This window comes from Arthrobacter sp. NPDC093128, from assembly GCF_040683875.1.
Taxonomy (GTDB): domain Bacteria; phylum Actinomycetota; class Actinomycetes; order Actinomycetales; family Micrococcaceae; genus Arthrobacter.
Genome location: NZ_JBFBEY010000013.1, coordinates 1 through 112844 on the forward strand (window position 1 = coordinate 1; position 112844 = coordinate 112844).

Genomic DNA, 112844 nt, shown 5'->3' on the forward strand with positions numbered 1-112844 from the left:
CTGCTTATCGCCCGCGTTCAATCGCTGGTCCTCCTCTAGGTTGTCGGATCTGGACCTCAGCTCCCCGGACTCCCGCTCGCGGCACCAACGATTCATGGTGCCCTCGGTGATGCCAGCCGCCCTGATGAATGCAGCTTTAGAGCCCCACTCGAGGCATTTGTCGTACTCATCCAGAATCGCGTGCTTCTGGTCGGTAGTGAAGTGCTTCCGGTTCGAAACACGAACAGGCATAACGAAATCCATGACGGACCTTCCCCCGCTCTGAGCACCGGCCCCGGCAACAGGGAACCTGTCACACAACAGCCTGACACACAGGGCGTTCAGCCTTTTATGGGACTCCAGCTATCGACGATTACCGACCTCACGGTGCCAGTATCGTCCGTCCTCGCTTTCAGTGCGCAAAACGCTATCTGGCTGCGAAGGTGAAGGCACGATCGAAGTCGCCATCGAAACCGCCTGCTTCCGTCCAGACGAGGTCGAACTGTCCGTAGTCGGTCTCAACAACCAGGTCAAACAGCAGTTTCTCCACAGCATTAGGGTAGGACCAGTAAACGAAGCGGAATGCGCCCTACGAAGGACGTTACGCAACCTCACGTGCCTGGTCACCGTCGATACAGTCAGGGTCAGCCCTGTCGCACGGGAAACCCTGACCGGACGAAAACTGGCTCGGCAAAAACGACCGATATCGCCACTGACGATGGCGCGACTGATCGAGAGAAACCCAGGACTTTGGTCAGGGAAGCGGAGTATGGAGAAGCCACTTCAGGGCTTCATCGCGGGAGATAAAAAAGCGCGTTGGACACGGCAGGGCCTGCCGTCCCATGGTGAAGTTCGCAATAATCCGGTCGACCGGACTTGAGCCCAGCAAGGCAATTCGTGAAGCGGCGGAAGGGATCTCGAAAACGGACTTGGCCTGACGGGTCACGGCTTTTGTAGTCCCCATGTCGACCAACATCGGGTATTCGGAGCCGTCGGTAATTTCACGGAGCGTTGCCATAGCCGCGTGCACATCATCGCCTTCCAAGACGATCCCGGGCTTCCATGCAAGATGGATTATTCCGTCGGTACCGAGTTCGATTGTGCCCTTGCCGCCATTGACAGTGATTGGTTCCATTTTCTTCTCCCCCAGCATCTTCTTTCAGCCAAGCCTAAGGGCAGGCATGCATCAAACTCCGGCCGCCATGTAGGACGACTCTGAACGGAAAACCGGAGAGAGCAACCCGGAGACCCCTCAACGATCAAATAATATTGGGCGGGACGCACTCGATCAGGCGATCAAAAACGACCGTCTCTAACTTGCCCATGGCATGGCATCCGAAAAATGACTGTGAATCGCCACGGTATTTGGCACTGTTCTGTCTGCGGTAAATGGCGGGTTTTCGTTCGAGGAAGGTCAAGAAGAAGGCCGCCGTATGGGCTGATGAGGAAGTGATCGAACGGATAAGTGGGGGTGGTTCCACACGCCGACTACGTCGGGGGAGAGGGAGATGTCCTTTTCTGACTTCTTCTACAGGCCGCGCTCGTGCGAACCGCTGAACGCGAACAGAGGTTCAACCAGGGCAACGAGTTTCCTCCGGCTCCGGCTGGAAGCATCGGCGTCGGGCGGAAGGGATAGGCGCGTGAGCCAGGCAAAAATGAAAAATGTATCTATTGGCGCCATCGGATGCATCAGAACTATTGGCACCAATGGAACTAATAGATGTAAATTGGCGAAGCGCTACATTGAAGCTCAGATGGAGGGCGGCAGCGAGCTCTACCAACGCCTGCGGTCAAACCGCTACCGCATGGTGCTGATCGGGCGCAGGCTGTTTACAGTCGAATCGCCTCGACGCACGCTACTGTCCTTCTACTACGCGCACGTAAAGCCGTTTCCCCGTCACAGGGGAACGCAGACCGCTTCAATCCTTGGGGCCCCTGAGCTGCGGTTCCCGGCGACGACGTTCCTCTATTTCCGGCTCAACGAAGGCCGGACGGGCAGTTTCAAAAAGATACAGGTCATTCAGGAAAAGTGGCGCAGGGGATGGGCCACGGACATGGTTAACGCACTCCTTAAAGCTCATCCAGAGGCTACCTGGCAAAACGAAGTCCTGAACGGTAACAGCGGCCCTTTATTCGAGCGGCTCAGCAACGAGCACCCTGAACGGATCGCGCCAGTGAGTAAGGCCGCGGATGGCAGATACGCAGTTGGGTCCCGCCCCCGTCCATCTGAATGTCACCGCCCGCGTAATCTACCCCGCTGAGGGGTTGCCTCCGTTTAAGTAGTTCCTCGTCTTTCACAGCTAAAGACTAGTTCTCGAAAGACGGCTGTCTCAAAGCCGGCCCCTCGGCGGGCACAAGGATGCCAGATGTTGTGCGCCCTCGGCGACTAAGCACTGAATCCGCGATCCGCTGCGCGGCTTGGTCCGCCGTGATGTGCGTGGTGTCGATGACCTCGGCTTCATTGTGTAGCCAGGTATGGGCTGCTTCGGCGTACGGTTCCAGGTACGCGAAGCGGAACGTCGAAGGGCCTAGGTCCTTATCGTTCTGTATGCGGTCGCGGAGCGTGGCCTGGTCGGCGTGGAGAACAAAATGATGGATCGGTATGCCGTGAGCGGTCAGCCCATCGCTAATCTCCCGCCAGTAGTTCTCGACTAAGACCGTCATTGGCATCACGAGCGTGCCTCCGGTGTACTCGAGAACGCGCCGTGCGGTTTCGACAACGAGCGTCCGCCACGGTTCCCAGTGCTGGAAGTTGTCCGTCACGGGAAGTCCCGGTTTGATGTCCATCAGCACTTCACCGACTTTCTCAGCGTCGAAGACGCGCGCGTCGGGCAGCAATCGCTGCACGAGCGCGCTCGTTGTCGTTTTTCCCGCCCCGTGGGTCCCGTTGAGCCAAATAATCATGGACCGAAGCCTAGCGCCAAAGAAGTTTCCTTCACCGCCCGTCCGATAGCCGATCCGTAGTAGGCCGTCTTCTGGCAGGTTTGATGTTCGGCACCCAGAGCCGTTGTTTAGAGTGCAGGTCAAAACGGCGGATTCCGTGCGCGTCGCGCCGGCCGCCGCGACGCGCCCACTATGGGGCGCACGAAACCGTTGCGCGAAACCTCATTGCAGGTTTCTCGCGCCACAGCGTTGCTGTGCAGACCAGTGGGCGTTCTAGATCTCGGCCTCTCTAGCTGTATGCATTGTCCGGGCCGCTAGAGCGCGACGGCATGTGTCGGTACAACGTCGTGCGTTTCAGGCCGGTCTTGGCGGTTATCTCCCGATGGAGGAACCGTTGGCCCGGAGCAGGGCGCTGCGTGTTCGAGCTTGGCGGGATCGACCACGGACGGCCGGCCGGTGCGCCGGCCGTTGGCCGTGGGCACCGCCCGCGCATGTGAAGCGCGCTCGGCCGCGTAGGTGCGTTCCATCTGCCCGAACAAGGCCAGCATGACGAATGCCAGCTGGGCCATAGGCGAGTCAGGTTCGGCGGTGTCGATGGCGAGGGGATCAGCCAGGGTCCGGACACCCACACCGCGCTCTTTGAGGCCGTGGACCATATTCAGGGTGTCCCGGACTGTGAGGCCAAGCCGGTCCAGGGTGTGCACGATCAGGACGTCACCGTCCCGCGTGGGTCAGTGCTTCCTGGAGTCCGGGGCGGGCGGTGGTGGCTCCGGATTTCTTGTCCACGAAGATGTGTTCGTTCTTGATGCCGGCGGCCGCCAGGGCGTCCAGCTGCCGGGCCAGATCTTCTTTCGCCGTCGAACTCTCGCCGAGCCAATGTCCATGCCTGGAACCGTACCGAATGTTGTAGCTGTGACGGGTGATTGTGGCGGGAGTATTGGGATAACTTACGGGACAGTCAGGTTACGCGACATTCCGCGGAACCCGAGCAGTGGGGGGGGTGTGTCCCACCGAGGCTGCCCCACAACCAAGGAACTGGGACACCTAGTCTTAGCGGGCCGGTACACTTTTGGCGCCGGCTCAGACTAGTTTGGAGAAATGTCGCCATCCACTCCTCAAGAAGCCGGCACGGCGCCTTTCGTGCTGCTCGGCGCGGGTTTCTCTAAAGCTCCTTGCTGCCCCGCGCCCGCGGGTGCCTGAAGAGGTGGCCTATCCGACCGACGGCGACTGCTGGTCCGGGCTGAACTGACCCGGGCCAAGCGCGAGTGCTGTCTTGGCATGGGAAGAGCTGCCCATGGCCGCTGCCGTGATGATCCGGCACGATGGGTGCATGACTGACTTTGTCGGCGCCGACCCCGCGCAGCTCAGGGCGCTCTCCAAACAGATGGCCAGGAGCGCCGATCGAATCGGCGCCTCGCTCAGGACCCTGGGTTCTGTCCTTGAAGCACCCGGCCAGTGGCTGGGGCCGGACATGCAATCCTTCCGCCAATCCTGGCACGGGGAACTCATGCCCCAATCGAAGTCCGTGATCATGAGCCTGTTGGAGGCCTCCCGGGCGCTCCAAAGCAATGCCGACGAGCAGGAGAAGGCAAGCCAGGGCGGGACCGGTACACAAAGCACCGGAACTGAAGGCGGCGCGGACCGCCGCGACGAGGAACGCGGTTCTGGGGGTTCGCGCACCGGGCGCGGTGAACAGGGGACAGATCCCGGCGGTCACACCACCGGGAGCGAAGCCTTTCCCGGTGGCCTTGGCACTCCCGTCCCGGGTGACCACGTGCCGAAGCCAGAGGCTCCGCAGTGGTCCTCGGACAAGGATTCCCAAGTGCATGATTTGGCGGACCCCGGTTTCGGCGACCACGCCACAAAGCTTGAAGCCGAGGTGGCCGCAAACGCCGCCACGCCCCTTATCCCGCATGCTTCGCGGAACCTGCTGCATTTCCTGGGCAACTCCGGGGCGCCGCTTGACCAGGACGTTGACCAGATGCTGCGGGATTGCCCGGAGCTTTCGCAGCAGACCACCGCCGACGTCGGCAACCTTGCCCAGGCCGCAGTGGAAGACGCCAGGAACTCGGGCACCATGGAACCGGTCACATACCCCGTGAACACGGAGTGGAAGGGGTATTACATCGGCAAGGACGAAAGCGCCGACTGGTTCTATGCCAGCGGCGGAATCAGCTACAGCACCCAGGGCCAGGTGACGGTGTACCCGCCAAAAACGCCTGGCGGCGAGTGGAGCTACAGCACGGACACCACCGTCGGTTACCGCGACCGCTACAACTGGGATGGCACCAAGTCCACGGATATTGGGCCGGTAAACATCACCGACAAGCAGCTTGGACGCCTTAACGAAGTAGGGATCGCGCAGAATTACAACATGACAGGCGAGTCTTCAACTCACCACAGCTCCGGACGTGTCAAGTGATGGCGCGCAAAGAAATGGCGACGGCTGCCCTGGCCGTGACCGGCATCTTGCTGGCCGGATGCGCCACCCCCGGTGTCGCGCGGCCGGGAGGAACGACACCGGCAGACACCCGTTTGGAAGCCTCCGGCACTACGACGACAGGACCTGACATGACCATGGATTCCCCTGCCCCCGGCGACGCAAGCAGCCTGGCGGCTTCGCTTTTTGCACCGCTGGACCTAAGCCTTCCGGCGAGTGCCGACGGCATTGCGGTGGACCAGACTCCGCTTGAGCCTTTTGCCGGTGCTTCCCTGACGAGTTTCACGGCCGACACTGAGGAGATGAAGTCCATCTGTGTGTCGGCGGGTTCGATGGTGGCCCCCAATGCGGAGATCGTTGCCCAGGACGCGAAGGTGCTGCGCGGCGTCGGGATTGAGCCAGGTTCCACCCTGTGTTCCAAAGACACAGACTCCGGACGGGGACCGGCATTCCGGGTAGTCATCCCGCCGAAAGACTCGGGAAGGATCCACGTGGCGATCTACCAGCTCCCCGCTGGGCGCTGACGACCTCGCCGGCATGCCTTGAGTGCCCACCGCGGAGCCGTGGGGTCGCCGTAGTACTCGGGAAAAATCGGGCGGAAATCGCTGACCGTCGATGATCCGTTCGGCCAGCGGCACCGATCAGGTAGTTGCCTCGTGCGCGGCGAAGTGGGTGTGGGCCTGTTCGATGGCTTCGGGGTGCGCCTGCCGCTTGGCGTGTTCGGCCAGTGCGCGATAGATGCTGGCCGGGCCGGGGTTTTTCCCTTTGTGCTTGCTCTGCACAACTACGAGCGAGTGAACTTGATGGACTTCCCGGAATCTGTTCAGGGAAGGATCAGCCAATTGAAGCCAAGCTGGACTCGCAGACCTAGCCTTGCTCGGTCAAGATCGTCTTGCTGACCCAAGTCGTAAGTTCGTTGGTGAAGGTACCAGGCGAGGCATTCCACTCCTGGGTATGGTGGGCCTCAGGTAGCGGAACCAAGGTGACGGTGGCCGGATTCGCGCGTTGGAACGCGGCCGAGATCACCCAGGGAACCTCTTGATCTGCGCTGGAGTGCAGGACCAGGGTCGGGACTTCCACCCGGTTAGGTACATCAACCCAGTCAAGTGCATTGAAATCGATTGGTTCCTCCAGCCCGAGCATCTTCGCGAATGGGGGAGTCTGCAGCAGGCACATGACAAGGCCGGCACCAATCGCCGGGACGCCGGCCCGCGCCGCCCCTGCTGTGATGGTCTTACGCCAGCTCGTGACGGGCCCTACCAAGACCATCCCAACGATCCGTTCCCGGTGCGCGCTGCGCTCCGCTGTGAGCAGGGCAATGGTGCCACCCATCGACCAGCCGGAGAGGATGATGCGCTTGGCTCCATGAGCTACGGCGTAGGTCACAGCGCTTTCCACGTCACGCCATTCAGTTAGCCCAAGGTGACTCGATTCGGCCTGTGGGGGGCTGACCTCGGGGTCGCTGCGAAATGTGGGAACCAACGAGGTGAATCCCAATGAACTGAAAGCGTGGACATCTCGGAACATGATTGAGCGGTCCGTCCAGCTGCCATGGATGTGGATCACCCATACGTCCGTGTTTCCCTCGAACAGCCATGCAGGCGCCGCACCGTAGGCGGTGGGGATGTCCACCTCTTCGTAGCGTCCGCCGACAGCAGATGGCTCGAAGAACACATCCGGGGTCCAATCGACGATTGGCCCCAGACGTCCCGGCGCGGAGCCGGGCGGATCAATCCGCCGTTCTACGTACTTTTGATCCTCATTGATCAGAGTGACCTCGCCGACTCCTGTGTACTTCTCTGTCGCGGGGTCGAACACGCCGAAGTCGCCCGGGGCTTTGGTGTAGTCATCCAAATCGATGCGGATTCGTCGTCCGTCTTCTGTCACCTCGGCCCGGCGGTAGTCCTTAGGGCCCCGCTTGACGATCTTGCGGGCCATGATGACAGCGAACCCAGATAGCCCGGCGGCCGGCACAAGGAACGCCATGCAGGCCAGGATGCGCCGTGACGTCTGCATTAGGTCTTCATCCTCCATCGCCGATCAAGGCAGAACAACGGAACCCACACATCGTAACGTCCCTTCGGTGGGCACACCGCGCAGGGCTCGGTGGCCACCGTGACCCGGCGCAACACCAAGCTCTCCCGTGCACTGTCTCTCTCGTGCCAGTTCGCGTTCCACCGCATCTCCGACATTCCCGAAGACAGTCCGGCCATCGCCATGCTCAAGGAATGCGGAACCGTCCCGCTGTACAAACAGCAGAGGACCGCGGACGCCCTGGCCTGTGAGCGGATGTTCAACCTGCCGCCGGGATCCGCCGAAGTCATCTCCCGCTTGAAATTGAACTGACCGACACCGACAGTGCCATGAAATCCGCCGGCACCATCGCCTTTAACGAAGAACTGATCGATATGGAGGTACCGGCATGAGCAGCAAGACCTCAACAGATACCGTCATGAAAATCGGTTTGGCCGTGATTGTCGTGGTGCTGGCGGCCCTGGCCTGGGTTTCGGCGTTCTTTGGCGAGATGCTGACGCCCACGGGGATGCTGTGGACGGACTTCGCCGCTCTCTGGGCCAAGATCAAGGCCGGTGAGTTCCTCTGGCCGGGCGCGTCCACCTGGGTCCTGATCGTCCTGGCCGTGCTGGCCATTGTTGGTGCCGGGATTCTCAGCGCACTGTTCGGCTCCACGAAGACCCGCGAGGATGGGCTGCCACGCTACAAGGACCTGGAAATGCGGATGGGCAGAAAGCTGCCCTGGCTAAGCACACCACCGGCGAACTCGCAGAACTCATTTCAGTAGCCAGATCCACGGTGTACCGGGCAGTCCAACGCGCACGGCACAAGCCGAGCCTGCCCCGGTAAGGTGGCGCCTGCGCCGTGGCCAAAGCCAGCAGGCAACAACAACGGCCCCTCCAAACCGTTCGGTTCGGAGGGGCCGTAGTTGGTACAGGGTGGTCCGGCTAGGCGCCGGAGCCTTACCCTAAGCCTTTAGAGAGGGCGGATGTTCTCTGCCTGCGGGCCCTTGGGGCCCTGGGTCACATCGAATTCGACCTTCTGGTTCTCATCCAGTGAGCGGTATCCGCTGCTGGCGATTGCCGAATAGTGGGCGAAAACGTCAGCGGACCCGTCGTCGGGGGCAATGAAGCCAAAACCCTTTTCGGCGTTGAACCATTTAACTGTGCCTGTTGCCATGGCTGCATTCCTTCATGTGACTCTGATTCTCTCCGCAGGCACAGTGGCCCGCGGTGCGGAGAACGTCCCCCGCTGTCCCCAACGTACGGGGCGGCGGCGCTGCTTGCAAGGGTATAAGTCCTCTTACGGCACTATAAGTCTGGCTTTCAAGGCAATAATTGTCCCCCACGCACCGTAAACGAACGGGCAAAACCCTCACCAAGTGACGGTTCCGGCTGCCCCGTCCACCGTGACCGTCTGCCCGTCGCGCAGCCGCGCGGTGGCATCGGGAACGCCGACGACGGCGGGGATGCCGTATTCGCGTGCCACCACCGCACCGTGGGAGATGACTCCGCCCATCTCCATTACCAGGGCCCCGGCCGTCATAAAAAGCGGTGTCCAGCCGGGATCAGTCGACGGGGCCACAAGAATTTCCCCGGGCTCCAGGCGGGCACCCACCGGATCCATAACCACCCGGACTTTCCCGGTGGCCGTGCCGGCGGAGGCCGGCGTCCCCGCCAGCCGGTCCGCCGCGTCTGCCGGGGCCAGTGCGGCGGCCTTCGCCATTACGGCGGCCTCCACATCGGTGCCGTCCGAGAGCAGCAGGCGCGGAATCCGCCGTCGCCGGAGTTCGACGTCGTACAGCCGGCGGCGCGGGGCGACGATTCCCTTGAGCTTCGCACCACGAAGGCCCACCCTCAGCTCATCGAAGTCCAGGAAGAACACATCGCCGGCCGCGGTGATGGCGCCTGTCCTCGTCAGTTCCACTCCAACGGCTAGGAGCTGCCGGTGCATCTCCGCCAGCACCATCACGATGCAGAACTTGGGAAATTCCCGCAGGCCGGCCAGCTGCCGGGTCCGCCGCAGGCAGAGCGCCACCAGGCGCCCCCGCAGCCGGCTTTTGGCACCTGCACGCGCCGCCAGTTCGCTGATCCGGGCCTCCGCGTCGTCGGCGGCCTTGGCAAACTGGCGGTCCGGAGCCTGCTCGGGATCCTCCACCCGGAGATAGTTCGAGAGCATGCCAAGCAGGTGGTCCGGCTCCTCGGACCACCGTGGCATCCCCATGTCGATTTCCGCCACGGCCCGGTGGCCGTACTTGGACAGGAACTTCCGCAGCCCGGCCTGGGCAACGGCCGGCAAGCTTCCCGCGTCGTAGCGCGCAGCCAGTTCCTCTGGGCGCTCTTCCATCAACAGCGGGCGGGCCTCGGGATCCCGGCCCAGTGAAACGGCCAGCTGCCACAGTTCAAGGTCCATAATCGTGGTCACATTGTGGGGAAGCCCCCGCAGGACCGCCTCCAGTTCCCGCGGTTTGGCAATGCCGCGCAGCAGCCTGCGGGCGGCGGCCAACATCAGGTACCCGGCAGCCGGCCCCGGCAGCGTGGCCTGGATCAGCCCGCTGACGGTGGTTCCCAAGACATCCTCTGCGTGCCGGAGCCGTCGTGCCGGACTGGCCGGGAGCCGGAGTGCCAGCCGGGCTTCGAGGCGCCTTTGATAGTTCCGTGCCCTGCGCAGTTCCGCGTCCGGCCACAGCAGGGCACGCACCATCGCCGGGATGAACTGTGCAGCCAGGCCGAGGTTCTGGATGCCGTCCGTGCCAGGTCTTTCTGTCGCCGCGGAGCCCGCAGTGCCGTCCCGGCCCCGCTTCCGGCGCCGTCCCTTTCGGGAAGGACGGACAATGCTGAACCGCGGGTCTTCCAGCAGCGCCGGGAACACGGCCGCAGACCTTCCGTCCGCCAGCGGAAGCATCCGCAGCAGCATCCGGCGGCCGGATTTGCTGCGGACGAACGGCGTCAGGTCGACATACATCCGCAGCCCGGGGTTCACGTATTTCCACGGCCCGTTGTTTCCCCTCATGAGGCTCAGGACTGAGAGGCCCATCGGCGTGATGGGGCCGGTGAGCCCCTGGAGCAGCGTGCCGCACAGGTACACGCGCGGCTCCGTGCCGGCCGCCTGGTCCGTGCTGGCTTCGCCGCCGGATTCTTCCTCCTCCGGCAGCGGGTACAGCGTGGTGATGGGCCGCGACTGGGTCAGCCAGGCCCTGCCTCCGGCGTCGATCACCCACTCCACGTCCTGGGGTGCGCCAAACAGGCTCTGGGCGGAGTCGCCTAGTGATGCCAGTTCGCGAAGCTGGGCCAGGGCCAGGCTTTGCTTCCGGCCCTGCGGCGGCTGCAGGACCCTGCCCGTGGCCGTGTCCACCACAAAGTGGTCGGGATTCACCGCGCCGGAGACCACGGCCTGCCCGGGTCCCGGGCTGGCATCAATGACAGTCTCCGTGCGCGTCCCCGTCACCGGGTTGGCGGTGAATAGCACGCCGGACGTGCCGGCGTCGACCATCTGTTGAACGACGACGGCGAGCCCCACCTCGCGGTGGCTGATCCCGTTCGCCGTGCGGTAGGCCACTGCCCGGTCCGTCCAGAGGGACGCCCAGCAACGCCGCACGGCCTGGACGACGGCGTCGGCTCCGACGATATCCATGAACGAATCCTGCTGCCCCGCGAAGCTGGCGAAGGGCAGGTCCTCCGCGGTGGCCGAGGACCGTACCGCCACGGCCACGTCGTCGCCCATGGCCATGTACGCGCGGCGGACGGCAGCCTCGACATCGGGCGGCACCGGTGCCGTCGCCACCGCCTCTCGGGCATGCCGCGCCAGCTCGTCCCGGACGTCGGCCGCGCCGTCGTCAGAGTGCGAGGCCGGAGCGCCGTCCAGGCGGGAGGCCACGCCGTCGAGTGCCGCGGGGACGGCCATCCGGTAGGCAGCCGTGGTCAGGCAGAAGCCGGGCGGAACAGGGAAGCCCGCCGCGGTGAGTTTGCCAAGGTTCAGCGCCTTGCCTCCCACCAGCGCCAGCGACCCGGAGGCTAGCTCGCTGAGCCCCACAACGAGGCTGTCCCGGGCCCCGCCGCCCGCCTTCGGATCAGGGCTTACAGAACCCATGCCCCGCTCCTAGCCGTTGTCGGCGCCCTCGCCGGTGTCCTCCCACATGACATCCAGGTTGCGGAAGATCACGGGTCCGTCGCACAGCGCCGCCATCTTGGCCGCGAATTCCGACGTTTCCGGTCGGCCGGAATTCTCCATCGCAGAGTCAAAGGAATCGAAGTCGACGATAGTGAAATAGGTCCCCGGGTGGTCCCTGTCCGCCGTCGCGACAATGCGGCGGAACGATGGCGGAGTACTTCCCTCGGTCCTTGACGGACGGCCCAGCTCTTCAATCTCCTTGATGCGGGAGGTCTTGAATTCGATGATCTGCACAAACCCGGCCATGACGGCTCCTCGACGGCGGTGGATGCTGACGCGCTTCACGCTAGCCCCCGCCGCAGGGCGGCGCAAAGGGGAGAAATGCCCTACTTTGCCGGTGTCCTGGCGCTGCCCTGGTGGGAGCCCGGGCGACTAAGGGGTGTGGACTCCCCGGACGGTGCGGTTGCGGCCCAGCGACTTGGCTTGATACAGGGCGGTGTCCGCGGTCGCGATCAGCTCATCCAGGCCGGCCGTTCCATGGTCTATCGGGGCAATGCCGTAACTCGCCGTGGGCATGCGGAAACCGCCCGGTCCGCGGACTGACCTGAGCTGCCGGTTGATCCCCGCAGTGATGGCTTCGGCCCGGTCCGGGCTTACACCGGGCAGGAGGAAGATGAACTCCTCGCCGCCGTAACGTCCCACGAGGTCTGTTGAACGGACCGTGTCATTGCAGGCGGCGGCGAACGACTGCAGGGCCACATCACCCGCCGCGTGGCCGTAGGTGTCGTTGACTGCCTTGAAGTGGTCAATGTCGGCAAGGATCAGGCAGCCCAGTGCCTGCTTGCGCCGCAGCCGCTGCAGCTCATCGGAGGCCAGTTCCATGAAGGCGGAGCGGTTGAGCAGCCCGGTGAGGCCGTCCTGCGTGGCCACGGCGTGGAGGGCGCGTGTCTGCTGTTCGCTGCTGAGCGCCGCCATGCTGAAGGACACCACCACCAGCAGCACCATGGTGACCAGCGTGGTGACGGCGGAGCCGAAGTAGGCGACGAAAACGGGGCCGTCCGGGCCTTCGCCGATGTACACCACCAGCCGGCAGAAGTAGTAGGCGGAGAAGAACCCGGCCGCGATGGCCAGCGGAATCCGGACCCGGGAGTAGCCCGGCTCCAGCCGCCAGAGTTCGCGGGACGCCAGGCCCAGCATGAGGCTCATGAGCGCCAGGAACATGGCCCCTCCGGACCAGACGTTGACGGCAGGGTTTTCCAGGGCTGATGACACGGTCACAGCGGCGGGACCTGCCGCCAGCTGCCAGGAACGCGGCCGCGACGCGCGTAGCGACCGGGCGCCTGACCAGACACAGGTTGCTCCGGCGATCAGCAGGCAGTTTCCCAGCGGGTTGGCCCACACCTGATGCGCTGTCCCGTTGAACAGAAAGGAAGCGGACCCGGCGAGGAAGAGCGTCAGGGCGAGGCACCACCACGCACTGTAGGGGGACCGCGTGCTCCGGTAGGCCGCGAAGTAGAACAAGAGGGCAAGAATGAGCGCGACAACGGCAAAGGCAACCCTGAGGGTTGAGGTGTCGAGCTGCATTCAGTTCCCCCAGTTCGCCACCAAGCGAAGACCCGGACCGTACGCGCACCCAATTCGTACGCAGACTTAGTATCGCACCCGAAGGCGTTCGCAGGGGACTGCCGTTGCAGTCTGTTAAGCCCTGCCGTCAGCCGGCCGGGTCAGGGCGTGAGCAGCACCTTGATGGCACGCCGTTCGTCCATGGCTTTGTAGGCCTCGGCAGCTTCCTCCAGCGGCATCACGGAGTCAAACACCCGGCCCGGGTTGATGGTTCCGGCCAGCACGTCCGCCAGCAGTTCGGGGATGTAGGTCCGTGCGGGAGCCATGCCGCCGGCGATGGAGACGTTGGAGTCAAACAGGTAGCGCAGCGGAACCTCGGCCCCTCCGGTGGGGACGCCCACAAAGCCAAGCGCGCCGCCTGGGCGGACACAGTGCAGGGCCTGCTCCATGGATTCCTTCGTGCCCACACATTCCAGCACCGAATCGGCCAGCACGCCGTCCAGCAGCTCGCGGACCTTGGCCACGCCGTCGTCGCCCCGTTCCTCCACGATGTCCGTGGCGCCGAACTCGCGGGCCAGCACCTGCCGGTCGGTGTGGCGGGACATGGCGATGATCCGCTCTGCCCCGAGCCGCTTGGCCGCGAGGACACCGCAAAGCCCGACGGCGCCGTCGCCCACCACTACCACCGTCCGGCCGGGCGCCACTTTCGCGGACAGCGCCGCGTGGTGGCCGGTGGCCATGACATCGGAGAGCGTCAGCAGGTTGGCGGTGAGCCCAGCGTCCGGCTCGGTGACTCCCGGCACCTTGACCAGGGTGCTCTCGGCAAGAGGAACCCGGACGGCCTGGCCCTGGCCGCCGTCGATCCTGTGGCCGGAATCGTCCCGGCCGCCCCAGCCGGCCAGGTGGTCGCACGCAACGGTGACGCCGTTGCGGCACTGCGGGCATTCCCCGCAGCTGATGACGAACGGTGCAATGACGAAGTCGCCCGCCGCGAGCGCTGTCACGTCCGCGCCGACGCTCTCCACCACCCCGACGAATTCGTGGCCGATGGCGGTCGGCTTCTTCGTGGGCCTGACGCCCCGGTACGGCCACAGGTCCGAGCCGCAGACGCAGGATGCGGTCACTTTCACCACAACGTCCGTGGGCAGCTGGACGGTGGGGTAGTCGCGGTCTTCGACCCGGATGTCTCCGGGGCCGTGGATGATGGTGGCGCGCATGAGGGCTCCTCAAGTCCGGGGGCGGGGTTAGGGTCGAGTCTAGACCTGCGTTCCATGGGGATCCGCTAGCGCATCCCCTCGCGGCGGATGGCGGTGGCGATCGCGGCGGCCCTGGTTTCCACCCCGAGCTTGGCGTAAATGTGGGCCAGGTGCGTCTTCACCGTGGCCTCGGAGATGAACAGCCGCTGGCCGAGCTCCCGGTTGCTGAGCCCCTCGATCAGCAGGCTCAGCAGCTCCGCCTCGCGTGGAGTCAGGATCTCGTCCGGGTTCCGCAGCTGCTGGAAGAGCCGCGAAGCCACGGGGGCGCTCATCACGCTCTTGCCCTGGACGGCTCCCCGGATTGCCGCGAAGATCTCCTCCGGCGCGGCGTCCTTGAGCAGGTAGCCCATGGCGCCGGCGTCGACGGCCCGGACGATGTCCGCATCCGAATCGTAGGTGGTGAACACCAGCACGGCCTGCCTGCTGTCGCGGCGGCGCAGCTGCTTGATGGCCTCGATGCCGTCCATCCCGGCGCCCATGGCGAGGTCCATCACCACCACCGCGGGGCTGAGCTGCTCTGTTTGGACCAGTGCCTCTTCTCCGGAGGCGGCCTCGGCCACCACCTGAATGTCGGGCTGCGTTCCCAGCAGGGCCTTGAGCCCGCTGCGGACCACCAGATGGTCGTCCACCAGCAGCACGGTAATCGGGTTCACTGGTCCTCCCCGGCGGGCAGTTGCGCGGCCACGATCGTCCCTTCGCCGGGGGTGCTTTCCACCGAGAATACGCCGCCCAGCTGCTCCACCCGCTGCCGCATGGCGCGGAGTCCGTAGCCTCCGGCGTCCGACGGCGGTGCCAGCGACAGCGGGTCGAAGCCGCAGCCGTCATCGTACACATCCAGGGTGACGGCACCGGGCAGGAACCCCAGCGTCACCGTGGCGTTCGCCGCGCCGGCATGCAGCTTGGTGTTCGCGGCAACGCTCTGGACCACCCGGAGCAGCGTGTGCCGCACGTCGGCGGGGACAGGGCGCGGCTCGCCGGTGACCAGCAGGCGCACGCCCGGGACATACTGCGACGCCGCCTGCAGCAGGCCATCCGGCAGGGGAGCCGTATCCAGCCCGGGGGAGGCGAGCTCGTGGACCAGGCTGCGCGTGTCCGCGAGGTTCCGGCGCAGCATCCCGCTGGCGCTGAGGACATCCTCGCGCGCCGCCGGGCTGGGCCAGGACCTGTTCGCGGCTTCCAGGAGGAGGAGGCTGCTGGCCAGGCCCTGCGTCACGGTGTCGTGGATTTCCCGGGACACCCGTTCGCGCTCCTCGATGGTGCCCGCCCTGCGCTCGCTGGCCGCCAGCCGTCCCTGGGCCAGCGACACCTCCGCGTGCAGCCTGCGCTGCTCGGCGGCGTCCTGCTCGATGCGGTCGTAGATCAGCGTCAGCATAACGCCCACGGCCAGCGGCCCCAGGAGCATGGCAATATCGCTGCCGCCGCTGAGCCGGAACAGCCCGACGGCGGTGGCCGCCGCCGTCGCGCCGCCCGCCAAATACGCCACCCAGCCGCTGAAGGCCGTCCGGCACAGGAAGAAGAGCGCGAACGAGCACCATGCGAAGCTGGGCGCCGCGATCACCAGCACCGCCCAGAGCGCCACCAGGACGAACATCCACACCGCCCACGGCCGCCTGCGCTGCGAGAGCACGGCGATCACGGCGTAGAGCGAACACACTGCCGCGGCGAGGGCCAGCACCCACAGGTTGTCCGCGGGGCTGTGCCGCATGACGTAGCGGACCGCCGACGCCACCAGCAGCACGGCAAAACCAAGATGGACGACGGCGTCGATGCGGCCCAGCGGGCCTGTTCCGGGAGGGCCGTGGTGGGGGAGGGGCCCGGAGGCTGGCGAGGGGACCGGCGCCGCCGGGAAGGCTGGTGAGGAGGGCATGGGGGTCCGGTTCCGGTGGAGGAGTGCTATCCACAATGCTAGGGCCCGCGCCGTTGCTGGTCTCTCAGCCTTTTGGCTGATACGGCGAGCCTGATGGGGGAGTCCGGAGCAGACTAACGCCCGATGCCTTGCCGCGGCTGAGCGGAAAGGATGGATTCCAGGCCCGGGGCATGAACCCGGGCAAGTGCCAGAACCCCATTCCAAGGAGAACCCGTGAAGATGTCCAAGAAGATCGCCGCCGCTGCCGCCGGAGCACTGCTCCTGACCGGCGGGCTGACTGCCGCAGCCAACGCCGGGACCGCAGCGGCCGCCCCTGCACCGGCAGCGGCTCCCGCAGCCGTTCCGGCAGCCGACGTCCAGCCGGCCCCGGAAACCGTGGTGGCCCAGAACCGGATCAGCGTCGGTGCCTCCGCAGACGCGGTCAAGGCTGCCCTCGCCAAGTGCCAGGCGGACAAGCTGCCGTTCGTCACGGTTGCCCTGGTGGACAGGTTCGGAACCGTGCAGGCACTCCTCCGCGGCGACAACGCTGCCGAGCACACCATTGAAGCGGCGCAGCAGAAGGCCTACACGGCTGCCGCGTTCGGCACGCCCACCAGTGAGCTTGCCAAGCGCATCAACGGCAACGGGCCCAGCATCGCGGACCTCCCCGGCACGCTCTTCCTGGCCGGCGGGGTCCCGCTCAAGGTCAACGGGGTCTCCGTGGCGGGCATCGGCGTGGGCGGCGCCCCGGACGGTGCGCTGGATGAAGCGTGCGCAACCGCCGGTGCCGAGGCCATTGCCGCTGGCGCCGCGAAGTAGGCTCTGGGCTGATGCGGCAGTTCAGGACATGGCGGAGGACGCGGCAGGTATCGGAGCTCGACCAGCGGCTGATCCGGGCCGCGAAGGCCAACGATGCTGCGACAGTGGCGGAGTTGATCCGGGCACGCTAGCCCAACTGGGTAGCAGCAGATGTCGTTTTGAGGGTTCAAAACGACATCTGCTGCTACCTACTTGGGTGGGGCTAGACCGCTTCGAGCACGCTGACGTAGTTGGCGATGCCCACGCCGCCCATGTTCTGCACGGCAGCGCGGCGGGCCGTGGGCAGCTGCATGCCGCCGGCGGTTCCGGTGAGCTGCATCGCGGCGATGACGTGCTGCGAGACGCCGGTGGCGCCGACCGGGTGGCCCTTGGCCTTGAGCCCGCCCGAAACGTTGATGGGCAGCTTGCCGTTCTTGAACACCCAGCCTTCCTCGATAGCGCGGGCCCCCTGGCCCGGCTCGGTGAGCCCCATGGCCTCGTACATGAGCAGTTCGGCGATGGTGAAGCAGTCGTGCACTTCGGCGAAGTCGAGGTCCGCCAGTCCGACGCCGGCCATCCCCAGCGCCCGCTGCCAGGAAGCCCGCGTGGCCGCGAATTCGGTGGGGTCGCGCCGTTCGGCGGGGAAGAAGTCGTTCGCGTGGCCGAACCCCGCCAGGCGCACCGGCGGAGTGGCCCCGCCGGTCGGTGAGACGGACAGCACGACGGCGGCGGCGCCGTCGGACACGGGGGAGCAGTCGGTGCGGCGCAGCGGATCGGCCACCATCGGGTTCTTGTCCGAGACCGTGCGGCAGAACTCCTCGCCGAGATCCTTGCGGAGCTGCGCATAGGGGTTGTCCACGCCGTTGCGGTGGTTCTTCGCCGCGATGGTGCCCAGGATGTCGCTGACAGGGCCGTAGCGCTTCTCGTAGTGCTTGGCCACTTCGGCGAAGAGGCCAGTGAAGCCGGTGGTGGAGGCCTTGCCGGCCATGTCGTAATCCGCGCCCAGCAGGGCAGAGCCCACAACGTCGGCGCCGGCGTGGGTCATCTTCTCGGCGCCGATGACGAGCACGGTCTTGGCGGTGCCTGCCAGCAGCGACTTGGTGCCCTGCTGGAAGGCGGCCGAGCCGGACGCGCAGGCGTTTTCCACGCGAGTGGAGGGCACGTTGGCCAGCTGATCGGACACCTGCAGCGCGAGCGACGAGGGGAAGGCCAGCGGCATCATGCCGGAGTTGAACTGGCCGAGGTAGATCTCATCGATCTGGCCGGGCTCAATCCCGGCGTTGCCAATGGCCTCGCTGGCCACTTGGACGATCAGGGACTCGAGGGTCTCGTCAGTGAGTTTGCCGAAGCGGCTGTGGCCCCAGCCGGTGAGTAGGACATCTTTTCCGAACTGTTCGCGCAGGCTCATGCCGTGGCTCCTTCAAGGGTGGGGGTTGCGTTCAGGGACGGGGCGACGTCGAAGCGGGCTTCGGTTTTCCCGCGGAGTTCCTCCACGGTGACGCCCGGGGCGAGTCGGGTGAGCGTGAGTTGCCGGCCGCCGTCGGACTTGTCCAAATCAAAAACGGCGAGGTCGCTGATGATCCGGTCCACGCAGCTCAGGCCGGTGAGCGGAAGGGTGCACTCCCTGACGATCTTGGCCGTGCCGTCCTTGGCGTTGTGTTCGGTGAGGACCACAACGCGCGGGGTCCCGGCGACGAGGTCCATGGCGCCGCCCATGCCCTTGACCATCTTGCCGGGGATGGTCCAGTTGGCGAGGTCGCCGCTGCCCGAGACCTGCATGGCGCCCAGGATGGCGACCTTGACGTGGCCGCCGCGGATCATGCCGAAGGACGTGGCGGAGTCGAAGATGCTGCCGCCGGGAAGGACGGTGACGGTCTGCTTGCCGGCGTTGATGAGGTCTGCGTCTTCCTCACCCTCGTAGGGGAACGGGCCCATGCCGAGCAGGCCGTTCTCGCTCTGCAGGACCACGCGCACGCCCTCGGGCAGGTTATTGGCCACCAGCGTGGGGATGCCGATGCCGAGGTTGACGTAGTCGCCGTCGTTGAGTTCTTCGGCCGCGATGGCAGCCATTTCATCCCTGGTCCAGGCCATGGGGTTCTCCTTGGGTTCTTGAAGTCTTGGGGGCTTAAGTGTTCGTTCGCGCTTGGTGGAGCTAGGCCGGAACGGGGTCGGAGGCGCGGGCGCGGACCGTGCGCTGTTCGATGTCCTTGACCCGGCCGCTGGCCTGCACCAGGCGCTGGACGAAGACGCCGGGGGTCACGATGTGGTTGGGATCCAGCGCGCCCGGTTCCACGATGACTTCCGCTTCGGCGATGGTTACGGCGCCTGCCGTGGCCACCACTGGGTTGAAGTTCCGGGCGGTGAAGCGGTAGATCAGATTGCCGTCGATGTCCGCGGTGTGCGCGTGGACCAGTGCGACGTCGGCGCGGATGGCGCGCTCCTGGACGTACGTTTCGCCGTCGAACTCTGCCAGCGGTTTGCCTTCGGCCACCAGCGTTCCCACGCCGGTCTTGGTGTAGAAGGCGGGGATGCCGGCGCCGCCGGCGCGGAGGCGCTCGGCCAGGGTGCCCTGCGGGGTGAACTCCACCTCCAGCTTGCCGGCGAGGTACTGCTCGGCGAAGAGCTTGTTCTCGCCGACATAGGAGGCGATGACCTTGCGGACCTGGCCGGCTTCGATCAGCACACCGAGGCCCTTGCCGTCCACGCCCATGTTGTTGGAGACGACCGTGAGGTCCTTGACGCCGGAATCGCGGACGGCCTCGATCAGGTCCGCCGGGATGCCGCTGAGCCCGAAGCCTCCGACGGCCAGCGTCATGCCGTCCTGCAGCACGTCCTGCAGTGCGGCAGCCGCACCGGATTTCACCTTTGACATTGCATCTCCTCATTGAGCGGGCGGGTTCCGCAGTGCGGTTTCCCCGTGCAGACGGCAATCCACTTTGTGGACTGTTATTCTGGAACTGGAGCGTACGGGGCGGCTGGAGGCGCTGTCAAGGCGCGATTTCCCCGTAATTACGGGCATTTTTACAGTGTGGACGGTAGGCTAGAAAGTATCCATATTGTGGATAGTTCGAAGGGAGAATGATGAATTCAGTACCGGTCCAGGGCGCACAAGTCGTCAGCCGTGTCGCGTCCCTGCTGCGCATTGTCGGACGGAAACCGGAAGGTTCCCCGCTTGTGGAACTCGTCCGGGAATCGGGCCTCACGCGGCCCACGGTCCACCGGCTGCTTTCCTCCCTGGCCTCCGAGGGCCTGCTGGACCAGGAACCGCAGAGCGGCAACTGGGTGCTGGGCCCGGAAATCCTGCTGATGGGTTCCGTTGCCTCCGCCCGCTTTCCGCTGGAGGACATTGCCCGGCCCAGCCTGCGCCGGCTCGCCGAGGAGACCGGTGAAAGCGCCTTCTTCTCCATCCGCCGCGGAGCGGAAACAGTGTGCCTGCTCCGGGAGGAAGGCAGCTTCCCGGTGCGCTCCTTTGTGCTGCACGAGGGCGTCCGGTTTCCGTTGGGGGTGGCGTCCGCCGGAACTGCGATCATGGCGTTCCTGCCTGAAGCCGAACAGGAGGAACTGTTCGCCGGCTGGACCGCCCACGCCGGCACCTTCGCCGCGGCGCACACCGAGGCCCTTGTCCGGGAGAACCTGGCAAAGACCCGGCAGGCGGGCTACTCGGTCAATCCCGGCCTGGTCCTAGAGGGCAGTTGGGGCATGGGTGCAGCGGTTTTCGACCAGCGCGGACGGCCGGCCTGGGCGTTGTCGCTGACCGGGATCGAGCCTCGGTTCCGGGGCGAACGGCAGGAGACCCTGGGCCGTCTCCTGATGGAGGAAGCACACCGGATCTCCACGCTGCTCAATCGCCCGCCAGGGGCCTGAGCATCGCCTACCTCTGCCAAGTTGACCCATCTGCAGGCGCTTGCGCACACATCCGATGTGCAAGATGCTGGCAACATAGGCGGCAACGGCGTCGAGCCTAAGGAGCGCAGCCTCATGAAAAGCATCAAGATGTTGTTCGATCACTACGGCAGCCCGGACGTCGTCACCGCGGGCGAAGAAGAGCAGCCACTTCCGGGTCCCGGCGAGGTGCAGGTGGGCGTCCGCGCCGTCGCCGTCAACCCGATGGACTGGAAGCTCGTGGCGGGCTACCTGGAGCCCTACTTCCCGCTGCAGCTCCCGGCTGTTCCCGGCTGCGAAGCGGCCGGAACGGTGACCGCCGTCGGCCCCGGCGTGACCGGGTTCGAGATAGGCGATGAGGTCATCTGGAACGGCATGGCCGGTGGCTACCGCGCCGTCGCCAATCTTCCGGCCGCCCAGCTGACACCCAAGCCGGCCGGCATCGATTTTGAGCAGGCGGCCTGCATGGCGATAGCGGGCGGCGCAGCCTACTCGGCTCTGGTCCAGCTGGGCATCGGTGTGGGGGACACGGTCCTCATCCACGGCGCGGCGGGCGGTGTCGGCTCGGCCTGCGTCCAGATTGCGCGGGACCTCGGCGCCCGCGTCATTGGGACCGCCTCGGAGCAGAACCATGACTACCTGCGCGGGCTCGGAGCCGAACCCGTGGCCTACGGCGAAGGGCTCGTGGAGCGCGTCCGCTCCCTGGGCAGCATCACCGCCGTAGTGGACACTCTTGGCGGGGAGGAGACGACGGCGGCAACAGTCGAGCTGCTGGGCGGTCACGGCACCGCGGTAACCACCGTGTCCGGCAAGGAGTCCAATGCCGCCGGAATTGCACCGGTCCGGCTGCTGGACGGACGGGCGGCGGACGCGGCCCGGCTCGCTGCCGACGGGAAGCTCCGCTTCGACATCCAGGAGCGGATCCCCCTCACCGAAGCGGCCCGGGCGCTGGGCCTCAGCCGCGGGGGCCACGTCCGGGGCAAGCTCGTGCTGATCCCGTAATTGGAGGCGGGTTGATGCCCGGCCGTCGTGGGGCACTTTGACACGGACACGCCGGCGTTTGGGGCCGAATCGGTCCAGCCAGGGTCCAAAGTGCCCCGGTTCGGCCTGCAGGCCTACAGCCCGACCCGGGGCTCCTCCGGGCCCTGGCCCCTCCACCAGGTGTCGAAGATGGTGACCGGGACCGTGCGCTTGTGACGGGTGCGGAGGTATTTCTGCTCGATGGATTCGGCCACGGCGTCAGGGACTTCCCGGCCCTCGAGGTAGTCGTCGATCTGGTCGTAGCTGATGCCCAGCTCGTCTTCGTCCGTGCGGCCCGGCTTGCCGTCGAGGAGGTCGGCCGTGGGGACCTTCTCCCAGATCCGGGCCGGGGCGCCGAGCTCGGCGAGGAGTGCCCGGTTCTGGCGCTTGTTCAGCCCGAACAGCGGCAGGATGTCCGCGCCGCCGTCGCCGTATTTGGTGAAGAAGCCCGTGACTGACTCGGCGCCGTGGTCGGTTCCGATGACCAGGTAGTTGTGCTCGCCGGCGAGGGCGTACTGCGCGATCATGCGGGTGCGGGCCTTGGTGTTGCCCTTGTGGAAGTCGGAGATCCCGTTGCCCACGGTCTTCTCGAACTCTTCCTCGAAGCCGTCCACTGCGGCGGAGATGTTGAAGGTCCACTCCGTCTTGGCCTGGATGAAGTCGAGGGCGGCCTGGGCGTCGTCCTCGTCGTGCTGCACGCCGTAGGGCAGGCGGACGGCCACGAAGTTGGCTTCGACGCCGTCGGCCGCGAGTTCTTCGACGGCAAGCTGGGCCAGCCGGCCGGCGAGGGACGAATCAAGGCCTCCGGAGATGCCCAGGACGAAGCCCCTGGTGTGCGTTGCCTTGAGGTATTCCTTCAGGAACGTGACGCGTTTGCGCACCTCCCCGGCGGGATCGATCCGGGGCTGGACGCCCATTTCTTCAATGATGATGGCCTGGAGTTCGCGCATGTGATCCAGACTAGTCAGCAGTGTCAACCATGCTCAACTGTGTCCCACCGAGTCGGTCGCGGAGTCACCGAGTCGGCGCGGAGTTACCGAGTCGGGCGCGGACTCACTGCGCCGGGCGCGGAGTTACTCCGCTGTCGGACCAGGCACAGGACCGGGCGCAAGCGCAGGCCCGGTGGAGCCGCGGACGGTCAGATGCGTGGGCATCACGGACCGGCTGCGGGTGCCGCCGCCCGCCAGCGGGTTCAGCTGGGCCAGCAGCATGGAGACTGCCACGCGGCCGGCCTGTTCGATCGGGGAGGCCATGGTGGTCAGCGGCGGATTGCAGAAGTCGGCGCCGAAGATGTCGTCGCAGCCCACAATGCTCATGTCCTGCGGAACACGGATGCCGCGTTCGCGGAGGCGCTGGAGCATTCCGATGGCGATGAGGTCGTTGAACGCGATGCAGGCCGTCACCCCGCTGTGCACGGCGGCGTCCGCGGCTGCTGCGCCGGACTGGGTCTTGGGCGCGAACGGCCCCAGCCTGCGCACCTCGACGCCGCGTTCCTTGGCTGCCTCGGACAGGGCGGTCCAGCGCCGCGTGCTGGACTGGGACGTGGCCGGTCCGGCGATGTAGGCAATCCGGGTATGGCCCAGCGAGATGAGGTGGTCGAGGGCCTGGCTCGTGGCGGACGGCGTGTCAATGAGAACCGCAGGGATGCCGGGGACGTCGCGGTTCATGGTGACCATGGGCATTTTTGCCGCCGCGGCCAGGAGGGCTTCGTCGGTGAGCCGGGAGGCGGCCACCACTATTCCGTCCGCACTCTTGCGGAGCTGTTCCATGGTGCTGGCCTCCACCTCGTCCGATTCCTCCGTGTCCACCAGCAGCTGGGTGTAGCCGGCGGCCTTGAGCTGGAGCTGGGTGCCCCGGATGAGGTCGAAGTAGAAGGGGTTGGTGATGTCCGGGACCAGCACCCCCACTGCTCCTGTGCGGCCGGAACTCAGTGCCTTCGCCTGGCTGTTGGGGATGTAGTGCAGCTGGGCGGCGGCCGCTTCGATGCGCTGGCGCGTCCGGATGTTGACGCGGTCCGGCGAGGAGAGCGCCCGCGAAACGGTGGAGGCCGCCACACCGCAGAGCGCGGCGATGTCGTGGATGGTGGGCGGGCGGTCCATTGCTGCTGGTTGCGTCGTAGCCACGGCGCTCCTCTCTGAACGTGGTGGCCGGGCCGTGAGCCGGGTCGGATGGACGGGCCTGTGACTGCCGCCACAGATCCGGTCAGCAAAGAATGCCACAGATTGTCAGAGTTTGGCAATCGGTTGTCATTTGAAGCCAAGGCTAGCTAAACTGAGCTGGACACCGTTTGTGAACTGCGTCACCGCACTGGAGCCCGAAGCGGAGCTGCCAGCGCGGCGGCCGCGAAACCCAGGAGATCCGCGTGAGCAAAACAACAACCGCAGTCTGGCCCCTTTCAGGTTTCGGCGATGAGATAGACCCGGATCCCGCGGTGCAGGCTGCCGTATTGCTGGCACTGGGCGCGAGCCACATCGAGGTCCGCAGCGCCTGGGGCACCAATGTCTCCGAGCTGGAACCGGAGCAGGTTGCCCGGCTGAAGGAGATCCTCGACGAAAAAGGCCTCAAAGTCTCGGCAGTGGCCAGCCCCATCGGCAAGGTGGATGTGAGCCTGCCGGCGGAACACGAGCTGGAACGCCTCCGACAGATCATCTCCGTGGCCAAGGGCCTGGACACCAAGTACATCCGCGTCTTCTCGTTCTACCGGGCGGAAGACCGCAGCGCCGAAGATATCCGCGAGGACGTCCTGGCCCGCATGGGCGCGCTGGCAGCGCTCGCGGAAGAGTCCGACGTCGTGCTTCTGCATGAAAACGAAAAGGGCATCTACGGCGATACACCCCAGCGCGTGCTGGACATCATGGAGTCCGTGGGCTCCCCGGCGCTCCGCATCGCCTGGGACAACGCCAACTTCGTCCAGGTGGGTGTTAAGCCCTACACCGAGGGCTACGCCATGCTGCGCCCGTACCTTGAGTACTTCCAGGTCAAGGACGCGCTCTCCACCACGGGCGAAGTGGTGCCCTCCGGCGAGGGCGACGGCGAACTGGACGCCACCATCGCCGCCCTCAAGGCCGACGGCTTCACCGGTTTCGCGTCGCTGGAACCCCACCTGGCCAGCGCCCACGAGCTGGGCGGCTTCTCCGGTCCGGTGGCCTTCGGCATCGCGGCACGCGCCTTCGCTGCGCTCGCGGCGAAGAACGGGGTTGAACTCTCGTGAGCACGACGGCGGCGGTCATCGGCTGCGGCGATGTTTCGGCTGTGCACTTCGAAGCGGTTGCAAAGCTCGACGGCGCCACGCTGGTTGCGGTCTGCGATGCGGATCCGCAGCGGCTGGCCGCCGCTGTGGCCGCCTATGGCGTGCCCGGTTTCGCCGACCACCAGAGCCTTATCGAGGCGGTCCGGCCGGACGTGGTGCATATCTGCACCCCGCATGACCGGCATGCCTCGGTGGCCGCGGACTGCCTGGAGCGCGGCGTCAACGTCATCGTGGAGAAGCCACTGGCCCACACCCTGGCAGAAGGCCGGCGGCTGGTGGAAGCCGCGTCGGCGGGCGGGGCGAAAATCGCGGTGTGTTTCCAGAACCGTTACAACGCCACGGCGCAGGCGATGCACGCGCTGCTGTCGTCGGGCGAGCTGGGGGTTGTGGTGGGGGCCTCGGCAACAGTGATGTGGCAGCGCTCCGCCGACTACTACGAAAACCGGCCGTGGCGGGGGACCTGGGCCGGCGGCGGAGGCGGGCTGATGATGAATCAGGCCATCCACACCGTGGACCTGCTGCAGTGGCTGGTGGGCGACGTTGTCACGGTCACGGGAAATGCTTCCACTCGCTTCCTGGGCGGCACCATCGAGGTGGAGGACACTGCGGAATTCGTGGCGGAACATGCCAACGGTGCCCGAAGCGCGTTCTATGCCACCCTGGCCAATGCCTTCAATGCGCCGGTGACACTCGATGTGGTCACCGAGAAGGCGGTCCTGTGCCTGCGTGGCGACCTCACCGTCACCCATGATGACGGGCGCGTGGACGTCATTCCGGAGCGCAAGAGCGACTCCGGCGGCCGGTCCTACTGGGGTGTCTCGCACGAGCTGCTGATCAGCGACTTCTACAGCCGGCTGGACGAGGCGGAGCCGTTCTGGATCAGCCCTGCTGAGGCCGAAAAATCGCTGCGCATCATCAAGGATGTCTACCGGCAGAGCTACCCGGAGTCGGCCGAGCTGGTGTCCTGAGGCGTGGCCGTAATGGCGCCTGGGGCCTTTGCCGCAGCAACCGGTTGCTGCCCCTTATGTGCTCCGGCAGCTCTTCATTTCCGAACTCTCAAAGTTTTTCGGCAACTCTTTTGACAATCGGTTGCCAAAGCGGGCAACAGTGCGTACGCTGAATCCCACAAGGCCAGTGTGGCCCACGCCACACTGGCTGCATTTCGCAAGTCTCACGTTCCACGGACACTAGGAGCCAACAATGAAGTTAGGTCCCAAGGCGGCAGCTGCCGCCATCATCGTCAGCGCGGCGCTTGCGCTGACCGGTTGCGGCGGCGGCGCCGGAGCGGGCTCAAACGCCGCTGCTCCAACATCACTCACCTTGGGCACCCTCCGCGACATCACTTCCTGGGATCCTGCCCAGGCCCACGTCGGCCATGCCCTGCAGCCGTACCAGGCAGCGTATGACACCCTGATCCTGCGGGAGCCGGACGGCAAGCTCAGCCCCATGCTGGCCACGGCATGGAAGTACAACGACACCAACACCAAGCTCACCGTGGACCTCCGGACCGACGTCACGTTCAGTGACGGTGCCAAGTTTGACGCCACAGCAGCCAAGGCCAACCTGGACCACTTCAAGAAGGCGAACGGTCCCCAGATGGCCCAGCTGGGGTCTGTATCCGACATCGCCGTGGTGGACGCGGACACCATCGACATCAACCTCAGTGCAGCAGAGCCCGCCTTGGAATACTTCCTGAGCCAGGCAGCTGGCCTGATGGGAAGCCCCGCAGCACTGGGCACTGACGCCATCAAGACCGTACCGGTGGGCTCCGGCCCGTACGTGATGGACAAGGCAGCCTCAGTGAAGGACTCCCAGACGGTCTTCACAGCCCGCGACGGCTACTGGAACAAGGACCTGCAGAAGTACAAGAAGCTGACCCTAAAGATCCTTACCGATCCCACGGCACGTACCAATGCCCTCGTTTCCGGCCAGGTTGACGCCACCCTCCTGGACCCCAAAAGCGGTAAGCAGGCCGAGGGCGCCAAGATGAAGCTTGAAGCGAACCAGGTTGACTGGTCCGGCTTGCTCCTCCTGGACCGGGATGGCACCAAGAACCCGGCCCTGGCCAACGTCAAGGTCCGTCAGGCAATCAACCACGCATTCGACCGCAAGACCATCCTGGAACAGGTCATGCTCGGCCAGGGGACTCCCACCTCCCAGCCGTTTGGCAAGGACAGCGGTGCCTGGACTGAAGAGCTCGAAAACTATTACAGCTACGATCCCGCCAAGGCCAAGCAACTCCTGAAGGAATCCGGCTTCGAAGGCAACGTGACTATCGACGTCCCCACACTTCCGGGAGCTGAAACGCTCATCTCGGTTCTCCAGCAGCAGCTCGCCGACGTCGGAATTACCCTGAAGCCGGGCGCCGCGATCACCAACACCTTCACCGCGGACGTCGCAGCGCAGAAATACCACGCATTGTTCTACAACCTCTTCCAAGGTGAGCCCACGGTAGCGATCGACCAGATCGTCTCCACCAAGGCCCTCTACAACCCGTTCAAGAACACCACCCCGGAGCTTGAGGCCAAGATCCAGGCTGTACGCACAGGTGGCGAGGAAGCCGGCAAGCTGGCCCAGGACGTCAACAAGTACGTGGTGGAACAGGCGTGGTTCGCGCCGCTGTTTCGTGTGAACCAGATGTACTACCACAACGACAAAGTGAACGTCACCCCGCAGGCACAGCAGGCCGTTCCGTCCATCTACAACTACTCGCCCGCCAAGTAGGACTCCATGATCAAGTTCATTGCGAAAAGGCTGGGCAGCGGGTTGGTGGTGTTGTTCGTAGTCTCGGCACTCACCTTCACGTTGCTGTACACCTCCAGCGGCAGCATTGCCCGGAACATCCTCGGTGACCAGGCCACTCCGGAGCAGGTTGCCCTGAAGGAACAGGAGCTGGGACTCGACCAGCCCCTCGTGACCCGTTACTTCGCCTGGTTAGGCGACGCCCTCTCAGGAAACCTTGGAGCTTCGTGGTTCACCTCGGAACCGGTGTCCAGCTCCCTGGCTACGCGTATCCCGGTGACCATGACGATGGTTTTCACCGCAATGATCCTGATCGCCATCTGCGCAGCACTGATCGGTGTTGCCGCAGCCGTCAAGCGCGGCTGGGTGGACAGGGTGGTCCAGGTGGGCGCGATCGTTGGCGACTCCATCCCGGGGTACGTGATCGGCGTGTTGCTCGTGACCATCCTGGCCATCCAGCTGGGCTTCTTCCCGGCCACCAGCACCATCTCTCCTGAGGTGGGTCCGGAGGCCTGGGTCTATTCGATGACCCTTCCGGTCATTGCACTGCTCATCAACGGCGTGACTGGCGGAGCGCAGCAAATCCGCAGCGCCGTGATCAAGCAGCTCGAGCGCGACTACGTCAGGACACTCCGCAGCCGGGGCATCGGAGAGCGGGAAATCCTCTTCAAGCACGTGCTGCGCAGCGCGGCACCGGCAGGCCTGACCGTCTTGAGCCTTCAGCTGATCGGCATGCTGGGCGGCGTGGTGATCATCGAGCAGATCTTCGCCCTTCCAGGAATGGGACCGCTCGCGGTCACCGCCACCGGCCAGTCCGATCTTCCCGTGGTCATGGGAGTGGTCATGTACACCGTGGTGGTGGTCATCGTGGTGAACCTCCTGGTGGACATCCTCAATGGTTGGCTCAACCCGAAAGTGCGTGTGTCATGAGCGATTCCGTAGAAACAGCGGTGGTAGCCGCACCAGTGGCCACCGGCCAGAGCGGCACAGTAGTCCGTTCCACCGTGATGCGCCGCCTCATCAGGAACCCGATGGGCATCGCCTCGCTGGTGATCCTGGGATCCATCGCCTTGCTGGCCATCTTCGCCCCCGTCCTGGCCCCGTTCGAGGAGAACTTCGCGAACATCACCAAGACCCTGGCACCTGCAGACTCGGTGAACATCCTGGGCACGGACAGCGCCGGACGCGACACCTGGAGCCGCCTGCTCTTCGGTGCACAGCTCACGCTGTTGTCCGCACTCCTGTGCGCCGGTGTTGCCATCGCCATCGGCCTCCCGGCCGGCCTGATCGCCGGCTACTACGCCGGGAAGTTCGAGGCCGTCTCCAACTGGGTGGTCAGCATCCTCATGAGCCTGCCGGGCCTGATCGTGCTGCTCACCATCCGCGCCGCGTTCGGACCCTCGGTCTGGATTTCGATGATCGCCTTCGGCGTCCTCATCAGCCCGTCCTACTTCCGGCTGACCCGCACCGCGGTCCAGTCTGTACGCAATGAGCTCTACGTCGACGCCGCCAGGGTTTCCGGGCTCTCCGACTGGAGCATCATCGTCCGCCACATCTTCTCCGTGGTCCGCGCACCCATCATCATTCAGACCGCGGCCATTGCCGGCGTGGCCATTGCCATCCAGTCCGGACTCGAGTTCCTGGGACTCGGCGATCCCACCAAGGCAACCTGGGGCGTGATGCTCTCCGAAGGCTTCAAGAACGTCTACCTGACCCCGACGCTGCTCTTCTGGCCCGCCCTTGCCATGGCGCTCACTATCGGCGGCCTGGTGCTGCTCGGCAACGCCATCCGCGACGCGTTGGAAGACGGCGAAAAGATCAAGCACCGCAGGAAAAGGGCCGCGTCTTCGGCCACGGGAGCGAGCCCGACGGCGGGACCCGCCGCGGCGCGCCCGTCGCGTAAGTCCGTAGCCGCCGTCGATGCCGGAACCGAGCACCACCTCGTAAAGGTGACCAATCTCGGCGTCGGCTACCCGCAGGCCGACGGCTCCATCAAGAAGGTGGTGGACGATGTGTCCTTCCACGTGGACCGCGGTGAGATCCTGGGCATCGTGGGTGAATCCGGTTCGGGGAAGTCCCAGACGGCGTTCTCCATCCTCGGCCTGCTGCCGGACAATGCCCGCATTGTGGGCGGCGCCATCCAGTTCGATGGCAACTACACCGTGGCCCCGGGCGACGAACGCGTCAACCAGGCGCGGCTGTCCAAGCTGCGGGGCAAGCGGATCTCCTATATTCCGCAGGAGCCCATGAGCAACCTGGACCCCGCCTTCACCATCGGCTACCAGCTCGTCACGCCCATGGTGCGGGTCCTCGGGATCTCCAAGGAGGAGGCCCGCAGGCGTGCGCTGAAGCTGCTGACCGACGTCGGGATCGCCAGCCCGGAACGGACGTTCAGCGCGTACCCGCACGAAGTCTCCGGGGGCATGGCCCAGCGTGTGCTGATCGCCGGGGCCATCAGCTGTGAACCGGACCTGGTGATCGCCGACGAGCCCACCACCGCCTTGGACGTCACGGTGCAGGCCGACGTGCTGGACCTCCTGCGCGAGCTCCAGCAGCGCCTGAACATCGGCATCATCCTGGTGACGCACAATTTCGGTGTGGTGGCGGACCTCTGCGACCGCGTAGCCGTGATGCAGAACGGCCGGCTCGTGGAGGAAGGATCCGTCCGCGACATCCTCCGGAACCCGAAAGAGCAGTACACCCGGACTCTTCTGGCCTCGATGCTCGAAGGAAAAACCCCCATGTCCATGCTTGTATCCAGCCAGAAGGAGCCGGTCGCATGAGCACCACGCAGAACGCCCCGCTGCTGACAGTGGACAACCTCGTTGTGGAATACCCCAGCAAGAAGTTCCGGGCCAAGCCGTTCAGGGCCCTGACGGACATCAACATCTCCATCGGCCAGGGCGAGACCCTTGGCCTGGTGGGGGAGTCCGGCTCCGGCAAGACCACGCTGGGCCGCGCGGTCCTGGGCCTCGCCCCGGTCACGGCCGGCAAAATCACCTTCGAAGGCAAGGACATCAGCCACGCCACTCGCAGGCAGCGGCGAACCCTGAGCCGCGACCTCCAGGTGGTTTTCCAGGATCCGTACACCTCGCTCAACCCCGCCCTGGAGATCGGTGACATCCTCGCCGAACCCCTCGGCGTGCAGGGCATGTCCCCAGCCGAGGCGAAGAAGCGCGTCACGGAACTCCTGGACCAGGTGGGTCTGCCCGCGGACGCCATCCACCGCCTGCCTCGCGAGTTCAGCGGCGGCCAGCGCCAGCGGGTGGCCATCGCCCGTGCCCTGGCCCTCTCGCCCAAGCTGATCGTCTGCGACGAGCCCGTCAGCGCATTGGACCTCTCCACCCAGGCCCGGGTCCTTGACCTGTTCCTGCAGATCCAAAAGGACACGGGTGTTTCGTACCTGTTCGTCTCCCACGACCTTGACGTCGTGCGGCACATCAGCCACCGTGTGGCCGTGATGTACCACGGCGAAATCGTCGAACAGGGACCGGCCGAGATCGTTACCCGCGACCCCGAGCACCCTTACACGCAGCGCCTCCTGCTGGCGTCCCCGGTACCCGATCCGGACCGGCAGGAACAGCGCCGGGCGGATCGTCACCGACTGCTGGAAAGCCAGCGCCATCAGATTGAACAGGCCGGAGCCCTCGCCTGAGGGTAGGCGCAGGATTTAACACACACCAAGTACGACAACGGAGGAATAACGTGGCCAAAATAGGCGTGCAGGCGATGATGCTGAAGGACAGCTTCGCGGAGATCGGCGCGTTTGAAACGCTCCGCAAGGTAAGCGCGATCGGTTACAACGCCGTCGAAATTTCCCAGATCCCGATGACACCGGAGAACGTGGCCGAACTGGACCGCTCCCGTTCGGAGCTGGGCATGGACATCGCGGCGTTGTCCGTCGCGATGGAAACCCCCAAGGGCCGCCCCGGCGATTCGCTCCAGGACCACTTCGACAAGATCGTGGACGACGCGAAGCGCCTGAACTCAAAGCTCCTGCGGATTGGCATGCTGCCGTTCCCGGCAATGAAGTCGATCGGTGCAGTCGTTGACTTCGCGAAGCAGGCCAACGAATACGCCGAACGCCTGCAGGAACAGGGCCTCGGCCTGTACTACCACAACCACCACATCGAGTTCGCGAAGTTCGACGGCAAATACATGCTGGACATCATCGCCGAGAACTCCCCGGCCATGGGCATGGAAATCGACGTGCACTGGGTACAGCGCGGAGGCCTCGACCCCGTCCGGACCCTGGAAAAGTACGCCGGGCGCACCGCCATGGTGCACCTGAAGGACTACCGGATCGGCCAGATGCCGCAATCAGCTTTCGGACTGCTGGATTCAGGCGACGTCATGGGATTCATGGCGGAGTTCAAGAATGTGGTCCAGTTCGCCGAAGTGGGCGAAGGCAACCTGGACTTTCCCTCGATCATCCCTGCCGCGCAGGCAGCCGGAGCCGAATACATGCTGGTGGAACAGGATGAACTGTACGGCCGCACCGTCTGGGATGCGCTGCAGACCTCCCACGACAACCTGGTGGCCATGGGCCACGCCGACCTCTTCTAAGACTTCCCAGACTCAGCACCAACGAATACGGAGATTCAACAATGACCAAGAAAGTACGCCTCGGCATTATCGGCCTGGGCCAGCAGGGCGGAGCCTACGCCAGGTTCATCGCGGAGGGCATGGTTCCCAACATGGAGATCGGCGCCATCTGCGACGTCGATCCCGCGAAGAAGGAACTGGCCTCGGCCACATACCCGGAAGTTCCCTTCTACGACGACTACATCGCCATGCTGGAAAGCGGCGACGTGGACGCCGTCGTCACCTGTGTTCCGCACTTCCTGCACCCCGAGATGGGTATCGAGACCCTCAAACGCAACATCCACGCGCTCGTGGAGAAGCCGGCCGGCGTCTACACCAAGCAGGTCAAGGAGCTCAACGAGTTTGCCGCGGGCAAGCCCGAGCTGTCCTTCGCGATCATGTTCAACCAGCGCAACAACCCGCTGTACCGGAAACTCAAGGAAATCGTCGAGAACGGCGAGATCGGTGCCATCCGCCGCAGCAACTGGATCATCACCAACTGGTGGCGTCCGCAGGGCTACTACAACTCCAGCGAATGGCGCGCCACCTGGGGCGGCGAAGGCGGCGGCGTCCTGGTCAATCAGGCACCGCATCAGCTGGACCTGTGGCAGTGGATCTGCGGCGTTCCGAAGTCCGTCTACTCGAAGGTTGCGTACGGCTTCCGCCGCGACATCGCCGTGGAGGATGAAGTCACTGCTGTTGTGGACTACGGCAACGGCGCCACCGGTGTCTTTGTCACCGCCACCCACGACCTCGTGGGAACCGACCGCTTCGAGATCCTGGGCGACCAGGGGAAGATCGTCGTCGAAAACTCCAAGACTGCCACCGTCACCCGCCTGAAGAAGCCCGAGCGTGAACTGAGCGACGCCATGGATATGGACGATGTCCGCAAACTCTTTATGGGCGAGCTGAATCCGGAGCAGTACTACACCACCGAAGTCATCGAATTCGAGTCTGTCTGGGGCGGCCAGCACGCCGGCGTCCTGGAGAACTTCGCGGCCAACATCCTGGATGGCACCCCGCTGCTGGCCCCGGGATCGGACGGCATCAACGGGGTCCGCCTGGCCAACGCCATCCACCTCTCCAGCTGGACCGGCACGGAAGTCGGGTTGGACTTCGACGAGGATGTGTTCCTTGCCGAGCTGAACAAGCGCATCGCGGACGAAGGCAAGTTCCCCGAGCGCTCCTAGACCGCCCGCTAGCTCACCCGCGGCACCCCGCGCGGCAACCGCTGGCCATCCCAAGCCCAACTGGGTCGCAGTTAATGTCGTTTTGGGCCGCTCATAACGACATTAACTGCGACCCAGTTGGGTTGTTTCCTCGTAGGATGGGGCGGTGACTGAACCCAAGACGCCGGAAGTTGCCGCAACAACAGCGCCGGCCAAAAAGCACGCCCGGGACGGCAAGCCCAACGCCACCATTTACGACATTGCCAAGGTTGCCGGCGTCAACCCGTCCACGGTTTCCCGCGCGCTCAGCAAACCGGGCCGGGTCAGCGCCAAGACGCAGAAACTCATCGAGGATGCCGCCGCCGAACTGAACTACCAGGTCAACCCGTTCGCACGCGCCCTCCCCACCGGGCGCACCAACACGTTCGGGCTGATCGTCGCGGACATCACCAACCCCACGTTCTTCGACATCATCCGCGGAGCGGAAACCACCGCCACCCTGCGGGACTACACCCTGGTCCTGGCCGAATCCGCCGAGTCCGCCGTCACCGAACTGACCGCCGCCCGCCGGATGATGGCCACCGTGGACGGCCTGATCCTTGCCAGCCCGCGCATGGACGACGACGACATCCGCACCCTCGCCCGCGACAAGCCCGTGGTGGTCATCAACCGCGAGGTCGACGGCGTGCCGTGCGTGGTGCCCGACGTGAACAAGGGCATCAGCGAGGCTGTCCGCAGCCTGGCCGCCAACGGGCACCACAAGGTTGCCTTTGTTGCCGGGCCGGCGCAGTCCTGGATGTCCGCCCGACGCTGGGAAGGCGTGCAGGCCGCCTGCGAATGGTCCCGGATCGAGGCCGTGCGGCTGGAATCCACCAAGCCCACGGTCGACGGCGGCCGGCAGGTGGCGCGCGACGTCCGGGCCAGCGGGGCGACAGCGGTGCTGACCTACAACGACCTCCTGGCCATCGGCCTCATGCAGGAACTCCAGGCCGCGGGCATGGTGGTTCCGGACCAGATCAGCATTGTGGGCTTCGATGACATCTTCGGGGCGGATTTCACCACGCCGCCGCTCACCACCGTGCGGTCGCCGCTGGGCGAGTGCGGCTCGGGCGCTGCCGCACTGCTGCTTGACCTCCTGCACGGCACGGGGGAGCCAGCCGGAACGCTGCGCGTCGAAACGGAGCTGGTGCTGCGCGGCTCGAGCGGGCGGCTCCTGCCCACGGGCTAGCTTTTCGCGCCCGGGACACCGAATCGGTCCAGGGACACCCGAATTAGCGTGTCCCCAGGCCGAATCGGCGTCCTCAGCCCGGATCTGTGTCCGCACGCGCACCTCGCCACCCACAAACCTGCCGCAACCAAGATGGCAATTTATGGCAACCGGTTGACAAAAGGCGGCTGCAGACCCGACCATTGAGCTATGTCACAGTCGATTGCAGCCAACCCAGACCGGCTCCTGCCCGCGGATCCCGGAACGCGCAGCATTGCGCGCGACCTCCTGCAGCGCGTCCAGGACCTGCCCATCATTTCCCCGCACGGGCACGTTGACGCCGCAGTCATCGAGCACAACACCCCCTTCCCGGACCCGGCGGCGCTGCTGGTCAGCCCGGACCACTACGTCACCAGGCTGATCCACGCCAGCGGCGTCCCGCTGGACCGGCTGCGCGGCTCGAACACCTCGGAGCCGGACTCCCGCACCGTCTGGCGCGAGTTCTGCCAGGCCTGGCCGCTGTTCGAGGGCACCGCCTCCGGCTACTGGCTCCGCACCCAGTTCGACAGCGTCTTCGGCCTCCAGCAGGAGATCAGCGCCGAAACTGCCGATGCCAGCTACGATGCCATTTCCGCCAAGCTGCTGGAGCCCGGCTTCCGGCCCCGCCAGCTCTTCAAGGACTTCAACATCGAGGTGCTGGCCACCACGGACGACCCCCTGGACAGCCTCGCCAGCCACAAGGCGATCGCCGAGGACCCCACGTTCCACGGACGCGTCCTGCCCACCTTCCGCCCGGACGCCTACCTGAACATCGCCCACCCCGCCTGGTCCGCGAACGTTGACCGGCTCATCGCGGCAGCGGGCGACGGCGCCACCGGCTATGCCGGCTACATCGCCGCCCTGCAGAACCGGCGTCGTTATTTCGTGGACCACGGCGCCGTCTCCGCCGACCACGGTGTCCGTACCCCCGCAACGCTGAAGCTCGACGCCGGCGATGCGGCGAAGCTGTTCGACCGGGCCCGGTCGGGCCAGGCCACGGCCCGAGACCGCGAAGACTTCGAAGCCCACATGATGTACCAGATGGCGCGGATGTCCGTGGAGGACGGCCTGGTGATGACCATCCACCCGGGGTCGTACCGCAACCACCACGAACCCACCTTCAACGCCTACGGCGCCGATACGGGCCACGACATCCCGTTCGCCGTCAATTACACCGAGGCGATCCGTCCGCTGCTGCAGGACTTCGGCACCGCCAAGGACTTCCACCTGGTGCTCTTCACCCTGGACGAGACCGTGTTCTCCCGCGAACTCGCTCCGTTGGCAGGCTTCTACCCGTCCGTGTACCTCGGCGCCCCGTGGTGGTTCCTGGACGCGCCGGACGCCATGTTGCGCTTCCGTTCGGCCGTTACCGAGACTGCCGGCTTCTCCCGCTCGTCCGGCTTCATCGACGACACCCGCGCCTTCTGCTCCATCCCGGCACGGCACGATGCGTCCCGCCGGATCGAGGCCTCCTTCCTGGCCAGGCTCGTGGCCGAGCACCGCGTCAGCGAGGACCGCGCCCATGAACTGATCGTCGACCTCGTCGACGGCTCGCCCCGAAGGGTGTTCAAGCTGTGAGCCTCGAACTGCAGCCTGAGGCGCAATCCGCCGTCGACCATCCCCAACTCAACCGCCGCCTGCGCCCGTCCGCCAAGGCGCCGGTGCGGATCGTCCACCTGGGGCTGGGCGCCTTCCACCGCTCGCACCAGGCCTGGTTCACGCACCAGGCGTCCGACGCCGCGGACTGGGGCATCGCCGCCTTCACCGGCCGCCGCCCCGACGCCGCGCTGGCCCTGGCTGAACAGGACGGGCTGTTCACCGTGGTGGAACGCGCCGACGGCGGGGACTCGTTCACCGTGGTCAGCAGCATCGTGGAGGCCGTGGACGGTGCGGATGTGCAGCGGCTGGAGGGGCTGGTTGCCGCTCCCGCCACCGTCGTCGTCACGCTGACCATCACCGAAGCGGCGTACGGGCTCGGCGCCGACGGGCACCTCGACCGGACCGCGTCCGACGTCGTTGCCGACCTCGCGGTACTGGCATCCGGCAGCGGAAACCCGACGACGCCGCTGGGCCGGCTGGTGCTTGCCCTCGCCGCCCGCCGGGCTGCCGGGTCCGGGCCGCTCGCGGTCGTCTGCTGTGACAACCTCTCCAACAACGGCACCGTGGCGCACAACGCAGTGGCAGGCATGGCCGGGGCGTGGGACGCCGGCCTGGCCGAATGGATCGACGCCAACATCAGCTTCGTCAGCACCTCGGTGGACCGCATCACTCCGCGGACAACCGACGCGGACATTGCCGCCGTCCAGGCCGCGTGCGGCTACCGCGACAGTTCGCCCGTGGTGGCCGAGCCCTTTTCCAACTGGGTGCTCAGCGGGGACTTCCCGGCCGGGCGGCCGCGCTGGGAAGACGCCGGTGCCGTGTTCGTGGCAGACATCGAGCCGTACGAGAACCGCAAACTCTGGCTTCTGAACGGCGCGCACTCGCTGCTTGCCTACGCGGGCCAGCTTCGCGGCCACACCACCGTGGCCCAGGCCTTGGCGGACCCGCTGTGCCTCCAGGCCGTAGAAAGGTTCTGGGACGAGGCGGAAGCCAACCTTTCCGGGCCGGACGGAAATGCTGCGGACCTGCAGATCCCGGCCTACCGGGCCGCCCTGCTGGCACGCTTCAGCAACGCCCGGATTGCCCACCACCTCGCGCAGATCGCCATGGACGGCAGCACCAAGCTCCGGATGCGCGCCGTTCCGGTGCTGCAGGCCGAGCGCGCCGCGGGCAGGTCCGGTGCGGCCGCCGCGCTCATGCTTGCCGCCTGGATGGACTACAGCGCCGCCGCCGCCGCGTTCCAGGATCCCTTGGCTGACCAGGTGGCCACAGCAAACCGGCTCAGCGGTACGGAGCGGATCCGTGCCCTGCTTGGCCTGGTGGATCCGGCGCTGGCCGGGGACGCCGCCGTCGTGGAGCTGATTGAAGACCTGTGCGGAACGTTCGGGGAGCTGGCTGTCTCCCCGTAGCGTCCTCCGTACGTGCGCTGATGCCCGGCCCCCGGATTAAGGGGAGCCGGGAATTGGTGTTTAATGAACTTTCAACAAATTAATGGCAACCGCTTGCCAAATGATTGCCAAGTGATTAGGATTACAACAAGAGCCAAAACCGGCATCCCGGGAATCGCACCCGCCGGAGGCCCACGACTTTTCACAGCATCACCACCCCAAGCATTTTCACAATTTTTTCGCCGGCTCCACGGGGGCGGCACCGGGTAAAGGAGCCCAAATCATGAAAAAGCTGAGCAAGCTAAGCATCGTCGGCTACGGCGCCGGGGATGCAGCCAACAATCTCGCCTTCACCACCGCCACCATGTTCCTTCTCGTCTACTACACGGACGTTGCAGGAATCTCGGCCGCCGCTGCAGGTACCCTGCTGCTGGTCGTCAGGATCTTTGACGCGTTCGCCGATGTCTTTGCCGGCCGCATGGTGGACCGCACCTTCAGCAAGCGCTTCGGGAAGTTCCGTCCGTTCATCATGTTCGGCTCCATCCCGCTGCTGCTCCTGAGCGTTGCAACCTTCTCCATCCCGCAGCTGGGCGAGTCCGGAACCCTGCTCTACGCCTACGTCACCTACGCGGCCCTTGGCCTGGCCTACAGCCTGGTCAACATTCCGTACGGCTCCCTCGCCGGCGCCATGACCCAGGAGCCGGGGGAGCGCGCCAAGCTGGGATCGGCCCGCATGGTCGGAGGCCTGCTGGTGGGTTCGGCCCTCGGCATCTTCGTCGCCCCGCTCATTAAGCCCGGCGCCGACCTGCAGGCAACCTTCACCACCATCACGCTGGTATTCGTGGCGATCGGTGCAGCCCTCTACTTCTTCACCGTCATGACCGCCAAGGAACGCGTCCACCGCGCCGTCCCCAACGTCTCGGTCAAGCAGAGCATGAACACGCTCAAGGGCAACAAGCCCCTCCTGATGCTGTGCATCAGCTCCTTCTTCTTCCTTTCGGGCTACCTGGCGCTGACGTCGGTGCAGCTGTACTACCTGCGCGACGTCCTGGGGCGCCTTGACCTGTACCCGGTCCTGTCCATCATCCAGCTGGTGTTCACTTTCGTGCTGGCCGCGTTCATGCCCAGGCTGGTCCGCTCCATCGGCAAGAAGCGCGTCTACATCTACTCGTCGCTGCTCACCGTCATCGGCGGCGCCATCATCTTCTTCACTCCGGCCAGCCAGGTCTGGATGGGCTTCACCGGCCTGGTGATCAGCCTCCTCGGTGTCCTCGCCGTCAACATCGTGGTGTGGGCACTGGAAGCCGACACCGTGGAATACGGAGAATGGAAGACCGGCGTCCGCACCGAGGGCATCACCTACGCGCTGTTCTCCTTCACCCGCAAAACCGGCCAGGCCGTGGGCGGAGCGCTCGCCGCATACGCACTGGCATTGGGCGGCTACAAGTCCGGCGCCGTGCAGACCGCGGACGCAGTGTTCGGAATCCAGCTCGCCGCCGGCGCCATCCCGGCCGTGCTGACCATCCTGGCCGTGCTGGTCATGTCCAAGTACAAGCTGACGGACGCCATGCACGCCGAGATCCTGGCCGAGATCCGGTCCCGCCGCGTGGACGGAGGGACCAGTGTTCCCGGAAGCGGCCCTTCCGGCGCTGAACCGTCCGCCGGCGCCGAACCGTCCCGCGCAGCCGAGGCCACCGCGGCCGCCAAGCCGTTCGCCGCCACCTCCAACTAAGCCCCGACCCAGCCCCGCTCGAAAGGAATAGCTGTGAAAATCATTGCCGCGGAAGTCTTCGTGACAAGCCCGTCCCGTAACTTCGTGACCCTCCGGATCACCACGGAGGACGGCGTGACCGGCATCGGTGACGCCACCCTGAACGGCCGCGAGCTCGCCGTCGCCGCGTACCTCAAGGAACACGTCGCGCAGCTGCTGATCGGCAAGGACCCGCACCGGATCGAGGACACCTGGCAGTTCCTGTACCGCAGCTCATACTGGCGCCGCGGCCCGGTGACCATGGCAGCGATCGCCGCGGTGGACATGGCGCTCTGGGACATCAAGGGCAAGATCGCCGGGATGCCGGTCTACCAGCTCCTCGGCGGGGCATCCCGCAACGGCCTGCGCGCCTACGGCCACGCCTCCGGCGCGGACATCCCGTCCCTGTTCGACTCGGTCCGCGAGCACCTGGAACTCGGCTACAAGTCCGTCCGCATCCAGACCGCAGTCCCGGGCATCAAAGCCGTCTACGGCGTCGCCGCCCAGGCCCAGGCCTCGGGTGAACGCTACGACTACGAGCCCGCCGGGCGCGGCGCGTTCCCGGTGGAGGAGGACTGGGACACCCGGGCCTACCTGCGCCACCTGCCGTCCGTGTTCGAGGCCGTCCGGAACGAGTTCGGCCCGGAGCTGCCGCTGCTGCACGACGGCCACCACCGCATGACCCCGATCCAGGCCGCCAAGCTCGGCAAGGCCCTGGAACCCTATGACCTGTTCTGGCTCGAGGACTGCACCCCGGCCGAAAACCAGGAGGCCCTGCGCCTGGTCCGCCAGCACACCACCACCCCGCTGGCCATCGGCGAAATCTTCAACACCGTGTACGACTACCAGACCATCATCAAGGAACAGCTGATCGACTACGTCCGGGCAGCCTCCACGCACTTCGGCGGGATCTCCCCGCTGAAGAAGGTCATGGACTTCGCCGCGCAGTACCAGATCAAGTCCGGCTTCCACGGCCCCACCGACATCTCCCCGGTGGGCTTCGCCGCCCAGCTGCACGTGGGCCTGGCCATCCACAACTACGGCATCCAGGAATACATGCAGCACTCCGACGCCACCAACACGGTGTTCGAGCAGTCCATGACGTTCGTGGACGGCTACCTGCACCCGGGCGACAAGCCGGGCATCGGCGTCGAATTCAACGAAGAGGCCGCCGCAACGTACCCGTACCAGCAGGCCTACCTGCCGTACAACCGGCTGGTGGACGGCACCGTCCATGACTGGTGACAAGGAACCCCTGATGAGCAGCAAGCACCGCATCATCGTGATGGGCGTCTCCGGCTGCGGCAAGACCACCATCGGTGACCTGGTGGCCCGCGAACTCGGCGCACCGTTCCTCGACGGCGATTCCCTCCACCCCGTGGAGAACGTCGCCAAAATGGCGGCCGGAACGCCCCTGACCGACGAGGACCGCTGGCCCTGGCTGGCCACTGTGGGCAGGGAACTCGCCGACGCCAGCCAGGGCGGACTCGTGCTTGCCTGTTCCGCGTTGCGCCGCAGCTACCGGGACGCCATCCGGGAACAGGCGCCGGATACGGTGTTCCTGCACCTGCACGGCAGCAAAGAGGTTCTTAGGGTACGGACTGAAGGGCGGTCCGGGCACTTCATGCCGCCCGCGCTGCTGGAATCCCAGCTCGCAACCCTGGAAGCGCTCGAAGCCGACGAAGCCGGAATCGTGGTGGACATCGCCGCCCCGGTTGACCAGGTGGTGACCGAGGCGTTGGCCGGCATTGCCGCCGTCGCCGGAGCCGCCGTCGGAACTTCCGCTGTTGCGTACCAGGGTGCCCCGGGCACCCAACCGCGCCGGTTCGACGTCGACCTCCAGGCCGCGCCGTTCGATCTCGACGACGATGCCGTTGCGTGGGTGGAATCCACCATCGCCGGACTGAGCCTCGAGGAAAGAATCGGGCAGCTGTTCATCAACCACAACAACGACTACTCCCCGGAGTACCTGGACGGTGTCCTGGACACCTACCACGTGGGCGGCATGCGCTACCGGCCGGGACCCTCCGCAGCCGTGCAGGAACACATCCGCTACGCGCAGTCCAAGACCCGCATCCCGCTCCTGATGGCCTCCAACCCGGAAATGGGGGGAGCCGGAAGCTGCGACGACGGAACATTCGTGTCGACGCACCTGCAGGCCGGCTCGCACCCGGACAAGGCCATCGCCCGGAAGATGGGGCAGGTGGCCGGGGTGGAAACCGCGGCACTGGGCTGCAACTGGGCGTTCGCGCCGATCGTGGACATCCACTACAACTGGCGGAACACTGTGATCTCCACCCGGGCCTTCGGCAACACGCCGGAGATCGTGGTGGAGCGCGCCAAGGAGTACTTCGACGGCATCAGCGAATCCCCTACCGTCTGCGCCATGAAGCACTTCCCCGGCGACGGCATGGACGAACGCGACCAGCACGTGGTCACCTCCTACAACACCCTCGGCTACGAGGACTGGAACCGGACCTACGGGCATGTGTACCGCGAGATGATCGGGCACGGCATGCAGTCCATCATGATCGGGCACATCGGCGCGCCGGAGCTCACGCGGCATTTCCGCCCGGGAACGGCGGACAAGGACATCCTGCCCGCCACACTGTCCCCGGAACTGCTCCAGGACCTGCTCCGCGGCGAGCTGGGCTTCAACGGGCTGATCCTCACTGACGCCTCGCAGATGATCGGCCTCACCCAGGCCATGAAGCGCAAGGACCTGGTTCCGGCCACTATCGCTGCCGGCTGCGACATGTTCCTGTTCTTCCGCAACCCGGCCGAGGACTTCGGGTACATGATGGACGGCTACAAGTCCGGCGTCATCACCGAGCAGCGCCTGCACGATGCGCTGCGCCGGATCCTGGCCCTCAAGGCAAGCCTCGGGCTGCACCTCAAGCCGGCCGCGGAGCTTGTACCGCCGGTTGAGGCGCTGGCGAAGATCGGCAGCGATGCCCACCGGGCCGTCGCGGCAGAGATCGCGGACAAGACCGTCACGCTGATCAAGGACACGGCCAACAACCTGCCCATCACGCCGGAGACGCACAAACGGATCCGCCTGTACGGCATCTCCGGCGGCTCGGACTTCACCCGGGCTGATCCGCTGGCCTACCTGGACACCGTCAAGGCCGAGCTGGAGAGCGCCGGCTTTGAGGTGCACCTGTTCAAGACCGCGGACCAGCGGGAGGCGGCGGGGGAGACCGGCGTGAATTTCATGTCGATCATCTCCGAGGAAGCCACCGGGGACTACGCGGACAAGTACGATGCCGCCTTGGTGTTCGCCAATGTGAAGGGTTTCGCCCAGGAGGCAGCCATCCGGATCAAGTGGTCCTCACCGATGGCCGCGGAGATCCCGTGGTACGTCACCGAGGTCCCCACCGTGTTCGTCTCGCTCAATCAGCCCAACCACCTGATTGACGTGCCAATGGTGAAAACCGCCATCAACGCCCACGCCGGAACGCCCGAGGCCATTCGGGCGACCATCGAAAAGATCTTAGGCAAGTCGGAATTCCAGGGAACGTTCAACGACAACGTCTTCTGCGATTCCTTCGACACCCGGCTCTAGCCGGGCAACAGCGCGAACGGACAGTTGCGGCCCTGCAACCCGGGGCTTAAGTGTCCGTTCGCGCTCTGTGCTCCCGCATGCCCGGGGGCGTAGCGTGGGTGCATGGAGCGAACGGGGTGCGTTGTAGTGGGCGGGGGACCGGCGGGCATGATGCTGGGCCTGCTGCTGGCACGGGCCGGTGTGGAGGTCACGGTCCTCGAAAAGCATGGCGACTTCCTGCGGGACTTCCGCGGCGACACCGTGCATGCATCCACCATCAGGCTGATTGACGAGCTGGGACTGGGGGACGCCTTCAGGAAACTTCCGCAGAGCAGGTTGAACGCCGCGGCCATCCCGCTCCCGGGCGGCGGCATGCTGACGCTCGGCGATTTCGCCTCCTTGAAGCCGCCCTACAACTACATCGCCATGATGCCGCAGTGGGACTTCCTGAGCTTCCTGGCCGGCGAAGCAGCGCGTGAGCCCACCTTCACCCTCCTGATGGAGCATGAAGCCACATCGTTAATGTCCGACGGCGGCCGCGTCACCGGCGTCCGCTACCGGACGCGCCAGGGTTCCGAAGGCGCGCTCCTGGCGGACCTCGTGGTGGCCACGGACGGGCGCCACTCCGTGCTGCGCCGGGCAGCCGGATTGCAACCAAAGGAATTCCCCGTTCCGTTCGACACCTGGTGGTTCAAGCTCCCGCGGCACGCCTCGGAAAAGGGCGCCGTGGCAGGCATCGTTCCGTCATTCCGGGGAACCGAAGCCATGATCGCGCTGTTCCGTGATGACTACTACCAGATGGGCTACCTTGGTCCCAAGGGCACGGATTCGAGGATCAGGAACGAGGGCGTCGAGCGGTTCCGCCAGCGGGTGGCAGCCCTCCGTCCTGACCTGGCGGACCGGGTGGACTCGATCCGTTCGCTCGATGACCTCCACATGCTTGATGTCCGGCTGGACCGGTTGCGGCGCTGGTATGTGGATGGCCTGCTGTGCATCGGCGACGCCGCGCATGCGATGTCCCCGGCGGGCGGCGTAGGTATCAACCTGGCCATCCAGGATGCCGTGGCTGCGGCGGCCCGGCTCGCGCCGGCCCTCCTTCGGGGGCAGGTGACAATGCAGGACCTCGCTGCGGTGCAACGGCGACGGCGGATGCCCACCTTCGTGGTCCAGACCGTCCAGCGCATCATGCACCGGGCAGTGTTCGTTCCATTGTTCGCCGGACGGAGGTCCGGGGTTCCTTCAGTGGTGTTGTTCATGGCCAGGCACTTTCCGGCGGTCACGAGGCTCATGCCGCGCCTTATTGCCTTCGGGCCCCGGCCGGAGCACGCGCCGGGCTTCGCCCGCCGCGGTCAGCCGCGGGAGGCCAGATAGTCGATCAGGCTCTTTACCGTGGCCACCGCGGTGTAGTCGTGCTCGGGAATATCGACGCCGGTGGACTCGTCGATTGCCTCCACGAGCCGCAGGAAATCCAGCGAATCGAGTTCGAGGTCCTGCCGCAGCCGGGACTGTTCATCGAGGCCGGCAAGATCCACGTCCGGGGCAACCTGGCCGATGGCCGTGTGTACGGCAAGCCGGGCGTCCTGCTCGTTCATAGCTCCTCCGGTTTCTGCAGCACTTCGTCGATGCGGGCCAGGAAGCGTCCGCCCCGGAGCCCGTCGCTGACCCGGTGGTCGGCGGACAGCGTTGCGGCGACCGCAGGCCGCACACCCAGCAGGCCGTCATGCGCCCAGGGCTGCTCCATCATTCGGCCCAGGCCCACCATGGCCACCTGCGGCGGATAGATCACGCCGAATACGGTCTCCACGCCGAGGTCCCCGAGGTTCATCACCGTGAGCGTGGGATCGGCCATTTCGGCGCGCTGCAGGCGCCCGGCCCGCGCCCGGCTGACGAGATCCCGCAGCTTCTGCATGAGGACGTCCAGCGCCAGGGTGTCGGCGTTGTGGATGGCGGGCGCAACCAGGCCGCCGTGCCGCAGGGCCACGGCAACGCCGAGGTGCACGGAACTACTTGGCCGGAAGATCCCGTCAGTGAAAAAGCCGTTGACTTCCGGAACCTCCCGGGCTGCCAGGGCGGTTGCCTTCAACAGCAGGGCCGAGGGGACCAACCGGGAGGCCACCGGCCGCTGCTTGTTGACCAGTTGCATCCACTCGAGGGCGGCGCGCAGGTCCAGGGTGGTGCTGAGGTAATAGTGCGGAATGGACTTCTTGGACCGGGACATCAGCGACCCGACGGCCCGCCGGAGGCTCGACACCCGGTCCTGCGCCTCGGACTGCGGAACGGACGCTGCATCCGGCTGGACCGTTTCTTCCTCGGTTCCAAGGATCCGGACCATGGGGGTGCCTACCGGGACCGTCGCGCCGATATCCACCAGCAGTTCGGTGACCTGGCCCTCCTGCTGGGTCTCCACATCCAGGGTGGTCATGTCGGTTTCGACCACTGCCACCGAATCGCCCGGACTCACGTAGTCGCCCGGCTCAACGAGCCACTCCACAAGCTTGCCGTTCTTCAGGTCCGCGCCAAGGGAGGGCAACCGGAATTCACCCATATGCCGCTGCTGGGTAGGGCCGGACCGGGAGGCCGCGGCCGTCTTTGGAAGTTACGGGCCAGCGGGTGAGTGGCGCGGTTCCGGCCGTCATGAGTCCATCCGACTCCTCCCCGGGGAAGCTGCATAGAGTAGAAAGTCCCTTGGCCGCGCCGTCACAAATCCCGGACACACTAAACTGGACCCCATGACTGCCCCGCTTGATGCCTCTGCCGCCCGTGCCCGCCTGCTTGAACTCATCAAGGAACTCGCCGTGGTCCGCGGCAAGGTGATCCTGTCCAGCGGAGCCGAGGCCGACTACTACATCGACCTCCGCCGCATCACCCTGCACCACGAAGCGTCCAAGCTCGTTGGCCAGGTCATGCTCTCGCTGACCGATGACGCCGGGATCGACTTCGAGTGCGCCGGCGGCCTCACCATGGGCGCCGACCCGGTGGGCACCGCCGTGATGCACGCCGCAGTGGACGGGGGCCGCAACGTGGATGCCTTCGTTGTCCGGAAGGCCCAGAAGTCCTACGGCATGGGCCGCCAGGTGGAAGGCCCGTCGGTGGAAGGCCGCAAGGTCCTGGTACTTGAGGACACGTCCACCACGGGTGGCTCCGCTCTGACCGCCGTCGAGGGTGTCCGGAACGCCGGCGGCAACGTAGTCGCGGTCGCCGTCATCGTGGACCGCGACACCGGGGCCAAGGAAAAGATCGAAGCCGAGACCGGCGTGCCGTACCTGTTTGCGTTCGGCAGGGACGAGCTCGGCCTGAGCTAGGGGATTCCCGCCCGGAACTTCAAGGCCCTTCCCCGAACCAGACACCTCCGCCTAGCCGGCAGCTGCCGTTGAGGGCGTCTTCCGCGACTTGGGTCATCCCGGACGCGATCGCGTTGGTGCCTTGCGCGGCGGTGCCCTGGGGGAACGGCCGCGGCGGGTATGCCACTGCCAAGGCAAGCCGCCGGCTCCCGTCGGCACTGGCCATGGCGACGGTACCGTATCCCGGAACGTCGCCGACATAGCCGTAGTAGAAGCCGTTGGTGCACCTGTCGTTCCACTGGAATAGGCCGAGCCCGTACTCGGCATGGATTGGTCCCTGCATTTCCGCCACCCGATCACGCCCTACCAGCCGACCGTCCAACAGCGCGTCGAAGAACTTGTTTAAGTCCGCCGTCGTCGACACGAGGCCGGTGGCCCCGGAACCACTGTGAAGGGCGGCATAGGTGGTGTCCACGGGTTCACCGTCGATGAGCGTGTAACCGTGGACCATGCCCTCAGGTACCGGCCCGTCGTCTGTCAGCCGGGTACCGCCGAGGCCCAGGGGCTGCCCGACGTCGGTCCACAGCACGTCAGCGAGCGGCCGCCCCCGGAGGCGTTCGACGATCAGGCCCAGGGCGATGTAGTTGGAATCCGAGTAGCTGAAGCTTTGGGCGCGGCGCCGTTGCCAGGGAAGCGTTGCGGCCAACGCGAGTCTGTCTTCGGGGCTCAGCCGGGTGGCGAGGGCCTGCCGCGGAGGAACTGAATCCAGTAATGGACGGTGGTAATCAGGCATGCCGGAGGTGTGGCCGAGGAGCCGCCGCACGGTGTAGGGCTCGGGTTGGTGGAGCAGGCCTTGGAGCTCCGGCAGGTAAGTGCTGGCCGGTTCGTCAAGCGACAGCCTGCCTTCCTCCGCGAGTTTCAGGACCGAGACGGCCACCAGAGGCTGCGTGAGGTCGCCGACGTGGACGGGGTCGCTGGCCCGGGCAGCTTCGCCCGCGGAGTTCCGGACACCGGCGGCATGAGTCCAGACCTCCGCGCCGACCCGCAGTTCGAGGAGGACCGCGGGGGCGCCGGCGTCGATCAGACCTTGGCTGTACCGCTCAAGGTGTGATTTTAGGTCGCGGGCGGGTATCGACGGCAGTCGGGCTGCGGTCGTCGCCGGAGGCGCCGCAGTTCGGCTCGGCGGCTGAGGCGGGGGCGTCGACGTCGGCACTGCAGGTTCCGAGGGACCCGGCTCAGGACCGAAGGTGCAACCGCCCAGCACCATACCGGATGCAACCACGGCGGCCACGGCCGCAGCACGGAACGACGATCCACCTCCGCGAGCCACAACCATCGGACATCCTTCTGCCTGTCGGTACACAGCGCGCCCGGCAGCAGGGCTGTCCCGACATTTTTATGCTTCCATGCGCGCTGCGGGAGTCAATACTCGGCCCCAATGCCGCTCCGGTGTCCTCGAGGACCAGCCTCCGGTAGCTCAGCCTGCGTGGACGGTCCTCCGCCGGTGGCTTACCATTTGCCTTACGACCCCGTGCCCCTGTCCCTGGAGAAAACGCGCCATGCTCCCGTCCAACCCAAGCCCCACCACCGTTGACCAGATCCAGAACCTCATCCTGGAGAGCGCGGATTTCGAGGACTTCCTCAACGAACTGGCGCGCTTTTCCGCGCACCAGATGGCGGGCGACGGCGACGACGCGCTGTGCGGCATCACCTTGCTCCGGGACCGCAAGGCGGCCACCATCGGCTGGAGCAGCGATTCCGCGCGCGAGGTGGACGAGATCCAGTACTCGCTATCCCAGGGGCCCTGCCTGACGGCTGCGGAGGAGGAACGGGAAGTCCACGTTCCGGACCTCTTCGAGGAGGACCGCTGGGGCCCTGACTACGCAAATGCCGTCGCCTCGCACGGGCTTCGGTCCGTGCTGTCCCTCCCGTTCCACCTCCAGGGCGATGCCAAAGCCGCCCTGAACCTCTACTCGGACGTTCCGCGCAAATTCGATGAGAAGGCAGCGGCCCGCGCCAGGGGCTACACGCGCGAAATTTCGCAGGCGCTGCGGCTGGCCGTCAGGTTTTCGCTGCACACAGACAGCGCCACCAACCTCCGGGCCACGTTGGAGTCCCGGACCACCATCGATATCGCCGTGGGAATTGTCATGGCGCAGAACCGCTGCAGCCAGGAGGCGGCGGTCCAGATCCTGACGGATGCCTCCAGCAACAGCAACGTCAAGCTCCGGGACATCGCCAGGTCATTGGTGGATTCGGTGGGCGGCGCGGAAGCCCGCACCCACTTCGAGGAGCCGGGCAAGGGCCAGAACCGCGGACAGGGCAGAATCCAGGCAAGCTAGCCGGTGCGGGCCGGGGCCGGTCATCCCGTGCTGGCCCGCACCAAGCCTGCGCCCTGACCGCAGGCTTGTGCTGGCGGTGCGCGGAGGATACGCTGGCCAAGGTTGAGCCGTCGGCCATAGACACCCTTTTTTGGAGTACCTATGGACCGCAAACTTCACGCCCTCGTTAACCTCGACGTCACCACAGATGTTGTCCGGATTGATGTCCGGGGGAGCCTTAACCACGATTCCCGCCCCGCCCTTGTGCTGGTTATTCGCCGCATCCGCCGGATGGGCATCACCGCCCACATCCGCGTGGATCTCTCCCGGGCCGCCTTCGTTGAATCGGTCGCCTTGGTAGGGCTCCGCAATGACCTCAACGCGATCGACGGCGGCGCCAGCGACGGCGGCGTGTCCACCGGATCGGGGGTTTCGCTCGATTTCATGCCGAGGCGGGACGACCTTGCCGCGGACTCCGGGGCGGGGTCCAGGACCCTTGAAATCACCGGGGAATTCGCGGCGTCCATTGACCCGTCGGGCTGCGGTCCGCTGGCCCAGTTCTCCGACGACGAACTACTTGCGGCCAGCGACTCCGTGTTCGGAATGCTGGACGATCCCGCTGTGATCGCCAGGACAGAACTCCTGGCGCGCTACGATGCGATCGGCCTGGAGATTTCCCGGCGTGAGAGCGCCAAAGCCGGCCGGAAGGACGCCGCGGGCGGCGTTCCTGCCCGTCCGTCCAGGAATGCGAACTAGCACCATCCATCGCGTTTTATATCCGGCTTCCGCTGTGGCTACGGTAGAGGTGTGCCACGTGCCCAGGAGCCACACCCCGAGGGCGGCCCCGGATCAGCCGAGGGCCGCCTCCTCAAGCATGCCGCCGAACTCAAGAGATTTTCCCGGCGGAACTTCCTGGTCGGGGCGGGTGCGGCGTCCCTGCTGGCCACCGACATGTTCTTCACCCGGCATGTCCAGGCGGAGCGCCGGACCAACAGGATCCTGACGGTGGGCGACGATTTTGCGGAGAGCTACTACCCGCACTCCAGCTGGATCCTGTTTCCCGGCTACAAGACCAGCTGGGAGGAGGCGCAGTGGATCCTCAATTCCCTGCGCGGCACGCTGCGCCAGCGCGGCCAGCTTGCCGCCGTCGGGTATTCCAACGAGGGGCTGGACATTGACCAGATCGTGATTGAGGTGATCGAGTACGTTCGGGAAAAGCAGCTGACCAGCCTGTACTTCTACGGCCACAGCTTCGGCGGCATGGTGGCGACGCAGGTCGCTGCCCGGTTGCTCGAGCTGCACGGCGTGGAAGTGGAGTTCATCCTGCTCGACTCCAGCCCCTACAGCAAGTTCGATGTCCTCGACCAGAGCTGGTTCGAGGGTGTGGTTGTCCTCTACGAAGGCGGGTTCCGCGTTCCCACCGTCCTGCGCGGCGGGTATGAACTCGGCGAACGCATCGCGCACAAGGACGAACGGACCTGGCGCCAGGTGGTGGACCAGAGCCTGGAGCAGCTGTCACCGATCGCTCCGTCCAGTGTGCTGGTCCAGTCCGAATCGGCCTATATCTACCATTTCGACGCCACCCGGTTCGCCGGCAAGCTCGGTGCTACCCGGATGGCCTTTATCGGCAACCCCCGCGACGGTACGGTGAACTACCAGACGGCCCGCGAAGCGTGGGCCCAGACCTTTGCCGCGAACATGGTGTCCAACGACCTACGCACCGACGACGCCCTGCCGGCGCATGCCAGCCCGCAGTGGAACCCGTTCGTCTACCGGCCCATCATCGAAGAGCTGCAGGACGAAATCTTCCCGTTGCCTTCGGGCGGCGGCAAGATGACGGCGTTCTGAACCTGTGCCAGGCCGAACCTGTGCCAGGCCGCCGCAGTCCGAACCAGACTAGATCTGGCTCTTGAGGTCCGCCACCGAGTTGAGGATCTGGTTCGGCCGGAACGGATAGGCGGCGATGTCGTCCCGGTGCGTGATTCCGCTGAGGACCAGCACGGTGTGCAGCCCGGCCTCCATGCCCGCGATGATGTCGGTGTCCATCCGGTCGCCGATCATGGCGGTGGTCTCGGAGTGGGCGTCGATCTGGTTCATGGCCGAACGGAACATCATGGGGTTCGGCTTGCCCACTATGTAGGGCTCGCGGCCGGTGGCTTTGGTGATCAGGGCCGCGATGGCTCCGGTGGCGGGCATGGGGCCGTCCTTGGACGGGCCGGTGGCATCCGGGTTGGTGGCGATGAAGCGGGCCCCTGCCAGGATCAGCCGGATGGCCATGGTGATGGCTTCGAAGGAGTACGTGCGCGTTTCGCCAAGCACCACAAAGTCCGGGTTCTGGTCGGTGAGGATGAAGCCGGCCTCGTGCAGCGCCGTCGTGAGTCCCGCCTCGCCGATGGTGTAGGCACGGTTCCCGGATTCCGAGCCGCGCACCTGGTCCTTCAGGAACTGCGCGGTGGCCAGCGCCGAGGTCCAGATGTTCTCCTCCGGGATCTCCAGCCCGGAGGAACGCAGCCGCGCGGCCAGGTCCCGTGGCGTGAAGATGGAGTTGTTGGTGAGGACCAGGAAGCGCTTGGAGGTATCCACCCAGCGCTGGATCAGTTCAGCGGCACCGGGAATCGGCTGGTTTTCGTGGACCAGGACGCCGTCCATGTCCGTCAGCCAGCATTCGATTTCCTGGCCGCTGCGGTAAACCGATGCCGATGAACGTACTTCGTCTGATTTTGCCATGGTGATCCTCCAACGCTTATGGGCCGGTTCCGGGTCCCAGTCTGTCATTTTTCGGGCACCGGAACATCCGGCGTCCGAAGAATGACGGAACGCGCCCACGGCATCCCGGGGCTGTTCTTCCACTAGGCTCGTAGCTGGCACCAGTGTGCCAGCGGCCGCGGACCGGGGGATGTCAGCGGTGGTTTGTTGTGCCGGCCCGCGCCGGCAGGTCCCCGCCGCCGGACATCACCAGGCATCCCGGGAACCGCAGGATGCCAGCAAGCACCTGAAAGGGCCCGCACATGAGCAACAACTACGGCGCACCGCCGCCGCAGAGGGATTCATCCAGAGATACGCAGCCCGGAGATACGCAGGGCTACCCGCCGCCGCCCCAGCAGCCCTATGCGCCCCAGCCGCCCACGCAGCCGTACGCGACACAGCAGCCCTATCCGCAGCAGCCCTACCCGGCACAGAATTCCGTGCCCCAGCCGCCAGAGCAGCCACGCAACAACAAGAACCTGATCATTGTGCTGGGCGCCGTCGCCGCTGCCGTGATCATTGCGCTGGTCGCCGTGTTCGTTTGGGTCATTCCGGCGTTCAGCAAACCGCAGGCCGAGGACAATCCTGTGCCGGTGGCGCCGTCCTCTGAAGCCGCGGCCTCGGAGGCGGCGGAGGAGAGCGCCGCTCCGGAGGGATCCGCCGCGCCGTCGGAGGATGCCTCCTCGGACGACATGCCGGCCGGCGCCTTCCCCCTTCCCCAGGGGTGGGACGAACTTCAGGGCCCCGCCAACATTCCGGCCGCCGACGACCCGCTTTTCAAGCGCTTTGTCACCGGCGAATCCTCCTTCTCGTACCTGGCTGCGTGGAGCAGCGACGAAACCTTCGGGATCACCACGGACCCGGCCACCGGCGCCCCCATGCAGCAAGTCGCCAGGGGCACCGATGAGCGCGACGGTGACGGCATTTCCACGGCCTTCTCCTTCTTCGCTGAAGCGGAGGAGGGCAAGTACGGCAAGGAGCCGGCAAAGGTCCAGGCAGCCATCAAGGACATCGAGGCGAAGCTCAAGGCCATCCCCGCCGCTGAACTGCCGCAGCACCTCGTGGGCCACAAATGCGTCTCCAATTTTGAGTCGTCGGCGCCGGAAATCCGGGAGTTCCGCCGCGCAGAGGCCGTCGTGGTCGGGTTCACGTGCACCAATGCCGGCGGTGACGCCATCCGGGCCGTCAACCTGTTCAGCGTGACCCCGTGGGGCACACCGCAGATGATGGGCGTCAGCGGACACGAGAGCTACTGGAGCGCCAACCCGGAAGCGTTGGCGAAGATCGCCAACTCCTACCGGGCCAACCGCTGGAAGCTGGACGGCTAGTTCCGCCCGCGTCCGTCCCGGGACGGGCGCGGCTAGAGTTGAGGGGTGACTGACCACCCCCAGACCCCAGCCCTGCCCGTTCCCCCGCCCGAGGAGGAACCGGAGCCCAAGGCGGAGGTCGGCGTCGGGCCCTGGGAAGGTGAGTTTCCCCAGGGCGGGCACTGGGACCCTGACCTCCTGGCCGACGGGGACCGCCGCAATGTGGTGGACAAGTACCGCTACTGGAAGCACGAGGCCATCGTGTCGGACCTGGATTCGAAGCGCCACGAGTTCCACATTGCCATCGAGAACTGGCAGCACGACATGAACATCGGCACCGTGGTACGGACCGCCAACGCGTTCCTGGCCAAGGAAGTGCACATCATCGGACGGCGCCGCTGGAACCGCCGCGGCGCCATGGTCACCGACCGCTACCAGCACGTCCGCCACCACCCCACCGTGGAGGATTTCGTGGCGTGGGCGCAGGGGGAGGGACTGGCGATCATCGGCATCGACATCTTCCCCGACTCCGTGCCGCTGGAAACCTACGAGCTCCCGAAGAACTGCGTCCTTGTCTTCGGCCAGGAAGGTCCGGGCCTGACCCCGGAAGTCCATGAGGCGGCCCGGGACACCCTCTCGATCGAACAGTTCGGCTCCACCCGCTCCATCAACGCGGCGTCCGCGGCGGCCATCGCCATGCACGCCTGGATCCGCCGGCACGTCTTCAGCCAGCACGTCTAGTTCCGCACCGTCACCGCGGCCTGCCATCCGGGCAGGCGCAGCGCAAAGTATTACCCGGCCCAGTGACCCGAAACACGGCCCCCGCACAGAATTGGCTAGGATGGGGGCTAGCCGACGAGGTTCACTCCAGGGTCAGCACAACCCGTAGACGAAATTCACTTTAGGAGTCAGCATGCCCATTGCAACCCCAGAGATCTACTCCGAGATGATCGACCGCGCAAAGGCGGGCGGCTTCGCTTTTCCGGCCGTCAACGTCACGTCCTCGCAGACGCTGAACGCGGCCCTGCGAGGGTTTGCAGACGCAGAGTCCGACGGCATCATCCAGGTTTCCACCGGCGGCGCGGCCTACTGGTCCGGCGCCTCCACCAAGGACATGGTTGCCGGTTCCCTGGGCTTCGCCGCCTTCGCCCGCGAAGTGGCCAAGAACTACGGCGTCAACATTGCCCTGCACACCGACCACTGCCCCAAGGACAAGCTGGACGGCTTTGTCCTGCCGCTGCTGGCAGCCTCCGAAGCCGAGGTCAAGGCCGGACGCAACCCGCTCTTCAACTCGCACATGTGGGACGGCTCCGCCGAGACCCTGCAGGAAAACCTGCGCATCGCCCGGGAACTCCTGGAGCGCACCGCTGCTGCCAAGATGATCCTCGAGGTCGAGATCGGCACCGTCGGCGGCGAGGAAGACGGCGTCGAAAACGAGATCAACGAGAAGCTCTACACCACGGTGGAAGACGCCCTGGCAACCATTGAAGCCCTGGGTGCCGGCGAGAACGGCCGCTACATCACTGCCCTGACCTTCGGCAACGTGCACGGCGTGTACAAGCCGGGCGGCGTGAAGCTGCGCCCGGAGATCCTGAAGGACATCCAGGCCCAGGTCGGTGCCAAGATCGGCAAGGAAAACCCGTTCGACCTCGTGTTCCACGGCGGCTCCGGCTCCTCCGACCAGGAAATCGCCGACGCCGTTTCCTACGGCACCATCAAGATGAACATCGACACCGACACCCAGTACGCCTACACGCGTCCCGTGGCCGACCACATGTTCAGGAACTACGACGGCGTGCTGAAGGTTGACGGCGAGGTGGGCAACAAGAAGACCTACGATCCCCGCGTCTGGGGCGCCTCGGCCGAAGCCGGCCTGGCAGCCCGCGTTGTTGAAGCCACGAAGCAGCTCGGCTCGGCCGGAAAGACCTTCTAGATGTCCGACGAGTTCCGCAGGAACCTGATGGGTCCCGAGCCCACGCTCCTGCCTGCCGAGACTGAGGTCTATTCGCAGCTGGATGCCGGCCAGGAAGCCCTGGACCTGGTGGAGAAGCACCCCACTTCGTCACTGCTGTGGGCTGTACTCGCCGAGGAAGCCTGGGCTGAGGGCCGGACCATCGAGTCCTACGCCTACGCCCGCGTGGGCTACCACCGGGGACTCGATTCACTGCGGCGCAACGGCTGGCGCGGGGTGGGACCCATCCCGTGGGAGCACGAACCCAATCAGGGCTTCCTGCGTGCCCTGTATTCCCTGGGCCGCGCCTCCTCGGCCATCGGCGAGGCAGAGGAACCGGAACGCATTGAGAAGTTCCTCAATGACTCCGATCCCTCCGCCAAAGCGGCCATCGAAGGCAAGTAACTGAACATACGACGGCGGCCCCTCACCTGGAAAGGTGAGGGGCCGCCGTCGTATGAAGTTCAGTCTATTTAGTTCGCCTTGGTGAGGCCGGTGCGGGCCATCGCGTCCAGGTAGGCAACGTGCATCTCGTCGAGGTACTGCTGCTGGCGGGCTTCGGTTCCGGCGAAGGCGCGGCCGCTGAGCGAGCGGACCTTGTAGGTCTTGAGGCCGCGGCGCCACAGCAGCGGCACTTCGGTCTTCAGGAGCAGCTGGGCCAGGCGGTTGGCCTCGGTGCCGTGGGCCACGATCACGGACGCGCGGGGGACCAGTGCGAGGAACTTCAGGAGCGGCTTGAGGCCGGCGGAAATCTGGTCCGGGGTGAACTTGCCGTTCGGCTCGCCGGGGGTGTGCCACGGGTGGACGTTCCACGGCATAACGAATTCGGGGCGGAGGCCCAGCTTCCACTGCACGCCGAGCATGCGGGTGGCGGCTTCGTTGTCGCCGGCGGTGATGAAGCCGGATTCATCGGCGGTGCCGATGTTGGAGTACAGGCTGATGATGCGGCACTCGTCGACGTCGTGCATCGGGTCCACGTAGGGGACCACGGTGTCCGGCTTGACGCTCTGGAAGGTGTCGCACAGCTCATTGACAGCTGCGACGTTGGGTTCGTAACGGCGGCTCAGAAGCTGCTCGCGGAAAGATTCAGTAGCCAAGGCTGTCATGTATTGCTGTGTCTCCTGCGGGATCGGTGACGCTGCCACGCCTGACGCGGGCATGCCAAATACCGGCACGCCTAGGTACGGTGTGGTTGAAAATGTGGTGAGTGGACCGACTCCTGATCGATCCTTATCAGTCTATCAAGCCCTGCGAAATGTGGGACCCGGAACCGGTCCCGGGGGCTCCCGCAGCCCCCGGGACCTTGTTGCCGGTCAGCCGGTCACTGCCGGAGCGGTGTCTTTCGCCACGTTCCCGGATGCGGCTGCCGGGTAGATCGTCTCGGCCGGCGCACGGTTGGTGGCTTTGGCCCACGGGTAGTACACCGCCATGGTGACGAGGATGCCCACGATCCAGGAAATGTCCGCGCCTCCCAGCCACTTGGTGACCGGGCCTGTGTAGAGCGCCTGGGCGAGGAACGGCACCTGGACCAGGACACCAATCCCGTAGGAGGCCAGGGCCGGGACATTCCAGCGGCCGTAGCGGCCGTCCGGGTTGTACAGGGCCGGGATGTCCAGCCGGTCGCGGGAGATCTTGTAGTAGTCCACGAGATTGATGACGGACCACGGCGTGAACACCATCAGCAGCAGCAGGACGAAGTTCTTGAAGACGTTCAAAAAATCCTTGCTGGCGAAGAGCGCTATCAGCACGCTGGCCGTGATGACGGCGATGATGAAGACGATCCGGGCTGCCCGTGAGACCGAGTCCCGCCGGTTAATGGCCGTGCTGATGGTCACCGAGCACATGAAGGCACCGTAGGCGTTGAGGCAGTTGACGGTGAGTTTGCCCGTGACGATCATGAGGTAGATGAAGATCGCGATCAGCCCTCCACCGGCCAGGTCGCCCATATAGCCCACCTGGTTCTTGAGGAAATCGCCGCCCAGGCCTGCGGCGGAGAGCCCGCCCGCCAGGGCGCCCAGCGTCATCGCCCACTGGGCGCCGCCCACCGAGCCGGCGAACGTGTACCAGAAGGTCTTGCGCTCTGAGGTGGACTGGGGCAGGTACCGCGAATAGTCGGCGACGTAGGGGCCGAAGGTGAGTTGCCAGCCTGCGCCCAGGGCTATCGCGGTGAGGAAGGTGGGCCACTCGAAGCCCTTCAGGAACATGATCTGGCCAACGTCGAACCTGGTGAACACGGCAACCGTCAGGTACAGGAAGCCGGCCAGGCCCACCACTGTGGCGATGCGGCCAAGGGCGTGGATGTACTTGTACCCCAGGATTGCCAGGAACGCGGTGGCGGCGCCAAAGATCAGGATGCCCACTGCCGGGGCATCCACGCCCAGCATGAGGTTGATCGCCTGGCCGGACAGCACCGTGCCGGTGGACGCGAAGCCGATGTACATCAGGATCACCAGGATGAGCGGAATCACGGCACCGTAGACACCGAACTGGGCCCGGCTGGAGATCATCTGGGGAAGCCCCAGTTTCGGCCCCTGGGCGGAGTGCAGCGCCATGACTGCGCCGCCGACGACGTTGCCCAGCAGGAGGCCGATGATGGCCCAGAACGCGTCCGCGCCGAATACGACCGCGAGGGCGCCGTCGACGATTGCGGTGATCTGCGCGTTCGCCCCGAACCAGAGCGTGAACTGCCCCCTCGGGTGGCCGTGCCGCTCGCGGGGCGGGATCATTTCGATTGACCGGGCCTCGACGGTAGTGCTTCCTGCTGCCATGGTTACTCCTCGTGTTGGCTGTTATGTTCCATGTCACAGGGTCGCGGGCCGCATAACAACGGCGATGCGCAGGCCAATGTCGCAAATACCAGACAGTCCGGCGTGTCGTCTGGAATATGCCGGCACCGTGGTCCGGCCCCATATCGGCTAAACTTGGGTGGTAAGAGCCCCGGAACTCTTGCGCTGTGACTGTCGGCCTGCTGGCCGCGTGGGCACGGCAGTGGAATTCGGGGCATTCTCATGAACGGCGCTGTCCCTTGGCGGGTCACCTTGGTGAACCGGCTGCGGTCCGGCCCGAACGAATGGGGGAGGATCCCATGCCAGCAATCGTGATCGTCGGAGCCCAATGGGGCGACGAAGGCAAAGGTAAAGCCACTGACCTGCTTGGTGGCCGCGTTGACTACGTGGTGAAGCCGAACGGCGGCAACAACGCCGGGCACACCGTCGTCGTAGGCGGTGAGAAGTATGAGCTCAAGCTCCTTCCGGCCGGCATCCTGAGCCCCAACGCAGTTCCGATCATCGGCAACGGCTGTGTGGTGAACCTCGAGGCCCTGTTCCAGGAGATCGACGGCCTGGAAGCCCGCGGCGCGGACACCTCCAAACTGCGCGTCTCGGCCAACGCCCACTTGGTGGCGCCCTACCACCAGGTCCTGGACAAAGTCACTGAGCGGTTCCTGGGTAGCCGCGCCATCGGCACCACCGGCCGCGGCATCGGCCCTGCCTACATGGACAAGGTGGCCCGCCTCGGTATCCGCGTGCAGGACGTTTTTGACGCCTCCATCCTCCGCCAGAAGGTTGAGGGATCGCTCCGCCAGAAGAACGAGCTCCTGGTGAAGGTCTACAACCGCCGGGACATCGAGGTGGACGAGATCGTGGACTACTTCCTCTCCTTCGCCGAGCGGCTGCGCCCGCTGGTCATCGACAGCACGCTGGTGCTGAACAAGGCCCTGGACGAGGGCAAGGTTGTGCTGATGGAAGGCGGCCAGGCCACGTTCCTGGACGTGGACCACGGCACGTACCCGTTCGTCACGTCCTCCAACCCGACCGCCGGCGGCGCTTCGGTGGGATCAGGCATCGGTCCCACCCGGATCTCGCGTTCCATCGGCATTATCAAGGCGTACACCACCCGTGTTGGCGCCGGCCCGTTCCCCACGGAGCTGTTCGATGAGATGGGCATGTACCTGCAGAAGACCGGCGGCGAGTTCGGTGTCAACACCGGCCGTCCGCGCCGCTGCGGCTGGTATGACGCCGTCCTGGCCCGCCACGCCTCCCGCGTCAACGGCTTCACGGACTACTTCGTCACCAAGCTGGACGTGCTCACCGGCATCGAGCAGATCCCGGTCTGCGTGGCCTACGACGTCGACGGCGTCCGGCACGACGAAATGCCGATGACGCAGACCGAGTTCCACCACGCCAAGCCGATCTTCGAATACTTCGAAGGCTGGACCGAGGACATCACCGCGGCGCGGACCCTGGAGGACCTCCCGGAGAACGCCCGCAATTACGTGCTGGCACTCGAGAAGCTGTCCGGCACGCGCTTCTCGGCCATCGGCGTCGGCCCGGACCGCGACCAGACCATCGTGGTCAACGACCTGATTCTGGACTGAACCTGACAGCGTCAGACTGAAAGCAACTCACGTACGACGGCGGCGGGTCACCTGGAAAGGTGGGCCGCCGCCGTCGTCGTGTATGCCGGCTATTCGGCCTGTTTGTCGCGCAATTGGAGCAGATGCTGCTGCAGTTTCGCTTCGGCGTCCCGGCGTCGGCGGGCCTGCTCTCCCATGGCGCGGGTCGCTGCGGACCCGGTGCTGACCAGTCGTGTCACATGTTTCGGGGCCGCTGCCGCACCGGCGGCAGATACGGCCATCACTTCCTCGCTCATGCCCGTATCCTGACATCCGCCGCCCGGCCCACATAACCCCTCCCGGCGGAGCGTTACAGGATCGGAACCTCCCAAGGTGCCGGGCTCGGGGCGGTCAGCCCATGGCGGGGGCGGACGGTGCGTAGCGCAGCGCGTCAAGCAGGTGGCCGCAGCTGCGATGACGGGTACCGGTCACTCGTGACCTCGCCGGCCCCTCTTCCTATGTTGGACTCACCGGCGCTTCGCGGGGAACGGGAACCCTCGAAGGTAACTCACCGGACCGCCAAGGAAGAGGTGGACATCATGGGTCTCAGCTTGAAGTCAGACAAAGCGAAAACCGGGTCAGCGCCAGAGTCGCCGGACCGGCACGCGAGGCAGGAACACGGCCCGCGCCGTTACCGTGCCCGCATCAGCCGGGAACCGGTCCTTGACCGCTCGCGCGTGCAGGAGCTGGCCGGGGGAGTGCATTCCCAGAGCCGGCTTCTCGAATTCCTGGACCTTTTCCTGGTCCTGCTCCCGTCCAGGGTCAATAACGTCATCAGCGCCTTGGACGGCGGGGACCATGAGGCGGCCAGTGCCGCCGCCCAAAGCCTTGCGTCGTCGGCCGCGATGGCGGGGGCAGCCCGGCTCGAACTGGTTGCCTGGCTCGTGGATGCCGATCTGCGCGTCGGACGGATGGACCGGGCCCGCGAGACGGGCCGGCGCCTCGGGCCCGACGCTTCGGAGCTGGCTTCGGCACTGTCCCGCTTATTGACGGGCCCCTGACGCAGACGCCGGCCCACGCGGCACCACTCCGGACGGCCCCGCCGAAGGCGTGCGGCGGCTGCCGCTGGACGGGCAATAATGGGTTCATGCAGTCGGAGTGGAGTCCCCGCATCAGCTGGGCTGATTTGCCGGGCCACGTGCAGACAGGAATCGAGCAGATACTGGGATCGCCGGTTGCCCAGGCAACGGGCCAGCAGGGAGGATTTTCTCCGGGCACGGCCGACAGGGTCCTGACGGTTTCGGGCGGAAGGGCCTTCGTCAAGGCGGTGAGTCCACGGCTGAATGAGCACTCGCCTGCCATCCACCGAAAAGAAGCAGCGGTGACTGCCGCACTGCCCGCCGGCGTCCCCGCGCCGTCGCTGATCGGCACCTTCGACGACGGTGAGTGGGTCGCCCTCATCCTCAGCGATGTGGATGGCCGGCACCCGCACCTGCCCTGGCGTACAGCGGAACTGACAAGTGTGTTGGACGCACTGTTCGAACTCTCGCGCACACCCGTCCCTCCTGCCTTGGGCCACCTGCCGCCGCTGGAGCACGAACTGGCCGACGCGTTCGACGGCTGGAAGCGGATCGGCGCGGACCCGCCCGAAGGCTGCGACCCCTGGATCCTGACGAACCTCGAGGCTTTGGCACAGCTCGCCGAAGCCGGGCTCCAGGACCTCGCCGGGACCTCGATCGTGCACACGGACGTGCGGTCCGACAATATCCTCATGACGGCCTGCAGCCGGGCGGTGCTGGTGGACTGGCCGTGGGCGTGCATCGGCTCGCCCTGGATAGACGGCCTCACAGCCCTGATCAACGTGCGGGTCTACGATCCCGGGTTCGATGTGGAGTCCGTTCTGCGGTCCCACCAGGTATTTGCGCCGGCCACCGCAGCCGGCATTAATCGGGTGTTGTCGGGCCTGGGTGCGTACTTCACCGACGCCGGGAGGCAGCCTCCTCCGCCAGGGCTGCCTACCCTCCGGGCCTTTCAACGGACGCAGGGTGAGGCCGTTATCCTTTGGCTCCGGCAACGGATATCCGAGCTCTGACCCGGTCACGGAAACCTTGGATAAGAACTTTTTTGAAGTTTTTTGGATTTCGCGTAACCCGCGGCCATGCCGTGACGATTACCACTATGAAAGCGTCGGGTTCGAAGTTGTCCCCCATCAGGTTCGAAGCCGGCGCTTGACTGCAAAAAGAGAGCCGGGCCGGAACTGTCCCCCATCAGGTTTCCGGCCCGGCCCTTTTTTGTCCGAAGCCGGTTCAGCAGGAAGCCGGCCAAGGAGTGCGCGGTATCTGCCGGCCTTCCACCGTGGTTACCCGGGGTAAAGTTGTTAGGCGGGATACAACCCCCGCCGCCACTTGATGGCCATACAATGATGTAGCCATCTCCCTTGACCGAAAGCCACACGTCCGTGACAGACGCACTGACCGACGATTCATTGCATGCCCTCAAAGGCCGCGATGGCGAGTTGTTCAACCTGGTCTACCGGAGCTATGCGTCGCAGGTACTGGGATACCTGACCGCACGTGGTGTCGAGGACCCGGAGGCCACCATGCAGGATGTCTTCCTGGCGGTTCTGCCCCGCATCGATTCGATCAGCGGCGGTGCCAACGGACTTCGGACCTTCCTGTTTTCGGTGGCGCATGCACGGATGGTTGACGATCACCGTAGGCAAAGCCGGACCCCCGCGAAACAACCTTTCGAACCTGAACGTGACCGGCGGGAATCGTCATCGGCCGAAGCGGCGGCCATGCTGCGGGTAGCGCCCGGGGAAGTGCTGGCGCTGCTGGAGGTGCTGGGGGAGGACCAGAAGGAAGTGCTGACCCTGCGGATCATTGCGGATCTTACGGTGGAGCAAGTGGCCGAAATTATGGGGAAAAGCGCCGGAGCTGTAAAACAGCTTCAGCGACGTGCTTTGGACAGACTCCGTGAACATTCGGCCGTAAAGGACTACGTGGCGCCATGACAACCAGGGATGATTTTTCTGGGACCGTCGACCAGCTTCTGCTCGACGCAGGCCACACGGACGTACCCGACCTCAGGGCCGCCCTCCTGTCCATTGCCTCACTGGCCGAGATGCAGTCACCCGTTCCGGGGCCCGAGCTCGCGCTGATGCTGGCCGGCCCGCGGGATGAGCTGACCCGGCAGCGCTGGCTGCGCAAGCACCGTCCCGCTGTGGTGGGGCTCGCAGTGCTGGCCGGCATGGGCCTTGGCGTCAGCGGTGTTGCCGCCACGAGCGAGGTTTCCGGAGACGGCGCCGGGCCGTGGTCCGTCCAAGAGCTCACCACCCACTGGTCGCCCGGCTGGACGCTTCCCCTGGCGCCGCTGGCCGCCGACCGGGGCGGACGCATCACGTGGGTTTCTCCGCTCTTCCTGCAGACTGACCGGGCCCACCCTGCGGCCGTGCACGCAGCCTCTGAGCCGGCCGCGCAAGCCGCTGGGGCCGAGGCCGCGGCAGTCGGGCCCGCGGCACCGGCCGCATCCGACGGCGATAGGGGCCAGTCCCCGGTTGGCGAAGGCCAAGGTCCCGGCGCCAACGGAAAGCCCGGACAGGCCAACCAGGGTAAGGCCAACCAGGGTAAGGCCAACCCGGGCAAGGCCGCGTCCGGTGAAGCCATGACTGGCCGTGCCCCGGATCAGGCCCATGAGCAGGGCGCCGCAATCATGCCCGATGCAGTGCAGGCCGATGCAGCGGCAGCCAGCGCCGGAGCCTGGGAATTGGACGGGCTGGGCACCGCTAAACCCGGGGTGAAGATTGGTTCCACAGTGGAAGCCGCGGTCGATTCCACGGTGGATTCCGCCCTTGATTCGGTCAGCAGCTGGCTGGGGAAGTTCCGCCGGTAGCCCCTTAGGCCAGGACCTGCCGCTTTGAGGAAATAACCCCGGTGTCGAAGCCGGCAAGGTGCAGTCCGCCGTGGAACCTGGCGTGCTCGATCTTCACGCACCGGTCCATCACCACATTGAGCCCGGCCGTTTCAGCATCCGCGGCCACTTCCTCGTGCCAGGAACCCAGCTGCAGCCAAAGGGTCTTGGCACCGGCTGCGATGGCCTCGTCCAGGACGCCCGGGAGATCGTCGTGCTTGCGGAACACATCCACGATGTCCGGGCTTTCGGGAAGGTCGGCCAATGAGGCATAGGTCGGCTGGCCAAGGATCTCCTTCACAACGGGGTTCACGAAGTACACCTTGTACCTCGTGGAGGACTGCAGATAGGTGGCCACGAAGTAGCTGGCCCGCGAAGGCTTGTCCGAGGCGCCCACGATGGCAATGGACTTCGCCTGCCGGAGCAGGTTCAGGCGATCCGGCGCTGAGGGGCCTTCCCAGGTGCGGTCGTCCACGGTCATCAGTTCGCTCCAATCGTGCAGGTGTCGGCCGGTTCGTCGAGGAAGGCGTCGTCGGCCGTGGCCTTCTGCGCCGCGTCCAGGGCCTGGTCCAGGTCCCACAGGATGTCCTCGATGTCCTCGAGTCCGATCGAGATGCGGACCAGGTCCTCAGGGACGCCGGCGGATTCCAGCTGGGCCGGGCTCAGCTGCTGGTGGGTCGTGGAGCCGGGGTGGATCACCAGGGTGCGTGAGTCACCCACGTTGGCCAGGTGCGAGGCCAGCTGCAGCGACTCGATGAATTTCTGCCCGGCCGCGCGGCCGCCCTTGACGCCGAAGGAGAACACCGAACCCGGCCCCAGGGGCAGGTACTTCTTCGCCCGCTCAAAGTGCGGGTGGGAAGGCAGGCCGGAGAAGTTGACGTAGGCGACGCGTTCGTCTGCCTCGAGCCATTCCGCCACGGCCTGGGCATTCTTCAGGTGCTCGTCCAGGCGCTGCGGAAGGGTTTCGACGCCCTGCAGCAGCTGGAACGCGGACTGCGGTGACAGTGCGGGACCGATGTCGCGCAGCTGCTCGCAGCGCAGCTTGGTCAGGAATCCGTACTCGCCGAAGTTGCCCCACCACGAGACGTTGCCGTAGGAGGCCACGGGTTCGGTCATGGTGGGGAACTTGCCGTTGCCCCAGTTGAACCGGCCGCTCTCCACGATCACGCCGCCCAGCGTGGTGCCGTGTCCGCCGAGGAACTTGGTGGCGGAGTGGATTACGATGTCCGCGCCGTGCTCGATCGGCCGCACGAGGTACGGCGTGCTCAAGGTGGCGTCAACGACGAGGGGGATGCCGGCGTCGTTCGCTACCTTCGCCAGGCCCTCAAGGTCCTGGACCTCCGACGACGGGTTGGCCACCACCTCAACGAAGATCGCCTTGGTGTTCTCCCGGACGGCGGCCGCGTAGTCCGCGGGGTCGGTGCCGGGAACGAACGTGGTGTCCACGCCGAAACGGCGCAGCGTGACATCGAGCTGGGTGACCGTTCCGCCGTACAGCTGGGAGGCCGCCACGATGTGGTCGCCGGCCTGGGTGAGGGCGGCAAAAGTGATGAACTCCGCCGCCATGCCGGACGACGTCGCGACCGCACCGATGCCGCCCTCGAGGGACGCAATGCGCTCCTCAAACGCCGCCACGGTGGGGTTGCCGATGCGCGAGTAGATGTTGCCGTACTTCTGCAGCGCGAAGAGGTTGGCGGCGTCCTGGGTGTCCTTGAAGACGAAGGACGTGGTCTGGTAAATGGGCACGGCGCGGGCGCCGTGCTCGGCGTCGGGGGTGCCGCCCGCGTGCAGGGCGCGGGTGCGGAAACCGAACTTGCGGTCAGCCATTACGCGTTCACCAGCCCGGTGGTTGTGCTGACATTGGCCACCGGCGCCTGGGACAGGTCAAGTTCCGTGCCGTTTTTGCGGGCGAGGTCGGCTTCGAGTTCGCGGACGATCGGCAGGATGTCCTGGCCGAAGGCTGCCACTTCCTCCTGGAAGTGCAGGTAGCCGGTGAGGAACAGGTTCACGCCGATTTTCTTGTACTCCACGATCCGCTCGGCGATCTGCTCCGGGGTGCCGATCAGCTGGGTCTTGAAGCCGTCGTTGTACTGGACCAGGTCCTCGAAGCTCGAGTCGGCCCACATGCCCTTGCCGTCCTTGGTGGACGCGCCGGCTTCCTGGACGGCGTCGCGGAACCCCTGGACAGCGGGCTTGTGTGCCTTCTCCACGATCTCGCGGAGGGTGTCGCGGGCTTCCTTCTCGGAATCGCGGGCGATGACGAAGCCGTTGAGGCCAAACCGCGGAGAGGGCAAAGCGGCCGGCAGGGCGCCTTCCGTGCCGCGCTGCGTCTCTCCGGCGGCCGCCACGACGCCCGCAATGTTCTCCTTGAAGCCCTCCAGGTCCTTGCCGTTGGAGAAGTACCAGTCCGCCACGCGGCCGGCGGTTGCCTGGGCTGCGGTGGAGTTGCCGCCGAAGAAGATCTCCGGGTGTGCGCGGCCCGGAACATCCACCGGGGCCGGGTTCAGGGTGAAGTCGGTGATGTTGTAGTACTTGCCGGTCTGGCTGTATTCCTGCTCGGTCCAGAGTCCGCGGAGGACTTTGATGAATTCCTCGGTGCGGACGTAGCGTTCGTCATGCTCCAGCCATTCGAGGCCGAAGTTGGTGAACTCGTTCTTGAGCCAGCCGGAGACGATGTTCACGGCGGCGCGGCCGTTGGAGATGTGGTCCGCGGTGATGATGTATTTGGCCAGCACGCCGGGGTGCCACATGCCGGGGTGGACGGCCGAGATGACCTTGAGCCGCTCCGTGGCCGCCAGCAGCGCGAGGCTGAAGGACGTGGCCTCGTGCTGCTTGTCCGCACCGTAGGAGGCGGCGTACCGGGTCTGCGTCAGGGCGTATTCGAAGCCGGAGTTTTCGGCGATCCGGGCCAGCTTCTTGTTGTAGTCGAAGTCCCAGCCGGTGCGCTGTTCGATGGTGGAGACCACCAGGCCACCGGAAACGTTCGGCACCCAGTAGGCGAACTTGAGCGGCTCGGAAAGACGGGCAACGTTGCTGATGTCGTTCATGATTGTTCCTTTACTTCTGTCCGTAGAGGGGAGGCGCCGGGACGGCCGCGGCGTAGCCGTCCAGGGCTTCCTGGATTCCGGCGATCACCGGTTCGTTCTGGAGCGATGTTGTGTCGCCGAGGGTGGTTCCCTCGAAAAGCTGGGTGAGGAGCCGGCGCATGATCTTGCCGCTGCGCGTCTTGGGAACGTCGGGAACCACGACGACGTCGCGCGGCTTGGCGATCGGCCCGATCTCCTTCGCGACGTGGTTGCGGAGTTCGGCGGCCACTTCGCCGGAAACCCCGCCTTTCAGCACCACGAAGGCGACGATGGCGTGGCCGGTCTTGGGGTCCGCGACCGGACAGACGCCGGCCTCAACGACGCTCGGGTGGGAGACGAGGGCCGATTCGATTTCGATCGTGGAGAGCAGGTGGCCGGAGACGTTGAGGGTGTCATCCACCCGCCCCAGGATCCAGATGTCGCCGTCGTCGTCGTATTTGGCGCCGTCCCCGGCGAGGAACCAGCCCTGGGCGGCGTACTTGCGCCAGTAGGAATCGAAGTAGCGCTGCGGGTTGCCCCAGACGGTGCGGGCAATGGCCGGTCCCGGGGTGTCCACCACGATGAAGCCCTGGACGCCCGGCGGAACTGTATTTCCGGCGTCGTCCACGATCCGGGTGCTGACGCCGGGCAGCGGGCGGGCCGCGCAGCCGGGCTTGAACTCGGTGTCCGTCGGGGCGGGGGAGAGGATAGTGGCGCCGGTCTCGGACTGCCACCAGGTGTCCACCACGGGTGCGGTGCCGGCACCAACGTTCTGCCGCAGCCAGCGCCAGGCCTCCGGGTTTACCGCTTCGCCCACCGTGCCGAGCATCCGGATGGAGGAGAGATCGTAGGTGCCGGGAACGCCGTCGGGGAACCAGCCCATGAGCGAGCGGACCAGCGTGGGCGCCGTGTAGTACTGGGTGACGCCATAGCGTTCGATGATCTCGAAGTGCCGGCCCGGATGCGGGGTGTTGGGCGTGCCTTCGAAGATCACCTGCGTGGCGCCGTTGGACAACGGGCCGTAGATTTCGTAGGTGTGGGCGGTGACCCAGGCCAGATCGGCGGTGCACCAGTGCACGTCCCGGTCCCGGAGCTCGGGGTCGGGGTTGCTGAACAGGTGCTCGAAGCTCCAGGACGCCTGCGTGAGGTAGCCGCCGGAGGTGTGGACCAGGCCCTTGGGCTTGCCCGTGGTCCCGGAGGTGTACATGATGAACAGGGGAGTTTCGGCGTCGAACGCAACGGCTTCGTGGCAATCGGAGGCCTGCCCGACGGCGTCGTGCCACCACACGTCGCGGCCTTCCGTCATGGGGACGCCGGCCAGCCGGTCCGCGGGGGTGGTGCGGTTGACCACCAGGACGTGCTCGATCGCGTTGTCCCCGCCAACGGCGGCGTCGGCGTTGTCCTTGACCGGCACGGCCACACCGCGGCGGAACTGGCCGTCCGTGGTGACCAGGAGCTTGGCGCCGGTGTCCTCCACCCGGAACTTCAGCGCTTCGGCGGAGAAGCCGCCGAACACGAGGGAATGGATGGCGCCGATGCGCGCCACGGCAAGGGTGATGATGACGGTTTCGGGGATGACCGGAAGGTAGATGACCACGCGGTCGCCCTTGGTGATGCCCAGGTCCAGGAGGGCATTCGCGGCCTTGGACACTTCCCGCTGCAGCTCCGCGTACGTGACGGCACGGCGGTCGCCCGGCTCGCCCTCGAAATGGAGTGCCACCTTGTCACCGCGGCCGGCGGCAACATGGCGGTCCACGCAGTTGTAGGCAACATTGAGCTTGCCGCCCTCGAACCAGGTGATGTCCGGGCCGGTGCCGGCATCCAGGTCTGCCGGGACGCGCCGGTGGGCGGTGTGCCAGGGCTTGCCGCTGATGTGGCCGCTGGCCGGTCCTTCGGCGGGCGCCGCCCAGTCGAGGCGGAGGGCCTGTTCTTCCCAGAAGGCAACCGTGTCGGCCACGGCCGTTGCGGTGCCGGCTCGGGAGGTGCCGGGCCGGGGGGTGGTGCCGCGGTGACGCGCCGGCCCGTCTTTGGGGGCGCCGTGCGCAGCGCCGTCCGTGGGCTCGGTCAGGGACCATCCCGAAGAGCCGCGAGAGGAGCCGGGCGCGTCACGCAGCCCTGCTTCGTTCGCCGTCGCGTCCGAAGTGGTTTGTGGGGTTGCCTCGGACGGAATCCGGGCAAAGGTGGGCAGGGCAAAAGAATTCTCAGGGGTCATTACAGCACTCCATCGGTCCTGGCAGTAGCACCCGTAGTTCCTTCGGCAAGCAAGGAACAGTTACGTGGGAATGGTCGGCTCACGTCACCGGGGGTTGCTGCGGCTTCATCAATCCAGGTCTCTCGGCCGCTCGGGATGGTCACTCCCCACTAGAACCGAGATGCACGATTTCGCAAAATCCCCTCATTCCGCGCTGTAATATTCATTCATCCGCGAAGATTGCGACAGCGATTCATTCACTTATTCGACAATCGCCCGGAAACGCCGCAGGAGTAAGGTTGACATATGGCCCACGTTAACGATCCGGCAGTCATCGACCGCCTCATGCGAACCAAAGGCACCTGGGCGATCGTCGGCCTCACCACCAACGAATGGCGCTCGGCGTACGACGTTTCCCTGTACGTCCGGGACCGGATGGGCATGGAAATTATTCCGGTCAACCTCCCCGGTGATGACGTCCACGGGGAGAAGGGGTACCACTCCCTGGCGGACATCCCCGCCGACAAGCACCCGCTCGACGTCGTGGACTGCTTCGTGAACTCCCACAAGGTGGGGGCAGTCATAGACCAGGCCATCGCAGTGGGGGCCAAGGCGGTGTGGCTGCAGCTAGGCGTCTTCGACGACGCTGCGGTGGAGCGGGCCAGGGCCGCCGGACTGGAGGTGGTGGTCAATGCCTGTCCCGCCCGCGAGGGATGGCGCGTGGGCATCTGACGCCGGATAGGCTCGTGGCATGGATGTTGCCACCCTCCGCCAGGTCTGCCTGAGCTTCCCCGGTGCCTTTGAAGACTTTCCCTTCGGTCCCGAAACCTCCGTCTTCAAGGTGCGGGCCGCCGTGACCGGCGGGGCGCGGCAGGACGCCAAGATGTTCGCGTTGTCCGCCATGGATCCGGCGGACTGGTCCGTGAGCCTCAAATGCGAACCGGCCCTGGCCGAACAGCTGCGGGCCATCCATCCCGAAATCACCGGCGCCTGGCACATGAACAAAACGCACTGGAACGGCGTCCGGCTGGACGGAGCGTTGCCGGATGACATGATCCGGGACATGGTGGAGGACTCTTACGACCTGGTGGTGGCCTCGCTCAGCCGAAAGCAGCGCGAGCAGCTGGGCTGGGCAGGCCTCGCCCGGGGTGACGGCGCATGAGCAGTCCCGGCGCCGGACGCTTCGCCCGCGGCGGACTGAACTATCCGGGCATTGGCTCCACCGAGCACGGACAGCCCCCGGAGGGGTTCCCCTGCATGGTGACGCAGGCCTACCTCGGCGACGGCCTGGCACTGTACCGGAGGGTGGCCTACGGAATCCTGACCTGGCAGCTGCAGAAAAGGTCCGGGCTGCGGGTCCTCACCGACTCCGACGTCGTGGTGCCCGGCGCCCGCGTGGTGAGCGGATTCGGCGTCGGGCCCTTCCGGATCAACGCCCCCTGCGAGGTGGTATGGGTGCACCGGCCGGTGCCCGGCGATGGCCCGCAAAGCGCCGGTTTCGGGTACGGAAGCCTGCCCGGCCATCCCGTGCGGGGCGAGGAATCCTTCGAAGTGGAAGTGGACGGACAGGGGCGCGTGTTCCTCAAAATCACTGCCTTCAGCAGGCCGTCCAACTGGTTCTACGCTGCCGGCGGCGCCGTCGCGGGGCGCGCACAAAGACATGTCACTTCCCGATACATTGGGAGTGCGCACGAACTGGCCGCAGGTGAAAGCTGATCAGGAGCAGGTGGATGCTGGAACAGAAAACCCTTGACCAATTGTGGAACTTCGACGATCCCGCAGGATCGGAAGCCCGTTTCCGGGCGGCAGCTGAAGACCCAAACTACGACGCCGACGAACAGGCGGAGCTCGCCACCCAGCTGGGACGGGCCATCGGACTGCAGGGCCGCTACGAGGAAGCCGACGCCCTGCTGGATTCCGTCGACGCCGATGAGCCCACCGTGGGCGTCCGGGTACTGCTGGAACGCGGGCGCCTGCTGAACTCGAGCGGCCACGCCGCGATGGCCGTACCGCTCTTTGAACAGGCGGCAGAACTCGCGGACCACCTCAGCGAGGAATTCCTTGCTGTTGATGCGCTTCACATGCTGGCGATCGCGGACTCCGCACACGCCGAATCCTGGACCCGCAGCGCCCTCGAATACGCCTCCACAGTGCACGATCCGCGGACCAAGCGCTGGATGGTCTCGCTGCACAACAACCTCGGCTGGACGCTGCACGAAGCCGGGCGCTTCACCGAGGCCCTGGTCGAGTTCCAACTGGCCGAACAGTGGGCCGAACGCGTCGGCACACCCCAGCAGCAGGAATGGGCCCGGGAGGCAATCGACGAGTGCGAGCACTCCCTCGCCGCAGGGGTCTGAACCGCTCCTGCGCGGGCCGTTGCTGCTCCCCGGTGAAACAATAGGCTGACCCCCGCACACAACGAAAGGCATCAGCCCTGTGATCTTCATTGTCGTTAAGTTCAAGGTCAAGCCGGACTGGTCCGAAAAGTGGCTGGACCTGGTGGACGACTTCACCCAGGCAACGCGCCAGGAACCCGGCAACCTGTGGTTCGACTGGTCCCGCAGCGTCGAGGACCCCCACGAGTTCGTGCTGGTGGAGGCCTTCAAGGACGACGCCGCCGGTGACCATGTCAACAGCGCACACTTCCAGAAGGCCATGGCGGACATGCCGCAGGCCCTGGCTGAGACGCCGCGGATCATCAGCCGCCAGTTCGACGGCGACGGATGGGACCGCATGGGCGAACTCACCATCTGACCCCGTCCTGACCGCATCGATACGATTAATCCATGTGGATCGGATGGATTGAGTTCGACATTCTCCTGGGCGACGTTCACAGCCTCAAGGAGAAGCGTTCCGTGGTGCGGCCGCTGCTGGCGGAGCTGAATCGCCGGTTTGAAGTGTCCGTGGCCGAGGTTGGGGACCACGAGCAGTACCGGCGTACGCAACTGGGCGCCGGCCTGGTGGCAGCCGACCGGGCCCACCTCGTGGAGGTGCTCACCGCCGTCGAACGCTTCGTGGCCTTCCGCCCCGAACTTGAACTCCTGAGTGCCCGCCAACGGGAGCTCCGCAGCGACGACTGATCTCGATCGATTGCTCCGTAACTGCCCTTCTGAGCCCTCAAAACGGCAGTTACGGAGCAGTCGATGGGTTTTGTGGATAACTTCTGCAGCTCAGGCGGCATTCTGCTCTGATGAATCCATGAAGACCCCGCGCCTGCTGCCAGAGGAACTCCAGGGCCGTCCGTTCACAGTTGTCGACGCGGCGCGCGCCGGAGTGTCGCACAAGCGCCTGCGACACCGCAGCCTGCATCGCCTGGGCAAGGGGATCCGGTCGGCAAGCTCGACGGCGGACCTCCCCTTGAGCATCAGGGTGCGGCCTTTCATTGAGGTCAATGAGCGATGCGCCGCATCGCACCTCACCGCGGCGGAACTCCTGGTGCTGCCGCGACGTCAGCAGAAGGGATCGCCGGATATGTTTCATGTCATCAGGCCTGAGGGCGAGGCCCATCTCAATCGGCCGCATGTGATCGTGCACCGGATGAAGCTGTTCAGCGACGAGGTCACCACAGTCAACGGGATCCCGATGCCCACTGCGGAGCGGACCTGGCTGGACATGGCGGAAATGCTGTCACTCGACGAGCTTGTGGCCATGGGCGCCAGACATCACGAGCCGGACCTCTCCTACCGGAGGTACAAAGTCGGGATCGAGTACGAAGGCGAGCACCACGGGGATGAAGGCCAGGTTGTCCGGGACATCGCCCGTTCTGAGAGGTACGAAGCCCTGGGCTGGACCGAAGTCCGCATCTCCAAGCGGCACATGTTCAACGACGCAAAGCCTGCGGTCGCCAAGATCCGCACGGCGTTTGTCCAGGCGGGGTGGCGCAGGGGCCATTAAGCAACGATTGCTCCGTAACTGCCGTTCTGAGGGTTCAAAAGGGCGGTTACGGAGCAATCGATGGAGCTAGAGGTCCTAGCCGAAGTACTTCGGCAGGGTTGCCTCGTGGGCTTCGCGGAGGGCGTCGAGGGACAGGGTGTCCACACCGTTGATCTCCAGCTTGCCGCTGTCGGCATCCACCACGCCGATGCGGGTGTGGGCGAAGCCTCGGGCGGTGCACATGTCCGTGAAGCGGACCTCCTCGGAGCGGGGCACGCCAACAACTGCACGGCCCTGGGTCTCGGAGAACAGTGCCGTGAACAGATCCACGCCGTCGCGGTCCATGACGTCCTGCAGGGCGATCCGGGCACCCACGCCGTAGCGCAGCGACGACTCCACGAGGGCTGCCGCGAGGCCGCCTTCGGAGAGGTCGTGGGCCGAATCCACCATGCCGTCGCGGGACGCGTTGATCAGGATTTCGCCCAGTGCGCGTTCGGCGGCGAGGTCAACCTTGGGCGGCAAACCGCCGAGGTGTCCGCGCATGTTGGACCATTCCGAGCCGTCAAGTTCCGCTGCCGTGGTGCCCAGCAGGTAGATGGCCTGGCCGTCTTCACGCCAGCCCGACGGCGTGCGGCGGGCGACGTCGTCCAGCTTGCCGAGCACTGCCACCACGGGGGAGGGGTGGATGGGGGTGGTGCCGGTCTGGTTGTACAGCGAGACGTTGCCGCCGGTGACCGGGATGCCCAGTTCCATGCAGGCATCCGACAGGCCTCGGATGGCCTCGGCGAGCTGCCACATGACATCCGGGTCCTCGGGGGAACCGAAGTTCAGGCAGTCGCTGACGGCCATCGGCACGGCGCCGGACGTGGCGACGTTGCGGTACGCCTCGGCCAGTGCCAGCTGTGCGCCGTGGTACGGGTCGAGGTAGGTGTAGCGGCCGTTCGCGTCCGTGGCCAGGGCAACACCCAGCCCGGTTTCCTCGTCCACGCGAACCACGCCGGCGTCGTCGGGGAAGGCCAGTGCGGTGTTGCCGCCGACGTAGCGGTCGTACTGGTTGGTGATCCAGTCCTTGCTGCACATGTTCGGTGAGGCGATGAGCTCGGTCACGGCAGCTGCCAGCTCCGCGGGGGCGGAGGGACGGCCAGCGTCCTGGACTGATCCGGTGAAGGAATCGGCCTGGACGGCGTCCTGCCATTCGGGGCGGGCGTACGGACGGTCGTAGACCGGGCCGTCGTGGGCAACGGTGCGCGGGTCGACGTCGACGATGACTTCGCCTTCCCACGTGATGATCAGGCGGCCGGTGTCGGTCACCTCGCCCAGCCAGGAGTACTCCACGGCCCACTTGTCCATTACCGCTTCAAACGCGGCGATGTTCTCGGGGGTGACCACGGCCATCATGCGTTCCTGCGACTCGGACATCAGGATTTCGCCCGGGGTCAGGGTGGGGTCGCGGAGCAGGACGGAGGTCAGCTCGACCTCCATGCCGCCGTCGCCGTTCGAGGCGAGCTCCGACGTGGCGCAGGAGATGCCCGCGGCGCCCAGGTCCTGGATGCCTTCAACGAGTGAACCCTTGAACAGCTCCAGGCAGCACTCGATCAGTACCTTCTCGGCGAACGGGTCGCCCACCTGGACGGCGGGGCGCTTGGAGGGCTTGGTGTCGTCGAAGGACTCCGAGGCCAGCACCGAGGCGCCGCCGATGCCGTCGCCGCCGGTGCGGGCACCGAACAGCACCACCTTGTTGCCCTTGCCGGAGGCGTTGGCGAGGCGGATGTCCTCGTGGCGCATGACGCCGACAGCCAGCGCGTTGACCAGCGGGTTGCCCTGGTACACCGAATCGAAGACCATTTCGCCGCCGATGTTGGGCAGGCCCAGGGAGTTGCCGTAGCCGCCGATGCCGGCCACGGCACCGTGCATAACGCGGGCGGTGTCCGGGTGGTCGATGGCGCCGAAGCGCAGCGGATCCATCACGGCCACCGGGCGGGCGCCCATGGAGATGATGTCCCGGACAATGCCGCCGATGCCGGTTGCGGCACCCTGGTAGGGCTCCACGAACGACGGCGAGTTGTGCGACTCGATCTTGAACGTCACGGCCCAGCCGTCGCCCAGGTTGGTGACACCGGCGTTTTCGCCGATGCCCACCAGCATGTCCTTCTTCATCTCGTCGGTCACCTTTTCGCCGAACTGGCGCAGGTGGTTCTTCGAGGACTTGTAAGAGCAGTGCTCGCTCCACATCACGGAGTACATGGCGAGCTCGGCGCCGGTCGGGCGGCGGCCCAGGACCTTGACGACCTCATCGAACTCGTTCTGCTTCAGGCCTAGCTCGGCCCAGGGCAGTTCGGTGTCAGGAGTCTTGGCTGCGTTCTCGACCGTGTCGATGTTGAACTTCCTGCTGACGGTTTCAGCTGAGGTACTCACTTTGCGCCTCCCACAATCTTGTTCAGGACGGAGGTAAAGAAGCCGAGGCCATCGGTGTCCGAGCCGCCGATACCGGCGGAGCCGGACAAGCCCAATGCCGGGCCGAAGCCGGGCTCCACAGCGTGCTCGGGGTGCGGCATGAGGCCGACGACGTTGCCGGCGGCGTTGGAGATGCCGGCAATGTCGCGGCGGGAGCCGTTCGGGTTGAAGCCGACGTAGCGGAACACCACGCGGCCTTCGGCTTCGAGGGCGTCCAGGGTCTTCTCATCGGCGATGTACTGGCCGTCCTGGTTCTTCAGCGGCACGGTGATTTCCTGGCCGGCAGCGTAGTCGCCCGTCCAGGCCGTGCTGTTGTTTTCCACGCGCAGGACCTGGTCGCGGCACATGAACTTCAGGTGGTCGTTCTTGATCATCGAGCCGGGCAGCAGGTGCGACTCGGTGAGGATCTGGAAGCCGTTGCAGATGCCCAGGACGGGGAGCTTGGCGTCCGAGTTGGCCGCATCGATGATCTTGGACATCAGCGGAGCGAAGCGTGCGATGGCGCCGGCGCGGAGGTAGTCCCCGTAGGAGAAACCGCCCGGAATCACGACGGCGTCGACGTCGCTGAGGGTGGTGTCCGCGTGCCAGAGTGCCACGGGAGTGGCGCCGGCTAGGCGTACGGCGCGGGCGGCGTCGCGGTCATCAAGGGTTCCTGGGAAGGTGACGACGCCGATTCGCGCGCCAGCGAGTCTGCGAGCACCAGAAGCGTTGGTCGCGACCGCGACCGCCTCGCCAATCAAGGGAAGTTCAGTCATCTCAGGCCTCGACGACCTCGACGTTGACGACGTCTTCGATCACGGGGTTGGACAGCAGGGTTTCGGCTGCTTCACGGGCCTGGGCCAGGATTGCGTCGGTCACCTCGCCGTCAACGGTCAGTTCAAATCGCTTGCCCTGGCGGACAGCGCTGAAGCTGGTGAAGCCCAGTCGGGGAAGTGCACCCACGATGGCCTTCCCCTGCGGGTCCAGAATCTCGGGCTTGGGCATGACGTCGACAACGATCCGGGGCATCCGGTAACTCCTGTGCGTGAGCGTTGGGTAAGGGCGCAGCGGAGTGGTGCCGTCTCACGCTGGTCTGCTGCTGCATTTACAGCCCTGCGGACTCCAAACATAAGACAGCGGAAAGAGCGCTCCGCGAGCTTGCATGCCCATTCTACCGGCCGCAGTGCGTCAAGCCGCATTCGCCGGTTGACTGTGAATTGGGGCACTTGCCGCGGGGGTGGCGCCAGACGCCGGCTCTGGTGGCGCGCTGGTCCGCTGAGTAGGATTGCGGCATGGCTCAGAAACCGAAATCCGTGCTTCTACCGGTAATGGCCGCTGCAGTTTTTGCGGGCCTGGGCCGAATGGTGATCCAGAAAATCAAAGCCGACCGGGCGGCCCGGGCGACGAACGTTGCCGGGCCGATTGATGAGAAGACCCGGGCCTGGATCAGCGAGGTTGTCCGCACTCCGCGCCAGTAGTCGGCGCGCGGGCCGCCGTCGGTCCCGCCACACTAAACCAAACGGGCTGATTGAGGGCGGTTTCCTTTAGGGAAACCGCCCTCAATCGTGTCCGGCTGAAGCCTCGAAATGACAAAAGAAAAACGAAGTTTGTGTCCTATGTCATATTCGCCTATCACTCTGTACTGTTTGACTCGGCTGGTCTCGCCGGATGACAGGATCTGTTACTCCGGCTGCCATTTCCCAGCTGACCGAGACCGGCCGCACCGCCGGACCCGTACCTCATGAAAGGTTTCAGTCACTCGTGAAATCAAAAGGAATAAGCCTTGTCCGGGGCGGGGGACTCCGGAAGGCTGCAGCGCTGGCTGTAGGCCTCCCGCTGCTTCTCTCCTCCGTTGCAGTTGGTCCCGCTACCGCGGCGCCGGCTGGACCCAGCACGGCAGTGCAGGCCAAGAACGTCAACCCGTCGGACTACAAGGACGGCCGCTACATAGTGGTCCTGGCCGAGGAGGCAGCCGCCGTCTATGAGGGTGGAACGGGGGGATTCGCCGCCACCAAACCGCAACAGGGCCGAAAGCTTGACGCCGCTAGCCCGGAATTCAAAGCCTACGATGCCCACCTCCGCCAGTCGCAGAGCGACGTCGCGGCAAAGCACTCCGCAAAACCCGCGAAGCAGTACACCGCGGCGCTCAACGGCTTCCTGGCCCAACTCACCGCACGCCAGGCGGCCGAGCTGGCCAAGGACAGCAACGTTCTCCTGGTCGCACCCGACGTGGAAAACGCGCCGGACTACACCACCACCGACTTCTTGAAGCTCACGGGCCAGGACGGGACGTGGGCGAAGCAGTTCGGCGGCGAAGCCAATGCAGGCAAGGGTGTGGTGGTCGGGGTGATCGACTCGGGCTACGCCCCGGACAACCCGTTCCTCAAAGGCGAGGCAGTGGCTCCGCTCAGCGGCAACGGCAAGGGTAATGGCAAGGGCAAAGCGGAAATGGGCGTCCCGTACCGGACCAAAGACGGCACCATCGCCATGCTCAAGTCCGACGGCACCACCTTTGAAGGTGAGTGCCAGAAGGGCATCGAATCCGGCGCGGCCTTTGACGGCAGCGACTGCAACTCGAAGGTGATCAGCGCCCGGTACTTCGCCGATTCCTTCCTCCAGTACGTGGCGCCGGAGAACCGCGCTCCGGAGGAACTGATTTCACCGGTGGATGTGGGAAGCCACGGCACCCACACCGCCACCACGGCCGCCGGCAACGCCAACGTGGAACAGGTCATCGACGGCGCCAGCTTCGGAAAGAGCTCCGGCGTCGCTCCGGCCGCCAAGGTTGCGGTGTACAAAGTGTGCTGGGAGGACAACGATCCGAACACCGGCGGCTGCTACTCCTCAGCCTCAGTGGAAGCCATCGATGCCGCCATCAAAGACGGCGTGGACGTCCTGAACTACTCGATTTCCGGCAACACCAACAGCACCACTGACCCCGTCGCCCTGGCGTTCCTGAACGCCGCGGCTGCCGGCGTCTTTGTCTCGGCCTCGGCCGGTAACTCGGGGCCCACGGTGTCCACGGTGAACCACGCGTCGCCCTGGCTGACCACAGTGGCAGCCTCCACGTTCCCGAGCGATCTGCTGGGCACGGTGAAGGTTTCCGACGGCACCATGTTCCGTGGTGCGTCCATCATGAAGACTGAGGTCAAGGATGCTCCCGCCGTGATCGCAGCGGACGCCGCAGCGGCAGGCGCTCCCACGGCGCCGAACCTCTGCGGTCCGGGGACCCTGGATCCCGCCAAGGTCAGCGGCAAGGTCGTGGTGTGCGACCGCGGCGTTGTGGACCGCACGGCGAAGAGCCTTGAGGTCCAGTCCAAGGGCGGACTGGGCATGATCCTGGTCAACCTTTCCTCCAGTTCCGAAGACGCCGACAACCACGTGGTGCCCACCGTCCACGTCAACGCGCCCAAGAGCCTGGAGCTGAAGTCCAAGCTTGCCGCCAATCCGGCCCTCACGGTCAGCCTCGTCAAGGGCGACCTCACCGGTGAGCCCCTCGCACCGGCACCCCAGGTGGCGGGCTTCTCCTCCCGCGGCCCGAGCCTGGCCGCCGGCGGCGACCTCCTGAAGCCGGACATCTCCGCGCCCGGCGTCAACGTCCTTGCCGGCGTTTCCACCATCGGGAACAACGGTGCCCAGTTCGGCTTTATGTCCGGCACGTCCATGGCAGCACCGCACATCGCAGGATTCGGTGCACTGGTGCTCAGCAAGCAGCCCAAGTGGTCGCCCGCCATGGTCAAGTCCGCCATGATGACCACCGCCTACCCGCTGGTCAACGCCGACGGAACGCCCAACCTGAACCCGTTCGAAGGCGGCGCCGGCCACATTGACTCCACCCGCGTGCTGGATCCGGGCCTGGTCTACAACTCGGGCATCAAGCAATGGAATGCCTTCCTCAACGGGCAAGGCGTTGACACCGGTGCGCACAAGGCAGGAACCCTGGCCGCGCGCGACCTCAACGTACCCTCCATTGCGCTGGGCAGCCTCGTTGGCGAGATCAAGGTCAAGCGGACGCTGACGGCCCTGGTCCCCGGAACGTACAAGGCCGAGGTCAACCTGCCGGGCTTCGATGTTCGCATTGAACCTGCCGTCCTCAATTTCAAGGAAGCAGGCAAGAGCCTGGACGTCATCATCACGGTGAAGAGTGCAGGAGCCCCGACAGGCAAGTTCACCACCGGAAGCCTGACGTGGAAGGGACCCCGCACGGTCAGCTCTCCGATGGCTGTGCGCCCGGTGGATGCCCAGATTGCGCCGTCGTTCTCCTTCAGCTCCGCCAGCGGCACGGGCAGCGGGACCATGGACCTGGTGTCCGGTTCGGATTCGCCCATTGCCGTGGGAATTGAGGGGCTCGCGCCCCTGTCCGAGACGGCCGTCACCAAGACCCCCGGTGCCTTTGCGGCCAAGAATGACGATCACAACGCCGTGGTCCAGGTGGCGGTACCCGCCGGTGCCACGTTTGCCCGGCTCGGCATCCAGGCGGAGACAGAGGACGTCGACTGGGACATGGTGGTTTACGCGCCGGACGGGAGCGGGAAACTCGTGGCCACGCAGGTGGCGACGTCGTCGGCCAGCGAGTTCCTGGACCTGGAATCCCCACGGGCCGGAACGTATTACATCGTGGCCAACCTCTACTCCACTCCGGACAACGGAGCGTCCTCTGCCCGGATCCAGGCTGTCTCGTTCAGCGGGGACGCAGGGAACCTGACCGTCAACCCGAATCCGATCGTTGCCCCGAACGGAACGGCCACCACGGCAACAGCCAACTGGTCCGGCCTTGCCGAGGGCTCCTACCTCGGCCGGCTGAGCCTGGGCGGCAACGGCATCAGGACGTGGGTCAACGTCAAGGTGGGCACGGATGCGGCGCCGGCACCGGCCGGCGCCCCGGCAGTCGCGCCTGTTGACGCGGTTCCGGGAAGTTAGCCAGAACGCCCTCCGGCCGGAAACGCGCCATACATCCAACTGCATAAGGAACGCTTCAACAGGAACGTCCCGGTGGCCGCACGGCTCCCGGGACGTTCCTCTTGAAGGGCTGGTGTGTTTGCCCGGGTGCTCAGGTCTGGCCCGAGGATCCCGGCGTGCCGCCGAAAAGCGGTGCCATGGAACGCCAGCGGGCAATCTCGCAGCCGTCGGTGAGGCTGAAACGGCTGTGCACGGGACGGCCGTGGAACGTCCCTGTCACTACGGCCACCTGCGGGCCGCCGTATTGCTGGGTGCACATCATGTCCGCCGGCCGCGGCACGAAAAAGGCTTCCTCGCCGAAGCGTTCGACGGCGGCCAGGGCAGCGCCGGGGTCCGGCAGCGTTGAACCCTCCAGGGCGGCGGCCTGCGCCGCTGTTCCGGTGCGGAAAACCAGGCGGAACTCGTACTCCGGTGCCCCGGGTGCCTCCGTCAGCCGGACGGTCAAATCCACGTCTTCGGCCATCAGTCCTCCCTGATCCCCTCGAGCAGGGGTGCCAGTGCGTCGAGCAGCCGTGTCCGGAGCTCCTGCGCCTCGGCGGAGAAGGCGCGCTGATGCTCGACGTACTCCGCCTTGCCCGCAGCCGTTTCGATCGGGATGGGCGGGTAGCCCCATTCCTCAAGGTCGTACGGGGACGCCTGCATGTCCATGGCGCGGACCCGCCAGGACAGTTCGAAGCAATCCATGACCAGCTCACTGGGCAGGGCGGGCGACAGCTTGTAGGCCCACTTGTAGAGGTCCATGTTGGCGTGCAGGCAGCCCGGCTGTTCCATGGACCGCTGGTTGTCCCGGCTGGGTGAGAGCTCGTTGAGTGGTATGGCATCCGGTGTGTAGAAGCGGAATGCGTCAAAGTGCGAGCACCGGATCCTGTTGTCCTCGACGACCCGGTCGGTACCCGCTGCGCCGAGGCGCAGCTGCAGGTATTCGTGGCGCAGCTCAAATTTGTCCTGGCGGTACACCATCGCCCACTCGTGCAGCCCGAAGCAGCCAAACTGGGCAGGGCGCAACGCCGTGCCCCGCAGGATTATCCCGGCAAACTGCAGCGCCTCCCGCCGCTCGGCCAGGAAGGAGTCGCGGTCAAAGGTTGCGGCAGTGGTTCCTGCCGGCAGCCCGGCGGCGGCGAGCTCGTCGTCGTCGAGCATCCGGTAGTACTTCCAAGCAGAGCGGGCCGCTGCGTCCGGCCCGGTAAGGACGGCGCCGGCGCCGGGGTGCCAGCGCAGGAGCTGGCCCGGTTTCTGGGTGTAGTACGTGAAGAGGAAGTCCTCAACGGGGTGTTTTTTCCCGGCGGAGCGCCGGGAAAGGTAAGGGTCGGCGTAGCGCCTGACCCGGTCCTGGTGGGCCGCTTCGCGGTGCTTCCAGACGTCCGCTGGCAGCACGTGCTGCTGGCAGGGCTTCACAGTATGCATTCGGCTAGGAGGCTCCGCCTGCGGATCCCAGGACATCCTTGGCCGCATTCCAGAGGCCGATTTCGCAGCCGTCCCTTCGGGCGAATGAAGCATCCACCGGCGAATCATCAACGATTCCGGTGACAGTGGCCTCCTGCGGGCCGCCGTACTGCTGCGTGCAGGCCTGGTCCGTCTTGCGGGGTGCAGGGCTCAGTACGGCAGGGTTGTCCTTCAGCGCCGTGCAGGCGGCAGCGGCCGACGGATGGCTGCTTTCCGGAGCCGGGACGCCGTCCTTGCAGACCAGCGTGAAGTTTTGGGCGGGCTCCGATTCGGCAGGTTTGACCATGATCGCGAGTTCGGCATTCCCCTTGCCGGGGCCGGCCGTGGCGGGCACGGAGGATGGGGGAGGGGAAGGAGCAGGGACCGTGGTTTCGGTATCCGGCGACGGCGTGGCCGTGGACGGGCCGGCGCTCGTCGTCGTGGCGGAGGGCGAAGGGCTGGGACCGCCGCCGCCCGGCGAACAAGCGGAGAGGCCGACAACGGATACCAGAACGAGTGCGTGAATCCATGCCTTACGCATTACCGGTCCTCCTCATTTTGGTCCATTCTATCGCCGGTGCGCGGCGATGGACCCTGCCGTTGGACCTTGGCGCCGTTTGGATCCGGGGCGGACCCGGCCTTGCCGCGGGCTGGGCGCGGCGGCGGCATCAGGCCGCCAAGGGCCAGGCGATTAAATCTGTCCGGAACATCTCGATTCCGCAGCCGCACTCCGGTATGTTTCTCCCATCACTGGATGTATGGCCTCACGCCCACGTTGCGCCGACGTGGACGGATACTTCCAGTCCGTGGGACCGGCCACGCCAACGGTCCGACAACCTAGGAGGCAGTACGTCATGACTTACCCGCATGTGGGCCCCCGCACTCAAAGCAGAAATCCGGCCGCGCACCTCGCCGCCGTCGCTTTGGGAATCTCTCTCCTGACCGGCCAGGGCCTGGCGGCCCCGGCCTGGGCAGCCGCAGACCCCGCCGACCCGGCGGCCCCCGCGTCGCAGACGGATCCGCCTGGACTTGGGGACGGTTCGCCGGTTGACGATCAACCATCCCTGGACGGCGGCCGCTACATTGTGATGCTGAAGGACAAGCCCCTCGCTGCCTACACCGGGGGAGTCGACGGAATCCCGGGGACCGCCGTGTCCAACGGCAGGAAGCTCGACGCCGGCAGCGCTGAGTCCCAGCGCTACGCGGCACACCTTGAGTCACAGCAGGCAAGGCTGGCCGCGGAAGAAGGCGTGGCCATCGACGACAGTTACACCCTGGCGGTTAACGGCTTCAGTGCGGAGCTGTCCGCGGAACAGGCAAATGCGCTGGCCAAGGACGGAAACGTCCTTGCTGTCGTTAAGGACAGCCTCTACAAAATTGACTACTCCAGTACCGAATTCCTGGGTCTGCCCGGTCCCAAGGGCGTCTGGGCCGAACATTTCGGCGGCGATGCCAACGCCGGCAAGGGAACCGTGGTGGGTGTGCTTGATACGGGCTACACTCCGGTCAATCCCTACTTCGCCGGCGGACAGGTGAAGCCGCTCTCGGGAGGCCCGCAGGTTGGCGAACCGTATCTGTCGGCGACGAACCAGATCAGCATGCTGAAGGCGGACGGGAGCACATTCGCAGGGGTCTGCGAGGCAGGCGTTCAATTCGCCGGCACTGAGTGCAACAGCAAGGTCATCGGCGCCCGCTACTACGACGAAGCCTTCAAGGCAACCGTTCCCCCGGGCCTGCGCTCGCCGAAGGAATCGTACTCGCCGCTCGACATCAACAACCACGGCTCGCATACAGCCAGCACGGCGGCAGGTAACAGCGATGTCAGCCAGGCTGTTGGCGGCCGCGACTTCGGCAAGGGGTCGGGCGTGGCCCCGGCTGCAAAGCTCGCCATCTACAAAATCTGCTGGGAGGGCATCAGCCCGGCAACCACCGGCTGCTTCGGTTCCAGCAGCGTGGAGGCCATTGAGGACGCCATCAGGGACGGCGTCGACGTCCTGAGCTATTCCATCTCCGGCACCAACAACTCCACCGTTGACCCGGTATCCATCGCGTTCCTGAACGCCGCGGCCGCCGGGATATTCGTGGCCGCCTCGGCCGGAAACTCGGGACCCGTGGCCAGTACCGTGAACCATGCCGCTCCGTGGATGACCAGTGTGGCTGCATCGACCCACAGCAGCAGCCTCCGCGGCACGGTGGAGTTGTCCAGCGGAGACAAGTTCGCTGGCGCCAGCATCATGGCGACTGATGTCACGGACGCGCCCATTGCGCTCGCTGTCAGTGTGAAGCTGGCCGCTGCTCCCGACGCCAATGCGGCCCTATGCGCTCCGGGCACACTGGACCCGGCCAAGACCGCAGGCAAGATCGTGATCTGTGACCGCGGCGTGGTGGACCGGACGGCCAAGAGCCTGTCCGTGGCACAGGCAGGCGGCGTTGGAATGGTCTTGGTCAACCTGACGCCCAACTCGCTGGACGTGGACCTGCACAGTGTTCCGACGGTCCACCTTGAGGACCCCGCCATCAAAGACGTGGTTGCAGCTGACGCGGCGTTGACGGCGAGCCTGGTATCAACGGATACCAGCGGCCTGAACCCGCCGCCAGTGCCGCAAATCGCGGGCTTCTCATCCCGCGGACCTACGTTGGCAGCCAACAGCGACCTCCTGAAACCGGATATTGCGGCTCCCGGAGTGGGCGTCCTGGCTGCTGTCTCGCCTATCGGCTCCAACGGCCAGAACTTCGGCTTCCTGTCCGGAACATCCATGGCCGCGCCGCAGATCGCCGGGCTCGGTGCCTTGCTGCTGGGCAAGAACCCCCTGTGGTCCCCGGCTGCGGTGAAATCAGCGATGATGACCACGGCCTACGATCTGGTGGACGCTGAAGGAACACCCGTTCACGACGTCTTCGCGCAGGGCGCCGGGCAGGTCGATCCTGCCCGGATGGCATCACCCGGACTCGTGTACGACGCCGGCCCGAACGACTGGCTCGGATTCCTGCAGGGGCTTGGCTATCAGTTGGGTGTTGCGCCGGTGGCCACCAAGGACGTCAACCTGCCGTCCATTGCCATCGGCGGGCTCACCGGCACCCAAACGGTGACGCGGACGGTGACTGCATTGACCGCCGGAACCTACAGTGCCGACGTCGACGTTCCGGGAATAGCTGCCGAAGTGACGCCGGACGTGCTGACCCTTGGAGAAGGCGAGAGGGCCACCTTCACGGTGCAGTTCACCAACTCCGGTGCCACCCTGGACGCCTTCGTCGGCGGATCACTCACCTGGACTTCGGACGCGGCCACTGTCCGCTCGCCGGTGGCCATCCGGTCCGTGACCGCAGTGGCGCCGGCTGTCGTCAACGCCGCTTCCGCCGGCGGAAACGGCAGCGCCGTCATTCCGGTGACGTCCGGCAGTCCCGAACCGATCGAGTTGGCGGTGAGGGGGCTTGCCAAAGCAAACTCGACGGCGATCAGCCTGGTTCCCGGCCCGTACACCGGGGTCAAGGACGGTGCCAATGACGTTCAGGTCGTCAACATCCCGGCAGGTTCTTCCCTCGCCAGGTTCGCCGTCATCTCAGCCAACCCCGCGGCGGACTTCGACCTGTACGTGGTCTCGCCGGCCGGTGTGCTGTACGCGGGGGCCACACCTGCGGCCAACGAGGCCGTGTCCGTCTCGGACCCGGTGGCAGGCGACTGGAAGGTGACCACCAACCTCTTCGCCAGCCCCGGCAACGCGGCAACGGCAGCTTCCGTCGAAGCGATGGTCCTGGCCGGTGACGCCGGAAACCTGACGGTCAGTCCCAACCCGCTCACTCTTGAAAACGGCGCCACCGGCGAGCTCACGGCCAGCTGGGCCGGCCTTGAGGCAGGCAACTGGGTGGGAGTGATCCGCTTCGGCACGGGTCCCTCGACCCAGCTGAACGTCACCGTGACGGCACCCTAAGCGGCGGATGCGCGGGCTTCGAAGCTGACGCGGACTCCGGGCTAGGCGCCGGGGTGGGCGCCAGGCCGGGCGCCAGCAGCGCCTAGCCCGGCCACATCACGTTCGGCTGCGGTTTTGGTGGCTGCGATCAGATCCATCATTGCCTGGTGCAAATGGCCTACCTCGTCCCGGGTCAGGCCCAGCCGCTCCATCATGGTTCCGGGGACCGCCGTCGCCTGCTGCCGGAGGGCTGCGCCGCTCGGCGTGAGCCCGACGGCCAGTGCGCGTTCGTTGCCGGCGGCGCGGCCGCGCGTGATGTAGCCGGCCGTTTCAAGGCGGCGCAAGAGCGGCGAAATGGTGGCGGGCTCCTGGGCCAGGGCGTCGCTGATGTCGCGCACCGAGCGCGGGCTGGACTCCCACAGGCAGAGCATCACGAGGTACTGCGGGTGGGTCAGCCCCAGCCTGTCCAGCACCGGTTTGTAGGCGCCCACGACGCTCCGGGACGCTACCGTCAGGGCGAAGCAGAGCTGATGCTCCAGCAGGAGGTCTTCGTCAGACGCTTCGATGGCCGCGGTCAGGCGCTGGTTCATCGTGTTTCACCTCAATCGTTAGTGGCCTAATGATTAGCGTACACTGGATTGGACTCGACCGTTCTGAAAGGGATTCCGCCATGGCCAACAAGGAAAATGCAGCCCAAAGGTTCATGCGCGCCACAGGCAGGCTCCGGGCCATTTTCGGGCCCGCGAACCGCAGTGCGCTGGGCCACGAGATGACCGACGAGAACAAGGCCCTCCTTGCCCGCCGGGAAGCGGAGTCGCAGCAGTGGGAAACGATGCGCAGGCCGGACGGCAGCACGTATGTGGTGCCCCGGAACCCGGATGACAAGTCCCTTCGCTGAGCCTTTTCAGGGTCCCGCACACCCCGGGGCCTTTTTGCGTCCGCGGGCGTAAAATATGGGCACACGCACCAACCGGCCAACGCATCACTGCTTGACCCGAGCAAGGGAAAGGGGGTGGGGATCGTGGCAAAGGCGATTCAGCGGTTTATGAGCAAGACCGACAAGCTGCGGTTCTTCTTCGGACCAGCAACGCGGGGTGATACAGCGGCACCTGTTGTTCATAAGCACGACGACTTTGAGGCTGCTTCCGAAAAGGACCTGGCCCACTTCGAAGTAGAGACAGATTCCGAGGGCCACCACTACGCGGTCCGCAAGGAAGACATCACGTAGCCCGCGGATTGGACTACGCACAAAAGAGCTGCATAAAGAAGAACGGCACAGCGGTCCTGCCGCTGTGCCGTTCTTTTGCGATGGGAGCTAAGAGGCCCTAGCGGCCGGTGCCGCCGTAGACCGTTGCTTCGTCTTCGCTGTCCAGGCCGAATGCCTTGTGGATGGCCCGGACCGCGTCGTCGAGCAGGTCCGCGTGCGTCACCACAGAGATGCGGATTTCCGACGTCGAGATCATGTTGATGTTGATCCCGGAGTCAGACAGGGCCTTGAAGAACGTGGCCGAAACACCGGGGTGTGAACGCATGCCGGCGCCGATCAGGGAGAGCTTGCCGATCTGCTCGTTGTATTCGATGCTTTCGAAGCCGATTTCCGGCTGGGCGGCGCGGAGGGCAGTGAGCGCGTCGGCACCTTCCACGATGGGAAGCGTGAAGGAGATGTCCGTCCGGCCCGTGCCGTGCGTGGAGACGTTCTGGACGATCATGTCGATGTTGGAGTGTGCGTCGGCGATCACCTGGAAGATCGCGGCGGCCTTGCCCGGGATATCGGGGACTCCCACCACGGTGACTTTGGCTTCGGAACGGTCGTGTGCAACGCCGGAGATGATTGGCTGCTCCAAGGCAACTCCCTCTTGGGTCGTGATCTTGTCGTCGGCTCCGGGCATGACCCAGGTGCCTTCGTTCTGGCTGAATGAGGAACGCACGTGCAGCGGCACCCCGAAGCGCCGCGCATATTCCACGCAGCGCAGGTGCAGGATCTTGGCGCCGGAAGCGGCCAGCTCCAGCATTTCTTCGCTGGAGATACGGTCGATCTTCTGGGCGGAGGCAACCACCCGGGGATCCGCGGTGTAGATACCGTCCACGTCCGTGTAGATTTCGCAGACGTCGGCGTCCAGCGCTGCGGCCAGGGCCACTGCCGTAGTGTCGGAGCCGCCGCGCCCCAGCGTGGTGATCTCGTTGGTGGTGCGGCTCATCCCCTGGAAGCCGGCCACGATGGCGATATGCCCCTTGTCCAGGGCGGTGCGGATCCGGTGCGGGTCGACGTCGATGATGCGCGCCTTGCCGTGGATGCCGTCGGTGATCATGCCTGCCTGTGATCCGGTGAAGGACTGGGCCGAGGCGCCGAGCTTGTTGATGGCCATGGCCACAAGGGCCATCGAGATGCGCTCACCGGCGGAGAGGAGCATGTCCATTTCGCGTGCAGGGGCCGAATCGGTGACCTGCGCGGCAAGGTCCAGGAGTTCGTCGGTGGTGTCGCCCATGGCGGAGACCACCACAACTACTTCGTTGCCGGCCTTCTGCGCGTCAACTACACGCTTTGCCACCCGTTTGATGCCGTCCGCGTCAGAAACCGAGGAGCCGCCGAACTTCTGCACGATGAGCTGCTTGGTACGGCCAATGGCGATGGGCACCACATGCGGCTGATTCTCGGTCTTCACTTCGGTAGTGGGCATACTCATGCGCGCACCCTCACTGGATCAAATCGGGGTTCCGGGGCCAAGCAACCTAACGGCGCGACGGCGTACTGATGTGCCCAGTTTATCGCCGGGAGCCGCGCGGCGTTGAATTGTGACCGTATGGTGGCCCGGCGCCCCACCCCGCCCGGTCCAGGCGGTAGCGCCAGGAAGCCAGAGCCTTGCCGTGGGTGTCCTGGGCGGCGGTGAAGTAATGATCCTGGACGAAGCCGAGGCGTTCGAGGAGGCGCCGTGAGGCGGTGTTGGGCTCGTAGACGCCGGCGTAAATGGCGTCGGTGCCGCCTTCGGAGAAGAGCCAGCGGACCAGCGCCGCGGCGGCTTCGCTGCCGTAGCCTTTGCCGTGGTGGTCCGGGTGGAGGAGGTAGCCGAGGCTGGCATGGCGGGCGGGCAGGCTGCCCGGCAGCGGCGGTTCCGGTGTGTTCCAAGTGCGGCCGTCGCCGATCACCGCACCCGTTGACCGGAGCACCACGGCCCAGCCGATATGGAACCAATCGGCTGTGGAGCGTTCCGCCCGGGTCAGCAAATCGGCGAGGAGGAGATCGGTCTGCACGGCGCTCAGTGGCTGGTGCGACAAATAGCGGACTACATCGGGATGACCCCGGAGTCCGCGCAGGGCTACAGCGTCGGATTCCGTCAGGGGGCGCAGTTCCAGGCGTTCCGTGACGAGGGAGGGGAACGGTTGCATGGGCTGCCGTTGGTGGCCGGGTCAGCTCAGCGCGTTACGGCGGCCCTCGAACGCCCGCCCCAGGGTGACCTCGTCCGCGTATTCCAGGTCGCCGCCCACCGGCAGGCCGGAGGCAAGCCTGGTGACCGCGATGCCGATCGATTTCAGCATCCTGGCCAGGTAGGTGGCTGTGGCCTCACCCTCAAGATTGGGGTCGGTGGCGATGATGATCTCCTGGATGGCGCCGTCATTGAGCCGCGTTAGAAGCTCCCTGATCCGCAACTGTTCCGGCCCGACACCGGCGATGGGATTGATGGCGCCGCCGAGGACGTGGTAGCGGCCCCGGAAGGATCGGGTGCGCTCAACAGCCAGGACGTCCTTGGATTCCTCCACAACGCAGATGACAGACGGATCGCGGCGCGGGTCGCGGCAGATGTTGCACAGCTCCTGCTCCGTGACGTTGCCGCAAACGGTGCAGAATTTCACGCGTTCCTTGACGGTGGTGATGGCGTCGACAAGCCGCTTCATATCCTGCGGGTCCGCTTCGAGGATGTGGAATGCCAGCCGTTGGGCGGACTTGGGCCCCACGCCGGGAAGGCGGCCAAGTTCGTCGATCAGCTCTTGAACTGCACCTTCGTACACAATGTCCTCGTTCGTTAACTCGTTTGTTTGAATCGCAGGTTGGCGGGCGTTGGCCCTTCGGCGTCCGTTCGCTGCGGGCGGCCGATGTCAGGCCGCCCGGTCGGTGCCGTCCAAAAGACGCACCCGACCGGCGGCGGGCTAGAAACGGGGCGGCAGCGGGCTTCCGTCCAGCGACCGTTCCTCCACCAGTTTTCCGCCCAGAATACGCTCGACGGCGGCGCGTCCAAAGACGCCCGATTCCTCGATCGTTTCGTCATCCGCACTGGGGATGTCCTGGACGTAGGTCTTGGTGGCCTCCGCCTGGCGCGCAGGGGCTTTGGCCCGGCCCGCTTCGGCCTCAGGGCTGTTGGAGAGCCGCTGGTACAGGCTCTGCTTCACCGTAGCGCCGGGGGTGGCTGCCGGGGCGGGAGCGGCCTGCGCAGGGGATGCGTACGCCGCCGGTGCAGGTGCAGCTGCGACGCTGCGGACATCGGGGCCCGGCATCGTAGCTGACGGGTCGGCCGCCGCTGCGGGACCATACTGCGCGGACGGTGCCCAGCCCGCAGAGGAACTGCCCGCACCGGAGAGTGCCCCTACCGGCTGCCGGATCTCAGCCGGGCGCGGGGCTTCGGCCGACTGGAGCGGCGGGGTGTCCTGCGGAGTCTCAGCGGCCCGGGGGAGCTGGGCTGCGGCAGGCTCGTAGTGGGGCGCCGGGGGTTCCGGCTCAGCTGGTTGCCCGGCCATGTCCGGGTTTTCCACCGACTTGCCCACGTTCGACTCAGCACCCACGGTCCAGACGCCGGGTGCCTCTTCCATGGCGCGGGCCCACGGATCGTCGGTGGTCGCATTGCTTGTCCCGCCCGCTGAGCCGCCCACGGATGACTTCTTGGCCGGTAGCTGGCTTGAGTGCTGGCCGTCCGGGGCCGGACGTGCAGGTGTGCCCGCCGACGCAGGGGCGGGCTGGACCGGACGTGACTGCGCCGGAGCGGACGGCGCCCAGTCCATGGGCGGTTCTTCCTCCATCGGAGGGGCATCTTCGTCCAGGGGCGGACCCCAGTCGTCGTCGGGGTAACTGTAGGAACCGGAAACGTCGTCTTGCGGCGACGTCGCGGCCGGGGCAGGCCGCACATCCGGGTTCGCGGCGCCGGAAGCCACGGCGGTGCCAGCATCGACGGCCGATCCTGCGCCGGCAGCGGTGGGGCGGACAGGTGCTGGGCCCGCGCCCGGTTGAGGGGCAGGGGCAGGGGCGTCGGCGGAAGGCACGGGTGCAGGCGTCCGGCCGGGAGCAGCGTCCGCTCCCGTAGCCGCAGGGGCAAGCCCCCAGGCAACGTCAGCCGACGTCGCCTGGGTTTCCCGGCCGACGGGTGCTTTTGGGGTCGCCGAAGTTTCCCGGCTACCTGGTGCTTTTGGGTTTGGCTCAGAGCTCGCTGAGCTGCTGGCGCCGCCGGACACCGCGTTGATCTGGCAGTCGATGCCCACGGTTTTGTGGATTGCCTGGCGGAGATTTGCCGAGTGGTCTGCACGTCCGAAGGCACCGGCGAGTCCGGAGGTGGTAAAGGCCAGAGTCAGCACGTTGCCGTCGAACTGGCCCACCTGGGCATTCGGTTCCACGAGGGCCCAGGTGCTGCGTTTGATCTTGCTCAGGGTCTGCAGGACGTCAGGCCAGGCGCGGCGAAGGACCTCAACGTCGCCGCCGGGACCGGCAGCCTGAACCGGGCTTTCCGCCGTCGGCTGCCTTGGTTCGGCCCTCACCGGGTCCGGCTGGGCCGCCGGCGGCTGCGCCGACCGCTCGGATGGCGCCGGTGCAGGCTCCACGGGGGCCGGCTGGGCCGCCGCCGGCTGCTGAGCCGCCGGACGGGAGGCGGCCTGGCCGGACATGCCAAGATTTGCTGCTGCCGGCTCGTCAACGGGCCAGTCGGCCGTGGAGACGCGCGGCGGGGTGAGGGATTCCCGGGCAGGCGCCTCGCTGCGGGCTCCCGCGGGCTGGGCATCTGCCACGGGAGCAGGTGCCGGCGCTGCGGCAGGCGGGGCAGTCACCGGTGCAGAAGGGGGTGCCGCAGAAGCGGGCGCGGGAACCGCTGACGGCTGGGCCATTGGCGGCTCAGCTACCGGCGGGGCGGCAGGTGCGGGTGCTGCGGCAGGCGGGGCAGCCACAGGTGCAGAAGGGGGTGCCGGGGAAGCCGCAGGAGCAGCAGCCGGCGCCCCGACGTCGTTGCCGCCGTAGTTCAGGCGGCGCTCAACACGGTCGATCCGGGCGGCGATACCGCGTTCAGTCTGCTCGGAGCTGGGGAGGAGGATGCGGGCGCACAGCAGCTCAAGGTGAAGCCGCGGCGACGTTGCTCCCGTCATCTCCGTGAGGGCGGTGTTGGTGACGTCTGCAGCGCGGGAGAGCTCGGCTGCGCCAAGGTTGTGCGCCTGGTTCTGCAGTCGCGCTATCTGGTCGGCGGGCATGCCACGCAGGATCGACTGGGCGCTTTCAGGCATGGCCTGGACGATGATGAGGTCGCGGAAGCGTTCCAGGAGATCCTCGACGAAGCGGCGGGGATCGTGGCCGGTCTGGATGACGCGGTCCACTGCGCGGAAGACGGTAGCGGCGTCCGAGGCCGCCACGGCTTCCACGACGTCATCCAGCAGGGACGCGTGGGTGTAGCCAAGGAGTGCCACGGCAAGTTCGTAGTCCAGCCCGTTGGGGCCGGCACCGGCCATCAGCTGGTCCAGGACGGAGAGCGAGTCACGGACCGAACCGCCACCGGCCCGGATGACCAGGGACAGCACTCCGGGGGCCACGGGAACGTTTTCCTGGTTGCAGAGCAGCTCAAGGTACGCCATGAGGGGCTCGGGCGGAACCAAACGGAACGGATAGTGGTGGGTCCGCGAACGGATGGTGCCGATCACCTTGTCCGGCTCCGTGGTGGCGAAGATGAACTTGATGTGTTCCGGCGGCTCTTCCACGATCTTGAGCAGTGCGTTGAAGCCGGCGGATGTGACCATGTGGGCTTCGTCGATGATGAAGATCTTGTAGCGGTCCCGGACGGGGGCGTACGTGGCGCGTTCGCGCAGGTCGCGGGCGTCGTCGACGCCACCGTGGCTCGCGGCGTCGATCTCGATCACGTCAAGGGAACCCGAGCCGCCGCGCGCCAGCTCAATGCAGCTGGGGCACTTGCCGCAGGGAGTATCCGTGGGGCCCTCGGCACAGTTCAGACAGCGGGCCAGGATGCGGGCCGAGGTGGTCTTTCCGCAGCCGCGCGGACCGGAAAACAGGTAGGCGTGGTTGACGCGGTTCTTTCGCAGCGCCGTCATCAGCGGCTCCGTGACATGTTCCTGCCCGATAACGTCCGCAAACGAGTCTGGACGGTATCTGCGATAAAGGGCGGTTGTAACACTCACAGAGAAAACCCTACCAATCCGGGCTGACAGTTTGCCGCCCTGTGGGGGAATAGTAAAGACCCCCCATGCACCCGCCAGAGCCCATTTACCCTTGCTACCTTCCGGTCCTGGGGGAGTTCAACAGGATGACGCCACATGAGGGGCCGTCAATGAGTTTACCCGATGATTTCGTGTGCCCCGAACCGGCTGCGGAGGGCCTGTGTTCCGTCAGGAACGGTGCCCGTTCACTTCCCAGCTCATCAGCGCCGGTGCCTCATAGGGGTGGGCGGAACGCAGGGCAAGGACCACTGCGTCGAGCACTTCTTCCTCCACGACGCATTCGATCCTTACTTCCGGCACCTGTTCGCCTTGGCCCACTGCCCCGATAAAAGGAAGGGACCCGGTGAGGGGTGTGAACCGGCCGGTGCCCGGTGCGGTGAATGCGCAGTGCGAATAGTTGCCGATCCGTCCCGCGCCGGCATCGCCCAGCGCAGTAAGAACCGCCTCCGCATGATCGGCGGGAACGTAGGTCACCAGGGCGTGGAGCTGCGTCATACGCCCATCCTCCCAGTAACTGAAGGAATGGATAGCAGCACAACTAGGTAACGGTCCGCCGATATTCAATTAGCAACCCTTGTTTATCATCGGCACAAGGCGGACCATGGATATGTACACCGATTGGGGCAATCTCAACTTGAGCTCAAGGTTGTGAGCTGCAGGGCCTGGCGCGATGGCCGGACCCGGCAGCTCAACGGTGTTCCGGCGGAGTGGGCGCATTGGGGGCGTCCATTTTGACGTTAAGGGCACTTTTCGTGGGCACTTTCCTGGCGTGGCTCACGGGCGCGCCGGCCCGCGGAACCCGTGCCCGCGGGCGGCCGCTGAATGCGTTGACGTAACGCGCAATTCGGCCCAATTGGGTGATGCCGAAAAGTTCAGGTATTCTAGTATCTGCTTTTGATTCAGAAGCTACTGGAGAATTCGCCTAGCGGCCTATGGCGCACGCCTGGAACGCGTGTTGGGTTAACGCCCTCGGGGGTTCAAATCCCCCATTCTCCGCGGTTGGCCCCGGTCCTCGGACCGGGGCCTTTTTGCGTTCCGGCTCCGCCTAGGCTTCAAAGCCCAAGCGGCGAAGGCGCCGCCTCGCGGCCTGTTCACTTTGCCCAACCCTGCCCAGGGCCACATGGACGACGGCGAGAACCACTTTGGTGCCAAGCCGCACCGGAATCGGAAACGGGCCCAGCCGCGGCGCCCGGAGTCCCAGCATGTCCCGGTATTTCGGTTCGAGGCTGGAAACAGCGGCGGCAAACAGCATCCTGTAGCCGCGGCGCAGCGAAGGCTCAAGCGGCGGGTTGCGGATGAACGCCACCATCTCGGCCACCCTCTCATCGGAGCGGAGCTCGCCGTCGTCGTACCAGCTGTCCAGCTGCTGCCGCATCTCCGTTTCGCTGAGCGGGGGCGAATCCACTCCCATCAGCCGGCCGGCCTGTGCCCACTCGCGGACGTAGGCATCCGGTCCGCCGGGGATGGACCGGCCCCAGATTTTGTGGGCGGAGAGGAATGCGTCCGTAAACGCGATGTGCACCCACCGGAGCAGTTCGGGGTCGTTGGCTGAGTAGCTCCGGGCGACGCCATGGCCGTCCACATACTCGCCGCGCACCGACTCGTGGAGCCGCAGCACCCAGTCGGACGCCTCACGCGCCGCGGCCGTGGAGCCATAGGAGACCGTGAAGATCCACCGGATGGTTCCGGCAAGCCGTCCCAAGGGATCTTCGCGGAACCGCGAGTGATCATAGACGCCGGCGAGGGCGCCCGGGTGCAGGGCCTGCATCAGGAGCGCGCGGATGCCAGCCACGATGGTTGTCATCGACCCATGGACAGCCCAGACGGCGGACCCCGGAAGGTGATATCCGGCGTCGTCGCCCTCTTCCAGCCGGGGCACCCAGCCAGGCACTGCGTCCCTGGACCCGGTAAGAGTTTGCTTGAGTTCGGCCTGCCAATCCCTGAGGACATTGCGCATGCTTTATTCTCGCGCACGCGGCCGGGAACGGAACTGCGGGCTGGTCCGCAACGCCCGGGAGCTGTGAGCAGGCTGGGAATTCTGGCCCGCAACGCCGGAATTCCGCGGGAGCGACCGAACGGGATCAGCGTTAGGGGTTCCCAGAGATAACGGGGCTGTGGTCCCATAGGAAACGTAAGTCCGTCGAGATTGGGGTCTGGCGGGCCTATCGCAGGAGTCAGCACGTGGGAAATCACTGGGGATATGGACACGAGGAACATCCCGCCAGGCCTTGCCTAGCCGCTGCGCGGCTACTCGGCGTCTGCGCGGTCTCGACGCTTGGCGTGATCGCTTTTGGCCTCCAGGGACCTGCTTCTGCGCCGCCGGCTGTGGTCGCTTCAGCCTCTGAACAGGCCGCAATGGGCGGTCCGGCAATGGCACCCTCCTGGCCAAGCGCTTTCATGAAACCGCTGGGTATTGCCCCCGAAAGCATCTCTGCGAATGCCAATGCCCTGCTCTCGTTCAGCCGCAGTGACATCCGGACCACATCCAGGAGCGGCAAGCACGAACTGAACGTTGCCTCCGACGAACTGAGGCGCCCCCCGGCCGGCTCGCTCATGGCGCCGCTCGAAGTGCTGAATGAAACCTCGGGCTTCGGCCTCCGGGTCAGCCCGTTGACCGGCACCGCGGGGGAGTTCCACTGGGGCCAGGACTTCGCGGCCGCGTGCGGCACAAGGGTCTACGCGGCCGACGCCGGTGTAGTTAGGGCAGTCGGCTGGCACCCCTGGGGTGGCGGCAACCGCGTGGAAATCGACCACGGCAACGGGCTGATCACTACGTACAACCACCTGGAAGGCATCGCCGTCAAGAAGGGGGACTCCGTCCAGGTGGGCGAAGTCATCGCGAAAGTTGGCACCACCGGTTCGTCCACGGGGTGCCATCTGCATTTCGAAACCATCCGCAACGGAGTCCATGCCAACCCGCTCGAGTGGAAGCTCCTGCCCATCAAACAGCTGGACCAGCTCGGGAACATCGACATGATCAGCTACGCGCCCGGTACGAATGCCCCCGCAGGAGACCCGACGTGGGCCATCCCCGTGTCTGCAGACAACTCGCATACGGTGACGGGCGGGGAAACAGAGGCGCCGGTCCCGGGAACGCCGTCCGAGACGGCGACAGGGGCGCCGTCGGCAACGGCGACGCAGACGCCGAGCGCTTCCGCTTCCCCGACAACACCGGGGAGCCCGACGGCAACGGCGACGCAGACGCCGAGCGCTTCCGCTTCCCCGACAACACCGGGGAGCCCGACGGCAACCGCCACGCAGACGCCGACCGCAACGCCGACGCCGACCGCCACGCCGTCGGCGACAACCACACCTGCGCCGCCGCAGACAGGATCTGCCGTGTCGGCCACGCCCACCGCCACGCCGACCCCCACTCCCACGTTCGCACCGACGTTTACCTCCACGGCGGAGCCAACCGCCGAGCCATCACAGGAGCCAACACAGGAGCCGACCGGGGCCCCCGTACCGGAACCCACTGCCACGATGACCACCGAACCCGGCACCGCTCCTGAGCCCACTGACAGCCAGCCAGCACCGACTCCGACGGGCACGGCCACCCCCACGCCGTGACGTAAAGTCCGGAACAAACTTTCGCGAGGGCACGAACCCGTACGCTTGGCCGTTGTCCATAAATGACAGCCAAGACCCATTTCTAAGGAAGCCCTCCGTGAATTCCCTTTACGCCACTCCGCTGACACTCAACGACGGAACGGAGACCGATTTTGGCCGTTTCAAGGGGAACGTGGTGATGGTGGTCAATGTGGCCTCCCAATGCGGCTTTACGCCCCAGTACGCCGGCCTCGAACTGCTCTACGGGAAGTTCCGGGACCAGGGTTTTGAGGTCCTGGGTGTGCCCTGCAACCAGTTCGCCGGGCAAGAACCGGGAAATGACGCCGAAATCGCCGAATTCTGCCAACGCAATTTCGGCGTGACCTTCCCGCTGACCGCCAAGGCGAACGTCCGCGGCAAGGACCAGCACCCGCTCTATGCCGAGCTCACCCAGTTCAAGAACGGCCCGCTGCCGGGCCTGGTCAAGTGGAACTTCGAGAAGTTCCTGGTAAACCGCGACGGCGCGGTAGTGGCGCGCTTCGCCCCCACGGTGGAGCCCGACTCGCCAGAGGTCCTTGCAGCCATTGAGGACGCCCTCGCCTGAGGGACGGCCAACGATCCATCCAACGGAAGAGCCCCGGCACATTGTGCCGGGGTTTTTTGCTCCCGCGTCACGACCGAGAATACATGTTTTGTTTATTAAAGCACTACAACCGTTGACTAGTGAGCAACTTCACAGTTAGAGTTGCGGCACCCCAACGGCCGCTTGACGGCTGACTTTGAGATCCATCCGGCCAGTTCGGTGATGGACGGCGCTGCGCGAACCGCCGCCGTCGGTCCCCGCAACGCTGATGAGGGATCAGGACCCCGCACCACGCCAGCCAATCCGGCGGCACGCCTTCCTTTGGCGTGCCGGGGTGGCTGGCGCCAATGAGAGGCAGTTCCGCCATGAAAGATTTCCGTTCCCCTGTTCTTGACCGCAGGCAAATCCTCAAGGCAGCGGCCATGGCGCCGTTTGCAGGCTTGGCATTGTCCGGCTGCGGGTCCAAGCCCGCCGACAGCGCCGCGGCCAACAAGACCGTGACCGTCACTTCCTATGGCGGTTCGTACAATGAGCAGCTGACCCAGACCATCCTTGACCCGTTCGCCAAGCAGACCGGCATCCAGCCCACGCTGTTGGCCAACACCAGCCTGGCCGCGCTCAAGGCGCAGGTTCAATCCGGCGATGTGCAGTGGGACCTGGTGGAAGTCACCGCTCCCGAGTACGAAACGGCCGTGGCCGAAGGCCTGCTGGAAAAGTTTGACTACGACATCATCAGCGACAAGGGGCTGCCCGGGTACGCAAAGGCCGAATACGGCATCAAGTACCTGAGCTTCCTGTTCGTCATGGCCTGGGACCAGAACGTCATCCCTGATGCCAAGGCGCCAAAAGACTGGGCCCAGTTCTTCGATCAGGACATGTACAACACCAAGCGCTCGGTCTATAACCAACTTTCCGATAGCTCCGTCCTCGAAGCGGCGCTGTTGGCGGATGGAGTCCCGTTCGACAAGATCTACCCGCTGGACGTGGACCGTGCCCTGCGGGTTCTGGGCCACCACCCGGGCAAGGACCGCCTGCTGTACCACGCTGCAAACCAGGAGCCCATCCAGCAGCTCACCTCCGGAGAGGTTTCGCTCTCCACCAGCTTCAACAACCGGATCAATGCCGCCCGCACTGACGGCGCCAAACTGAACTTCTCGGCCGAGAATGCAGTGCTGGCCGGAGATTACTTTGTGGTGCCGAAGGGGGCAAAGAACAAGGAAGCGGCGTTCAAGCTGATGAACTTCATGTCCAACGATGCCGAGGCGGGAGCGGCCTTCGACAAGGTCACCAACCTGACGCTGGCCAACACGCCCGCCCTCTCCAAGTTGCCCAAGGAAATTGCCGACACGCTGCCCACCAGCCCGCGCCTCGCGGACAAGATCCTTGTCCGGGACGACAAGTGGTGGTCGCAGAACCTGAAGAAGACCGAGCAGCAGTTCAAGCTGTGGCAGGCCAGCTGACATGACCACCGCTACTCTGCCAAGGACCCGGCCCAAAGGCCGGGATAACCCGTCGTCCGCGGGAGCGGCGCCGAAGCGCCGCAGAACCGGATGGTGGCTGCTGCTGGCACCGATCCTCGTTTTCGACGTCGTCCTGTTCCTGACGCCGCTTGGAAAGCTTGTGGCGTCCAGCTTCGCTGACAACGCCTACCAGCGGGTGCTGGAAGATCCGCTGGTGGTCCGCTCACTGGTGAACACGCTGACCATCAGCCTCGCATCCACCCTGGTCACCGTGGCCCTGGGCTACGTCATTGCGGTGGTGCTCTGCAACGCCGGCAACGTCATGCGCGTTGTCCTCTTCGCCGTCGTACTGCTGCCCTTCTGGACCGGCATCCTGGTGAAGAACTTCGCCTGGGCCGTGCTGCTGCAGGACAACGGCATCATCAATGCCTTCCTTCAGGGCATAGGCCTGACCGACGCGCCGGTGGAACTCCTCCACAACCGGTTCGCCGTCATCGTCGGAATGGTCCACTGCCTCCTCCCGTATGCGGTGTTCCCGATCTTCTCGTCACTGACATCAATCGACGACAGGCTTGGCCTGGCGGCGCGCTCCCTCGGGGCCACCGAAGCCTCCGTGTTCCGCCGGATCACGTTGCCGCTCAGCGCCCCTGGCGTCTCGGCCGCGGGCCTGCTGGTCTTCATCATCAGCACCGGTTTCTTCATTACGCCCGTGGTCATGGGCGGACCCGGCGACATGATGATCGCGAACCAGATCGACTACTACGCACGCCAACTGACGGACTTCTCCGGAGCCGCGGCCCTGGCTGTGGTCCTGACGGTCATGGTCAGCATCCTGGTGGCGGTTTACCAGCGCGTACTCAAAGCCGGAGGCCAACATGAAGACAACTAGCCCGCAGCACCGCCTGGTGGCGCTTCTTTCGCTGCCGATCTTCCTGTTTCTGGTGATCCCGACGGCGATCGTGGTGCCTGTGGCGCTCAACGACAGCCGGTACATCACCTTTCCGCCCGAAGGGCTGTCCTTCGCTGCGGTAGCGGGATTCTTTGCCGACAAGGCTTGGACTTCCGCCTTGACTGCCAGCCTCCAATCGGCCGGTATCGCCGTCGTCATCGGAGTCCTGCTTGGCGCCGCCGCGGCCATCGGCATGCACGGCCGTAAATTTGCGGGCCAGCCCGCCGTGGTGGGGCTGATCCTGGCACCGATGATCGTGCCCACAGTGGTGCTGGCACTCGCGTTCTACCAGTTCTTCATAGCCATCGGGATGGTGGGCAGCATCCTGCCGATCGGCCTGGCCCACGCCGTGATTGCCACGCCATACGTGTACCTGACCACCCGGGCGAGCCTCGCCGGGCTGAACCCGGCCCTGGTGCGGTCAGCGCAGAGCCTCGGCGCCGGACCGCTGTCCGTGCTTCGTCACGTGTATTTGCCGATCATCCTGCCAGGACTGATTTCCGGGGCACTGTTCGCGTTCTCGGTGTCGATTGACGAAACCGTGATGTCCCTGTTCATGCAGTCGCCGGCCGCCACTACCCTCCCCGTGAAGATGTTCACGGACATCCAGTTCAACCTGACCCCCAAGATCGCGGTCTCATCCGCCCTCCTGGTCAGCGTGGCCACCTTCGGGCTCCTCCTCCAGGTCATGTTTGTACTGAGGCGCCGCTCTACCGCCCGGATGCTGCCGCTGGCCGCACCCGCCCAAACCTAAAGGAAAAATCGATGAGCACATCAGTGATTTCCGCGCACCAGAAACCCCAGGCCAAGCCGGCCGCCCAAGGCGCCATTGAACTCCGCCAGGTCCGCAAGAGCTACGGGGACGTCGTTGCCGTGGACCAGTTGGACCTGACCGTCCAGCCCGGGGAGTTCGTTACGCTGCTGGGTCCGAGCGGGTCCGGCAAAACCACCACCATGATGATGGTGGCGGGCTTCGAGGACCACACCTCCGGTTCCGTCCTCATCGACGGCAAGCCGGTGGACACCCTGCCTCCAAGGGACCGGAACCTTGGCGTTGTTTTCCAGAACTATGCGCTGTTCCCGCACATGAGTGCCCTGGAAAACGTGGAATTTGCCCTCCGGATGCGCAAAGTGCCCCGCACGGAACGGCGCCAGCGCGCCATGGATGCCCTGGACAGGGTGGGCCTGGGCAAAATGGGAGACCGTAAGCCCCGCCAGCTTTCCGGCGGGCAACAGCAACGGGTGGCGCTGGCCCGGGCGCTGGTATTCAACCCCGCCGCCCTGCTGTTGGATGAGCCCATGGCCGCCTTGGACAAGCGGCTCCGGGAGCAGATGCAGGAGGAAATCAAGACACTGCAGAAGAGCCTGGGCATCTCCGTCCTGTTCGTGACACATGACCAGGACGAAGCGATGGCTATGTCCGACCGGATCGTGGTGATGAGGGACGGGAAGATTGTCCAGTCCGGGGCGCCGGAGGATGTCTACAACCACCCGCTCACGGACTGGGTGGCCAGCTTCCTCGGAGACACCAACCTGATTCCCTGCACCGTCGTAGAGCGCAACGGCGATGAAGCGGTGGTGGACCTTGGCGGACTGGGCCCCGCCCGTGTACGCGACCGCGGGGCAAAGGGCGAGAATTACGCCGTCTCCATTCGTCCCGAGCACCTCAAATTCAGTTCCGCGGCCGTGGCAGGCAACGGCTGCGCGGCAAAGCTGGTGACGTCCACGAACCTTGGCGCCACGGTGCGTCACCGGCTAACTGCCGGCGGCCATGACCTTCAGCTGCGTGAGCTGAGCTCCGACTCCGCCGCCCGTTTCGCGCCGGAGGACGAAGTATGGGTCTGCTGGGACGCGGACAAAGCCCAGCTGCTGGTCCTGGAGTCCTAGGCCGGACCGTCTGGAAGCACGGCTTGGAAGCACGGCGGCGGAGCGGCCTGTCCGGGTCATCCGCCGCCGTGGTCCCGTCCGCCAACTGCATGGGCGGGACCTTGGTCCCTGTTGCGCACCATCCCCCCGGCCTAGACTGGCCGGACCCTCCGGCTTCCCGCAACCCTGCTGCGTGGCTTTGACGGCGCAGCACTGCAGGATGGTACGGCCGGCTCATGCCAGCCAGGGGAGGGCGCATCGGTACTTCGTGAATCAGCAGGGCACCCGTTTGGGTGCCCGTGAAGCCAGGAGGAAAGAGATGACAGGGAACAAAGCCGTTGCCTACAAGGGACCGGGCAAAGTCGAACTGATCGACATTGACTATCCCAGCTTCGAACTCAAGGACGGCCCGGGCGTCAACCCCGCCAACGTCGGCCGTTCTGTGCGCCATGGCGTTATCCTCAAGACGGTCGCCACCAACATCTGCGGCTCCGACCAGCACATGGTGCGGGGACGCACCACGGCGCCTCCGGACCTCGTGCTCGGCCACGAAATCACCGGTGAGGTGGTGGAAGTGGGCCCCGACGTCGAATTCATCAAAGTGGGAGACATCTGTTCCGTCCCCTTCAACATCGCCTGCGGCCGCTGCCGGAACTGCAAGGAACGCAAGACCGGAATCTGCCTCAACGTCAATCCGGACCGGCCGGGAAGCGCCTACGGCTACGTCGACATGGGCGGCTGGGTGGGCGGCCAGGCCAACTACGTCCTGGTGCCCTATGCCGACTGGAACCTGCTCAAGTTCCCGGACAAGGACCAGGCCCTCGAGAAGATCCTGGACCTGGCCATGCTTTCCGACATCTTCCCCACTGGCTTCCACGGCGCCGTCACAGCCGGTGTCGGGGTGGGGTCCACCGTCTACATTGCGGGCGCGGGCCCCGTCGGCCTCGCTGCTGCAACGAGTGCCCACCTGCTGGGTGCCGCGGCAGTGATCGTTGGCGACCTGAACGAGCAGCGGCTCGCACAGGCACGCAGCTTCGGCTGCGAGACCGTTGACCTGACCAAGGGCGGACCGGCTGAGCAGATCGAGCAGATCCTGGGCGTTCCGGAAGTCGACTGCGGCGTTGACGCGGTGGGCTTCGAGGCACGCGGCCACGGTGCCGGAGCGCAGGAGGCCCCGGCCACGGTGCTCAACTCGCTGATGGAAATCACGGCTGCCGGCGGCGCGCTGGGCATTCCGGGCCTGTATGTCACGGGAGACCCGGGCGGCGTGGACGAGGCGGCCAAGAAGGGTGCGCTCTCGATCAGCCTGGGAACGGGCTGGGCCAAGTCGCTGGGCTTCACCACCGGCCAGTGTCCGGTCATGAAGTACAACCGCCAGCTGATGATGGCCATCCTGCACGACAAGGTGCACATCGCCAAGAACGTCAATGCCAGGGCGATCAGCCTGGAGGACGCGCCCAAGGGCTACGCCGAATTCGACGCCGGTGCCGCCACGAAATATGTGCTGAATCCGAACGGCTACCTGAGCTAGCCGCCAAGTACCTGAGTAACCACGCGCCGGCGGACACATACTGAGGCGGGTAGGTGTCCGCCGGACTACTCGTTATTACCGAATTTTCCAACATGCGTACTGGAGTTTGCACATTGTTGGCCGAATGTCTGATTGGATAGACATTACTGAGAGGGACACTGGAGGCGCCGCTTCCAACCAACCACGAAGGCAGTAATGGAGCTCATCGAGGCCGAACACCCCCGGCCACGTCATTTTCTACTCCACCTGAGCGACCCCCACCTGTTGGGAGGTCCGGATCATCTTTATGGCGCAGTGGACAGCGAAGCCCGCCTGAAACAACTGTTTGAGGAAGTCAGAGCCTCAGGGGCGCGCCCGGAAGCCGTGATTTTCACCGGCGACCTGGCGGACCAGGGCGAACCCGAGGCATACGCAAAGCTGCGGGCAATCGTGGAGCCCGCCTGCAAGGCGATGAACGCCCAGGTCATCTGGGCCATGGGAAACCACGACGACCGTGAGAACTTCCGCACCGGGCTCCTCGACCAGACCGGAAACGATTCGCCGGTGGACCACAGCTACTTCATCAACGGGCTGCGGGTGATCACGCTGGACACCTCGGTACCGGGATTTCACCACGGTGAGCTCAGCGAGGCGCAGTTGGCATGGCTGGCCGCGGAGCTGGAGACACCCGCACCGGACGGCACCATCCTGGCGCTGCACCATCCTCCGGTGCCCTCCGTGCTGGACCTCGCTGTCCTCGTGGAGCTACGCGGCCAGGCGGCCCTGGCTGCGGTCCTGCGTAACTCGGATGTCCGCACCATCCTGGCCGGACACCTGCATTACTCCACCACAGCCAGCTTCGCCGGCATCCCGGTATCGGTGGCCTCCGCCACCTGTTACACCCAGGACCTGAACGTACCTGTGGGCGGCACCCGGCCCCGCGACGGAGGCCAGGCCTTCAACCTCGTGCACGTTTACGAGCACACGATCGTACATTCCGTTGTGCCCGTCGGCAGCGCGGCAGCCGTGGGCGAGGTCGTCACCGCGGCCGAAACCCAGCGGCGGCTGGCGGCGGCCGGCGTCCGGATTCCGCGGAAGGCCAAAACGCAGGGCCACCCGCCGACACAGAACATCCCCATGATCCGAGTGGGCGGCTGAGCAGCCCTACTTTTCCCAGGGCGCCTTGATGGGGTAGTACTTCTCCAGGAATTCCGTGACCAGTCCGGCGCGTTCCTCCGCCTCCACTTCCGGGAAGCTGCCGTCGTTGAGGCAGAAGAAGTCCATGTTGCGCTTGGACAGGAGCTTCGGCAGGTAATTGAGCCCGGCGCGGGCGGTGGTGTCCACGTACCTCACCTTTGCGGCCGTCTGGGTCACTGCCCGCCCGGTCAGCAGGGCGTAGTAGTGGTAGAAAGAATTCGTCACGGAGATGTTGTCCGCCGCACGGAACCGGCTCGCCGCGGTCTTGGCGAATTCCTGCGGGAATTCCTGTTCCATGGTGGCCGCAATGCTGCGCCGCAAGGGGGCGGCGGTGTGCTCCAGGTGGCGGGTGGTGATCCGGCCGAACCGGTCCCACAGCAGCTTCCGGTTCACCCTGGCTGCATTCTCGAACCCGCTGCGTTCGGCATCGTTGTCACCCAGGCCGATGCGGGTTTCCGCCTCTATGAACTTGGTGACGCCGCCCGGGGTGAAGAACATGTCCGGTCCGACCGCGCGGCCGAAGAACATATCGTCGTTCGAGTACAGGAAGTGCTCCGAGAGTCCCTCGATGTGGTGCAACTGGCATTCCACGGCCTGCGAATTGTGCGTGGGCAGCACCGACGGGTCCGCGAAGAACTCCTCACTGCGCACAATGGTCACGGTGGGGTGGTCGGCCAGCCAGGCGGGCGCCGGGGAGTCCGTGGCGATGAAGATACGCCGCACCCACGGAGCGAACATGTACACCGAGCGCAGGGCGTACTTCAGTTCGTCGATCTGGCGGAATCGGGCCTCATGGTCATCGCCCTCACCCACCACAACGCCGGCCATCCGGGCACGCCGCGCCGCGATGTATTCCGGGGAGCTGCCGTCAACCCACGAAAACACCATGTCAATGTCGAAGCTGATGTCGCTGGCGTGGTCCGCGAACATGTTCTCGATGGTGGGCCAGGTGTGGCCGTAGCGTTCAACGGTGCCGCGCACGGCGTCGGTGGAGAGCATGGTCCGGCGGGTAAGGGAGTTTTCGATCGGCAGGATCAGCTGGTTGCCTTCGAAGCTCCACAGCTCGATCTGCACGCCGGCGGACGAACCAAACTCGAAACCGCCGTCGGGTTCCACCCGCGGGCGGTACAGCCGGAAGATCCGGGATTGGCGGTTGATGGAGAGCTCGCCGTCGGCAACCAGCACGGAGGACTTCTTCTTGGCGTCCACGGTCATGGAGTACACGGGTTCGTTGCGGCACGCCTCCACCAGCGCGGCCCGGAGCTTCTTCCGGTCCTTCCAGTCCAATGCAATGACGGGCCGGTGGTTGTTGCCGCGGACCAGGAGATAGTCCAGGCCCGCATTGGCGAGGACATTGCGGATGAACAGCAGGTCCTCCACCATGGCCTGGTACGGCGTACGGGTGGAATTGATCAGCGCATAACGCCCCCGGTGGCGGACCACGTCGGGGCGGTTCTTCAGCCGAGCAACAGCGGCCGGCGACGTTACCTCGGGGTGGCTCCCGCCGTCGTCGGAAGGCTGACCTCCGTAGTAAATCTCATCCTGAACCAGTGCGTCTGTAATGGTGTTTCTCCGAGCTGTTGTCTATAGGGGTCCTATTTGCATGATAACCCGCGTAAAAAAACTGGACTAATCCCGGAGGCCGGCTTCCGTTCCGGGCGCGAGACCGACGGGGACTCCCGGCTAGCCGGCCAGGGCGTCCCGCCAGCTGCGCAGGAACGCGCCGCCGGCGTCGTCGTGAATCACGTCTTCGGCGAGCCCCAGGTCGGCTGCCGTCAGCACCGCATACGGCTTGACGGGCACTCCGTCGGCGGGCCGGACGTCCACGTGCTTCACCTCGTGATCGTTGTGGTGCAGCCAGTCAGCCATGGCGTAGTCCGTGCGTGAATCGCCCACCGTCCGCCAGGCAAGCGGCCGGATGCCCTGCGCCGCGAGCAGCTCCACGGCACGGCTGGCACCCAGGTCCTTGCCGAGGCGCACGGACTCGATGTCCGTGGAAATGATGGTCGGATCCACCCGGTAATCGATCTGGTCGTCGGAATCGGGAGCATGGTGGTCCAGCCGGACCACACCCAGCCCGTGGCGGGCCATCAGCTCCATGGCGTCGGTGTCGAACAGTTTCTGTTCGTCGAGGTAGTCCTGGCTCGGTACGTCAATGTGCTGTTCCACCGACACCATGGCCCGCTTGGTTTCGTCGTAGAACATGTGTTTTGCGTAGTCCTCCGAGACCAGCCGGCGGACGTCGTCGCCGTAGGAGCGGGGGACGGCCAGCTCGTGGTCCACGTGCACGGGTCCGGGCCCGGCAGCCGTGTAGCTGAACCAGACGGCGCCTTTTTCGCAGATGGCGTGGATGACTGTTCCGGCGGGCATGCCGGCCGCGATCATGGGCTCCATCACCTGTTCCCGGATGAACGCGTCCGAACGGCCGGTGTTGAAGATAACGGGAATCCCGGCCGTGGCCAGGGCCACCATGTCCGCAATGATCTCCGGCTTAACATCGCGGGTGACGGGGCTGGCCACCGGGCCGTCGACGTCGAGCAGGAGGGCAAGGGGAGGAGCCGACGGCGATGCGGCGGCTGGGTTCTCGGGTGCAGTCATAGCTCTATTCTGGCAGTCCGGGGCGGCACGGCGCTCAATGTTGCCTTGCTGCGTCGCCGGCAGCCAATGGTCACCGTTTGGCTACAACCTTGGCGCGGCGCTGGCTCATTCGTTCCCTTGGACGGGCAAGTTCCATAGGCTTGCAGGGTGATATTCAAAGCTGTGGGCGAGGGACGCCCTTACCCCGACCATGGTTACAACACCCCCAAGGAGTGGGCCGCGCTTCCGCCGCGACCTGTCCGGCTCGATGAGCTGGTGACCACCAAACGTACCCTCGACCTTGAGGCTCTCCTCGCTGAGGACTCCACGTTCTTCGGCGATCTCTTTCCCCACGTTGTGCAATACCGGGGAACCCTGTACCTCGAGGACGGGCTGCACCGTGCTGTCCGGACCGCACTGCACCAGCGCACCGCCATCCACGCCCGTGTGCTGGTGATAGATGGCTAAGAAACCCAAGGACGTCACCGTCCTCCACGGGCACCGTGTGGTTTCCGGAAGGGAACTCAGGGCCACATTCGTTGAGCCGGACGACACCGCGGACAATCCCGTCCGGCTGCGCCGCCAGATCCTGCACGGCGTGGTGCTGGTGCTGCTGGTAGGGCTGATCATCGCCGCCATCATCGTTGCGTTGGCTATCATGAACGGGCAGATCAAGATCCCGACGGCGGAGAGCAGCCGATCGTCGGTTTCGGCGTGCCCCACAGCGACTTTTGACTACACGCCGAACGACAAAGTCAGCCTGAATGTCTACAACGCCACCAACCGGCCGGGCCTGGCCCGTTCCGTGGCCGATGAGTTCCTGGCCAGGAAATTCGCGGTGGCCGACGTGGGCAACACCCAGTCCGGGTACCGGGGCGTGGCGGCGGTGGTTTCCGGGGCTGCCGGCCAGTCGGCCGCCTTCAGTGTCCAGCGCAACCTGCCGGAATCGGATTACTTCCAGGACGGCCGTTCCGACGGCAGCGTGGACGTGATCCTGACCGGTGATTTCAAGGAGCTGATAGGACCCGAGCTGGTGGACCAGACTCCCGGCAAGCTTGGCTGCCCGCGCGAGAGCCGCCGGATCGTGGACAGCGCCAAGTGGCCGGTGATCCCCAAAGCCGGGTGAGGAACTATGGCTGGCTGAACCGCACGGGAAGGCCGCCGTCGTCGAACCGCGCCCCCGCGCCCAGCTGGATGAACCGAACAGTGCGGAGCACCGCTTCCGGGCTGCCGTCCCCGCGCGCCGCGCTGGAGGACAGGGTGCCGTGGATGAGCTGCGCCAGCTGCACGATGTCCGCCGCCGGGAGATAGCCCTGCGCCATCGCGTCGCGCAGGATGTCCTGGAGAAGCAGGCTCAGCTCGCCCACATGGTCGGCCAGCTTCGAGAAGGACGCCGGCGAGAGCACAGCGGCCATCGCCGGGCCCGGCGGAAGGTGGCGGCGGCTCAGGTCCTCCACCTGGGCGCGGACATACAGGGCCAGGCGCTCTACCGGGTTCTCCAGGGACTGCAGGGATTCCCGGAGGCCGTCGAGGAAGCGTTCGGTTTCGTCCAGGGCGTACGCGATGAGCAGCTCTTCGATGTCCGCGTAGTAGTTGTACACAGCGGTGCGTCCGATGCCTGCATGGCGGGCAACATCGGTCATGGTGAGCCCGGGAAGGCCGTGGGTGAAGAGGAGCTCGCCGAAGCCGGTCAGGATGCGGCGTTGGGTCTCGGCTCGTTGGGCAGCGTTCGTGGCGGCCGAAATCCTAGGCATACAGACACTTTACAGTGATCTGTCAGCAAACCACGGCCGCCGGGCCGGTGTCAGATGGCGCAGCCGTCGGGGCCGCACGCTTCGGCGCCGCCGTCGCTGCCGGCCATCACGAGGGGCTGCTTCTCCTGCCACGCCTGGTTGAGTGCCTGGCTGAACATCGCCGACGGCTGGGCGCCGGAGAGTCCAAACTTCCGGTCGATCACGAAGAACGGCACGCCGCTGATCCCCAGGGCGCGGCCCTCCTCGAAATCGAACCGGACGTCGTCGGCGTACTTGTCCGTGGTGAACAGTTCATCCAGCTCCGCGGCGTCGATCCCCAGGTCCAGGCCCAGGGATGTGAGGTACTCCCGGTTGCCGATGTCCCTGCCGTGCTCAAAGTGGTCGCTGAGCAGGCGTTCCTTGGCGGCGTCCTGCTTGCCGTGGGCGGCGGCCAGGTGGATCAGCCGGTGGGCGGTGAAGCTGTTGGCAACCACGACGGCGTCGAACCGGTAGTTGAGCCCCTCACCCTTGGCTTGTTCAGCCACATGGTCGAACATCTGCGAGACCTGCGCCGGCGCCATGCCCTTCCGGGTGCTGAGGTACTCCAGTTCGGTGCCGTCGTAGTGCTCGGGCAGGGTCGGGTCCAGCTGGTAGCTGCGCCACTGCACCTCCACTGAATCGCGGTGCGGGAATTCGGCCAGGGCTGCTTCGAAACGGCGCTTGCCGATGTAGCACCAGGGGCACGCGACATCGGACCAGATCTCAATCTTCATGCTGCCAACAACCGGGTTCCCGCCGTATCCATTCCCCGGCGGCATGTCGCTTTGGTCACTGTTCGCGCTACGGGTGGGGGGCATAGGTGTCCGTTCGCGCTTCGGGGTGGGGGAGTGCCTGCTCCATCACGAAGTCGTGCTCCACCGTGGTTCCCAGGGTGAACGACTTGGTGCCGATCTTCCGGAAGCCTGATTTCTCATAGAAGCGGATGGCCTTGGCGTTCTGGCTGTTGACTCCCAGCCACATTCCGCGGGCACCGGCGGCGGCCGCCTCGCCGAGGCTGGCGTGCATCAGCTCAGCCGCGGCACCCAGCCCGTGGTGGTCGGGGTGGACATAGCATTTGCTGAGCTCGGTGGCCGGAAGGGCGGTCAGGGCGGCGGCAACGTCCGGATCCCCGGCCGGACGGTCCACGAGCATGCTGTAGCCGCGGAGGTCGCCGTCGGAATCGATCACCAGGACCGTGATGCCGGGGTCCGCCAAATAACTTCGGAAGTTCGCTTCGCTGAGCGTTGCCGCCACGTGCGCCGCGATATCGGCGGGGGAGGACTCCGGCGGGCAGGCGAGCGGAAAGGTGACGGCGGCAAGCCCGGCCAGCCGGCCGGCGTCGTCCGCGGTTGCTTTCCGGATTGTGTGCGTCATGTCCAAACTCTAGTGCGGCTTGTATGCCCGTTAATCTTGTATGCCCGTTAATGCAGTCATAAGCCGCGAAGGAAAGCCAGGCCTCTCTCAGCCAACTCGTCCTGGCTGGGAGCCAGCGGCCGCCAGACCGAGGCCGCGACGGCAATGGCCGCATTGTCCACGGTGAAACTTTCAATGTTCAGCGGTCCGTTGTAGCCCACCTCGTCCAGGACGCGCAGGAAGCCTTCCCAATCGGTCTGGTCCCCGCCGGGGGCGCCGCGGTCGTTGCCGCAGACCTGAACGTGAACCAGATGTTCTCCGGCGGCCCGAACCGCCGCCGCCACCGAACGCTCCTCGATATGAAGGTGATAGCTGTCCAGGGCGAGGCCGACGCCGTAGCCCAGCAACGGGTCCAGCGCCTCGACCGCCTGTTCGACCGTGTTGATCAGCGATGTTTCATACCGGTTCAGCGGTTCGATCCCCAGGACCACACCCGCTTCCCGGGCCCGGGCCGCCACCGGCTGCAGATTTCGGCGCAGCTCGGCATAGGCCTCCCGCCGCTGCTCGCGCGACATCCGCCAGACCCGGCCGGTCTGGGCGTAAAAAGGACCACACACCGTAGGCGAGCCGATACTGCCGGCCATGGTGATGCATGCCATCAGGTAGGCCTGTGTCCTTTCCACGGATCCCGGACCCGCGGCCACCAAGTCCCGGCCCGGCGCCATGGCACCGACAAGAAACGGTGTGAGCCTCGTGGCCGCCAGGGCTTCCCGCACCCTTGCGGGAGTGAAGTCGCCGTCGTTTTCCAGCGGCAGTTCGACGGCGTCAAACCCCATTGCGGCGATCTTCTCCAGCAATCCGACCAGGTTGGAATCGGTCAAGGGGGATTCCCAGACCCAGGTACTCACCCCGACCAGACGCTTCACGCTGCCTCCTTGGCCACAGCTCCCGGGCTACGGCATTTGCCGCTTCTGCCAGACGTCCGGGTAGCCGGGCAGGTTTTCTCCGCCGAACTTGGCGTAGTGCCCGCCGGGCATGCCCTGATTGCGCTGCAACCAGTCGTCCAGCTCGTCCGCGAGGATGGGCTTCTGAGGCAGGACCCATTCGGCCGGTATCTGCTCGCCCTTGAAGATCTTTTCCAGGGCCAGCAACGGGGTCCGCCACTGGAAGTTGGAGTAGACGGGGGCCATGGCATCGATTCCGGTTTCCTTCCACTTGGTCAGGAAGCTCATCTCGTCCTCGCCGGTCATCACTGGCAGGTCTTTGCCTGCGTCCTCAAAAGCCTCAAGGGCAGCCACTGCACCGTCTCCGGCATCCATCCAGACGCCTCGGACGTCACCGGTGGCCAGCTCATCGGAGATGATCTTCTTGATCTCGGTGGGGTCGGCTCCGGTGAAGTAGTCCTTGGCCTGGATTCCTTTCTCCTCAAAGATCTTTTTTGCCGCCGCCCAGCGGTGCTCCAGGACATCAACGCCGGGGAGGATGCGGAGGGCCACCACCTTGTCACCGGACTTCAGCCTGTCGGTCAGGAACGTGGCAGTGTCGATGCCCCAGGCGAAGCCACCGATCGGGTGGATGAACGTGGTGGCGCAGTCGGTTTCGACGCCGCGGTCAAACACCACCACAGGCTTGCCGGTCTGACAGGCACGTTCCACGGCCTGGGTCAGGGCCGCTGTGGAGTTGGGAGAAATGACGAACGCATCGCATTTTCCCTCGTCGATGAAGTAGTCAATGTCCGCGATCTGGGTATTGTCGTTGTCCTTGGCATCCCGGGTTTCCATCTGTGAAATGACGCCCGAGTCCTGCAGGACCTTGAGCTGCTGATTCATGGTGATCCAGCCGGTCTGCCGCCACGGGTTGGAGATGGAGGCGTTGGCGAAGCAGACCTTGTGCGGCCCGGAAGAGGCGAACTTGGAGGTGTCCGTCATGTCGCCTGCGATGTACTGCAGGTAGGGCTGCTCCGCGTTCCCTTCAAAGGTTGCCGAGCGTTGCTTGAACTGCCCGTCGTAAAGCGCCTGGTCAAACCATTCCTGGCTTGCGGGACTGGTTTCGGCGGGTGAGGGGGTACCGGTTCCCGTCGTTTCAGTAACTGACGGGTCGGTAGTGGTACACGCGGTCAGCACCGCCAGCGGCAACGCTGCGGCAAGTGCGATCGCGCGAATAGTGTGTTTGCGCATCAGACTCGATCTCCTCCTTGTTCGGTGCCCTCATGGGGCATGGCTGCTGCGGTCAGCCGGTGCCGTTCGTCATGGGCAGCGGAAGTGGCTCCCTTGCGCTTGCGCTGCCATGACTTGGACGCTGCTGCCACAGCGATGATGATGATTGCCCCCTGGACTGTGTCCCGCCAGGTCGCCTGGACGCCCAGGAAGTTCAGGAGGGTGAACAATGCCTCGAGGGCGAACGCTCCGGCCGCCGCGGACAGGACCCAGCCGCGTCCACCGCCAAGTACTACGCCACCGAGGACGACGGCGGTGATCGCCGTGAATTCGTAGCCCCGCCCCACTGATGGATGCACTCCCGCATAGCCCACGAGCAGGATCCCAGCCACGGTTGCCGATAGCGACGAGATCATGAACGCCCGCGTCCGTACCCACCAGACGCGGGAGCCGGCCAGCGCCGCTGCCGCCGCATTGTCGCCGACTGCGATGAGCATGCGGCCGAACGGGCTGCGCATCAGGGTGAAGGCCAGGACCGCCACGGCGATCAGGATGATGACAGCGTAGGGAATGATCTCCAGGACCGGGACGTCCCGGATCCCGCCGCGACCTATCTGGCGGAAGCTGTCCGCCGGGTTTCCCTGGGCAGCGCCGCCGGTCCAGTAGAGGACCAGCCCGAGCAACGCCAGCATCATGCCCAGGGTCACAATGAAACTGGGCACCTTCAGCAGCGTTGTGATCAGTCCGTTCACCAGCCCGATGAAGGCGCCCAGCACAAACATCAGGATCAGGACCGGAATCACCTTCGAATCGTCTTGCCTGATCAGGTTGCCGGCAATGATGACCTGCATGGTCACCACGGATCCCATCGACAGGTCGAATTCGCCGCTGACAATGACGAAGTACTGGCCGACGGCGGCGATGGCAATCGGGGCCGTCCTGCCGATGAACCGGATGAAGGAGCCCGGCTCCCCGAAGGAGGGATTCAGCACGATGATGGCCGTCAGGAGGCTGAGCAACAGGATGAAGACGGCGCCGCCGGGGGCGCGCACGGCACGCAGGAGCCGCTGGGATCGGCTCGCACGGTTCTGCCGGAGGACCGCGCTGCGCCCGGAGGGCAGCGCCGTACTCATGGCCCCTCCGCGGATGCAGCCTGTGCAGCATGTGCTTCCGCGGAACCCTTCGAGGTGAACCGCTCCGGCCTGCTGGCGATCCTGCGGCGGGCGTAGACGGCGACGGCGACGACGATTACAACGCCCCGGACCACGTCCTTGAGGAAGGGGTTGATCTGCATGACGGACATGATGTTGTCCATCATGGCGAAGATCAGTACGCCGCCGAGGGTGCCGGTGATGGTCCCCTTTCCGCCGGCCAGCAAGGTTCCGCCGAGCACCACTGCGGCGATGGAGAGCAGGTCGTAGCCGCCCTGGGAACCTACCGTCGGGCTTCCCACGCCCAGCCGGCTGGCGAGGAGCAGCCCCGCCATTCCCGCCAGCAGGGAACAGATCACGTGAGCTGTGATGACCGGCACGTCGATGCGGATTCCGGAGGTCCGGGCCACGGAGATGTCACCGCCAACGGCGTAGAGGTGGTGGCCAACACGGGTACGGTGGAGAAGCAGCATGGCCAGGCCAGCGCAGGCCAGCATGATAATTGTCGATATGGGAACAGGCCCCAGACCCGTTGCCCCGATGAGGCGGAA

111 protein-coding genes, 1 tRNA gene, 1 other RNA gene and 1 pseudogene (1 of these 114 running past the window's edge) are annotated in these 112844 nt (G+C 65.6%); 59 read left to right on the forward strand and 55 right to left on the reverse strand.

Features of this window, described 5'->3' with window-relative positions; translation table 11 throughout:
• The 3 genes and pseudogenes from AB0N24_RS15930 to AB0N24_RS15940 all read right to left on the reverse strand — a co-directional run.
• Positions 1 to 243, reverse strand: a pseudogene (locus AB0N24_RS15930) (hypothetical protein); the annotation flags it as partial.
• Positions 244 to 406: 163 nt separating this feature from the next.
• Positions 407 to 529, reverse strand: coding sequence for a hypothetical protein (locus AB0N24_RS15935; RefSeq protein ID WP_364126145.1), 123 nt, complete (start codon positions 527 to 529; stop codon positions 407 to 409).
• A gap of 204 nt (positions 530 to 733) precedes the next feature.
• On the reverse strand, positions 734 to 1114 hold the full coding sequence (locus AB0N24_RS15940; protein WP_364126148.1) for an STAS/SEC14 domain-containing protein: 381 nt from the start codon (positions 1112 to 1114) through the stop codon (positions 734 to 736).
• 505 nt (positions 1115 to 1619) lie between these two features.
• On the opposite strand from AB0N24_RS15940, the gene AB0N24_RS15945 reads away from it, so the two are divergent.
• Positions 1620 to 2240: a hypothetical protein gene (locus AB0N24_RS15945; RefSeq protein WP_364126151.1), complete on the forward strand. Its 621-nt coding sequence runs from the start codon at positions 1620 to 1622 to the stop codon at positions 2238 to 2240.
• Positions 2241 to 2286: 46 nt separating this feature from the next.
• Here the strand turns inward: AB0N24_RS15945 and AB0N24_RS15950 are convergent, their stop codons facing one another.
• The 4 genes from AB0N24_RS15950 to AB0N24_RS15965 form a co-directional block, all read right to left on the reverse strand.
• Positions 2287 to 2883 (reverse strand): AAA family ATPase, encoded by a 597-nt coding sequence (locus AB0N24_RS15950; protein WP_364126154.1) that lies wholly within the window; start codon positions 2881 to 2883, stop codon positions 2287 to 2289.
• Positions 2884 to 3176: 293 nt separating this feature from the next.
• Complete coding sequence (locus AB0N24_RS15955) at positions 3177 to 3566, reverse strand: recombinase family protein (RefSeq protein WP_364126157.1); 390 nt, start codon at positions 3564 to 3566, stop codon at positions 3177 to 3179.
• 10 nt (positions 3567 to 3576) lie between these two features.
• Complete coding sequence (locus AB0N24_RS15960) at positions 3577 to 3786, reverse strand: recombinase family protein (RefSeq protein ID WP_364126561.1); 210 nt, start codon at positions 3784 to 3786, stop codon at positions 3577 to 3579.
• A gap of 285 nt (positions 3787 to 4071) precedes the next feature.
• A complete protein-coding gene (locus tag AB0N24_RS15965) occupies positions 4072 to 4194 on the reverse strand; it encodes a hypothetical protein (RefSeq protein ID WP_364126160.1) in 123 nt (40 codons plus the stop codon).
• Here AB0N24_RS15965 and AB0N24_RS15970 point away from each other — a divergent pair.
• Both AB0N24_RS15970 and AB0N24_RS15975 read left to right on the forward strand, forming a co-directional pair.
• A complete protein-coding gene (locus AB0N24_RS15970; RefSeq protein WP_364126163.1) occupies positions 4193 to 5284 on the forward strand; it encodes a WXG100 family type VII secretion target in 1092 nt (363 codons plus the stop codon). The two genes, AB0N24_RS15965 and AB0N24_RS15970, sit on opposite strands and share 2 nt — an antisense overlap.
• A complete protein-coding gene (locus AB0N24_RS15975; protein ID WP_364126166.1) occupies positions 5284 to 5826 on the forward strand; it encodes a hypothetical protein in 543 nt (180 codons plus the stop codon). The genes AB0N24_RS15970 and AB0N24_RS15975 overlap by 1 nt, the downstream gene beginning before the upstream one ends.
• Before the next feature lie 117 nt (positions 5827 to 5943).
• Here the strand turns inward: AB0N24_RS15975 and AB0N24_RS15980 are convergent, their stop codons facing one another.
• Both AB0N24_RS15980 and AB0N24_RS15985 read right to left on the reverse strand, forming a co-directional pair.
• On the reverse strand, positions 5944 to 6084 hold the full coding sequence (locus AB0N24_RS15980; RefSeq protein ID WP_364126169.1) for a hypothetical protein: 141 nt from the start codon (positions 6082 to 6084) through the stop codon (positions 5944 to 5946).
• Between the two features lie 85 nt (positions 6085 to 6169).
• On the reverse strand, positions 6170 to 7240 hold the full coding sequence (locus AB0N24_RS15985; RefSeq protein ID WP_364126172.1) for an alpha/beta fold hydrolase: 1071 nt from the start codon (positions 7238 to 7240) through the stop codon (positions 6170 to 6172).
• Positions 7241 to 7417: 177 nt separating this feature from the next.
• On the opposite strand from AB0N24_RS15985, the gene AB0N24_RS15990 reads away from it, so the two are divergent.
• The gene (locus AB0N24_RS15990; protein ID WP_364126175.1) at positions 7418 to 7648 is read left to right on the forward strand and encodes a hypothetical protein; all 231 of its coding nucleotides are present in this window, start codon (positions 7418 to 7420) and stop codon (positions 7646 to 7648) included.
• A 76-nt stretch (positions 7649 to 7724) separates the two neighbouring features.
• Positions 7725 to 8102: a hypothetical protein gene (locus AB0N24_RS15995; RefSeq protein WP_364126178.1), complete on the forward strand. Its 378-nt coding sequence runs from the start codon at positions 7725 to 7727 to the stop codon at positions 8100 to 8102.
• 188 nt (positions 8103 to 8290) lie between these two features.
• Here AB0N24_RS15995 and AB0N24_RS16000 read toward each other — a convergent pair whose 3' ends face one another.
• The 7 genes from AB0N24_RS16000 to AB0N24_RS16030 all read right to left on the reverse strand — a co-directional run bounded on the left by AB0N24_RS16000 (position 8291) and on the right by AB0N24_RS16030 (position 16111).
• Positions 8291 to 8494, reverse strand: coding sequence for a cold-shock protein (locus tag AB0N24_RS16000; RefSeq protein WP_013599688.1), 204 nt, complete (start codon positions 8492 to 8494; stop codon positions 8291 to 8293).
• A gap of 195 nt (positions 8495 to 8689) precedes the next feature.
• Entirely contained in the window at positions 8690 to 11404 is a 2715-nt protein-coding gene (locus AB0N24_RS16005; RefSeq protein WP_364126181.1) for a PEP/pyruvate-binding domain-containing protein, read from the reverse strand.
• Positions 11405 to 11413: 9 nt separating this feature from the next.
• Positions 11414 to 11731, reverse strand: a complete 318-nt coding sequence (locus AB0N24_RS16010; protein ID WP_364126184.1) for a hypothetical protein — start codon at positions 11729 to 11731, stop codon at positions 11414 to 11416.
• Between the two features lie 126 nt (positions 11732 to 11857).
• Positions 11858 to 13009: a GGDEF domain-containing protein gene (locus tag AB0N24_RS16015; RefSeq protein WP_364126187.1), complete on the reverse strand. Its 1152-nt coding sequence runs from the start codon at positions 13007 to 13009 to the stop codon at positions 11858 to 11860.
• Between the two features lie 140 nt (positions 13010 to 13149).
• Positions 13150 to 14205 (reverse strand): zinc-dependent alcohol dehydrogenase family protein, encoded by a 1056-nt coding sequence (locus AB0N24_RS16020; RefSeq protein WP_364126190.1) that lies wholly within the window; start codon positions 14203 to 14205, stop codon positions 13150 to 13152.
• A gap of 65 nt (positions 14206 to 14270) precedes the next feature.
• Entirely contained in the window at positions 14271 to 14897 is a 627-nt protein-coding gene (locus tag AB0N24_RS16025) for a response regulator transcription factor (protein ID WP_364126193.1), read from the reverse strand.
• Entirely contained in the window at positions 14894 to 16111 is a 1218-nt protein-coding gene (locus tag AB0N24_RS16030; RefSeq protein ID WP_364126196.1) for a sensor histidine kinase, read from the reverse strand. Before AB0N24_RS16030 ends, AB0N24_RS16025 begins: the two co-directional genes overlap by 4 nt.
• Positions 16112 to 16330: 219 nt before the next feature.
• On the opposite strand from AB0N24_RS16030, the gene AB0N24_RS16035 reads away from it, so the two are divergent.
• Positions 16331 to 16909, forward strand: a complete 579-nt coding sequence (locus AB0N24_RS16035) for a heme-binding protein (protein WP_364126564.1) — start codon at positions 16331 to 16333, stop codon at positions 16907 to 16909.
• Positions 16910 to 17111: 202 nt separating this feature from the next.
• Here AB0N24_RS16035 and AB0N24_RS16040 read toward each other — a convergent pair whose 3' ends face one another.
• From AB0N24_RS16040 to AB0N24_RS16050, 3 genes are all read right to left on the reverse strand, one after another.
• Complete coding sequence (locus tag AB0N24_RS16040) at positions 17112 to 18296, reverse strand: acetyl-CoA acetyltransferase (protein WP_364126199.1); 1185 nt, start codon at positions 18294 to 18296, stop codon at positions 17112 to 17114.
• Entirely contained in the window at positions 18293 to 18979 is a 687-nt protein-coding gene (locus AB0N24_RS16045) for a CoA transferase subunit B (RefSeq protein WP_364126202.1), read from the reverse strand. Before AB0N24_RS16045 ends, AB0N24_RS16040 begins: the two co-directional genes overlap by 4 nt.
• 61 nt (positions 18980 to 19040) lie before the next feature.
• A complete protein-coding gene (locus tag AB0N24_RS16050) occupies positions 19041 to 19760 on the reverse strand; it encodes a CoA transferase subunit A (RefSeq protein WP_364126205.1) in 720 nt (239 codons plus the stop codon).
• A gap of 209 nt (positions 19761 to 19969) precedes the next feature.
• Between AB0N24_RS16050 and AB0N24_RS16055 the strand changes: the two genes are divergently transcribed.
• A complete protein-coding gene (locus tag AB0N24_RS16055; protein ID WP_364126208.1) occupies positions 19970 to 20752 on the forward strand; it encodes an IclR family transcriptional regulator in 783 nt (260 codons plus the stop codon).
• A gap of 114 nt (positions 20753 to 20866) precedes the next feature.
• Positions 20867 to 21772 carry an NADP-dependent oxidoreductase gene (locus tag AB0N24_RS16060; protein WP_364126211.1) on the forward strand — a complete coding sequence of 302 codons (906 nt, stop codon included), beginning with the start codon at positions 20867 to 20869 and terminating at the stop codon, positions 21770 to 21772.
• Positions 21773 to 21885: 113 nt separating this feature from the next.
• On the opposite strand, the gene nadE is transcribed toward AB0N24_RS16060, so the two are convergent.
• Positions 21886 to 22740 carry an ammonia-dependent NAD(+) synthetase gene (nadE, locus tag AB0N24_RS16065; protein WP_364126214.1) on the reverse strand — a complete coding sequence of 285 codons (855 nt, stop codon included), beginning with the start codon at positions 22738 to 22740 and terminating at the stop codon, positions 21886 to 21888.
• A 123-nt stretch (positions 22741 to 22863) separates the two neighbouring features.
• Positions 22864 to 23889: a LacI family DNA-binding transcriptional regulator gene (locus AB0N24_RS16070; RefSeq protein WP_364126567.1), complete on the reverse strand. Its 1026-nt coding sequence runs from the start codon at positions 23887 to 23889 to the stop codon at positions 22864 to 22866.
• Positions 23890 to 24152: 263 nt separating this feature from the next.
• On the opposite strand from AB0N24_RS16070, the gene AB0N24_RS16075 reads away from it, so the two are divergent.
• From AB0N24_RS16075 to AB0N24_RS16145, 15 genes are all read left to right on the forward strand, one after another.
• Positions 24153 to 25001: a sugar phosphate isomerase/epimerase family protein gene (locus tag AB0N24_RS16075; RefSeq protein WP_214954581.1), complete on the forward strand. Its 849-nt coding sequence runs from the start codon at positions 24153 to 24155 to the stop codon at positions 24999 to 25001.
• Positions 24998 to 26008 (forward strand): Gfo/Idh/MocA family oxidoreductase, encoded by a 1011-nt coding sequence (locus AB0N24_RS16080; RefSeq protein ID WP_364126218.1) that lies wholly within the window; start codon positions 24998 to 25000, stop codon positions 26006 to 26008. Before AB0N24_RS16075 ends, AB0N24_RS16080 begins: the two co-directional genes overlap by 4 nt.
• Positions 26009 to 26240: 232 nt before the next feature.
• On the forward strand, positions 26241 to 27764 hold the full coding sequence (locus AB0N24_RS16085) for an ABC transporter substrate-binding protein (RefSeq protein ID WP_364126221.1): 1524 nt from the start codon (positions 26241 to 26243) through the stop codon (positions 27762 to 27764).
• A 6-nt stretch (positions 27765 to 27770) separates the two neighbouring features.
• On the forward strand, positions 27771 to 28712 hold the full coding sequence (locus AB0N24_RS16090) for an ABC transporter permease (RefSeq protein WP_364126224.1): 942 nt from the start codon (positions 27771 to 27773) through the stop codon (positions 28710 to 28712).
• Positions 28709 to 30565, forward strand: coding sequence for a dipeptide/oligopeptide/nickel ABC transporter permease/ATP-binding protein (locus AB0N24_RS16095; protein WP_364126227.1), 1857 nt, complete (start codon positions 28709 to 28711; stop codon positions 30563 to 30565). Before AB0N24_RS16090 ends, AB0N24_RS16095 begins: the two co-directional genes overlap by 4 nt.
• Positions 30562 to 31437, forward strand: a complete 876-nt coding sequence (locus tag AB0N24_RS16100) for an ATP-binding cassette domain-containing protein (RefSeq protein WP_364126230.1) — start codon at positions 30562 to 30564, stop codon at positions 31435 to 31437. Before AB0N24_RS16095 ends, AB0N24_RS16100 begins: the two co-directional genes overlap by 4 nt.
• A gap of 50 nt (positions 31438 to 31487) precedes the next feature.
• Positions 31488 to 32348 (forward strand): sugar phosphate isomerase/epimerase, encoded by an 861-nt coding sequence (locus AB0N24_RS16105; RefSeq protein ID WP_364126233.1) that lies wholly within the window; start codon positions 31488 to 31490, stop codon positions 32346 to 32348.
• A 41-nt stretch (positions 32349 to 32389) separates the two neighbouring features.
• A complete protein-coding gene (locus tag AB0N24_RS16110; RefSeq protein WP_364126236.1) occupies positions 32390 to 33556 on the forward strand; it encodes a Gfo/Idh/MocA family oxidoreductase in 1167 nt (388 codons plus the stop codon).
• A 145-nt stretch (positions 33557 to 33701) separates the two neighbouring features.
• Positions 33702 to 34763 carry a LacI family DNA-binding transcriptional regulator gene (locus tag AB0N24_RS16115; protein WP_364126239.1) on the forward strand — a complete coding sequence of 354 codons (1062 nt, stop codon included), beginning with the start codon at positions 33702 to 33704 and terminating at the stop codon, positions 34761 to 34763.
• Positions 34764 to 34952: 189 nt separating this feature from the next.
• The gene (gene uxaC, locus AB0N24_RS16120) at positions 34953 to 36359 is read left to right on the forward strand and encodes a glucuronate isomerase (protein WP_364126242.1); all 1407 of its coding nucleotides are present in this window, start codon (positions 34953 to 34955) and stop codon (positions 36357 to 36359) included.
• Positions 36356 to 37789, forward strand: coding sequence for a mannitol dehydrogenase family protein (locus AB0N24_RS16125; protein ID WP_364126245.1), 1434 nt, complete (start codon positions 36356 to 36358; stop codon positions 37787 to 37789). Before uxaC ends, AB0N24_RS16125 begins: the two co-directional genes overlap by 4 nt.
• A gap of 262 nt (positions 37790 to 38051) precedes the next feature.
• Complete coding sequence (gene uidB / locus AB0N24_RS16130; protein WP_364126248.1) at positions 38052 to 39500, forward strand: glucuronide transporter; 1449 nt, start codon at positions 38052 to 38054, stop codon at positions 39498 to 39500.
• A 33-nt stretch (positions 39501 to 39533) separates the two neighbouring features.
• Positions 39534 to 40763, forward strand: a complete 1230-nt coding sequence (gene manD / locus AB0N24_RS16135) for a D-mannonate dehydratase ManD (RefSeq protein ID WP_364126251.1) — start codon at positions 39534 to 39536, stop codon at positions 40761 to 40763.
• 13 nt (positions 40764 to 40776) lie between these two features.
• The gene (locus AB0N24_RS16140; RefSeq protein WP_364126253.1) at positions 40777 to 43083 is read left to right on the forward strand and encodes a gluconokinase, GntK/IdnK-type; all 2307 of its coding nucleotides are present in this window, start codon (positions 40777 to 40779) and stop codon (positions 43081 to 43083) included.
• A 102-nt stretch (positions 43084 to 43185) separates the two neighbouring features.
• Entirely contained in the window at positions 43186 to 44433 is a 1248-nt protein-coding gene (locus tag AB0N24_RS16145) for an FAD-dependent oxidoreductase (protein ID WP_364126255.1), read from the forward strand.
• Here AB0N24_RS16145 and AB0N24_RS16150 read toward each other — a convergent pair.
• Both AB0N24_RS16150 and AB0N24_RS16155 read right to left on the reverse strand, forming a co-directional pair.
• The gene (locus AB0N24_RS16150; protein WP_364126258.1) at positions 44412 to 44654 is read right to left on the reverse strand and encodes a phosphopantetheine-binding protein; all 243 of its coding nucleotides are present in this window, start codon (positions 44652 to 44654) and stop codon (positions 44412 to 44414) included. The genes AB0N24_RS16145 and AB0N24_RS16150 overlap by 22 nt on opposite strands.
• On the reverse strand, positions 44651 to 45607 hold the full coding sequence (locus AB0N24_RS16155; protein WP_364126261.1) for a dihydrolipoamide acetyltransferase family protein: 957 nt from the start codon (positions 45605 to 45607) through the stop codon (positions 44651 to 44653). The genes AB0N24_RS16150 and AB0N24_RS16155 overlap by 4 nt, the downstream gene beginning before the upstream one ends.
• Positions 45608 to 45791: 184 nt before the next feature.
• Between AB0N24_RS16155 and pyrE the strand changes: the two genes are divergently transcribed.
• Complete coding sequence (gene pyrE, locus AB0N24_RS16160; protein WP_364126263.1) at positions 45792 to 46364, forward strand: orotate phosphoribosyltransferase; 573 nt, start codon at positions 45792 to 45794, stop codon at positions 46362 to 46364.
• Between the two features lie 19 nt (positions 46365 to 46383).
• Here the strand turns inward: pyrE and AB0N24_RS16165 are convergent, their stop codons facing one another.
• Positions 46384 to 47679, reverse strand: a complete 1296-nt coding sequence (locus AB0N24_RS16165; protein WP_364126265.1) for a serine hydrolase domain-containing protein — start codon at positions 47677 to 47679, stop codon at positions 46384 to 46386.
• A 223-nt stretch (positions 47680 to 47902) separates the two neighbouring features.
• Here AB0N24_RS16165 and AB0N24_RS16170 point away from each other — a divergent pair, with 223 nt between their 5' ends.
• From AB0N24_RS16170 to AB0N24_RS16180, 3 genes are all read left to right on the forward strand, one after another.
• Positions 47903 to 48685, forward strand: coding sequence for a GAF and ANTAR domain-containing protein (locus tag AB0N24_RS16170; RefSeq protein ID WP_364126268.1), 783 nt, complete (start codon positions 47903 to 47905; stop codon positions 48683 to 48685).
• Between the two features lie 141 nt (positions 48686 to 48826).
• Positions 48827 to 49420 (forward strand): hypothetical protein, encoded by a 594-nt coding sequence (locus AB0N24_RS16175; RefSeq protein ID WP_364126271.1) that lies wholly within the window; start codon positions 48827 to 48829, stop codon positions 49418 to 49420.
• A gap of 51 nt (positions 49421 to 49471) precedes the next feature.
• Complete coding sequence (locus tag AB0N24_RS16180) at positions 49472 to 50512, forward strand: thioesterase domain-containing protein (RefSeq protein ID WP_364126273.1); 1041 nt, start codon at positions 49472 to 49474, stop codon at positions 50510 to 50512.
• 48 nt (positions 50513 to 50560) lie between these two features.
• Here the strand turns inward: AB0N24_RS16180 and AB0N24_RS16185 are convergent, their stop codons facing one another.
• Positions 50561 to 51391 (reverse strand): HAD-IIA family hydrolase, encoded by an 831-nt coding sequence (locus AB0N24_RS16185; RefSeq protein WP_104174109.1) that lies wholly within the window; start codon positions 51389 to 51391, stop codon positions 50561 to 50563.
• 281 nt (positions 51392 to 51672) lie between these two features.
• Between AB0N24_RS16185 and AB0N24_RS16190 the strand changes: the two genes are divergently transcribed.
• The 4 genes from AB0N24_RS16190 to AB0N24_RS16205 all read left to right on the forward strand — a co-directional run bounded on the left by AB0N24_RS16190 (position 51673) and on the right by AB0N24_RS16205 (position 55072).
• Positions 51673 to 52737, forward strand: coding sequence for a hypothetical protein (locus AB0N24_RS16190; protein WP_364126276.1), 1065 nt, complete (start codon positions 51673 to 51675; stop codon positions 52735 to 52737).
• A 72-nt stretch (positions 52738 to 52809) separates the two neighbouring features.
• The gene (locus AB0N24_RS16195; protein ID WP_364126570.1) at positions 52810 to 53457 is read left to right on the forward strand and encodes a TrmH family RNA methyltransferase; all 648 of its coding nucleotides are present in this window, start codon (positions 52810 to 52812) and stop codon (positions 53455 to 53457) included.
• Positions 53458 to 53629: 172 nt separating this feature from the next.
• Positions 53630 to 54649, forward strand: a complete 1020-nt coding sequence (fbaA, locus tag AB0N24_RS16200; protein ID WP_364126279.1) for a class II fructose-bisphosphate aldolase — start codon at positions 53630 to 53632, stop codon at positions 54647 to 54649.
• Entirely contained in the window at positions 54650 to 55072 is a 423-nt protein-coding gene (locus AB0N24_RS16205; protein WP_364126282.1) for a DUF3151 domain-containing protein, read from the forward strand.
• Positions 55073 to 55140: 68 nt separating this feature from the next.
• Here AB0N24_RS16205 and AB0N24_RS16210 read toward each other — a convergent pair whose 3' ends face one another.
• Both AB0N24_RS16210 and AB0N24_RS16215 read right to left on the reverse strand, forming a co-directional pair.
• Complete coding sequence (locus AB0N24_RS16210) at positions 55141 to 55773, reverse strand: uracil-DNA glycosylase (RefSeq protein ID WP_104174105.1); 633 nt, start codon at positions 55771 to 55773, stop codon at positions 55141 to 55143.
• 207 nt (positions 55774 to 55980) lie between these two features.
• Complete coding sequence (locus AB0N24_RS16215; RefSeq protein ID WP_364126285.1) at positions 55981 to 57435, reverse strand: cytosine permease; 1455 nt, start codon at positions 57433 to 57435, stop codon at positions 55981 to 55983.
• Between the two features lie 317 nt (positions 57436 to 57752).
• On the opposite strand from AB0N24_RS16215, the gene AB0N24_RS16220 reads away from it, so the two are divergent.
• On the forward strand, positions 57753 to 59042 hold the full coding sequence (locus AB0N24_RS16220; protein ID WP_104174103.1) for an adenylosuccinate synthase: 1290 nt from the start codon (positions 57753 to 57755) through the stop codon (positions 59040 to 59042).
• Positions 59043 to 59131: 89 nt separating this feature from the next.
• Here the strand turns inward: AB0N24_RS16220 and AB0N24_RS16225 are convergent, their stop codons facing one another.
• Complete coding sequence (locus AB0N24_RS16225; RefSeq protein ID WP_104174102.1) at positions 59132 to 59317, reverse strand: hypothetical protein; 186 nt, start codon at positions 59315 to 59317, stop codon at positions 59132 to 59134.
• Positions 59318 to 59599: 282 nt separating this feature from the next.
• Between AB0N24_RS16225 and AB0N24_RS16230 the strand changes: the two genes are divergently transcribed.
• The 4 genes from AB0N24_RS16230 (at position 59600) to AB0N24_RS16245 (ending at position 62891) form a co-directional block, all read left to right on the forward strand.
• The gene (locus tag AB0N24_RS16230) at positions 59600 to 60061 is read left to right on the forward strand and encodes an Hpt domain-containing protein (protein ID WP_364126289.1); all 462 of its coding nucleotides are present in this window, start codon (positions 59600 to 59602) and stop codon (positions 60059 to 60061) included.
• A gap of 86 nt (positions 60062 to 60147) precedes the next feature.
• Positions 60148 to 61092 carry a phosphotransferase gene (locus AB0N24_RS16235; RefSeq protein ID WP_364126291.1) on the forward strand — a complete coding sequence of 315 codons (945 nt, stop codon included), beginning with the start codon at positions 60148 to 60150 and terminating at the stop codon, positions 61090 to 61092.
• 366 nt (positions 61093 to 61458) lie between these two features.
• Positions 61459 to 62013 (forward strand): sigma-70 family RNA polymerase sigma factor, encoded by a 555-nt coding sequence (locus AB0N24_RS16240; RefSeq protein ID WP_364126573.1) that lies wholly within the window; start codon positions 61459 to 61461, stop codon positions 62011 to 62013.
• Positions 62010 to 62891: a hypothetical protein gene (locus AB0N24_RS16245; protein ID WP_364126293.1), complete on the forward strand. Its 882-nt coding sequence runs from the start codon at positions 62010 to 62012 to the stop codon at positions 62889 to 62891. The genes AB0N24_RS16240 and AB0N24_RS16245 overlap by 4 nt, the downstream gene beginning before the upstream one ends.
• Before the next feature lie 4 nt (positions 62892 to 62895).
• Here the strand turns inward: AB0N24_RS16245 and AB0N24_RS16250 are convergent, their stop codons facing one another.
• From AB0N24_RS16250 to acs, 4 genes are read right to left on the reverse strand one after another with little or no spacing between them, the layout of a single operon-like run.
• Positions 62896 to 63390, reverse strand: a complete 495-nt coding sequence (locus tag AB0N24_RS16250) for a CoA-binding protein (protein ID WP_364126295.1) — start codon at positions 63388 to 63390, stop codon at positions 62896 to 62898.
• Positions 63390 to 64736, reverse strand: a complete 1347-nt coding sequence (locus AB0N24_RS16255; protein WP_364126297.1) for an O-acetylhomoserine aminocarboxypropyltransferase/cysteine synthase family protein — start codon at positions 64734 to 64736, stop codon at positions 63390 to 63392. Before AB0N24_RS16255 ends, AB0N24_RS16250 begins: the two co-directional genes overlap by 1 nt.
• On the reverse strand, positions 64736 to 65956 hold the full coding sequence (gene sfnG / locus AB0N24_RS16260) for a dimethylsulfone monooxygenase SfnG (protein WP_364126299.1): 1221 nt from the start codon (positions 65954 to 65956) through the stop codon (positions 64736 to 64738). Before sfnG ends, AB0N24_RS16255 begins: the two co-directional genes overlap by 1 nt.
• A gap of 10 nt (positions 65957 to 65966) precedes the next feature.
• Complete coding sequence (gene acs, locus AB0N24_RS16265; RefSeq protein WP_364126302.1) at positions 65967 to 68186, reverse strand: acetate--CoA ligase; 2220 nt, start codon at positions 68184 to 68186, stop codon at positions 65967 to 65969.
• Positions 68187 to 68471: 285 nt separating this feature from the next.
• Here acs and AB0N24_RS16270 point away from each other — a divergent pair, with 285 nt between their 5' ends.
• The 7 genes from AB0N24_RS16270 to AB0N24_RS16300 all read left to right on the forward strand — a co-directional run bounded on the left by AB0N24_RS16270 (position 68472) and on the right by AB0N24_RS16300 (position 72059).
• Positions 68472 to 68897 carry a CoA-binding protein gene (locus tag AB0N24_RS16270; RefSeq protein ID WP_364126304.1) on the forward strand — a complete coding sequence of 142 codons (426 nt, stop codon included), beginning with the start codon at positions 68472 to 68474 and terminating at the stop codon, positions 68895 to 68897.
• Between the two features lie 19 nt (positions 68898 to 68916).
• The gene (locus AB0N24_RS16275) at positions 68917 to 69327 is read left to right on the forward strand and encodes an MmcQ/YjbR family DNA-binding protein (RefSeq protein WP_364126307.1); all 411 of its coding nucleotides are present in this window, start codon (positions 68917 to 68919) and stop codon (positions 69325 to 69327) included.
• On the forward strand, positions 69324 to 69881 hold the full coding sequence (locus tag AB0N24_RS16280; protein ID WP_364126310.1) for a DUF1990 domain-containing protein: 558 nt from the start codon (positions 69324 to 69326) through the stop codon (positions 69879 to 69881). Before AB0N24_RS16275 ends, AB0N24_RS16280 begins: the two co-directional genes overlap by 4 nt.
• Positions 69882 to 69895: 14 nt before the next feature.
• Positions 69896 to 70522 carry a hypothetical protein gene (locus tag AB0N24_RS16285; protein ID WP_364126312.1) on the forward strand — a complete coding sequence of 209 codons (627 nt, stop codon included), beginning with the start codon at positions 69896 to 69898 and terminating at the stop codon, positions 70520 to 70522.
• 79 nt (positions 70523 to 70601) lie between these two features.
• Entirely contained in the window at positions 70602 to 70919 is a 318-nt protein-coding gene (locus AB0N24_RS16290) for a putative quinol monooxygenase (protein ID WP_364126315.1), read from the forward strand.
• Positions 70920 to 70951: 32 nt separating this feature from the next.
• Entirely contained in the window at positions 70952 to 71245 is a 294-nt protein-coding gene (locus AB0N24_RS16295; protein ID WP_364126317.1) for a DUF503 domain-containing protein, read from the forward strand.
• A gap of 118 nt (positions 71246 to 71363) precedes the next feature.
• On the forward strand, positions 71364 to 72059 hold the full coding sequence (locus AB0N24_RS16300) for a hypothetical protein (RefSeq protein ID WP_364126320.1): 696 nt from the start codon (positions 71364 to 71366) through the stop codon (positions 72057 to 72059).
• Positions 72060 to 72134: 75 nt separating this feature from the next.
• Here the strand turns inward: AB0N24_RS16300 and purL are convergent, their stop codons facing one another.
• The 3 genes from purL to purS are packed head-to-tail and all read right to left on the reverse strand — an operon-like array spanning position 72135 to position 75500.
• The gene (gene purL / locus AB0N24_RS16305; RefSeq protein ID WP_364126323.1) at positions 72135 to 74453 is read right to left on the reverse strand and encodes a phosphoribosylformylglycinamidine synthase subunit PurL; all 2319 of its coding nucleotides are present in this window, start codon (positions 74451 to 74453) and stop codon (positions 72135 to 72137) included.
• On the reverse strand, positions 74450 to 75247 hold the full coding sequence (purQ, locus tag AB0N24_RS16310; protein WP_364126326.1) for a phosphoribosylformylglycinamidine synthase subunit PurQ: 798 nt from the start codon (positions 75245 to 75247) through the stop codon (positions 74450 to 74452). Before purQ ends, purL begins: the two co-directional genes overlap by 4 nt.
• A gap of 1 nt (position 75248) precedes the next feature.
• Positions 75249 to 75500: a phosphoribosylformylglycinamidine synthase subunit PurS gene (gene purS / locus AB0N24_RS16315; protein ID WP_028265707.1), complete on the reverse strand. Its 252-nt coding sequence runs from the start codon at positions 75498 to 75500 to the stop codon at positions 75249 to 75251.
• Positions 75501 to 75763: 263 nt separating this feature from the next.
• Between purS and AB0N24_RS16320 the strand changes: the two genes are divergently transcribed.
• Both AB0N24_RS16320 and AB0N24_RS16325 read left to right on the forward strand, forming a co-directional pair.
• Positions 75764 to 75949, forward strand: coding sequence for a hypothetical protein (locus tag AB0N24_RS16320; RefSeq protein ID WP_104174087.1), 186 nt, complete (start codon positions 75764 to 75766; stop codon positions 75947 to 75949).
• A gap of 283 nt (positions 75950 to 76232) precedes the next feature.
• Positions 76233 to 79391: a S8 family serine peptidase gene (locus AB0N24_RS16325; RefSeq protein ID WP_364126329.1), complete on the forward strand. Its 3159-nt coding sequence runs from the start codon at positions 76233 to 76235 to the stop codon at positions 79389 to 79391.
• A 130-nt stretch (positions 79392 to 79521) separates the two neighbouring features.
• Here AB0N24_RS16325 and AB0N24_RS16330 read toward each other — a convergent pair whose 3' ends face one another.
• Genes AB0N24_RS16330 through AB0N24_RS16340 form a run of 3 tightly spaced genes read right to left on the reverse strand, consistent with a single transcriptional unit; the run spans position 79522 to position 81393 of the window.
• Entirely contained in the window at positions 79522 to 79893 is a 372-nt protein-coding gene (locus AB0N24_RS16330) for a serine protease inhibitor (protein WP_364126332.1), read from the reverse strand.
• Positions 79893 to 80834: a 3-methyladenine DNA glycosylase gene (locus tag AB0N24_RS16335; RefSeq protein ID WP_364126335.1), complete on the reverse strand. Its 942-nt coding sequence runs from the start codon at positions 80832 to 80834 to the stop codon at positions 79893 to 79895. The genes AB0N24_RS16330 and AB0N24_RS16335 overlap by 1 nt, the downstream gene beginning before the upstream one ends.
• Positions 80835 to 80838: 4 nt before the next feature.
• Complete coding sequence (locus tag AB0N24_RS16340) at positions 80839 to 81393, reverse strand: SSI family serine proteinase inhibitor (protein ID WP_364126337.1); 555 nt, start codon at positions 81391 to 81393, stop codon at positions 80839 to 80841.
• 313 nt (positions 81394 to 81706) lie between these two features.
• On the opposite strand from AB0N24_RS16340, the gene AB0N24_RS16345 reads away from it, so the two are divergent.
• A complete protein-coding gene (locus AB0N24_RS16345) occupies positions 81707 to 84781 on the forward strand; it encodes a S8 family serine peptidase (protein ID WP_364126340.1) in 3075 nt (1024 codons plus the stop codon).
• Between the two features lie 41 nt (positions 84782 to 84822).
• Here AB0N24_RS16345 and AB0N24_RS16350 read toward each other — a convergent pair whose 3' ends face one another.
• Positions 84823 to 85350, reverse strand: coding sequence for a MarR family transcriptional regulator (locus AB0N24_RS16350; protein ID WP_364126343.1), 528 nt, complete (start codon positions 85348 to 85350; stop codon positions 84823 to 84825).
• An 80-nt stretch (positions 85351 to 85430) separates the two neighbouring features.
• On the opposite strand from AB0N24_RS16350, the gene AB0N24_RS16355 reads away from it, so the two are divergent.
• Both AB0N24_RS16355 and AB0N24_RS16360 read left to right on the forward strand, forming a co-directional pair.
• Positions 85431 to 85658 (forward strand): hypothetical protein, encoded by a 228-nt coding sequence (locus tag AB0N24_RS16355; RefSeq protein WP_104174081.1) that lies wholly within the window; start codon positions 85431 to 85433, stop codon positions 85656 to 85658.
• A 147-nt stretch (positions 85659 to 85805) separates the two neighbouring features.
• Positions 85806 to 85988, forward strand: coding sequence for a hypothetical protein (locus AB0N24_RS16360; RefSeq protein ID WP_364126346.1), 183 nt, complete (start codon positions 85806 to 85808; stop codon positions 85986 to 85988).
• 97 nt (positions 85989 to 86085) lie between these two features.
• Here the strand turns inward: AB0N24_RS16360 and AB0N24_RS16365 are convergent, their stop codons facing one another.
• The 6 genes from AB0N24_RS16365 to AB0N24_RS16390 form a co-directional block, all read right to left on the reverse strand.
• Positions 86086 to 87444, reverse strand: a complete 1359-nt coding sequence (locus AB0N24_RS16365; RefSeq protein ID WP_364126349.1) for an aspartate kinase — start codon at positions 87442 to 87444, stop codon at positions 86086 to 86088.
• A 79-nt stretch (positions 87445 to 87523) separates the two neighbouring features.
• Positions 87524 to 88144, reverse strand: coding sequence for a GNAT family N-acetyltransferase (locus AB0N24_RS16370; RefSeq protein WP_364126351.1), 621 nt, complete (start codon positions 88142 to 88144; stop codon positions 87524 to 87526).
• Positions 88145 to 88165: 21 nt separating this feature from the next.
• The gene (gene recR, locus AB0N24_RS16375) at positions 88166 to 88765 is read right to left on the reverse strand and encodes a recombination mediator RecR (RefSeq protein ID WP_104174078.1); all 600 of its coding nucleotides are present in this window, start codon (positions 88763 to 88765) and stop codon (positions 88166 to 88168) included.
• Between the two features lie 138 nt (positions 88766 to 88903).
• Positions 88904 to 92131, reverse strand: coding sequence for a DNA polymerase III subunit gamma and tau (locus AB0N24_RS16380; protein WP_364126353.1), 3228 nt, complete (start codon positions 92129 to 92131; stop codon positions 88904 to 88906).
• A 51-nt stretch (positions 92132 to 92182) separates the two neighbouring features.
• Positions 92183 to 92279, reverse strand: an RNA gene (gene ffs / locus AB0N24_RS16385) — signal recognition particle sRNA small type.
• Between the two features lie 59 nt (positions 92280 to 92338).
• Positions 92339 to 92665 (reverse strand): hypothetical protein, encoded by a 327-nt coding sequence (locus AB0N24_RS16390; RefSeq protein WP_364126355.1) that lies wholly within the window; start codon positions 92663 to 92665, stop codon positions 92339 to 92341.
• 416 nt (positions 92666 to 93081) lie between these two features.
• Between AB0N24_RS16390 and AB0N24_RS16395 the strand changes: the two genes are divergently transcribed.
• A tRNA-Ser gene (locus AB0N24_RS16395) sits at positions 93082 to 93166 on the forward strand.
• A gap of 49 nt (positions 93167 to 93215) precedes the next feature.
• Here AB0N24_RS16395 and AB0N24_RS16400 read toward each other — a convergent pair.
• On the reverse strand, positions 93216 to 94127 hold the full coding sequence (locus AB0N24_RS16400) for an oxygenase MpaB family protein (protein ID WP_364126358.1): 912 nt from the start codon (positions 94125 to 94127) through the stop codon (positions 93216 to 93218).
• A gap of 440 nt (positions 94128 to 94567) precedes the next feature.
• On the opposite strand from AB0N24_RS16400, the gene AB0N24_RS16405 reads away from it, so the two are divergent.
• The 8 genes from AB0N24_RS16405 to AB0N24_RS16440 all read left to right on the forward strand — a co-directional run bounded on the left by AB0N24_RS16405 (position 94568) and on the right by AB0N24_RS16440 (position 103245).
• Entirely contained in the window at positions 94568 to 95740 is a 1173-nt protein-coding gene (locus tag AB0N24_RS16405; protein WP_364126361.1) for a peptidoglycan DD-metalloendopeptidase family protein, read from the forward strand.
• 97 nt (positions 95741 to 95837) lie between these two features.
• The gene (locus tag AB0N24_RS16410; RefSeq protein WP_364126363.1) at positions 95838 to 96323 is read left to right on the forward strand and encodes a glutathione peroxidase; all 486 of its coding nucleotides are present in this window, start codon (positions 95838 to 95840) and stop codon (positions 96321 to 96323) included.
• A 344-nt stretch (positions 96324 to 96667) separates the two neighbouring features.
• Entirely contained in the window at positions 96668 to 97762 is a 1095-nt protein-coding gene (locus AB0N24_RS16415) for an extracellular solute-binding protein (protein WP_364126365.1), read from the forward strand.
• Position 97763: 1 nt separating this feature from the next.
• Positions 97764 to 98651, forward strand: coding sequence for an ABC transporter permease (locus AB0N24_RS16420; protein WP_364126367.1), 888 nt, complete (start codon positions 97764 to 97766; stop codon positions 98649 to 98651).
• On the forward strand, positions 98638 to 99465 hold the full coding sequence (locus tag AB0N24_RS16425) for an ABC transporter permease (RefSeq protein ID WP_364126370.1): 828 nt from the start codon (positions 98638 to 98640) through the stop codon (positions 99463 to 99465). Before AB0N24_RS16420 ends, AB0N24_RS16425 begins: the two co-directional genes overlap by 14 nt.
• Positions 99466 to 99476: 11 nt before the next feature.
• Positions 99477 to 100598: an ABC transporter ATP-binding protein gene (locus tag AB0N24_RS16430; RefSeq protein WP_364126372.1), complete on the forward strand. Its 1122-nt coding sequence runs from the start codon at positions 99477 to 99479 to the stop codon at positions 100596 to 100598.
• A gap of 298 nt (positions 100599 to 100896) precedes the next feature.
• Positions 100897 to 102108 (forward strand): formaldehyde dehydrogenase, glutathione-independent, encoded by a 1212-nt coding sequence (fdhA, locus tag AB0N24_RS16435; protein ID WP_364126375.1) that lies wholly within the window; start codon positions 100897 to 100899, stop codon positions 102106 to 102108.
• 195 nt (positions 102109 to 102303) lie between these two features.
• A complete protein-coding gene (locus AB0N24_RS16440) occupies positions 102304 to 103245 on the forward strand; it encodes a phosphodiesterase (RefSeq protein WP_364126378.1) in 942 nt (313 codons plus the stop codon).
• 6 nt (positions 103246 to 103251) lie between these two features.
• Here AB0N24_RS16440 and AB0N24_RS16445 read toward each other — a convergent pair whose 3' ends face one another.
• Together AB0N24_RS16445 and AB0N24_RS16450 are read right to left on the reverse strand one after the other, a co-directional pair.
• Positions 103252 to 104835 carry a stealth family protein gene (locus tag AB0N24_RS16445; protein ID WP_364126576.1) on the reverse strand — a complete coding sequence of 528 codons (1584 nt, stop codon included), beginning with the start codon at positions 104833 to 104835 and terminating at the stop codon, positions 103252 to 103254.
• Positions 104836 to 104967: 132 nt separating this feature from the next.
• Positions 104968 to 105882 carry a hypothetical protein gene (locus tag AB0N24_RS16450; RefSeq protein ID WP_364126381.1) on the reverse strand — a complete coding sequence of 305 codons (915 nt, stop codon included), beginning with the start codon at positions 105880 to 105882 and terminating at the stop codon, positions 104968 to 104970.
• A 147-nt stretch (positions 105883 to 106029) separates the two neighbouring features.
• Here AB0N24_RS16450 and AB0N24_RS16455 point away from each other — a divergent pair, with 147 nt between their 5' ends.
• Both AB0N24_RS16455 and AB0N24_RS16460 read left to right on the forward strand, forming a co-directional pair.
• The gene (locus AB0N24_RS16455; RefSeq protein WP_028272925.1) at positions 106030 to 106329 is read left to right on the forward strand and encodes a type II toxin-antitoxin system VapB family antitoxin; all 300 of its coding nucleotides are present in this window, start codon (positions 106030 to 106032) and stop codon (positions 106327 to 106329) included.
• Positions 106322 to 106987: a LytR C-terminal domain-containing protein gene (locus AB0N24_RS16460; RefSeq protein ID WP_364126383.1), complete on the forward strand. Its 666-nt coding sequence runs from the start codon at positions 106322 to 106324 to the stop codon at positions 106985 to 106987. Before AB0N24_RS16455 ends, AB0N24_RS16460 begins: the two co-directional genes overlap by 8 nt.
• Before the next feature lie 4 nt (positions 106988 to 106991).
• On the opposite strand, the gene AB0N24_RS16465 is transcribed toward AB0N24_RS16460, so the two are convergent.
• From AB0N24_RS16465 to AB0N24_RS16495, 7 genes are all read right to left on the reverse strand, one after another.
• The gene (locus AB0N24_RS16465) at positions 106992 to 107615 is read right to left on the reverse strand and encodes a TetR/AcrR family transcriptional regulator (protein WP_104174065.1); all 624 of its coding nucleotides are present in this window, start codon (positions 107613 to 107615) and stop codon (positions 106992 to 106994) included.
• A gap of 50 nt (positions 107616 to 107665) precedes the next feature.
• Positions 107666 to 108367, reverse strand: coding sequence for a DsbA family oxidoreductase (locus AB0N24_RS16470; protein ID WP_364126386.1), 702 nt, complete (start codon positions 108365 to 108367; stop codon positions 107666 to 107668).
• A gap of 67 nt (positions 108368 to 108434) precedes the next feature.
• Positions 108435 to 109007: a GNAT family N-acetyltransferase gene (locus AB0N24_RS16475; protein ID WP_364126388.1), complete on the reverse strand. Its 573-nt coding sequence runs from the start codon at positions 109005 to 109007 to the stop codon at positions 108435 to 108437.
• 56 nt (positions 109008 to 109063) lie between these two features.
• A complete protein-coding gene (locus AB0N24_RS16480) occupies positions 109064 to 109912 on the reverse strand; it encodes a sugar phosphate isomerase/epimerase family protein (RefSeq protein WP_364126390.1) in 849 nt (282 codons plus the stop codon).
• Between the two features lie 27 nt (positions 109913 to 109939).
• Positions 109940 to 111163: a substrate-binding domain-containing protein gene (locus AB0N24_RS16485; protein ID WP_364126392.1), complete on the reverse strand. Its 1224-nt coding sequence runs from the start codon at positions 111161 to 111163 to the stop codon at positions 109940 to 109942.
• Positions 111163 to 112275 carry an ABC transporter permease gene (locus tag AB0N24_RS16490; protein ID WP_364126394.1) on the reverse strand — a complete coding sequence of 371 codons (1113 nt, stop codon included), beginning with the start codon at positions 112273 to 112275 and terminating at the stop codon, positions 111163 to 111165. The genes AB0N24_RS16485 and AB0N24_RS16490 overlap by 1 nt, the downstream gene beginning before the upstream one ends.
• Positions 112272 to 112844: the 3' portion of an ABC transporter permease gene (locus tag AB0N24_RS16495; protein ID WP_364126397.1), read on the reverse strand. The gene runs 465 nt beyond the window's last position; the window shows 573 of its 1038 coding nt (coding positions 466-1038); its start codon lies off the right edge, out of view; the stop codon is at positions 112272 to 112274. Before AB0N24_RS16495 ends, AB0N24_RS16490 begins: the two co-directional genes overlap by 4 nt.

Coding starts and splice junctions, on each gene's coding strand:
- AB0N24_RS15940 (WP_364126148.1), bottom strand. CDS start 1,114: ATGGAACCAATCACTGTCAATGGCGGCAAGGGCACAATCGAACTCGGT.
- AB0N24_RS15950 (WP_364126154.1), bottom strand. CDS start 2,883: ATGATTATTTGGCTCAACGGGACCCACGGGGCGGGAAAAACGACAACG.
- AB0N24_RS15970 (WP_364126163.1), top strand. CDS start 4,193: ATGACTGACTTTGTCGGCGCCGACCCCGCGCAGCTCAGGGCGCTCTCC.
- AB0N24_RS15965 (WP_364126160.1), bottom strand. CDS start 4,194: ATGCACCCATCGTGCCGGATCATCACGGCAGCGGCCATGGGCAGCTCT.
- AB0N24_RS15975 (WP_364126166.1), top strand. CDS start 5,284: ATGGCGCGCAAAGAAATGGCGACGGCTGCCCTGGCCGTGACCGGCATC.
- AB0N24_RS15985 (WP_364126172.1), bottom strand. CDS start 7,240: ATGGCCCGCAAGATCGTCAAGCGGGGCCCTAAGGACTACCGCCGGGCC.
- AB0N24_RS15995 (WP_364126178.1), top strand. CDS start 7,725: ATGAGCAGCAAGACCTCAACAGATACCGTCATGAAAATCGGTTTGGCC.
- AB0N24_RS16000 (WP_013599688.1), bottom strand. CDS start 8,494: ATGGCAACAGGCACAGTTAAATGGTTCAACGCCGAAAAGGGTTTTGGC.
- AB0N24_RS16005 (WP_364126181.1), bottom strand. CDS start 11,404: ATGGGTTCTGTAAGCCCTGATCCGAAGGCGGGCGGCGGGGCCCGGGAC.
- AB0N24_RS16010 (WP_364126184.1), bottom strand. CDS start 11,731: ATGGCCGGGTTTGTGCAGATCATCGAATTCAAGACCTCCCGCATCAAG.
- AB0N24_RS16015 (WP_364126187.1), bottom strand. CDS start 13,009: ATGCAGCTCGACACCTCAACCCTCAGGGTTGCCTTTGCCGTTGTCGCG.
- AB0N24_RS16020 (WP_364126190.1), bottom strand. CDS start 14,205: ATGCGCGCCACCATCATCCACGGCCCCGGAGACATCCGGGTCGAAGAC.
- AB0N24_RS16030 (WP_364126196.1), bottom strand. CDS start 16,111: ATGCCCTCCTCACCAGCCTTCCCGGCGGCGCCGGTCCCCTCGCCAGCC.
- AB0N24_RS16035 (WP_364126564.1), top strand. CDS start 16,331: ATGTCCAAGAAGATCGCCGCCGCTGCCGCCGGAGCACTGCTCCTGACC.
- AB0N24_RS16040 (WP_364126199.1), bottom strand. CDS start 18,296: ATGAGCCTGCGCGAACAGTTCGGAAAAGATGTCCTACTCACCGGCTGG.
- AB0N24_RS16045 (WP_364126202.1), bottom strand. CDS start 18,979: ATGGCCTGGACCAGGGATGAAATGGCTGCCATCGCGGCCGAAGAACTC.
- AB0N24_RS16050 (WP_364126205.1), bottom strand. CDS start 19,760: ATGTCAAAGGTGAAATCCGGTGCGGCTGCCGCACTGCAGGACGTGCTG.
- AB0N24_RS16055 (WP_364126208.1), top strand. CDS start 19,970: ATGAATTCAGTACCGGTCCAGGGCGCACAAGTCGTCAGCCGTGTCGCG.
- AB0N24_RS16060 (WP_364126211.1), top strand. CDS start 20,867: ATGAAAAGCATCAAGATGTTGTTCGATCACTACGGCAGCCCGGACGTC.
- nadE (WP_364126214.1), bottom strand. CDS start 22,740: ATGCGCGAACTCCAGGCCATCATCATTGAAGAAATGGGCGTCCAGCCC.
- AB0N24_RS16070 (WP_364126567.1), bottom strand. CDS start 23,889: ATGGACCGCCCGCCCACCATCCACGACATCGCCGCGCTCTGCGGTGTG.
- AB0N24_RS16085 (WP_364126221.1), top strand. CDS start 26,241: ATGAAGTTAGGTCCCAAGGCGGCAGCTGCCGCCATCATCGTCAGCGCG.
- AB0N24_RS16090 (WP_364126224.1), top strand. CDS start 27,771: ATGATCAAGTTCATTGCGAAAAGGCTGGGCAGCGGGTTGGTGGTGTTG.
- AB0N24_RS16095 (WP_364126227.1), top strand. CDS start 28,709: ATGAGCGATTCCGTAGAAACAGCGGTGGTAGCCGCACCAGTGGCCACC.
- AB0N24_RS16100 (WP_364126230.1), top strand. CDS start 30,562: ATGAGCACCACGCAGAACGCCCCGCTGCTGACAGTGGACAACCTCGTT.
- AB0N24_RS16110 (WP_364126236.1), top strand. CDS start 32,390: ATGACCAAGAAAGTACGCCTCGGCATTATCGGCCTGGGCCAGCAGGGC.
- uxaC (WP_364126242.1), top strand. CDS start 34,953: ATGTCACAGTCGATTGCAGCCAACCCAGACCGGCTCCTGCCCGCGGAT.
- uidB (WP_364126248.1), top strand. CDS start 38,052: ATGAAAAAGCTGAGCAAGCTAAGCATCGTCGGCTACGGCGCCGGGGAT.
- AB0N24_RS16140 (WP_364126253.1), top strand. CDS start 40,777: ATGAGCAGCAAGCACCGCATCATCGTGATGGGCGTCTCCGGCTGCGGC.
- AB0N24_RS16145 (WP_364126255.1), top strand. CDS start 43,186: ATGGAGCGAACGGGGTGCGTTGTAGTGGGCGGGGGACCGGCGGGCATG.
- AB0N24_RS16150 (WP_364126258.1), bottom strand. CDS start 44,654: ATGAACGAGCAGGACGCCCGGCTTGCCGTACACACGGCCATCGGCCAG.
- AB0N24_RS16155 (WP_364126261.1), bottom strand. CDS start 45,607: ATGGGTGAATTCCGGTTGCCCTCCCTTGGCGCGGACCTGAAGAACGGC.
- pyrE (WP_364126263.1), top strand. CDS start 45,792: ATGACTGCCCCGCTTGATGCCTCTGCCGCCCGTGCCCGCCTGCTTGAA.
- AB0N24_RS16165 (WP_364126265.1), bottom strand. CDS start 47,679: ATGGTTGTGGCTCGCGGAGGTGGATCGTCGTTCCGTGCTGCGGCCGTG.
- AB0N24_RS16170 (WP_364126268.1), top strand. CDS start 47,903: ATGCTCCCGTCCAACCCAAGCCCCACCACCGTTGACCAGATCCAGAAC.
- AB0N24_RS16175 (WP_364126271.1), top strand. CDS start 48,827: ATGGACCGCAAACTTCACGCCCTCGTTAACCTCGACGTCACCACAGAT.
- AB0N24_RS16185 (WP_104174109.1), bottom strand. CDS start 51,391: ATGGCAAAATCAGACGAAGTACGTTCATCGGCATCGGTTTACCGCAGC.
- AB0N24_RS16190 (WP_364126276.1), top strand. CDS start 51,673: ATGAGCAACAACTACGGCGCACCGCCGCCGCAGAGGGATTCATCCAGA.
- fbaA (WP_364126279.1), top strand. CDS start 53,630: ATGCCCATTGCAACCCCAGAGATCTACTCCGAGATGATCGACCGCGCA.
- AB0N24_RS16205 (WP_364126282.1), top strand. CDS start 54,650: ATGTCCGACGAGTTCCGCAGGAACCTGATGGGTCCCGAGCCCACGCTC.
- AB0N24_RS16210 (WP_104174105.1), bottom strand. CDS start 55,773: ATGACAGCCTTGGCTACTGAATCTTTCCGCGAGCAGCTTCTGAGCCGC.
- AB0N24_RS16215 (WP_364126285.1), bottom strand. CDS start 57,435: ATGGCAGCAGGAAGCACTACCGTCGAGGCCCGGTCAATCGAAATGATC.
- AB0N24_RS16220 (WP_104174103.1), top strand. CDS start 57,753: ATGCCAGCAATCGTGATCGTCGGAGCCCAATGGGGCGACGAAGGCAAA.
- AB0N24_RS16225 (WP_104174102.1), bottom strand. CDS start 59,317: ATGAGCGAGGAAGTGATGGCCGTATCTGCCGCCGGTGCGGCAGCGGCC.
- AB0N24_RS16230 (WP_364126289.1), top strand. CDS start 59,600: ATGGGTCTCAGCTTGAAGTCAGACAAAGCGAAAACCGGGTCAGCGCCA.
- AB0N24_RS16235 (WP_364126291.1), top strand. CDS start 60,148: ATGCAGTCGGAGTGGAGTCCCCGCATCAGCTGGGCTGATTTGCCGGGC.
- AB0N24_RS16245 (WP_364126293.1), top strand. CDS start 62,010: ATGACAACCAGGGATGATTTTTCTGGGACCGTCGACCAGCTTCTGCTC.
- AB0N24_RS16250 (WP_364126295.1), bottom strand. CDS start 63,390: ATGACCGTGGACGACCGCACCTGGGAAGGCCCCTCAGCGCCGGATCGC.
- AB0N24_RS16255 (WP_364126297.1), bottom strand. CDS start 64,736: ATGGCTGACCGCAAGTTCGGTTTCCGCACCCGCGCCCTGCACGCGGGC.
- sfnG (WP_364126299.1), bottom strand. CDS start 65,956: ATGAACGACATCAGCAACGTTGCCCGTCTTTCCGAGCCGCTCAAGTTC.
- acs (WP_364126302.1), bottom strand. CDS start 68,186: ATGACCCCTGAGAATTCTTTTGCCCTGCCCACCTTTGCCCGGATTCCG.
- AB0N24_RS16270 (WP_364126304.1), top strand. CDS start 68,472: ATGGCCCACGTTAACGATCCGGCAGTCATCGACCGCCTCATGCGAACC.
- AB0N24_RS16275 (WP_364126307.1), top strand. CDS start 68,917: ATGGATGTTGCCACCCTCCGCCAGGTCTGCCTGAGCTTCCCCGGTGCC.
- AB0N24_RS16280 (WP_364126310.1), top strand. CDS start 69,324: ATGAGCAGTCCCGGCGCCGGACGCTTCGCCCGCGGCGGACTGAACTAT.
- AB0N24_RS16285 (WP_364126312.1), top strand. CDS start 69,896: ATGCTGGAACAGAAAACCCTTGACCAATTGTGGAACTTCGACGATCCC.
- AB0N24_RS16295 (WP_364126317.1), top strand. CDS start 70,952: ATGTGGATCGGATGGATTGAGTTCGACATTCTCCTGGGCGACGTTCAC.
- AB0N24_RS16300 (WP_364126320.1), top strand. CDS start 71,364: ATGAAGACCCCGCGCCTGCTGCCAGAGGAACTCCAGGGCCGTCCGTTC.
- purQ (WP_364126326.1), bottom strand. CDS start 75,247: ATGACTGAACTTCCCTTGATTGGCGAGGCGGTCGCGGTCGCGACCAAC.
- purS (WP_028265707.1), bottom strand. CDS start 75,500: ATGCCCCGGATCGTTGTCGACGTCATGCCCAAGCCCGAGATTCTGGAC.
- AB0N24_RS16320 (WP_104174087.1), top strand. CDS start 75,764: ATGGCTCAGAAACCGAAATCCGTGCTTCTACCGGTAATGGCCGCTGCA.
- AB0N24_RS16330 (WP_364126332.1), bottom strand. CDS start 79,893: ATGGCCGAAGACGTGGATTTGACCGTCCGGCTGACGGAGGCACCCGGG.
- AB0N24_RS16335 (WP_364126335.1), bottom strand. CDS start 80,834: ATGCATACTGTGAAGCCCTGCCAGCAGCACGTGCTGCCAGCGGACGTC.
- AB0N24_RS16340 (WP_364126337.1), bottom strand. CDS start 81,393: ATGCGTAAGGCATGGATTCACGCACTCGTTCTGGTATCCGTTGTCGGC.
- AB0N24_RS16345 (WP_364126340.1), top strand. CDS start 81,707: ATGACTTACCCGCATGTGGGCCCCCGCACTCAAAGCAGAAATCCGGCC.
- AB0N24_RS16350 (WP_364126343.1), bottom strand. CDS start 85,350: ATGAACCAGCGCCTGACCGCGGCCATCGAAGCGTCTGACGAAGACCTC.
- AB0N24_RS16355 (WP_104174081.1), top strand. CDS start 85,431: ATGGCCAACAAGGAAAATGCAGCCCAAAGGTTCATGCGCGCCACAGGC.
- AB0N24_RS16360 (WP_364126346.1), top strand. CDS start 85,806: ATGAGCAAGACCGACAAGCTGCGGTTCTTCTTCGGACCAGCAACGCGG.
- AB0N24_RS16365 (WP_364126349.1), bottom strand. CDS start 87,444: ATGAGTATGCCCACTACCGAAGTGAAGACCGAGAATCAGCCGCATGTG.
- AB0N24_RS16370 (WP_364126351.1), bottom strand. CDS start 88,144: ATGCAACCGTTCCCCTCCCTCGTCACGGAACGCCTGGAACTGCGCCCC.
- AB0N24_RS16390 (WP_364126355.1), bottom strand. CDS start 92,665: ATGACGCAGCTCCACGCCCTGGTGACCTACGTTCCCGCCGATCATGCG.
- AB0N24_RS16400 (WP_364126358.1), bottom strand. CDS start 94,127: ATGCGCAATGTCCTCAGGGATTGGCAGGCCGAACTCAAGCAAACTCTT.
- AB0N24_RS16405 (WP_364126361.1), top strand. CDS start 94,568: ATGAAACCGCTGGGTATTGCCCCCGAAAGCATCTCTGCGAATGCCAAT.
- AB0N24_RS16415 (WP_364126365.1), top strand. CDS start 96,668: ATGAAAGATTTCCGTTCCCCTGTTCTTGACCGCAGGCAAATCCTCAAG.
- AB0N24_RS16420 (WP_364126367.1), top strand. CDS start 97,764: ATGACCACCGCTACTCTGCCAAGGACCCGGCCCAAAGGCCGGGATAAC.
- AB0N24_RS16425 (WP_364126370.1), top strand. CDS start 98,638: ATGAAGACAACTAGCCCGCAGCACCGCCTGGTGGCGCTTCTTTCGCTG.
- AB0N24_RS16430 (WP_364126372.1), top strand. CDS start 99,477: ATGAGCACATCAGTGATTTCCGCGCACCAGAAACCCCAGGCCAAGCCG.
- fdhA (WP_364126375.1), top strand. CDS start 100,897: ATGACAGGGAACAAAGCCGTTGCCTACAAGGGACCGGGCAAAGTCGAA.
- AB0N24_RS16440 (WP_364126378.1), top strand. CDS start 102,304: ATGGAGCTCATCGAGGCCGAACACCCCCGGCCACGTCATTTTCTACTC.
- AB0N24_RS16450 (WP_364126381.1), bottom strand. CDS start 105,882: ATGACTGCACCCGAGAACCCAGCCGCCGCATCGCCGTCGGCTCCTCCC.
- AB0N24_RS16460 (WP_364126383.1), top strand. CDS start 106,322: ATGGCTAAGAAACCCAAGGACGTCACCGTCCTCCACGGGCACCGTGTG.
- AB0N24_RS16465 (WP_104174065.1), bottom strand. CDS start 107,615: ATGCCTAGGATTTCGGCCGCCACGAACGCTGCCCAACGAGCCGAGACC.
- AB0N24_RS16470 (WP_364126386.1), bottom strand. CDS start 108,367: ATGAAGATTGAGATCTGGTCCGATGTCGCGTGCCCCTGGTGCTACATC.
- AB0N24_RS16475 (WP_364126388.1), bottom strand. CDS start 109,007: ATGACGCACACAATCCGGAAAGCAACCGCGGACGACGCCGGCCGGCTG.
- AB0N24_RS16485 (WP_364126392.1), bottom strand. CDS start 111,163: ATGCGCAAACACACTATTCGCGCGATCGCACTTGCCGCAGCGTTGCCG.
- AB0N24_RS16490 (WP_364126394.1), bottom strand. CDS start 112,275: ATGAGTACGGCGCTGCCCTCCGGGCGCAGCGCGGTCCTCCGGCAGAAC.